79 protein-coding genes and 3 pseudogenes (1 of these 82 cut by a window edge) are annotated in these 85,496 nt (G+C 68.5%); 49 read left to right on the plus strand and 33 right to left on the minus strand.

Translation table 11 applies throughout. The features are described from left to right. From nusA to truB, 7 genes are all read left to right on the plus strand, one after another. Window positions 1-460: the 3' end of a transcription termination factor NusA gene (gene nusA, locus ACIBO2_RS38745; protein ID WP_357654416.1), read on the plus strand. It extends 545 nt beyond the left edge of the window; 460 of the gene's 1,005 nt are visible here — the last part of the coding sequence; its start codon lies beyond the left edge, outside the window; it ends in the stop codon at window positions 458-460. Next, the gene (locus ACIBO2_RS38750) at window positions 444-758 is read left to right on the plus strand and encodes a YlxR family protein (protein ID WP_358535159.1); all 315 of its coding nucleotides are present in this window, start codon (window positions 444-446) and stop codon (window positions 756-758) included. The genes nusA and ACIBO2_RS38750 overlap by 17 nt, the downstream gene beginning before the upstream one ends. Window positions 759-870: 112 nt before the next feature. After that, the gene (gene infB / locus ACIBO2_RS38755) at window positions 871-4,029 is read left to right on the plus strand and encodes a translation initiation factor IF-2 (protein ID WP_358535161.1); all 3,159 of its coding nucleotides are present in this window, start codon (window positions 871-873) and stop codon (window positions 4,027-4,029) included. Between the two features lie 120 nt (window positions 4,030-4,149). After that, window positions 4,150-4,446, plus strand: coding sequence for a DUF503 domain-containing protein (locus ACIBO2_RS38760; protein ID WP_225299410.1), 297 nt, complete (start codon window positions 4,150-4,152; stop codon window positions 4,444-4,446). A gap of 42 nt (window positions 4,447-4,488) precedes the next feature. Continuing rightward, window positions 4,489-4,965, plus strand: coding sequence for a 30S ribosome-binding factor RbfA (rbfA, locus tag ACIBO2_RS38765; protein WP_358535163.1), 477 nt, complete (start codon window positions 4,489-4,491; stop codon window positions 4,963-4,965). Between the two features lie 161 nt (window positions 4,966-5,126). After that, window positions 5,127-6,128, plus strand: coding sequence for a bifunctional oligoribonuclease/PAP phosphatase NrnA (locus tag ACIBO2_RS38770; protein ID WP_358535165.1), 1,002 nt, complete (start codon window positions 5,127-5,129; stop codon window positions 6,126-6,128). Continuing rightward, a complete protein-coding gene (gene truB, locus ACIBO2_RS38775; RefSeq protein WP_358535167.1) occupies window positions 6,128-7,000 on the plus strand; it encodes a tRNA pseudouridine(55) synthase TruB in 873 nt (290 codons plus the stop codon). Before ACIBO2_RS38770 ends, truB begins: the two co-directional genes overlap by 1 nt. A gap of 41 nt (window positions 7,001-7,041) precedes the next feature. On the opposite strand, the gene ACIBO2_RS38780 is transcribed toward truB, so the two are convergent. The 3 genes from ACIBO2_RS38780 to ACIBO2_RS38790 form a co-directional block, all read right to left on the minus strand. Further along, window positions 7,042-7,719, minus strand: a complete 678-nt coding sequence (locus tag ACIBO2_RS38780; protein ID WP_397303478.1) for a fibronectin type III domain-containing protein — start codon at window positions 7,717-7,719, stop codon at window positions 7,042-7,044. Window positions 7,720-7,724: 5 nt separating this feature from the next. Continuing rightward, complete coding sequence (locus tag ACIBO2_RS38785; RefSeq protein WP_358535171.1) at window positions 7,725-8,309, minus strand: hypothetical protein; 585 nt, start codon at window positions 8,307-8,309, stop codon at window positions 7,725-7,727. Between the two features lie 111 nt (window positions 8,310-8,420). Further along, a complete protein-coding gene (locus ACIBO2_RS38790) occupies window positions 8,421-9,440 on the minus strand; it encodes an SAM-dependent methyltransferase (RefSeq protein WP_358535173.1) in 1,020 nt (339 codons plus the stop codon). Between the two features lie 83 nt (window positions 9,441-9,523). Here ACIBO2_RS38790 and ACIBO2_RS38795 point away from each other — a divergent pair, with 83 nt between their 5' ends. The 6 genes from ACIBO2_RS38795 (at window position 9,524) to ACIBO2_RS38820 (ending at window position 16,236) form a co-directional block, all read left to right on the plus strand. Next, window positions 9,524-10,453 (plus strand): bifunctional riboflavin kinase/FAD synthetase, encoded by a 930-nt coding sequence (locus ACIBO2_RS38795; RefSeq protein ID WP_358536129.1) that lies wholly within the window; start codon window positions 9,524-9,526, stop codon window positions 10,451-10,453. 164 nt (window positions 10,454-10,617) lie between these two features. Beyond that, window positions 10,618-10,887, plus strand: a complete 270-nt coding sequence (gene rpsO / locus ACIBO2_RS38800) for a 30S ribosomal protein S15 (RefSeq protein ID WP_214642971.1) — start codon at window positions 10,618-10,620, stop codon at window positions 10,885-10,887. A 273-nt stretch (window positions 10,888-11,160) separates the two neighbouring features. Further along, entirely contained in the window at window positions 11,161-13,497 is a 2,337-nt protein-coding gene (locus ACIBO2_RS38805) for a polyribonucleotide nucleotidyltransferase (protein ID WP_358535175.1), read from the plus strand. Further along, on the plus strand, window positions 13,494-14,804 hold the full coding sequence (locus ACIBO2_RS38810; protein WP_358535177.1) for a pitrilysin family protein: 1,311 nt from the start codon (window positions 13,494-13,496) through the stop codon (window positions 14,802-14,804). The genes ACIBO2_RS38805 and ACIBO2_RS38810 overlap by 4 nt, the downstream gene beginning before the upstream one ends. Window positions 14,805-14,875: 71 nt before the next feature. Continuing rightward, window positions 14,876-15,613: a 4-hydroxy-tetrahydrodipicolinate reductase gene (dapB, locus tag ACIBO2_RS38815; RefSeq protein ID WP_358535179.1), complete on the plus strand. Its 738-nt coding sequence runs from the start codon at window positions 14,876-14,878 to the stop codon at window positions 15,611-15,613. A 137-nt stretch (window positions 15,614-15,750) separates the two neighbouring features. Continuing rightward, window positions 15,751-16,236 (plus strand): GNAT family N-acetyltransferase, encoded by a 486-nt coding sequence (locus tag ACIBO2_RS38820; protein ID WP_397303484.1) that lies wholly within the window; start codon window positions 15,751-15,753, stop codon window positions 16,234-16,236. A 65-nt stretch (window positions 16,237-16,301) separates the two neighbouring features. Here the strand turns inward: ACIBO2_RS38820 and ACIBO2_RS38825 are convergent, their stop codons facing one another. After that, on the minus strand, window positions 16,302-16,766 hold the full coding sequence (locus tag ACIBO2_RS38825; protein ID WP_357946797.1) for a MarR family winged helix-turn-helix transcriptional regulator: 465 nt from the start codon (window positions 16,764-16,766) through the stop codon (window positions 16,302-16,304). A gap of 85 nt (window positions 16,767-16,851) precedes the next feature. Between ACIBO2_RS38825 and ACIBO2_RS38830 the strand changes: the two genes are divergently transcribed. Continuing rightward, window positions 16,852-17,223, plus strand: coding sequence for a VOC family protein (locus tag ACIBO2_RS38830; protein WP_397303487.1), 372 nt, complete (start codon window positions 16,852-16,854; stop codon window positions 17,221-17,223). A 148-nt stretch (window positions 17,224-17,371) separates the two neighbouring features. Continuing rightward, the gene (locus tag ACIBO2_RS38835; protein WP_358535186.1) at window positions 17,372-17,593 is read left to right on the plus strand and encodes a S1 RNA-binding domain-containing protein; all 222 of its coding nucleotides are present in this window, start codon (window positions 17,372-17,374) and stop codon (window positions 17,591-17,593) included. A gap of 76 nt (window positions 17,594-17,669) precedes the next feature. On the opposite strand, the gene ACIBO2_RS38840 is transcribed toward ACIBO2_RS38835, so the two are convergent. From ACIBO2_RS38840 to ACIBO2_RS38850, 3 genes are read right to left on the minus strand one after another with little or no spacing between them, the layout of a single operon-like run. After that, the gene (locus tag ACIBO2_RS38840) at window positions 17,670-18,545 is read right to left on the minus strand and encodes a 1,4-dihydroxy-2-naphthoate polyprenyltransferase (RefSeq protein WP_358535188.1); all 876 of its coding nucleotides are present in this window, start codon (window positions 18,543-18,545) and stop codon (window positions 17,670-17,672) included. A gap of 13 nt (window positions 18,546-18,558) precedes the next feature. Then, the gene (locus ACIBO2_RS38845; RefSeq protein WP_357946807.1) at window positions 18,559-19,167 is read right to left on the minus strand and encodes a GNAT family N-acetyltransferase; all 609 of its coding nucleotides are present in this window, start codon (window positions 19,165-19,167) and stop codon (window positions 18,559-18,561) included. Between the two features lie 44 nt (window positions 19,168-19,211). Continuing rightward, window positions 19,212-19,730, minus strand: coding sequence for a CGNR zinc finger domain-containing protein (locus tag ACIBO2_RS38850; RefSeq protein WP_358535190.1), 519 nt, complete (start codon window positions 19,728-19,730; stop codon window positions 19,212-19,214). Between the two features lie 223 nt (window positions 19,731-19,953). Here ACIBO2_RS38850 and ACIBO2_RS38855 point away from each other — a divergent pair. Continuing rightward, window positions 19,954-20,151: pseudogene (locus tag ACIBO2_RS38855) on the plus strand (PHP domain-containing protein); the annotation flags it as partial. A 116-nt stretch (window positions 20,152-20,267) separates the two neighbouring features. Here the strand turns inward: ACIBO2_RS38855 and ACIBO2_RS38860 are convergent. The 4 genes and pseudogenes from ACIBO2_RS38860 to ACIBO2_RS38875 form a co-directional block, all read right to left on the minus strand. Continuing rightward, a pseudogene (locus ACIBO2_RS38860) lies at window positions 20,268-20,528 on the minus strand (SDR family NAD(P)-dependent oxidoreductase); the annotation flags it as partial. A 102-nt stretch (window positions 20,529-20,630) separates the two neighbouring features. Beyond that, entirely contained in the window at window positions 20,631-21,452 is an 822-nt protein-coding gene (locus ACIBO2_RS38865; protein WP_358535192.1) for an alpha/beta hydrolase, read from the minus strand. A 19-nt stretch (window positions 21,453-21,471) separates the two neighbouring features. Further along, the gene (locus tag ACIBO2_RS38870) at window positions 21,472-22,041 is read right to left on the minus strand and encodes a DJ-1/PfpI family protein (protein WP_358535195.1); all 570 of its coding nucleotides are present in this window, start codon (window positions 22,039-22,041) and stop codon (window positions 21,472-21,474) included. A 92-nt stretch (window positions 22,042-22,133) separates the two neighbouring features. Then, window positions 22,134-22,877 (minus strand): GntR family transcriptional regulator, encoded by a 744-nt coding sequence (locus ACIBO2_RS38875; RefSeq protein WP_358535197.1) that lies wholly within the window; start codon window positions 22,875-22,877, stop codon window positions 22,134-22,136. Between the two features lie 431 nt (window positions 22,878-23,308). Here ACIBO2_RS38875 and ACIBO2_RS38880 point away from each other — a divergent pair, with 431 nt between their 5' ends. The 10 genes from ACIBO2_RS38880 (at window position 23,309) to ACIBO2_RS38925 (ending at window position 33,939) form a co-directional block, all read left to right on the plus strand. Beyond that, window positions 23,309-24,661, plus strand: a complete 1,353-nt coding sequence (locus ACIBO2_RS38880) for an extracellular solute-binding protein (protein WP_358535199.1) — start codon at window positions 23,309-23,311, stop codon at window positions 24,659-24,661. An 80-nt stretch (window positions 24,662-24,741) separates the two neighbouring features. Beyond that, complete coding sequence (locus ACIBO2_RS38885; RefSeq protein ID WP_358535202.1) at window positions 24,742-25,608, plus strand: sugar ABC transporter permease; 867 nt, start codon at window positions 24,742-24,744, stop codon at window positions 25,606-25,608. Further along, window positions 25,608-26,519 carry a carbohydrate ABC transporter permease gene (locus tag ACIBO2_RS38890; protein ID WP_358535203.1) on the plus strand — a complete coding sequence of 304 codons (912 nt, stop codon included), beginning with the start codon at window positions 25,608-25,610 and terminating at the stop codon, window positions 26,517-26,519. Before ACIBO2_RS38885 ends, ACIBO2_RS38890 begins: the two co-directional genes overlap by 1 nt. After that, entirely contained in the window at window positions 26,519-27,586 is a 1,068-nt protein-coding gene (locus ACIBO2_RS38895; RefSeq protein ID WP_358535205.1) for an ATP-binding cassette domain-containing protein, read from the plus strand. The genes ACIBO2_RS38890 and ACIBO2_RS38895 overlap by 1 nt, the downstream gene beginning before the upstream one ends. Before the next feature lie 62 nt (window positions 27,587-27,648). Next, a complete protein-coding gene (locus ACIBO2_RS38900) occupies window positions 27,649-28,662 on the plus strand; it encodes an ABC transporter ATP-binding protein (protein ID WP_397303496.1) in 1,014 nt (337 codons plus the stop codon). A gap of 35 nt (window positions 28,663-28,697) precedes the next feature. Beyond that, window positions 28,698-28,862, plus strand: a complete 165-nt coding sequence (locus ACIBO2_RS38905; protein WP_358535209.1) for an FAD-linked oxidase C-terminal domain-containing protein — start codon at window positions 28,698-28,700, stop codon at window positions 28,860-28,862. A gap of 76 nt (window positions 28,863-28,938) precedes the next feature. After that, the gene (locus ACIBO2_RS38910; protein WP_358535211.1) at window positions 28,939-30,399 is read left to right on the plus strand and encodes an NAD-dependent succinate-semialdehyde dehydrogenase; all 1,461 of its coding nucleotides are present in this window, start codon (window positions 28,939-28,941) and stop codon (window positions 30,397-30,399) included. Further along, window positions 30,396-30,758 carry a hypothetical protein gene (locus ACIBO2_RS38915; RefSeq protein ID WP_397303500.1) on the plus strand — a complete coding sequence of 121 codons (363 nt, stop codon included), beginning with the start codon at window positions 30,396-30,398 and terminating at the stop codon, window positions 30,756-30,758. The genes ACIBO2_RS38910 and ACIBO2_RS38915 overlap by 4 nt, the downstream gene beginning before the upstream one ends. Window position 30,759: 1 nt before the next feature. Further along, window positions 30,760-31,995 (plus strand): iron-containing alcohol dehydrogenase, encoded by a 1,236-nt coding sequence (locus ACIBO2_RS38920; protein WP_358535215.1) that lies wholly within the window; start codon window positions 30,760-30,762, stop codon window positions 31,993-31,995. Between the two features lie 1,491 nt (window positions 31,996-33,486). Then, window positions 33,487-33,939, plus strand: coding sequence for a VOC family protein (locus tag ACIBO2_RS38925; RefSeq protein WP_358535217.1), 453 nt, complete (start codon window positions 33,487-33,489; stop codon window positions 33,937-33,939). A gap of 50 nt (window positions 33,940-33,989) precedes the next feature. On the opposite strand, the gene ACIBO2_RS38930 is transcribed toward ACIBO2_RS38925, so the two are convergent. From ACIBO2_RS38930 to ACIBO2_RS38940, 3 genes are all read right to left on the minus strand, one after another. Then, window positions 33,990-34,115: a hypothetical protein gene (locus ACIBO2_RS38930; RefSeq protein WP_397303504.1), complete on the minus strand. Its 126-nt coding sequence runs from the start codon at window positions 34,113-34,115 to the stop codon at window positions 33,990-33,992. A gap of 9 nt (window positions 34,116-34,124) precedes the next feature. After that, complete coding sequence (locus ACIBO2_RS38935) at window positions 34,125-34,592, minus strand: integrase core domain-containing protein (RefSeq protein WP_397303506.1); 468 nt, start codon at window positions 34,590-34,592, stop codon at window positions 34,125-34,127. A 137-nt stretch (window positions 34,593-34,729) separates the two neighbouring features. Next, complete coding sequence (locus ACIBO2_RS38940) at window positions 34,730-36,583, minus strand: PHB depolymerase family esterase (RefSeq protein WP_397303509.1); 1,854 nt, start codon at window positions 36,581-36,583, stop codon at window positions 34,730-34,732. Window positions 36,584-36,828: 245 nt separating this feature from the next. Between ACIBO2_RS38940 and ACIBO2_RS38945 the strand changes: the two genes are divergently transcribed. Continuing rightward, window positions 36,829-37,299, plus strand: coding sequence for a MarR family transcriptional regulator (locus ACIBO2_RS38945; RefSeq protein WP_358535223.1), 471 nt, complete (start codon window positions 36,829-36,831; stop codon window positions 37,297-37,299). Window positions 37,300-37,533: 234 nt separating this feature from the next. Here the strand turns inward: ACIBO2_RS38945 and ACIBO2_RS38950 are convergent, their stop codons facing one another. Together ACIBO2_RS38950 and ACIBO2_RS38955 are read right to left on the minus strand one after the other, a co-directional pair. Further along, window positions 37,534-38,190 (minus strand): transposase, encoded by a 657-nt coding sequence (locus tag ACIBO2_RS38950; RefSeq protein ID WP_397303512.1) that lies wholly within the window; start codon window positions 38,188-38,190, stop codon window positions 37,534-37,536. A 152-nt stretch (window positions 38,191-38,342) separates the two neighbouring features. Further along, window positions 38,343-38,759: a hypothetical protein gene (locus tag ACIBO2_RS38955; RefSeq protein WP_358535227.1), complete on the minus strand. Its 417-nt coding sequence runs from the start codon at window positions 38,757-38,759 to the stop codon at window positions 38,343-38,345. 505 nt (window positions 38,760-39,264) lie between these two features. Here ACIBO2_RS38955 and ACIBO2_RS38960 point away from each other — a divergent pair. Beyond that, window positions 39,265-39,729, plus strand: coding sequence for a hypothetical protein (locus ACIBO2_RS38960; RefSeq protein ID WP_358535229.1), 465 nt, complete (start codon window positions 39,265-39,267; stop codon window positions 39,727-39,729). A gap of 36 nt (window positions 39,730-39,765) precedes the next feature. Next, the gene (locus ACIBO2_RS38965; RefSeq protein WP_358536131.1) at window positions 39,766-39,864 is read left to right on the plus strand and encodes a hypothetical protein; all 99 of its coding nucleotides are present in this window, start codon (window positions 39,766-39,768) and stop codon (window positions 39,862-39,864) included. Window positions 39,865-40,012: 148 nt separating this feature from the next. On the opposite strand, the gene ACIBO2_RS38970 is transcribed toward ACIBO2_RS38965, so the two are convergent. The 6 genes from ACIBO2_RS38970 to ACIBO2_RS38995 form a co-directional block, all read right to left on the minus strand. Next, entirely contained in the window at window positions 40,013-40,594 is a 582-nt protein-coding gene (locus tag ACIBO2_RS38970; RefSeq protein WP_358535231.1) for a hypothetical protein, read from the minus strand. Continuing rightward, window positions 40,591-41,301, minus strand: a complete 711-nt coding sequence (locus tag ACIBO2_RS38975) for a hypothetical protein (protein WP_397303516.1) — start codon at window positions 41,299-41,301, stop codon at window positions 40,591-40,593. Before ACIBO2_RS38975 ends, ACIBO2_RS38970 begins: the two co-directional genes overlap by 4 nt. Beyond that, window positions 41,298-42,335, minus strand: coding sequence for a hypothetical protein (locus ACIBO2_RS38980; RefSeq protein ID WP_397303518.1), 1,038 nt, complete (start codon window positions 42,333-42,335; stop codon window positions 41,298-41,300). The genes ACIBO2_RS38975 and ACIBO2_RS38980 overlap by 4 nt, the downstream gene beginning before the upstream one ends. Before the next feature lie 97 nt (window positions 42,336-42,432). Then, window positions 42,433-43,068, minus strand: coding sequence for a hypothetical protein (locus ACIBO2_RS38985; RefSeq protein WP_397303521.1), 636 nt, complete (start codon window positions 43,066-43,068; stop codon window positions 42,433-42,435). A 72-nt stretch (window positions 43,069-43,140) separates the two neighbouring features. Next, window positions 43,141-48,342: a ThuA domain-containing protein gene (locus ACIBO2_RS38990; protein WP_397303523.1), complete on the minus strand. Its 5,202-nt coding sequence runs from the start codon at window positions 48,340-48,342 to the stop codon at window positions 43,141-43,143. 209 nt (window positions 48,343-48,551) lie between these two features. After that, window positions 48,552-49,829, minus strand: coding sequence for an ROK family transcriptional regulator (locus tag ACIBO2_RS38995; protein WP_358535241.1), 1,278 nt, complete (start codon window positions 49,827-49,829; stop codon window positions 48,552-48,554). Window positions 49,830-50,072: 243 nt separating this feature from the next. Between ACIBO2_RS38995 and ACIBO2_RS39000 the strand changes: the two genes are divergently transcribed. The 13 genes from ACIBO2_RS39000 to ACIBO2_RS39060 all read left to right on the plus strand — a co-directional run bounded on the left by ACIBO2_RS39000 (window position 50,073) and on the right by ACIBO2_RS39060 (window position 64,496). Further along, the gene (locus ACIBO2_RS39000; protein WP_397303526.1) at window positions 50,073-51,392 is read left to right on the plus strand and encodes an ROK family protein; all 1,320 of its coding nucleotides are present in this window, start codon (window positions 50,073-50,075) and stop codon (window positions 51,390-51,392) included. Window positions 51,393-51,780: 388 nt separating this feature from the next. Then, a complete protein-coding gene (locus ACIBO2_RS39005) occupies window positions 51,781-53,322 on the plus strand; it encodes a sugar ABC transporter ATP-binding protein (RefSeq protein ID WP_358536133.1) in 1,542 nt (513 codons plus the stop codon). Beyond that, the gene (locus ACIBO2_RS39010) at window positions 53,315-54,325 is read left to right on the plus strand and encodes an ABC transporter permease (protein ID WP_358535245.1); all 1,011 of its coding nucleotides are present in this window, start codon (window positions 53,315-53,317) and stop codon (window positions 54,323-54,325) included. Before ACIBO2_RS39005 ends, ACIBO2_RS39010 begins: the two co-directional genes overlap by 8 nt. A 50-nt stretch (window positions 54,326-54,375) precedes the next feature. Then, complete coding sequence (locus ACIBO2_RS39015; protein ID WP_358535247.1) at window positions 54,376-55,437, plus strand: ABC transporter substrate-binding protein; 1,062 nt, start codon at window positions 54,376-54,378, stop codon at window positions 55,435-55,437. Continuing rightward, window positions 55,434-56,606 (plus strand): Gfo/Idh/MocA family oxidoreductase, encoded by a 1,173-nt coding sequence (locus tag ACIBO2_RS39020; protein WP_358535249.1) that lies wholly within the window; start codon window positions 55,434-55,436, stop codon window positions 56,604-56,606. The genes ACIBO2_RS39015 and ACIBO2_RS39020 overlap by 4 nt, the downstream gene beginning before the upstream one ends. Then, entirely contained in the window at window positions 56,603-57,610 is a 1,008-nt protein-coding gene (locus ACIBO2_RS39025) for a sugar phosphate isomerase/epimerase family protein (protein ID WP_358535251.1), read from the plus strand. The genes ACIBO2_RS39020 and ACIBO2_RS39025 overlap by 4 nt, the downstream gene beginning before the upstream one ends. An 83-nt stretch (window positions 57,611-57,693) precedes the next feature. After that, a complete protein-coding gene (locus ACIBO2_RS39030) occupies window positions 57,694-58,845 on the plus strand; it encodes an inositol-3-phosphate synthase (protein ID WP_358535253.1) in 1,152 nt (383 codons plus the stop codon). Next, complete coding sequence (locus ACIBO2_RS39035) at window positions 58,842-59,690, plus strand: SCO3242 family prenyltransferase (protein WP_358535255.1); 849 nt, start codon at window positions 58,842-58,844, stop codon at window positions 59,688-59,690. Before ACIBO2_RS39030 ends, ACIBO2_RS39035 begins: the two co-directional genes overlap by 4 nt. Further along, on the plus strand, window positions 59,687-60,544 hold the full coding sequence (locus ACIBO2_RS39040; protein ID WP_358535257.1) for a sugar phosphate isomerase/epimerase family protein: 858 nt from the start codon (window positions 59,687-59,689) through the stop codon (window positions 60,542-60,544). Before ACIBO2_RS39035 ends, ACIBO2_RS39040 begins: the two co-directional genes overlap by 4 nt. Beyond that, on the plus strand, window positions 60,541-61,146 hold the full coding sequence (locus ACIBO2_RS39045) for an EboA domain-containing protein (RefSeq protein WP_358535259.1): 606 nt from the start codon (window positions 60,541-60,543) through the stop codon (window positions 61,144-61,146). Before ACIBO2_RS39040 ends, ACIBO2_RS39045 begins: the two co-directional genes overlap by 4 nt. Next, the gene (locus ACIBO2_RS39050) at window positions 61,146-61,997 is read left to right on the plus strand and encodes a TatD family hydrolase (RefSeq protein ID WP_358535261.1); all 852 of its coding nucleotides are present in this window, start codon (window positions 61,146-61,148) and stop codon (window positions 61,995-61,997) included. The genes ACIBO2_RS39045 and ACIBO2_RS39050 overlap by 1 nt, the downstream gene beginning before the upstream one ends. Next, a complete protein-coding gene (eboE, locus tag ACIBO2_RS39055) occupies window positions 61,997-63,115 on the plus strand; it encodes a metabolite traffic protein EboE (RefSeq protein ID WP_358535263.1) in 1,119 nt (372 codons plus the stop codon). The genes ACIBO2_RS39050 and eboE overlap by 1 nt, the downstream gene beginning before the upstream one ends. A gap of 4 nt (window positions 63,116-63,119) precedes the next feature. Beyond that, complete coding sequence (locus ACIBO2_RS39060; protein ID WP_358535265.1) at window positions 63,120-64,496, plus strand: nucleotide pyrophosphatase/phosphodiesterase family protein; 1,377 nt, start codon at window positions 63,120-63,122, stop codon at window positions 64,494-64,496. Between the two features lie 376 nt (window positions 64,497-64,872). Here ACIBO2_RS39060 and ACIBO2_RS39065 read toward each other — a convergent pair whose 3' ends face one another. Next, window positions 64,873-65,361, minus strand: coding sequence for a hypothetical protein (locus ACIBO2_RS39065; protein WP_397303536.1), 489 nt, complete (start codon window positions 65,359-65,361; stop codon window positions 64,873-64,875). A 481-nt stretch (window positions 65,362-65,842) separates the two neighbouring features. After that, on the minus strand, window positions 65,843-67,240 hold the full coding sequence (locus ACIBO2_RS39070) for a PLP-dependent aminotransferase family protein (RefSeq protein WP_358535270.1): 1,398 nt from the start codon (window positions 67,238-67,240) through the stop codon (window positions 65,843-65,845). Between the two features lie 40 nt (window positions 67,241-67,280). Between ACIBO2_RS39070 and ACIBO2_RS39075 the strand changes: the two genes are divergently transcribed. From ACIBO2_RS39075 to ACIBO2_RS39085, 3 genes are all read left to right on the plus strand, one after another. Next, window positions 67,281-68,165, plus strand: coding sequence for a DMT family transporter (locus ACIBO2_RS39075; RefSeq protein WP_358535272.1), 885 nt, complete (start codon window positions 67,281-67,283; stop codon window positions 68,163-68,165). Window positions 68,166-68,422: 257 nt separating this feature from the next. Then, window positions 68,423-69,445 carry a hypothetical protein gene (locus tag ACIBO2_RS39080; protein ID WP_358535274.1) on the plus strand — a complete coding sequence of 341 codons (1,023 nt, stop codon included), beginning with the start codon at window positions 68,423-68,425 and terminating at the stop codon, window positions 69,443-69,445. A 123-nt stretch (window positions 69,446-69,568) separates the two neighbouring features. Beyond that, window positions 69,569-69,967 carry an ASCH domain-containing protein gene (locus tag ACIBO2_RS39085; protein WP_358535276.1) on the plus strand — a complete coding sequence of 133 codons (399 nt, stop codon included), beginning with the start codon at window positions 69,569-69,571 and terminating at the stop codon, window positions 69,965-69,967. Here the strand turns inward: ACIBO2_RS39085 and ACIBO2_RS39090 are convergent. From ACIBO2_RS39090 to ACIBO2_RS39115, 6 genes are all read right to left on the minus strand, one after another. Next, window positions 69,957-70,433, minus strand: a complete 477-nt coding sequence (locus tag ACIBO2_RS39090) for a GntR family transcriptional regulator (RefSeq protein WP_358535278.1) — start codon at window positions 70,431-70,433, stop codon at window positions 69,957-69,959. The genes ACIBO2_RS39085 and ACIBO2_RS39090 overlap by 11 nt on opposite strands. Before the next feature lie 40 nt (window positions 70,434-70,473). Continuing rightward, a complete protein-coding gene (locus ACIBO2_RS39095) occupies window positions 70,474-70,959 on the minus strand; it encodes a GntR family transcriptional regulator (RefSeq protein WP_358535280.1) in 486 nt (161 codons plus the stop codon). Between the two features lie 773 nt (window positions 70,960-71,732). Beyond that, a complete protein-coding gene (locus ACIBO2_RS39100) occupies window positions 71,733-72,044 on the minus strand; it encodes a hypothetical protein (RefSeq protein WP_358535282.1) in 312 nt (103 codons plus the stop codon). A 1,219-nt stretch (window positions 72,045-73,263) separates the two neighbouring features. Further along, a complete protein-coding gene (locus ACIBO2_RS39105) occupies window positions 73,264-73,920 on the minus strand; it encodes a DNA repair protein RadC (protein ID WP_358535284.1) in 657 nt (218 codons plus the stop codon). A gap of 271 nt (window positions 73,921-74,191) precedes the next feature. Beyond that, complete coding sequence (locus ACIBO2_RS39110; protein WP_397303544.1) at window positions 74,192-75,007, minus strand: alpha/beta fold hydrolase; 816 nt, start codon at window positions 75,005-75,007, stop codon at window positions 74,192-74,194. 827 nt (window positions 75,008-75,834) lie between these two features. Continuing rightward, window positions 75,835-76,551, minus strand: a complete 717-nt coding sequence (locus tag ACIBO2_RS39115; protein ID WP_225299458.1) for a GntR family transcriptional regulator — start codon at window positions 76,549-76,551, stop codon at window positions 75,835-75,837. A 576-nt stretch (window positions 76,552-77,127) separates the two neighbouring features. On the opposite strand from ACIBO2_RS39115, the gene dapA reads away from it, so the two are divergent. Together dapA and ACIBO2_RS39125 are read left to right on the plus strand one after the other, a co-directional pair. Beyond that, the gene (dapA, locus tag ACIBO2_RS39120; protein ID WP_358535288.1) at window positions 77,128-78,045 is read left to right on the plus strand and encodes a 4-hydroxy-tetrahydrodipicolinate synthase; all 918 of its coding nucleotides are present in this window, start codon (window positions 77,128-77,130) and stop codon (window positions 78,043-78,045) included. 54 nt (window positions 78,046-78,099) lie between these two features. Continuing rightward, a complete protein-coding gene (locus ACIBO2_RS39125; protein ID WP_358535290.1) occupies window positions 78,100-79,785 on the plus strand; it encodes a ribonuclease J in 1,686 nt (561 codons plus the stop codon). A 558-nt stretch (window positions 79,786-80,343) separates the two neighbouring features. On the opposite strand, the gene ACIBO2_RS39130 is transcribed toward ACIBO2_RS39125, so the two are convergent. From ACIBO2_RS39130 to ACIBO2_RS39140, 3 genes and pseudogenes are all read right to left on the minus strand, one after another. Then, window positions 80,344-81,120, minus strand: a complete 777-nt coding sequence (locus ACIBO2_RS39130; RefSeq protein WP_358535292.1) for an ABC transporter permease subunit — start codon at window positions 81,118-81,120, stop codon at window positions 80,344-80,346. Beyond that, window positions 81,117-81,881, minus strand: coding sequence for an ABC transporter permease subunit (locus ACIBO2_RS39135; protein ID WP_358535294.1), 765 nt, complete (start codon window positions 81,879-81,881; stop codon window positions 81,117-81,119). The genes ACIBO2_RS39130 and ACIBO2_RS39135 overlap by 4 nt, the downstream gene beginning before the upstream one ends. 62 nt (window positions 81,882-81,943) lie before the next feature. Next, window positions 81,944-82,597: pseudogene (locus ACIBO2_RS39140) on the minus strand (ABC transporter ATP-binding protein); the annotation flags it as partial. Between the two features lie 112 nt (window positions 82,598-82,709). Between ACIBO2_RS39140 and ACIBO2_RS39145 the strand changes: the two are divergent. Both ACIBO2_RS39145 and ACIBO2_RS39150 read left to right on the plus strand, forming a co-directional pair. Further along, window positions 82,710-84,413, plus strand: coding sequence for a sensor histidine kinase (locus ACIBO2_RS39145; protein ID WP_397303550.1), 1,704 nt, complete (start codon window positions 82,710-82,712; stop codon window positions 84,411-84,413). Beyond that, window positions 84,410-85,051, plus strand: a complete 642-nt coding sequence (locus ACIBO2_RS39150) for a response regulator transcription factor (RefSeq protein WP_358535298.1) — start codon at window positions 84,410-84,412, stop codon at window positions 85,049-85,051. The genes ACIBO2_RS39145 and ACIBO2_RS39150 overlap by 4 nt, the downstream gene beginning before the upstream one ends. Window positions 85,052-85,496: the final 445 nt, after the last annotated feature.

Below are 85,496 nucleotides of genomic sequence, written 5' to 3' on the forward strand. Positions count from 1 at the left end.
CAAGAAGCTCTTCGCGCTGGAGGTGCCGGAGATCGCCGACGGCACGGTGGAGATCGCCGCCGTGGCCCGCGAGGCCGGTCACCGCACGAAGATCGCGGTCAGGTCGCGCAGGCAGGGCGTCAACGCCAAGGGCGCGTGCATCGGCCCGATGGGCTCGCGCGTGCGCAACGTGATGACCGAGCTGCACGGCGAGAAGATCGACATCATCGACTGGTCCGAGGACCCCGGCGAGTTCGTGGGGAATGCCCTGTCGCCGGCCCGCGTTTCTCACGTTGAGGTCCTCGATCTCGAAGGCCGGGTCGCGCGGGTGACCGTGCCCGACTACCAGCTCTCCCTGGCCATCGGCAAAGAGGGACAGAACGCCCGGCTTGCCGCGAGGCTCACTGGATGGCGGATCGACATCCGGCCTGACACCCAGGCCGAGGATGCTGCCGGTTCCGTAGATGCGTCAACACGGTAAGCTGGAATATGGTGGCCACGCGACTCCACAGCGCACCTGTGTGGGTTGCAGGGTCCGTACGGCTAAGTCCGACCTGCTCCGCTTGGTGCGGGTCGAGGATCACGTGATCCCTGACCTGCGAGGACGGCTTCCTGGTCGAGGTGCGTCACTGCATCCGTCCGAGAAGTGTCTGGAGCTTGCCGAGCGTCGCCGAGCGTTTCCGCGCGCGTTCCGCGTGCCGGGGCCGCTTGACGTCTCGCGCGTGCGGGTGCACCTGGAGAAGGGGAACCAAGAAATGTCATGTAGGACGCCGAGTTGATGGGCGGAGTCAGATTGCTATGAGCGCCTGATGAGCACGCGGCGATGAAGATGTCAAGGTAGCGACGGTCCGGACGGCACAGCCAGCCTCCCGGGCCGAGTAAGGGAGTGCAGTGGCGAAGGTCCGGGTATACGAGCTCGCTAAGGAGTTCGGCGTAGAGAGCAAGGTCGTCATGGCCAAGCTCCAGGAGATGGGGGAGTTCGTCCGTTCGGCGTCCTCCACCATCGAGGCGCCGGTGGTCCGCAGGCTCACCGAAGCATTGGGCGCATCCAAGGGTGGGTCCTCGAGGGGCGGCGGTTCGTCGTCCAAGCCGCAGCCGCCAAGGGCTGCTCCCCGGCCGGCGGACAGCCTGGCCGGTAACGGCGTCGCGGAGGCGCCGACCCCAACATCAGCTCCGCGTCCGGGTCCGGGCCCCAGGCCTGGTCCGCGTCCGGGTCCGGCAGGTCCCGCGGGCGGCGGTCAGCCGCGCCCGCCGGTGCCGATGCCGCACCAGCCGCAGCCTGAGCCCGAGCGTGCCGACACCTCCGGCGCTCCGCAGGCGCGTTTCGACAGCGGCACCCGTCCCGCGCCCGCTCCGGGCGCCCCCACTCCGGGCCCGCGTCCCGGTCCCGCCGCCCGTCCGGGTCCCAAGCCCGGCCCCGCGGCGCGTTCCGGCGCGCCCTCCGGTGGCGGTGGCCCGGCGGCTCCGCGTTCCGACCGTGGTCCGTCCGATCGTGGCCCGTCCGACCGTTCCCCCTCCGGTGGCGGTCCTCGTCCGGGTCCCGGTCCCAAGCCGGGTCCGCGCGGCCCGCGTCCGGGCAACAACCCGTTCTCGTCCAACGCCAGCGGCATGGGCCAGTCCCGGCCGCCGCGTCCCGGTGCCAACCGCGATGGTGGCGGCACCGGTCCCGGCCAGCGCGAGCGTCGTGACGGTCCGCCGCGCGACGGCGCGGCTCCGCGTCCCCCGCAGGGTCGTGGCGGCGACGGCAGGCCCGGTGCGGCCGGTCCGCGTCCTGGTCCGCCCGGTGCGGCCGGCCCGCGTCCCGGTCCCGGTGCGGGCGGTCCCCGTCCCGGCGGTCCGCGTCCCAACCCGATGATGATGCCTCAGGGTCGTCCCGCCGGTCCCGGCGGTGGCGGCGGCGGTGGCCGTCCCGGTGGCGGCGGCGGTCGTCCCGGCGGCGGTGGCGGCGGTGGCCGTCCTGGCGGCGGTGGCGGCGGCGGTCGTCCCGGTGGTGGCGGCGGTTTCGCCGGTCGCCCCGGTGGCGGCGGTGGCGCCGGTCGTCCGGGCACGAGCACCGGTGGTCCCGGTGGCGGCGGCGGTTTCGCCGGTCGTCCCGGTGGCGGCGGCCGTGGCCGCGGTGGCGGCACGGCGGGCGCGTTCGGGCGTCCCGGTGGCCGTCCCACGCGTGGCCGCAAGTCCAAGCGTCAGAGGCGCCAGGAGTTCGACAACATGTCGGCCCCGGCGATCGGCGGCGTGCAGGTCGCTCGCGGCAACGGTGCGACGATCCGCCTTCCGCGCGGTGCGTCGCTGTCCGACTTCGCCGACCGGATCGGTGCCAATCCCGCCTCGCTGGTGCAGATCATGCTGCACCTCGGCGAGATGGTGACCGCCACCCAGTCGGTCAACGAGGAGACGCTGCAGCTGCTCGGCTCCGAGCTCGACTACAACATCCAGGTCGTCAGCCCGGAGGAGGAGGACCGCGAGCTTCTCGAGGCCTTCGACATCGAGTTCGGCGAGGATGAGGGCGACGAGGCCGACCTGGCCGCGCGTCCGCCGGTCGTGACCGTCATGGGTCACGTCGACCACGGTAAGACCAAGCTGCTCGACGCCATCCGCAAGACCAACGTGGTGGCGCGCGAGGCCGGTGGCATCACCCAGCACATCGGCGCTTACCAGGTCGCCACCGAGCACGAGGGCGAAGAGCGCAAGGTCACCTTCATCGACACCCCGGGTCACGAGGCGTTCACCGCCATGCGTGCCCGTGGTGCCAAGGCGACCGACATCGCGGTGCTGGTGGTCGCGGCCGACGACGGTGTGAAGCCGCAGACCATCGAGGCGCTCAACCACGCCCAGGCGGCCGACGTGCCGATCGTGGTCGCGGTCAACAAGGTCGACAAGGAGGGCGCCGACCCCAACAAGGTCCGTGCCCAGCTCACCGAGTACGGCCTGGTGGCGGAGGAGTTCGGCGGCTCGACGCTGTTCGTCGACATCTCCGCCAAGAACGGGACCGGCATCGAGCAGCTGCTCGAGGCCATCCTGCTCACCGCGGACGCCGAGCTCGACCTGCGCGCCAACCCGGCGATGGACGCTCAGGGCATCGCGATCGAGGCCCACCTCGACAAGGGCCGTGGCCCGACCGCGACCGTCCTGGTCCAGCGCGGCACGCTGCGCGTCGGCGACTCCATCGTCTGTGGCGAGGCCTACGGCCGCGTCCGGGCGATGCTCGACGACAACGGCGAACTGGTCGAAGAGGCCACGCCGTCCCGTCCGGTCCTGGTGATGGGTCTGACGGCCGTGCCGGGCGCGGGTGACAACTTCATCGTCGTCACCGACGACCGGATGGCCCGTCAGATCGCCCAGCAGCGCGCGGCGCGCAAGCGCAGCGCCGACATGGCGAGGTCGAGCCGCCGCCTGACCCTTGAGGAGCTGTTCAGCAACCTCGAGAAGGGTCGCGTCGACGAGCTCAAGCTCATCATCAAGGGTGACGTGTCCGGTTCGGTGGAGGCCCTGGAAGACGCTCTGCTCAAGATCGATGTCGGCGACGAGGTCAGGCTCCGTGTCCTGCACCGTGCCGTCGGTGCGATCACCGAGTACGACGTCAACCTGGCCGTCGCCGACGACAACGCGGTCATCATCGGCTTCAACGTCCGGCCTGAGCCCCGGGCGCGCGACCTGGCCGAGCGCGAGGGCGTCGACATCCGCTACTACTCGGTCATCTACCAGGCGATCGAGGAGATCGAAGCGGCGCTCAAGGGCATGCTCAAGCCCGAGTTCGAAGAGGTCCAGATGGGCACCGCCGAAGTCCGCGAGGTCTTCAAGGTGCCGAAGATCGGCAACGTCGCCGGTTCGCTGGTCCGCTCCGGCACGATCGTGCGCAACAGCAAGGCCCGGATCATCCGCGATGGCGTCGTCGTCGCCGACAACCTCACCGTTTCGTCGCTGCGTCGCTTCAAGGACGACGCGACCGAGGTCCGCGAGGGCTTCGAGTGTGGTATCGGGGTCGGCTACAGCGACATCCGGATCGACGACGTCATCGAGACGTTCGAGATGCGGGAGAAGCCGCGCGCCTAACACGCGGCCGGGCGCCCGGCGGACCATCCGCCGGGCGCCTCTCGCACGCCCGGGCCCGCTTTCCACCGCAGCGGGGCCGGGGTGCGCTTCACACACCAGGACAAGCGGTGGTTGCCAACGATGTATGTGGGTGCTCTGACCCTGGACATCCTGCTCGGCGACGTACATTCGCTGAAGCAGAAGCGTTCCGTCGTGCGACCGCTGGTCGCCGAGCTGCACAGGCGTTTTCCCGGTGTCGCGGTGGCCGAGACCGGTCACCTCGACCTGCACCGCCGGGCGGAGGTCGGCATCGCCGTAGTCTCGGGCTCGGCGGGCAACTGCCAAGAGGTATTGGACGCCTGCGAGCGCATGGTGGCCTTCCGCCCTGAGATCGAGCTGCTGTCGGCGAGACATCGGCTCTACAACGACGAAGACTGAACGACTGCACGGCCTCCGGGTCGTGCGTGAGGGGGAGCGAACATGGTGGATGCAGCACGAGCGCGCAAGCTCGCCGACCGCATCCAGCAGATCGTCGCCGAGATGCTGGAGCGCCGGATCAAGGACCCGCGCCTGGGCTTCGTCACCGTGACCGACACGCGCATCACCGCCGACCTGCGTGAGGCCACGGTCTTCTACACGGTGTTCGGCTCCGATGCCGAGCGGGCCGACACTGCGGCCGCCCTCGACAGCGCGAGAGGCATCATCCGCTCCGAGGTGGGCCGCCAGACCGGTGTCCGCTTCACTCCGACGCTGGAGTTCAAGCACGACCCGCTGCCTGACAGCGCGCGCCAGCTCGACGATCTGATCAACGCCGCCAAGGCCAGGGACGCCGAGGTGGCGCGCAAGGCCGAGGGCGCGACCTACGCCGGCGACCCCGACCCCTACCGCAAGCCGGAGGAGGACGACGAGCCGGACCTCCTCGGCAAGCCTGACGAGGACGGGCAGCCGGCGAAGTGACGCCCGACGTGCGCGACAGAACCGATCGCCCGCCCCGCATGGGTCCGGGCGCGTCGGGTTCAGACGCTGCGGGTCCGGGCTCGTCGAATCCCGACGCCTCAGGTTCGGGCGCTGGGGGGCAGGGTCGTCTTCAGGCTCCGCCGCCCAGCGGCCCGGACGGCGTGCTGCCGCCGTCCGGCTCGGTGATCCCCGAGCCCGCCTGGCGGCGCGCGCTCGACCTGATCGGCAAGGCCGACGAGATCGCGCTGGCCTGCCACGTGTCACCCGACGGCGACGCGCTCGGCTCGATGCTGGCCACCGGCTCCGTCCTGCGGGCCCAGGGCAAGCGGGTCGTCGCCTCCTTCGGCGACCGGCAGTTCGACGTGCCGCGCCTGTTGCGCTTCCTGCCCGGCCAGGACCTGCTCGTGCCGCCGGCGGACTTTCCGGCGGAGCCGGAGCTGATGATCACCTTCGACTCCTCGACGCCCGACCGGTTGGGCCTGCTGGGCCCCAACACGGCCAAGGCCCACGAGGTCATCGTGGTCGATCATCACCTGTCCAACACCGGGTTCGGCACGCTCAGCCTCATCGATCCGCATGTCGCCGCGACGGCCGTGCTGGCCGAGCAGTTGATCTACCGTCTCGGCGGCAGCCTGGACCGTGACATCGCCACCTGCCTGTACGCCGGGCTGGTGACCGACACCGGTTCGTTCCGCCACGCCTCGACCACGCCAGAGGTGCACCAGATGGCCGCCCGGCTGGTCGCCACCGGGCTGCGGACCGACGAGATCGCCCGCGAGCTGTGGGACCGGTCTCCGTTCGGCTACCTCAAGGTGCTCGCCGCCGCGCTCGAGCGGGTGTCGCTGGATGACGGCCTGGTCTGGACATACGTGCCCCGGGTCGACCGGGCCGCGTACGGTCTGCCGTACACCGAGCTGGAGGGCCTCATCGACATCGTGCGGCGCACGGACGAGGCCGAGGTGGCGGTGGTGCTCAAGGAGGACGACCAGGGAGCCTGGCAGGCGTCGAGCCGGTCCAAGGGCGCGGTCGACGTCGGCGCGATCTGCGCCGTGCTGGGCGGCGGCGGTCATCACAACGCGGCCGGATTCACCTCGCACCTCAGCGTCGAGGACACCATCGCGGCGTTCCGGGCGCTGCTGCCGAGTCGAGATGGAGAGGCTTGATGGCCGAAAGTGGCTTGATCATCGTGGACAAGCCGGCCGAATGGACGTCCCACGACGTGGTGGCCAAGATGCGGCGGCTGGCCGGCACCCGGCGGGTGGGCCACGCGGGCACTCTCGACCCCATGGCGACGGGCGTGCTCGTGGTCGGCGTGGAGAAGGCGACCCGGCTGCTCGGGCACCTGGCGCTGACGGAGAAGGTCTACGAGGCCACGATCCGGCTCGGCGTGACCACCAACACCGATGACGCCGAGGGCGAGGTCATCTCGACGGCCCCGGCGGCCGAGGTGCGCCCCGCCGAGGTCGAGAAGGGCATCGCGGCGCTCACCGGCGAGATCATGCAGATCCCGCCGCAGGTCAGCGCCATCAAGGTCGGGGGGCAGCGGGCGTACAAGCTGGCCCGGGCGGGCGAGGACGTCGAGCTGGCCGCGCGACCGGTCACCGTGCGGGAGTTCTCCGTGCTGGACATCAGGGCGCACGACGACGTGATGGACATCGACGCCGTGGTGACCTGCTCCAGCGGCACCTACATCCGGGCCCTGGCCCGTGACCTGGGGGCCGGGCTCGGCGTCGGCGGGCACCTGACGGCGCTGCGCCGCACCCGGGTCGGCCCGTACGACCTGTCGCGGGCCAGGACCATCGACCGGCTGGCCGAGGAATGCGTGGTCCTGCCCATCGGGGAGGCGGTCTCGGCGGCGTTCCCGCGCTGGGACCTCACCGCCGAGGAGGCCAGGGTCGTCAGCCACGGCGGACGGTTGCCCGCCGCGGGGCACGGCAAGGGGCCGATCGGCGTGTTCGGGCCGGAAGGCGAGCTGCTCGCCCTGGTGGAGGAGCAGGGCCGCATCGCCAAGCCCCTGGCCGTGTTCATTTCCTAAAAGGTTCATTTCCTAAAGGTTCATTTCCTAAGGTTCATTTCCTAAGAGCCGCCCGTGGTCTGGTGGGCGACGTTCGACGGCGGCCCGTAGCGGAAGGCGCGCACCCGGTAGGACGCGCGGCTCTCCTCGGGCAGCGTGACCAGGCCGAAGGCGTTGACGTCCGGATCGAGGGCGGCGACGACCCGGAAGTCCGGCCGGCCCGACGGGCGGTCCTCCAGCAGGAAGCCCTCCTCGTCGGAGGTCCGGTCGGTCCACTGGAACGCCACGCCGTCGGCCTGCGTCACGATGGCCCGCAGATCCGACGGCGCCGCCCCCTCGCTCCTGACCGGCCGCGCCCCTTTCGGGCCGCCGGGGATGGTCCGCGGCTCCGACCAGCCGGGCTGCGGCTTGGCGTACGGGCCGCCGCCCAGCGCCACGTCCACCGGCGCGGAGGCCTGGCCGTAGTAGGGCCGCAACCGGTAGTAGAACGGTGTGCGCGGGATCAGATCGGGATGCGTGTACGTGCTCTGCTCCGGCGGCAGGAACCCCAGGATCGTGTACGGCCCCTGTGGCTCGGTGGCGAACTCCAGGACGTGCCCCGAGGCGTCCGGCTCGCGGCCCTCCCAGCGCAGCGTGATGTCGGTCGGCGACACAAGGGTGGCCGTCAGGCGGACCGGCGTCTGCCGCGGCGCCGAGCAGGCGGCCGTCAGCAGGAGCAAAGCCACCAGAGCTGCTCTCATCGCCGCTACTTGCGCCAGAACTGGATGCCGCTCCACTCGACCGTGGCCGGACCCTTGCCGCTGCCCGTCCGGTAGGCGCCGAACTTGTCGTAGAAGCTGCCGCCCTCACTCGACACGGTGTGCTTCAGCGACCCGTTGATGTAGGTCCGATGGGTGCTGCCGACCACATGAACGGTGTTGACGCGGACAGTCGTGCCGATCGTGGCGCCGGTGGCGATGGTGTCGCCGCCGTGCACGGAGTAGAGCCGGCCGCCGCGTTCGACGGCGAGCATGAAGAACGGGCCGGTCGTCTTGAAGGTCTGCTTCAGGCTGATGCGGGTGCCTTCCAGACTGGTGATCTTGAAGTAGCCCTCGAACTGGCGGGTGCCGCTGGAGTAGGTGGCGTAACGCCGCTCGGCCCGCTGGTCGCCGCTGCCGGTGGAGCAGCTCAGCTTGAAGGTCAGGTCGTTGACGTCACCGCAACCCCGCTCCTGGACGGTGAACGTCGGCTCGTATGAGGTCCAAGGTCCCGACTCCACAGGGTCGGCCGCGGCGGGCAGAGCTGGGACGAGTAATCCGATTGCTAGCGCGCCCGTGGCGACTAATCGCATCGTTCCTCCCGATTAGGAAACTTTCCTATCAGGATTCATAGGATCACTCGTCACACTCCTCGTCAAGAGTTGTGATGTGAGCTGTCGGAAGCGGGGGAGAGGTCCGACCTCTTATGGCTTGCGGGCCACCATGATGTCGCGGACGATCGCCTGGTCGACCCAGTGCTCGAAGTCCGGCAGATCGACCACGTCGAGCCCCGCCTTGGCGAGAATCTCGGCCAGGTCGTCGCGGGTGCCGCCATAGGTGTTCCACGAGATGCCGAGGGCGCCGCCGGGCCGCAGCAGCTCCGCCCAGACGGGCGCGGCCTTCCTGATGAGCTCCAGGGGGCTGCGCGACAGCCCACCGCCGCCGCCCCTGCTGCCGTGCTGCACGCCATAGGGGGCGTCGGTCACCACGACGTCGAAGGAGCGCGGCTTGAAGAACTCGCGGCTGCGCAGGGTGTCGGCGTTGACCACGGAGACGCGCTGCGTGTCGCCGGACTTGAACTCCTCCTTCGACCGGCTGAAGGAGATGTTCAGTCGCCGGCCGACCAGCGCCCGCTCGCGCCGTACGGGTACGGTCTCGGCGGTGTGCTTGAACCGCTTGTTCTTCAGCCAGGTCCTGAGGAAGCCGGCGTACGCCTCGAAGTCCTTGCTGTCGACATCGGCCCCATAGGCGTCATATCCGTACATGAGGGCCTGGTTGAGCGTGGTGCCACGCCCGCACAGCGGATCGAACACCGACAGTCGCTCGTCCAGCCGCCGATCGCTGGCCAGCACCGTGACGTTCAGCAGCAGCTTGGTGAAGTGCTCGTTCGTCTTGCCGGCGTATTTCTGGATCGTGATCAGATCGCTGCTGAGCCGGTCGAGCGGCGACACGGTGAGCGGCCGCAGCAGCTCGCCCTCGATCCCATAGAGCGCGTAGACCGAGGAGAGGTTGGACAGCAGCGCGACGTCACCGGCGCCGAGCGGCGCGGCCGTCTCGAAGCTCACGTACGGCAGGCCGCCGATCACGCTCTCCCCGAGGTCCGACACCTCGGTCTCCAGGGCCCGCCGGCCGAAGAAGGCCAGCTCGGCGAGGGTCAGGCGGACCGCGCTCTCACCGTAGACACGGTTGAAGGCAGGCAGGATCAGAAGTGCGTATCGAGGCATGGTGCGGCCGATCGTACCCCCTCGATTGGAGCTGACGCGGCGCCGCATGGCAGGCTGGTGGGGGATTGATCCGCGACAAGCGAATGGGGCCGGGCGTGCAGGGTTCGGATAGGTCCGCCGTCACGATCGGCGTGTTCGACGGCGTGCACCGCGGGCACCAACAGGTGGTCGAGCGGGCCGTGGCCGCCGCCCGGGAGCGCGGTCTGCGCGGCGTCGCGGTCGTCTTCGAGCCGCACCCCGCCGAGGTGGTCCGGCCCGGGTCCCACCCGGCCCGCCTGACCACGCCGAGGCGCAGGTCGGAGCTGCTGACCGGGCTCGGCGTGGGCGAGGTGTGCGTCGAGGAGTTCACGCTGGAGCTGTCCAGGATGAGCCCCGGCGAGTTCGCCCAGTCGATCCTGGCCGACCGGCTGCGGGCCGCCGTGGTCGTGGTGGGGGCGAACTTCACCTTCGGCCACCGCGCGGCCGGCACCACCGAGACGCTGGTCGCGCTCGGCGAGAAGTACGACTTCGCCGTCGAGGTGGTCCCCCTGCTCGACGGGGTTTCCGCCACCGAGATCCGCGGCCGGCTGACGGCCGGTGACGTCGAGGGCGCCACGGCGGGCCTGGGCCGCCCGCACCGGGTGGAGGGCGTGGTCGTGCGCGGCTACCAGCGCGGTCGCCGGCTCGGCTTCCCCACCGCCAACGTCGAGACGCCGCCCCACACGGCCATCCCCGCCGACGGGGTCTACGCGGGCTGGCTGGAGTGCGTGCCCGTCGCCAACCTGCCCGCCCTCTACGCGGGCGAGCGCTGGCCCGCCGCCATCTCCGTCGGCACCAACCCCACCTTCGAAGGGGTCCCGCGCACGGTCGAGGCGTACGCGCTGGACCGCGACGACCTGGAGCTGTACGGCGTGCACGTGGCGGTAGACTTCGCCGCGAGACTGCGGGGAAACACCCGGTTCGACTCGATCGAGGAGCTCATCGCCCAGATCCACAGCGACGTCGACCAGGCCAGGCGGCTGACCTCGGGCTGAGGATTGATGACGCGGCGCTTGACCGCGATGGTAACCTTGCATGTCGGTCCAGTGACGGCGGCGCTGCGCGCTGCTCTGACGGCCTTCGCCGCGGCGACTGTAGGCACGCACGGTCGCTCGCATCATTTATCTATTCGCGCGTGCCTGTAGCTCAAAGGAGAGCCGTGTCCCTCGACACCGCTGCCAAGAAGACCATCATCGCTGAATACGCGACGGCCGACGGCGACACCGGGTCGCCCGAGGTGCAGATCGCGCTGCTCAGCAAGCGCATCAGCGAGCTGACCGAGCACCTGAAGACGCACAAGCACGACCACCACAGCCGTCGTGGCCTGCTGCTGCTCGTCGGGCGTCGGCGCCGCCTGCTGAAGTACCTGCAGAAGGTCGACATCGCGCGTTACCGTGCGCTCATCGAGCGCCTCGGCCTGCGCCGATAGAGTGAGAGGGAGCGGCGTTCGCGTCGCTCCCTTCTCATTGCACCACCGGCGCGTCGAGCGCCGTACAACTGAATATCCGAGACACACTTAAGAGCCCCCGCGTCCGCACAAGCACCAAGCGACCCGCGACGCATGCGGGCCGGTCCTCGGTAGTGGCTTCCGGTAACAGTGACAGTTCTGACCGGGCGCTTCGATCGAAGACCGGCGCTGCACCTAACGAGGGTGCCGGTGAGAAAGAGGGCGCGGGAGACTGACTGACCAAGGAGGTCCCCCGTGGAGGGTGTCCACACCGCTGAAGCCGTCATAGACAACGGCTCATTCGGCACACGCACGATCCGGTTCGAGACCGGTCGTCTGGCGCGCCAGGCGGCGGGTTCCGCCGTCGCCTATCTCGACAACGACACGATGGTCCTGTCCGCGACCACCGCCTCGAAGTCGCCCAAGGAAAACCTCGACTTCTTCCCGCTGACGGTGGACGTCGAGGAGCGCATGTACGCCGCGGGACGCATCCCCGGCTCGTTCTTCCGCCGTGAGGGCCGTCCCTCCGAGGACGCCATCCTCACCTGCCGCCTGATCGACCGGCCGCTGCGCCCGTCGTTCGTCAAGGGGCTGCGCAACGAGGTCCAGGTCGTCGCCACGGTCATGTCCCTCAACCCCGACCACCTCTACGACGTGGTCGCCATCAACGCGGCCTCGCTGTCGACGCAGCTCGCCGGGCTGCCGTTCTCCGGCCCGATCGGCGGCGTCCGCGTCGCGCTGATCGACGGCCAGTGGGTCGCCTTCCCGACGCACCACGAGCTCGAGCGCGCCACGTTCGACATGGTCGTGGCCGGGCGGGTGCTCGGCGACGGCGACGTCGCGATCATGATGGTCGAGGCCGAGTCCACCAAGGACACGCTGAAGCTGATCGCCGAGGGCGCCGTCGCGCCCAACGAGGAGACGATCGCGCAGGGCCTTGAGGCCGCCAAGCCGTTCATCAAGGTGCTGTGCGAGGCGCAGTCGCGGGTCGCGCAGGTCGCGGCTAAGGAGACCGCCGAATACGCCGTCTTCCTCGACTACCAGGAGGACGTCTACGCCGCCCTGGAGAGCGCGGTCAAGACCGAGCTCGCCGCCGCGCTGACCATCGCCGGCAAGAAGGAGCGCGAGACCGAGCTCGACAAGGTCAAGGCGCTGGCCGTCGAGAAGCTGCTTCCCGAGTTCGAGGGCCGCGAGAAGGAGATCTCCGCCGCCTTCCGCTCGGTGATGAAGAAGCTCATGCGCGAGCGGGTCATCAAGGAGGGCCTGCGCATCGACGGCCGCGGCACCAAGGACATCCGCGCGCTGTCCGCCGAGGTCCACGTGGTGCCGCGGGTGCACGGCTCGGCGCTGTTCGAGCGTGGTGAGACCCAGATCCTGGGCATCACGACCCTCAACATGCTGCGCATGGAGCAGGTCATCGACACGCTCAACCCCGAGCGGACCAAGCGTTACATGCACAACTACAACTTCCCGCCCTACTCCACCGGTGAGACCGGCCGCGTGGGCTCGCCCAAGCGCCGGGAGATCGGTCACGGCGCGCTGGCCGAGCGGGCGCTGATCCCGGTCCTGCCCTCGCGCGAGGAGTTCCCGTACGCCATCCGCCAGGTCTCCGAGGCACTGAGCTCCAACGGCTCCACCTCGATGGGCTCGGTCTGCGCCTCCACGATGGCGCTGCTCGACGCCGGTGTGCCGCTGCGCGAGATGGTCGCGGGCATCGCGATGGGCTTGATCGGCGAGGGTGACCAGTACGTCACGCTGACCGACATCCTCGGCGCCGAGGACGCCATGGGCGACATGGACTTCAAGGTCGCCGGCACCAAGGACGTCATCACCGCGCTTCAGCTCGACACCAAGCTCGACGGCATTCCCGCCTCCGTGCTGGCCGCCGCGCTGAAGCAGGCAAAGGGCGCCCGCCTGGCCATCCTCGAGGTGATGCAGGAGGCGATCGACTCTCCGGCGGAGATGAACCCGACCGCGCCGCGCATCATCACCATCAAGGTCCCCGTGGACAAGATCGGCGAAGTCATCGGCCCGAAGGGCAAGATGATCAACCAGATCCAGGACGACACGGGCGCCGAGATCACCATCGAGGACGACGGCACCATCTACATCGGTGCCACCGACGGCCCGTCGGCCGAGGCCGCCCGCACGGTGATCAACGGCATCGCCAACCCGCACATGCCGGAGGTCGGCGAGCGCTACCTGGGCACGGTCGTGAAGATCGCCGCCTTCGGCGCGTTCGTCTCGCTGATGCCCGGCAAGGACGGCCTGCTCCACGTCTCCCAGATCCGCAAGCTGCACGGCGGCAAGCGCATCGAGAACGTGGAAGACGTCATGAGCGTCGGCGAGAAGGTCCAGGTCGAGATCGCCGAGATCGACGGCCGGGGCAAGCTGTCCCTGGTTCCGGTCGAGGTGATCGAGAAGGAGGCCGCCGAGAAGGAGGCCAAGGGCGAGGCCGACTCCTCCGAAGGTGCCGAGGCGCCGGCCGCCGCGTCGGATGACAAGCCGCGCGACGACCGTCCCCGCCGTACCCGCACCCGGGTGCGCGCGCCCCGCGCCGACGGTTCCGATGGAGACGACCGCAACTCGTGAGAACCACCACGCTGCACCCCGGCCGTGACGGGGCCGGGGTGGTAAGGCGCACCGTCCTTCCCGGTGGGCTGCGCGTGGTGACCGAGACCATGCCGACCGTGCGTAGTGTCGCGGTCGGCATGTGGGTCGGCATCGGCTCGCGTGATGAGGACTCCCAGCACATGGGGGCCACCCACTTCCTCGAACACCTGCTCTTCAAGGGCACGCCCACGCGCGACACCATGGAGATCTCGGCGTCCATCGAGGGCATCGGCGGGGAGATCAACGCCTTCACCGCCAAGGAATACACCTGCTACTACGCCCGGGTGCTCGACGAGGACCTGCCGGTCGCGGTGGATGTGCTCGCCGACGTGGTGACCAGCTCGCTGATCACCCCCGACGACGTCGAGTCCGAACGCGGGGTGATCCTCGAAGAGATCGCCATGCATGACGACGACCCGTCCGATGTCGTGCACGAGCAGTTCGCGGCGGCGCTCTACGGAGACTCGCCGATCGGACGGCCCATCCTCGGCACGGTCGAGTCGATCAACGAGCTTCCCCGCGACCGGATCGCCGGCTACTACCAGCAGCACTACGAGCCGCGCCGCACGGTCGTCTCCGTCGCCGGCAACATCCGGCACGAGGATGTCGTCGAGCTGGTCGTGCGCGCCTACGAGCGGGCGGGCGCGCTCGGCGGACCGCTGGAGGCCGACCCGCCCCGCACGAGCGGGCCGGGCGCCCGAACCTGGTCGGGGGTCAAGGTGCTCGACCGTCCTACCGAACAGGCCAACCTGGTGCTCGGTACGACCGGCATGTCCCGTACGGACGACCGGCGCTTCGCCCTCGGCGTGCTCAACGCGGCGCTCGGCGGCGGCATGTCGTCTCGTCTCTTCCAGGAGATCAGGGAGAAGCGCGGGCTGGCCTACTCCGCCTACAGCTACACCTCTGCCTACGCCGACACCGGCCAGTTCGGTATCTACGTGGGCTGCCTGCCGTCGAAGATCGACGACGTGCTCAAGATCTGCCGTGACGAGGTCGTCAGGGTGGTCGACGACGGCCTCGAGGCCGACGAGATCATGCGCGGCAAGGGGCAGATGCGGGGCGGGCTGGTGCTCGGGCTGGAGGACACCGGCTCACGCATGTCGCGGATCGGGAAGAACGAACTGGTCTACGACGAGCTGCTGTCCGTGGACGAGGTGCTGGCCAGAATCGAGGCCGTCACTCCGGACGAGATCGCCGAGGTCGCGGCCGACGTCCTCAACCGGCCGCTCACGCTCGCCGTGATCGGTCCGTACGGCGACAAGGACTTCTCCAGCGCCATCGCCTGATGCCTTGCCGAGGCGCGTGTGACCCTCCTCCCCGGAGGGTCCGCGCGGTTCGGCAGGTATAGGGTTGACCTGTGATTAAGGTAGGTGTGCTGGGCGCGCGTGGTCGCGTGGGCGTCGAGGTGTGCAAGGCGGTAGAGGCGGCTCCCGACCTGGAGCTGGTGGCGGCGCTCGACAAGGACGACGCCATCGAAGGGCTCCAAGGGGCAGAGGTGGTCGTCGACTTCACCCATCCCGACGTCGTCATGGGCAACCTCGAATGGGCGATCGCCCACGGGATCCACCCGGTGGTCGGCACCACCGGCTTCGGCGCCGAGCGGCTCGACACCGTGCGCGGGTGGCTGGCCAAGTTTCCCAGCACCAACTGCCTGATCGCCCCCAACTTCGGCATCGCCGCCGTGCTCATGATGCACTTCGCCCAGATGGCGGCCAAGCACTTCGACTCCGTCGAGATCGTCGAGCTGCACCACCCCAACAAGGCCGACGCGCCGTCCGGCACCGCCCGCCGCACGGCCGAGCTGGTCGCGGAGGCGCGCGCCAAGGCCGGGATGGGCCCGATGCCCGACGCCACCTCCGCCGAGCTCGACGGGGCGCGCGGCGCCGACGTCGGCGGCGTCCACGTCCACGCCGTACGCCTGAGCGGGCTGATCGCCCACCAGGAGGTGCTGCTGGGCGGCGACGGGGAGATCCTCACGATCAGGCACGACACGATGAGCCGCTCGTCGTTCACCCCGGGCGTGCTGCTCGGTGTGCGCCGGGTGCGCGAGCTGCCCGGCCTGACCGTCGGCCTGGAGCCGCTGCTCGACCTCTGAACACACGTCATGCCCACGACCTGACCCGGGTCATGGGCACGACGTGAGGAGGGGATCCCGGCACCGCACAGCCGAGCCTGTGCTCACCACATTAATATCCAGGGGCGCGAGCAGGCCGAACATGAGAACGTGTCGGCATGGCGCGATGGGTCGAGCCGGGGGAGCTGCCCGGACTGGTCGATGTGGAGCTGGCGGCCGACGGGCTGTTCGAGCAGGTGGGGATCGTTTTTCCGCCGGGGACGACCATGATCGAAGAGGTCACGGATCCGTCCGTCGTGCTGGTCGAAGGGGAGCCGCCTGTCGGGTTCGCGCTGATCGGCTGGGTCGACGGCAACCTGCACCTGGACCAGCTGGCCGTACACCCGTCGAGGATGCGGCAGGGGATCGGCGGGCGGCTCGTCGCGGCGGTGCGCGACCACGCGACCGCGAGCGGCGCGGCCGCGGTGACGCTGACGACCTACCGGGATGTCCCCTGGAACGCGCCCTGGTACGCGCGGCACGGCTTCTCCGTGCTGCCCGAGCCGGAGTGGGGGCCGGAGCTGCGGGCGCTGGTCGAGCACGAACGCGAGCTGGGCATCGAGGTGGCGCCGCGCGTGGTCATGCGGTCGGTCGTGGCAGGTTAAGCCGTGGCAGGTCAGGCCGTGGCGGATGCCGTGACAGATGCCGGGCCCGGTCGAGTCGTGGCGGGTCAGACGCCGAGCTCGTCGGCCAGTCGCTTCAGGTATGAGGCGAACTGCCGGCGGTCGTAGTCGTCCCACCCCACGGTGAGCTCGTCGAAGGCGCGGCGCTGCCACTGGCGCGAGCCCGCCAGGAGATTCTCGCCATGCGCGGTGAGCTGCAGCGACGCGCGCCGGCGGTCGTATTCGGACGAGGCGCGGGCCAGGTAGCCCGCCTTGGTGGCGTCCTTGACGATGCGGCTGGCCCCGGAGTGGTCGAGACCGAGCTGATGGGCCACGGTGCCGACGGTGGCCTCCTCGGTGGCGTCGTTGCCGGTGTCGACGGCCTCCACGGCCAGGATGTGCTGCACGTGGCGGGTCTCCCCGGTCTGCTCCTCCGAGGCGCTGTTGATCCACCGGCGCGACCAGAAGCGCACCAGCCGGAAGAGCGCGGGACCGCCGTCGCCGTCAGCGGGGGTAACGCCGTGCGCGTTCATGTCCACACTGTACCCCCGGATGGATGCGATATGCACATATAGTGTGTGCGAATCGCATATATTGTCTCTCGTGAGGGTAGGCGACATGTCCATCGTCCTGAACCATCTGATCGTCCCGGCGGCCGACAAGACGGCCGCCGCCACGTTCCTCGCCGACCTGCTCGGGCTGCCGGTCTCCGAGCCGTCCGGTCCGTTCGTGCCCGTCAGGGTCAACGACGACCTGGCGTTCGACTTCGACGACCGGCACCAGGTCCAGCCGGGCCACTACGCGTTCCTGATCGACGACGACACCTTCGACGCGGTGCTGCGCCGCCTCCAGGAGTCCCAGTCGATCTCGTACGGCTCCGGCCCGGGCCACGGCTGGGACCGCGAGATCAACCACCTCGGCGGCGGCCGTGGCGTCTATGTCAGGGACCCCAACGGTCACAGCTACGAGCTGTTCACGGCCGTCCCCTAGCGGAGTAGGGTGGCGACCGTGACTGCCGGGTCGGCCAAGTGCCATGACGAGACGGGGCGCCCGGTCACGCCTTGATCACCGAGCGGGCCCGTGGCCCGCCGCCTCTCGCGTACCCCAAGCGGAGATCGCAGAGGAAGGAGGTGATCGCATGTCCAGTGCTTGGGAAGGCTTCACCGCGCGGCACACCGTCGGTGACGTGCTCGACGGGCGAGTGGCCAGTGTCTTTCCGTTCGGCGCCTTCATAGAGGTCGCCGGCGGCATCCATGGGCTGCTCGTCGGGCCGGAGCAGCGACAGGTCGGGTCGAGCGTCTCGGTACGGATCGCCGAGGTCGACCATGACAACCGGCGGCTGAGACTCACCGCGAGCTGAGGCTGATGGCGCGTGCGGGGGCCCTTACCGGCCCCCGCACGTCGCGTAACCGCCTACAGGGTGACCGACCGCAGAGCTACAGGGTGATCGCGAGGCCGAGGGTGAACAGCAGCCCGTACGCCAGCTGCAGCTTGCCGGTCTGCTGCAGGACGCCGATCAACGCCGGGCCGACGGCGCCGTTCAGGACCGTCTTGACCGGCGCGATCGCCAGTGGCGCGGCGAGCACGGCCGCCGCGGCCAGGGGGGCGACCAGGATCATGGCCAGGGCGATCACGAACGGCACGATCAAGCACGTCGCGTACAGCGTACGAGTGCGCGCCGCGCCCAGCACGACCGCCAGCGTCCGCTTGCCCGACTCGCCGTCGGTCGCCACATCGCGCAGGTTGTTCACGACGAGCATGGAGCACGACAGGAGCCCGATGGGGATAGAGGCCACCAAAGCGGCCCAGGACAGGTGCTCAGTCTGCACGTACGCGGTGCCGACCACGGGCACGATGCCGAAGAAGACGAACACCGCCACCTCGCCGAGCGCGCGGTAGCCGTACGGAGACTTGCCGCCGGTGTAGAACCAGGCGGCGGCGATCGCGGCGGCGCCCACGAGCAGGATCCACCACGCCTGGGTGGCCAGGACCAGGATCAGCCCGAGCACCGCGGCGACGCCGAAGCAGCCGAGCGCGGCCGCGAGCACCTGCGGCGGCGTGGCCACCCGCGAGCCGACCAGGCGCATCGGGCCGACCCGCTGGTCATCGGTGCCGCGGATGCCGTCGCTGTAGTCGTTGGCGTAGTTGACGCCGATCTGCAGCGACAGGGCCACGAGCAGCGCGACGATCGCGCGCCACCAGACGAAGCCGTCCTCGCCGATCGCCACGCCGGTGCCGACCATGACGGGCACGATGGCGTTGGGCAGGGTGCGGGGACGTGCGCCGGCGATCCACTGGCCGGGGGTTGCCATATCGACGAATCCTCTAGCTGATGTCGGTGGTGAGCCTGACCATGCGGATAGGACGCCCCATGTCGAGCACGCGCTCGGCCATGTCCTCGCCCCAGCCGGCCGACTCCAGGAAGCCCAGCACCGCGTAGTTGTCGGCGAACACCCAGGTGACGATCTGCCGGAAACCGTCCTCCCGCAGGTGGTCGACGGTGGCGTTGAGCAGCCGGCTGCCATGCCCGCGCCGGACGAAGTCGGGATCGACCAGCAGGGTCAGCATCTCGGCGACGATGGTCGGGTCGAGGTCGGGGTCTTCGGCGGGGGCGTGTGAGGCCAGGCCGACCACCCGCTCACCGCCGCGCGGCGTGGCCAGGGCGGCGCTGCCCCCCACGCCCAGAGCCGGGAAGCCCTCGGTGTCGAGGATGGTCTCCACCGCCACCAGCACCCGGTGCATGGGTGTGGGCGGGGCGACGATCGCCTCGTCCCACTGCCGCAGCCACATCTTCTCCGCCGCGGCCCCCGTCATCTGCTCGAGCGGCCCCTCGGGGAGGAACTCCCGATAGCCGTAGCGCCAGGCGCGGATCTGAGTGTTCGCAACCTGGAGCACATCCTCGCGCCGGGCCGCCCGGACGCCTACGTCTGCCATCTCGGCCCGCTCCTTCGCCTGCCGTCCATGCCACAAGGCACGAGTTACACCGTATCGGTGTTTGAGCCTTGGAGATGACGCGAACCCTGCTTCCTCGCCCGGTAGGCGCGCGTTTTGGTGCGGTTGCCGCATACCCGCATGGAACACCACGAGCGTGATCGGTTCTTCGAGGAGTCGATGAACGCCCACTGGCACATGCTCTCGGCGCAGACCTTCAGCCGGTGCCACGACTGATCCGTCACGGCGGCGGCGATCCTGGCCAGACCGCCCCGGACGCCGTCCTCGACGGGGATCAGATCCGGGGTGGCGCCGACGCGTACCAGCAGCGGAAAGGCCAGCAGTCCGGGCATCTCCGGAGTTTCGCGTCTTAACCCCATCCGCAGGACTTCCCGCAGGGTGAGCGCGGCGGTGAGGTCCTCGTCGGTCGCGCGGTCGCGCGTGCCGATCAGACCCCGCTCCCGGAGCCAGATGGCCAGCTCGGCGGGTGAGGCCAGCTCGTCGGCATCGGAATCGAGAGCGTAGGTGTTCACGAAGTCGCGCACGAGCTCCGCGGGCGCCAGCATGTCACCACTGTACGGCAATAGCAGGTTGCGCCATCATGGGTCCCATGATCGTTCGCACCTGGCGGGGCTGGACCCGGGAGTCCGATGCCGCGGCCTACGAGGACTACCTCCTGCGCACCGGATTTCCCGGCTACACCGAGACGCCGGGCAACCGCGGCGCCTACTTCACCAGGCGCGCCAGCGGGGACATGCCCGAGTTCTTCCTGATCTCGCTGTGGGAGTCTGCCCGTCGGGTGAGGTGCAGACGAGGCTGCGGCTCGGGCAGTACGACGAGGCGCCCAAGGCTGCCGCGAAATACCAGGAGATCTTCGGCAAGGACAACTTCTACCTGGAGATCATGGACCATGGCCTCCACATCGAGCGCCGGGTCCGCGACGGCCTGAGCCGCATCAGCCGAGACCTTGCCATCCCGCCGCTGGTGGCTGAGAAGGCCGATCCGAGCGGGTTCTTCGCGTTCAAGAACCAGCCGGTAGACAAGCGACAACAACACCTAGCGATGGTCGCAGTCGCTGGCTTGATCATGCAGCAAACCCCAGTTCAGAGTACGAAACCGTATTTCCGAGCGGGACACGATGTCACGCTAGGCCAGACGCTGACCTGCACGATCGCGCCGGACCGCCGTGCCCGCAGGTGGGGAAGGGCGGCGCGGGTCAGCGCCGCGGGGCCGAAGAAGTGGACCTCGAACAGGGCCCGCTGCTCGGCCTGGCCGGTTTCCTCCACGGCACCGACGTGGCTACGTCCGGCGTTGTTCACGAGGATGTCGATGCGACCATGTCGAGCGATGACCTCGGCCACTGCCTCGTCATGGCTCGGGTCTCGGGGAGGGCGCTAGCTTCTGCGCGGATCACGCCTGCTTCAAGCTGATCTGCTTGAGCACGGGCTGCGGACCTGTCGCAGCAATTAGTGACCTCGTTCCCGGCCGAGGAAGCACGACAGGAGCCGCCTGAAGTCGTGCGGGTGCTCGAGCGCCGGCACGTGCCCGCATCGGCCGAGCACGTACAGACGGACATCGGCCAGGTGTTCGAGCAGGGGCAGGGCTGCCGTCCCGAGCGGGGTGACTCGGTCCTCGGCGCCGTGGACGAGCAGCACGGGCGCGCGGACCCCTGCCAGCGTTTGCGCCGAGAGGGTGAGCTCGTCGGCCCAACGTGCCCTAGGTGGAGGGAACAGCGACGCGAATGCGGCCGCCCCCGCTCGCATCGCAGCCGCACGGGCAGCGACGGCCGACTCGGTCACGAGCGCTTGGTCGAGGACGAGGCGACTCAGCATGTCTCGTGCCCCGAGCGGGCCGGCGGGGGCGGCCCAGATCGCGTCGAGCTCGGCGGACAGCGGCGCCCCGGGGGCGCCCATCGTCGAGACCGCCACGACACGGGTGACCTGCTGGGGACGCGCGGCCGCCAACGCCAGCGCCACGGCACCGCCCATGGAGTGACCCACCACGGCGTAGTGCTCGACACCGAGAGCATCCATCAGGCCCGCGGCCTGCTCCGTCCACAGCCGGAGCCCACCCCTGGAGCCCGCCGGGATTGGTGTACGGCCGAACCCCGCCTGGTCAGGAGCCACCAGATGCCAGGACGTGCCCAGCGCCTGTGTCGTCGTTGCCCAGGCGCCGGATCCGGTCGTACCGGGTCCGGAGCCGTGCAGCATCAGCACCGCGGGCCCGGTGCCGCTCTCCAGGACGTGGACGGGGGAGCCCTCGACTGTGACGGTCCGAAGTGCCGTCACCGGGACAGGTCAGGTGTGCTCATGCCGATGCGGAGTTGATGGACTTCGAAAAGAGCTCCATCATCGCCCTGCCGAATTGCGGCATGTCGGGCCACCCCCGGCAGGAGACGAGGTTGCCGTCCACGACGTCGGGAGCGTCGACGACCGTCGCGCCCGCGTTCTCCATGTCACCGGTGATGGGGGGGAAGCACGCCGTCCTCCGACCCTTCAGTAGCCCGTACACAGCCGGCACCTGCGCGCCGTGGCACACCAGGGCAATCGGGAGGTCGCGCGCGAAGAAGTGCTCGGTGATGCGCCTGACGTCGGCGTCGACCCGGATCCACTCGGGGGCACGTCCCCCAGGGATGATAAGGGCGTCATAGCGCTCGACGTCGACCTCGGCCCAGGGCACGTCGACCGGCAACTTTCGGCCGTTCTTCTCCACGTAGGCGTCGGAGTTAGGGTCGAACTCGTGGATGACCAGCTGAACGTCACGCATCGTCCGTGACGAGACGTCAACGTCCCAGCCGCCCTCCTGCACGCGATAGTAGGGATACATGGTGTCGAGCTCCTCGGCGGCGTCGCCGGTCAGGAGCAGCGCTCTGGGCACCTGCTTCTCCTCGCATCTGAGGCGGGTGAGGTGGATCCAATCCGATCCGATCCGATCCGATTGCGTTAGCATTCCTCGGCCCGGCCCGCCCGTCAAGCCTCCACTGCCATTCCGTCCGCGCCCTCGGCCTCGTCGAACAACCGTCGGAACCGCTCGCCGGACAGCAGGATGTGCCGACGCATGGCGTAGGCGGCGGCGTCGGAGTCACGCGCGGCGATCGCGGCCACGACTTCTTCGTGCTCGGCCATGGCCAAGTGAGTGACCTGGGTGTCGTGGAGAAGCCGGAACAGGTGCACGTGTGTGTGCAGGCGAGCGAGCGCTTCGCGGATGACCTGGTTCTCCGCGCTCAGGGCGACGAGATCGTGAAAAGCGGCGTCGCGCAGCCCGAAGGCGCCATAGGCCATGGGCCCATCGCCCCCCTCCAGCTCCGCCATCTCCTCCAGCAGTCGTCGCAGATCGGCCACCTGCTTCGAGGATGCGCGTTCTGCGGATCTGCGCGCCGCCGCCGGCTCGAGGAGCAGGCGGAGCTCAAGCATGTCCTCGAAGCGGTGACGGGTGATTTGGGGGGGAATGCGATAGCCGGCATGGGGCACACGCACGACCAGGCCCTCGGCCTCCATGCGGTTCAGAGCGTCTCGGATCGGCGTCTGCGAGACCCCCAGCTCCCGCGCCAGGACGTCGATCGTGACGCGGGAGCCAGGCTCGATCCGTAGCGACATCAGCTGTCCGAGCAGCGTGTCGTACACCTCGTCGGCGAGCCGGCCGCGAGATCTTCCCGGCGGCATTCCGTCCGTCGTGGCCCCACGGCGCCGCGCGATCGTCGCTTCGTCGTCCATCGTGACGTGAGGTCCTTTCTTGCGTTTTCGGGAACCTGTTGACATCGGTCGCAACGCTCCGGGATGTTGACGCTCCCACTCGGATCGTATAGGAAAGGTGGCGGATGCCAGCCATCCTTCACCCAGCGCGGAACCGCCCGCCATCGCTCCGCTTCGGTTAGTTGGAGCTCCTATGAGCATGCTCGACGTCCTACTCGATTCGCCACCGGGCCGCACAGGGACCGAAGGACTTCTTGACTGCTTGAAGCCCCATTACGTCGCGGCGTACTAGTGACGCCGGTCTGCGGGTCAGCCCCTGCGACAGCCGGCAACACGTCTGAACAACCCAGCAACTGCTCGGCGAAGCACGCAGCAAGGCTCCAGAGGTCCCCACCCAGAAAGCAGGCAAGAAGATGCGGTATCCGAAGCGAATAGGACTGGCGGCGGCGGCCATGTTAGTGGCCACGACCATGGCGGCTTGTGGTCAGGACGACGGCGCGGCGAGCGCCCCCAAGGCGCCGGCGACCATCCCGGAGCTCACCAAGGACCCGCTGACCCTCAGCTTCGTCTGGTTCGACTGGCCCCCCGCCCACGCGCTGGAAGCCTTCGCGAACGCGGAGTACACCAAGGAGCGGTCGAATGTGACCATCAAGGTCAACACCGTGCCGAACGCGAACTGGCACGACGCGATATTCACCCAGTTCGCAGCGCACAAGACCGACTTCGACATCCCGATCCTGGACTCGCAACACATCGGCGAGGCCGTGACGAACGGCAACATCCTCGACATCACCGACTTCGTCAAGAAGAACATCGACGTCAAGGCCTACAACCCGTACCTCCTGGCGGCCTACGGCCAGTTCCCCCAGGCGGAGACCGGGAAGCGCGACGAAAACGCCAGCCTGTACGGACTGCCGCTGCTCGGCGACACCTGGACGATGATCTACCGCAAGGACCTGATCGGCGAAAAGCCACCGCAGACCTGGGACGAGATGATCTCAGTCGCCGAGAAGTGCCAGGCGGACCACCCCGGCGTCAGCGGGCTGGCTTTCCACCAGGCCAACGGCTCCGACGCCGCGGCCGTGACCTACAACACGGTCAACGGCATCTACGGCGGCAACCTCTGGGACTCCAAGACGCGCAAGATCCAGGGCGTCCTCAACGACGCTGCGGGCCAGGAGGCGATGGACGTCCTGGTCAACAAGATGAAGCCGCTGACCGCCAAGGGCTCAGGCAACTGGTTCATCGACGAGGTGAACGCGGCGGTCGCCCAGGGGAAGGCATGCATCGCGTTCAACTGGATCGCCGCGAGCGGCGGCCTGCTCGACCCGAAGCAGTCGACGCTCGGCACCACGCGGGAGCAGATTCTCGACAAGCTGGGTTTTGCCCCCCTGCCGAGCCAAAAGACGAACCTGGTGCCTCTCGGCGGCATGGGGATGCACGTGTCGGCCTACTCCTCCACGACGAAGCAGGCGGAGGCCCTGAACTTCATGAAGTGGTTCGAGCAGGCTGACATCCAGAAGAAGTGGGCCGCCGCCGGCGGCGTGCCATCGCGTACGGACGCCCTGGAGTCGCCCGAGTTCCTCAACGCCCAGCCGTTCAACAAGGTGTACACCGACTCGGTTCCGCGGATGCGGGACATGTGGAACGTCCCCGAGTACGCGCGCCTCGTCGACATCGAGAACACCAACGTGAACGCGGCTCTCAACGGCGCGAAGAAGCCGAAGGACGCGCTCGACGACATCGCCAAGGAGCAGCAGGGCGTGCTCGACTCCAGCAGCCGCAAGGGCGGCGGCGGACTGTGAGTAACCCCGTCCCTCTGACGACCGACCACCCCGGGCAGGTGGCGTCTGCGACGCCGCCCGCACCGGGTTGGTCCCGCCACTTGAGCGACCGCCGGCTCACCGTGGCCTTCATCTCCCCCGCGTTGCTGCTGTTGCTCGCAATGTCGGTGTTCCCGCTGCTGTGGGCGTTGTACCTGTCTTTCACCGACTACTCGGCCACCCGCGGGGGGCCCGCCCATTTCATCTGGTTCGAGAACTACACCGCCATCCTGTCTTCGGCGCAGGTCCACCTGAGGACCTTGACGACGTTGATCTACGTGATCGGCGCGGTCACCCTGCAGACCGTGCTCGGTTTCACCATCGCCTACCTGATCTCACGGCGCACGCACGGGCGAGGACTGCTGACCACTCTGTTCCTGGTTCCGATGATGCTGTCGCCGGTCGTGGTCGGGCTGTTCTGGCGATTCATGCTCGACGCGCAATTCGGCGTGATCAACAGCATGCTCAGCTCGCTCGGCCTGGGGCAGGTGGAGTGGCTCACCCGGCAGCGAACAGCATTGATTTCCCTGATCGTGGTCGACACCTGGCAATGGACGCCGTTCATCATGCTCATCGCACTCGCGGGCCTTACCGCGGTCCCCAAGTACTTGTACGAGGCCGCCTCGATCGACCGGGCGTCCGAGTGGTTCCGGTTCCGCACCATCACTCTTCCGCTGGTGTGGCCGCTGCTCCTCATCGCTGTGTTGTTCAGGGCCATCGAGGCCTTCCGGCTGTTCGACCTCGTCTACATCCTCACCAGCGGAGGTCCGGGGGTCTCCACCGAGACGTTGTCGTTCCACGTCTACAAGGTCGCGTTCCTGGGTTTCAACACCGGAACCGCGTCAGCGTACGGGATCCTCATGGTCCTCATCGTCATCGTCCTCACGCAGCTCTACATGCGCTACTTGAACAAGCTCAAGGAGGACTGATGGGCGTATCTGTCGACGAGACCGTGTCCACAGGTCCTGTCCGGGATCACACGCCCCCCGCGCGCCGCCTTGGCGGCCGGGGCCGCTCCGTGCTGGAGGTCGCGCTACTGACCGCGCTGGCCGTCGTGATGCTCTTTCCGGTGCTGTGGATGATCGAGACGTCCATCAAGGAGAACCGGGACGTCTACGCCATCCCGGCCAAGTTCTTCGACTTCAAGGTCACTATGGACCATTTCAAGGACGTGTTCTTCGCCTCCGGCGGCGGTCGCTCGGCCTTGTCCGTCTCGTTCCTCAACTCCGTCGTGGTCGCCGGGGTCTCCACGGTGCTGGCCACCGTACTGGGGGTCCCGGCGGCCTGGGCCTACTCACGCTTCGCCGTGAAGGCCAAGAAGGACCAACTGTTCTTCATCCTGTCCACCCGCTTCATGCCGCCCGTGGTGGTCGTGATCCCGATCTTCCTCATGTACCGCCAAGTCGGACTCTTCGACACCAAGCTCGGCCTGATCCTCATCTACACAGCGTTCAACGTCCCGTTCACGATCTGGATGATGAAGGGGTTCGTCGACGAGGTGCCCGCGGAGTATGAGGATGCCGCCATGCTCGACGGCTACACCCGCTTGCAGGCGTTCTGGCGATTCACCCTTCCCCTGCTCGTGCCCGGCATCGCCGCGACGGCGGTCTTCGCACTCATCTTCTCGTGGAACGAGTTCGTGTTCGCCATCTTCCTCACCTCCAGCGACAACGTGCGGACGGCCCCGCCCGCCATCGCCGGCCTCATCGGTGGAACCACTGTGGACTGGGGTCTCGTGGCCGCCGCCTCAGTGGTGTTCGCCCTACCGGTGCTCGTCTTCGCCTACCTGGTGCGCAAGCACCTCGTCGCCGGTGTGACGCTCGGGGCGGTGCGACGCTGATGGCGGGCATCGAGGTGACCGCCCTGCACAAGCGCTACCCGGACGGGACGGTCGCAGTCGATCACGTGGATCTGTCCATCGGGGACGGCGAGCTGTTCGTGATGCTCGGCCCTTCGGGTTGCGGCAAGACGACCACGCTGCGGGCCATAGCCGGCCTGGAGAGGCAGACGACGGGCGACATCCGCATCGGCGACACGCTGGTCAACGACCTGCCGCCCGCCGAGCGCGACATCGCCATGGTGTTCCAGTTCTACGCTCTCTACCCGCATCTGAGAACCCGCGACAACCTGGCGTTCCCCCTGCGGGCCGAGGGACTGCCCAAGCCGGAGGTGCACGAGCGGGTCGAGGAGGCCGCCCGGCTGATGCGGCTTGGTCCGCTCCTGGACCGGCGACCGCACCGGCTGTCCGGCGGGGAGCAGCAGCGCGTTGCGCTTGCTCGCGCCCTGGTGCGACGACCGCGCGCATTCCTCATGGACGAACCTCTCACCAATCTGGACGCGGAGCTGAGGGCGGACATGCGCACGGAGATCAAGCACCTGCAGGGGGAACTGGGGACGACGTTGGTCTACGTCACCCACGACCAAGTCGAGGCGATGTCGCTCGGTCACAGAATCGCCATCCTCAACAAGGGCCGCGTCGAGCAGATCGGCACGCCGCTGGAGGTCTACGACCGTCCGGCGAGTCTTTTCTGCGCCGCGTTCATCGGCTCCCCGCCGATGAACCTGATCGAGGTGGAGGTGGCCGACGGGAAGTTGCGCAGTCAGAGCGGACTGGTCCTCACACCACCGCCAAGCCTGCCGCGCGACCGTTGCCTGGTCGCAGGCGTCCGGCCGGAGGCGCTGGAAGTCACGGAACCAGGGGAGGAATGTTCGGTCCCGGCCCGCGTGGTCTCGGCGGAGTGGCTGGGCGACGAAATCATCTACGTGGTTGACCACGGCGGCCAGCGCGACGTACGGGTTCGGATGCCACCGACTGTCCGTTTCGCTGCTGACGCACCGGTCGGGCTGCGGCACACCGGCGGGCCCCCGCCGGTCTACGACGTGAGCACGGAAGAGCTGGTGGCCTGATGGGAACCGTGGCAGTGCACGGGCTGTGCAAGTCCTTCGGTAAAGTCCAGGCCCTGGACGGGGTGACGCTGGACGTGCCGGACGGCTCGTTCTTCGTCGTGCTCGGGCCCTCCGGGGCAGGCAAGACGACGACCCTGCGAGCGATCGCCGGCCTTGAGAAGCTTGACGCCGGGTCGGTGCATCTGGACGGGAGGGACGCGACCGGTGACGCCCCGGCCGCACGCGACCTGGCCATGGTCTTCCAGAGCTACGCCCTCTATCCGCGACACACGGTGTACGAAAACATCGCTTCGCCGCTGCGGGCACGCCGCTGTTCTTCGAGCGAGGTCGCCGCTGCCGTCGAGCAGATGTCGAGCCTGCTGCACATCGAACGTCTGCTGCAGCGTCGTCCCGCGCAGTTGTCGGGCGGTGAGATGCAGCGTGTCGCCCTGGCCCGGGCGCTGGTCCGTCGCCCGCGCGCGTTTCTCATGGACGAGCCGCTGACGAACCTCGACCTCAAGCTCCGCGTCGAGATGCGCACCGAGCTCACCCGCATCCACCGGAGCCTCGGGGGAACCTTCGTCTACGTGACCAACGACCAGGTCGAGGCCCTGTCCATGGCCGACCAGGTCGCGGTCCTCAAGGAGGGGAAGGTGCAACAGGTCGGAACGCCGACCGAGGTGTACGAGCGTCCAGCCAACCAGTGGGTCGCAGGCTTCGTCGGGAGCCCGCCGATCAGCCTGCTCGCCTGCCACGCCGAGGGAGATCGTCTGCTCGGGGCGGAAGGCTGGACGCTGCCGCGGCCCCGCTGGACCACGGCTGAGGACGGTCGTCCGCTGCTGCTGGGCCTGCGCGCAGAGGACCTGTCCGTCGAGCAGCGTGGGAACGCGTCGTTGTCGGGTGAGCTCTACGGCCTTGAGCCGCTCGGTGACCGAACGGTGGTCGACGTCCGAGTGGGGACGGAGATCCTCAAGGTCAAGGCACGACCCACCGTCACCGGTACGCCGGGCGAGCGGCTGCTTGTCACGGTCGACCTGGACCGTGCGCACCTGTTCGATGCGGGCACCGGGCTGGCGCTGTCCGAGGCTGGGAGGTAACCGCGCAGGGCGGCGACGTCAACATGCGCCCGCACGTGGCAATCGAGCCTCGGCGGACCGTCACCGGTGAGCACGGCCTGACGACGCTGAGGCAGCCATGGCCCGAGAAGGCGATCGGTGGCGCGGGGCGTCGCCCTGCGGCCAGGGCCAAGGCCACGTTCGACCCGCTCGGCAACCTCGACCCCGACGAGGTCGTGTGACCCGTTCGTCAACGCGCGTGGCGCGATCGCTGAGGTCACGCTGGACATCACCAAGAACATCACAGGAGGCGACGCAATGAGTGACCCGATGAACGTCCTGGCCCCCGAGCACCGGCGGCTCCGGATTGGCGACGCCTGGCGCGACGCCGCCAGCGGAGCCACCTTTGTCGTCGAGGACCCGGCCACCGGCAAGACCATCGCCGAGGTGGCGGACGCCGACGTCGTTGACGGGCTCGCCGCTCTGGACGTGGCGAGCAAGGCAATGGCGGAGTGGGCGGCGACCCCGCCGCGAAAACGGTCAGAGTTGTTGACCGCGACGTACCGGGCACTGACCGAGCGATCCGAGGAGGTCGCTCGGCTGATAACGCTCGAGATGGGCAAGCCGCTCGCCGAGGCCCGGGGAGAGGTGGCCTACGGCGCCGAGTTCTTCCGTTGGTTCGCCGAGGAGGCGGTGCGCGTCGAGGGGCGCTACAACACCGCTCCCGCTGGTGGATATCGCATCCTCACCGTGCCGAAGCCGGTCGGACCGTGCGTCTTCGTGACGCCCTGGAACTTTCCGTTGGCCATGGGTGCCCGCAAGATCGCTCCTGCGCTGGCGGCGGGCTGCACGACGATCACCAAGCCAGCAGCCCAGACGCCACTCACCATGCTGTTCCTGGCCCGCATCATGGAGGAGGTCGGCGTTCCCCCGGGCGTCGTCAACGTCGTGACAACCAAGCGTGCCGGCGAGGTGGTCTCAGCACTGCTAGCCGACCGTCGGACCCGCAAGCTTTCGTTCACCGGGTCGACCGAGGTCGGGCGCGTGCTGCTACGACAGGCGGCGGACAACGTGCTGCGCACCTCCATGGAACTGGGCGGCAACGCGGCCTTGATCGTGTGTGCCGACGCGGACCTGGACGTCGCGCTCGACGGTGCCATGGTGGCCAAGATGCGCAACATCGGGGAGTCCTGCATCGCGGCCAACCGAATCTACGTCGAGGAGCCGGTGCGCGAGGAGTTCACGGCGCGCTTCGCCAAGCGGATGGGCGCGCTCTCGGTGGGCCATGGTCTCGACGACGGCGTGGACGTCGGGGCGTTGATCGACGAGGCCTCGGTCACCAAGATCGACGAGCTCGTCGCCGACGCGGTCAATCGCGGCGCCCGTGTCTTGGTGGGCGGCGAACGTCCGGATGGGCCGGGCCACTTCTACCCGCCTACGGTCCTCGTCGACGTGCCCGAAGACGCGCGGATGCTGGAGGCGGAAATCTTCGGCCCGGTGGCGCCGATCATCTCGTTCACGTCCGACGACGAGGTAATGGCGAAGGCCAACGACACCGAGCACGGCCTGGTCGGATACGTCTTCACCCGTGACCTCCAGCGGGCGCTCCGGTTCACCGAGGGGCTAGAGACGGGGATGGTCGGCATCAACCGTGGTCTGATCTCGGACCCGTCAGCTCCGTTCGGAGGCGTGAAGCAGTCCGGGATCGGCAAGGAGGGATCGCACGAGGGCATCCTTGAGTACCTCGACGTCACCTACGCGGCGATCGACCTACCGTGACCGGCCTGCTGCTCCGGGTGCCCGCCGAGGATCACCGCGCCCTGTGCACACATGACCTGACCCGCCTCCACCCGTGGGGCGGGACCCGGGCCATGGTCGGCACGAATCCGCTGGCGCCTGGGGACGCCGTCGACTCCGCCGGTATGCGCGCCACAGACGCGGCCGCGGCGGTGGATGGGGCGATCAGCCCTTTCGGCTTCATCGCGATGGACCCGAGAGCGCCCGGGCACGACCGAGTCTGGGAGCCTGGCGCGCGCCTGCGCCACCCGGCAGCCGACCTTGCCGACGCCGTCCCAGTCTCGCAGGTGACCTGGACGTCCGCCCAGCAAATCTCCGCCGACGTTCCAGAGAGGCACTGACATGCTTGAGACCGTCCGCGGACCACGCCAGCTGATAGTGGGCGAAGGGGTCGCGCAGAACATCCCACGAGTGGTGGCCGAGTGTGGCTCGCGAGTCCTCATCGTGACCGACCGGGTTCTTCTGGGGCAGCCGGGCGTGGCCGAGATCGTGGCCGCCGTGCGGGAGAAGGTCGAAGTCGTCGGGGTGTTTGCCGACGCGACTCCGGACGTGCCACTCGCCGATGTCGCCCTGGCCGTCTCGGTCGCCGCAGAGGTGGACGCCGACGTAATCCTCGCCATCGGGGGTGGCACGGTGATCGACCTCGCCAAAATCGTCGGCGTCATCCGGCGCCACGGTGGGACGCCGCGCGACTTCTACGGCGAGTCGAAGGTGCCGGGGCCGACGATTCCTCTCGTCGCGGTCCCGACGACGTCAGGAACGGGCTCCGAGCTCACGCCCGTCTCGGTGTTGACCGACCCGGACCGCGAGCTGAAGGTGGGGGTCTCCAGCGTCCACATCGTGCCCGACTTCGCCATCGTCGACCCCGAGCTCACCTACACCTGCCCTGCGACCGTCACTGCCCACTCCGGCATCGACGCGTTTTGTCACGCGGTGGAGAGCTACACCGCGCGACCCCGGGCCCACGGACCGCGCGACCCGGTGGAGCAGGTCTTCCTCGGCCGCAACCCGATCACCGATCACTATGCGCTCCTGGCCGCGGAGCGGATCGCCCGCAGCTTGCCCCATGTCGTCAGGGACGGAGGCGACAAGGACGCGCGCGCGGACATGTCCTATGGGTCCATGCTAGCCGGGCTCGCATTCTCCCACGCAGGCAACGCGGCTCCGCACGCCCTCCAATACCCCATCGGCGCAGCCACCCACACGCCGCACGGCCTGGGCGTCGGGCTGCTGCTGCCCTACGCGCTGGACGCGGCCAGGGATGCCATCGGCGACCGGTTGGCCATCCTCGCCGGGGTGTGCGGGCTCAACGTGACCGATGCCTCGGATGCCGAGGCCGCAGATACGTTCCTCACCTGGCTCGACGGGCTCCTTGCCGACATCGGCATCCCTACCACCTTGGCGGACATCGGCGTGGCACGCGCCGACCTCCCGCGCTTCGCGGAGATGGCCAGTGGCGTCACCCGATTGATCCAGAACCATCCAGGCCCGACCGACGGCGCCAGCCTGACCGCGATCCTCGAAGCGGCCTGGATCGGGGACCGGACCCGACACGGCCTGACTCCGGAGCAGAGATAGTGACGGTGCGCCTGCTGAAAATTACATCCATGCAGGTCAAGCGGCATATGAGTAATCGTGGAGGATGCCGGCGAGCCGGTCTCGCCGGCGTATTTTCAGGTCGATGATCCGCTCGGGATCTGTGATCGGATCGGGGACGGGACGCAGCGGGGCGGCAGGACTGCATCCATCGCTCCATGATCGAGTTCATTCGCGGCATCCGGATGCCGGTGAGTACGGCCTGGATACCACTGGCGCTGGCCGCTGAGCGTGACGGTCTCGATGAAATCGCAGGCCAGCATGGCGTCGGCTTGCGAGCGCAGGAAGTCGGCTCACGTGGTGGAAGCCCGCTCGGGCACCGGATCGGCCGCCGGTACTTGACGCTCGCCCGAACCTGCGGGTCGGCGCGGCGTTCGGTGATGGTGTCGTTGCGGCGGCGTCTTCCCCGCCTAGGTTGCCCAGGTTCGACAGTGGGGTTGAACCGCGATGCGGCTGGCAACACGCGAGTCCCGAATCTTGTACGAAAACGCTGTGACCTGCAAAAACATAGGGCCGTCGCATGTAAAGAGGGAGGCGAACGGCTCGCCCGCGAGGAGCGGGTCTACCTGGCCGACGGCCGGCTGGCGAAGGCGACCACAGGAGTGCTCCGACCGCGACCAGGCGGCCACCCAGCTCCGGGAGCACCTGTGGATCGCCGAGGAGATCGACTACCAGTAGCTCGGCCCGAGGGGCCGCGGAACGCGGCCCCTCTCCTCACGGTTCACGCTTTCCCGGGAGATGCTTACATGGCGCTCAGCCCACCTCCCTGCCCGACCTGATTGCCGCCCTGACGGGCTTGCGCAGCTACCCCGCATCCCGCCACGCCGGCAGCGCCCCCTGACGTGTCAGCGCCCAGGCGTCGGCGGATCTGCGACGCACGCTTGGCTTACTGGGCAGGCATAACCGCGTACCCACTGCCTAGCGCAACGCAGGGCCGAAGCCGTCGCTGATCTGGGATCGCATGTACCGCGGACAACGGTCTTTCGCCGCCTCACGCAGAGGCGGCGGCCAGGCCCCGGTGAGAATCGCGGACGGCTGCGGTCTTGTCGGTTATCCGAGTTGCCGTGCACGCATGTACGGCCAAAAAAGATGGCGTCCTATAGGGACCGGCCACCGAGGGTCACCAGCTTCGGCCTGGCGAGGTGGAGGTGCGCACCTTTGACGGGCGCGTGCGCGCCTTCGACCTTCCGAAAGTCGGTGTCGAGCGGGGCCGGTGGAGGTTGACGTTCGTTGCCTGACTAACCCCCATCCGGCCGGGTATGACCCCCTTGCGCGAGAACGGCGCACGACCGATCCGGCCGAGGGGGACGGCGATGGGGCGGCAGGTCTGGTCGCGGCTGCGCGTGGCCGACTCGTACGAGACCCGTGACGCCTTGCAGCGAGGCCGCTGCCGAGGTCGCCCACTGGGATCGGGACGCCCTGGAGCCGACCCCGCCCGCTGGGCGCACTAAGCGCACCACAACCTGTGAGGGGATGAGCATGGTCGACCGCGAACAGCTGCCCGTGCCCGTCGAGGGGCTCGTAGTCACGCACTTTCTGACTGTCCGGGACGTGGCCCGCTCGCGCGCGTTCTACGCGGACGTCCTGGGCGGCGAGGTCGTCCTTGAAGAGAACCCGGCGATCGTGAAGGTTGCCAACACGTGGATCATCATGAACCCCGGCGGCGGCCCCACCCCGGACAAACCGGACGTCACGCTGCGGGCGCCCGAGCCCGGCGACCCGGTGACCGCGTTCATGAACGTCCGCGTCGCTGACATCGCCGCCTTCCACACGCACGCGACGTCGCTCGGCGCCCGGTTCCTCACCGAGCCGATCGACCGCAAGGCCGAGATCCGCTGCTACATGCGCGACCCGGACGGGCACCTCATCGAGGTCGGCCAGGCCACCGGCATGCTGCACGACGTCTACGCCGACCCGCCCGCCTGATCCCGTCCGGCCGGGGACGGGTGCGAGCGGCGCATGCCGAGGTCAGTGGATCATCCGCGCACAAGCCAGGCGCGGGAGTCGCACCACGGCGTGTCCGGCGCGGGCAGGCTCGCGGCGTCCGGGTTCTCCTGGACGTTCACCAACACCGCCGACTCTGCGCCTGCCGAAAATTTCATCCATGTAGGTCAAGCGGCATGTGAGTATTCGTGGAGGACGCCGCCGAGCCGGTCTCGTCGGCGTATGTTCAGGTCGATGATTCGTCCGGGATCGGTGATCGGGTTCGGGGCGGGACGCAGCGGAGCCGCTTGGTTTAGGGCTTGGTGGGCTCGGTGCCGGTTGTAGAAGTGTTCGTACTCGCGCAGGGCGTGCCGCAGGTGGCTTTCGTTCCATGCGAGGCAGCGGTCGAGAAGCTCGGGGCGGCACGATTGGACCCATCGCTCCATGAGCGAGTTCATCCGCGGCATTCGGATACCTGTGAGCACCGTCTTGATGTCGGCCTCGGCGAGAATCTCGTCCATGAGCGCCGGGAACTTCCCATCCCGATCGCGGAGCAGAAAGCGTGCCCGGCAGCCCGCATCGTCCAGGTCCATCACCAGGTTCTTGATCGCCTGTGTGACCCAGTTTCCGGTGGGGTGAGCGGTGGTGCCGAGCACGTGGACGCGTCTGGTGGCCTGCTCGATGACCGCACGATGGCGGTACGCAGCCGGTTCTCCCGCGGCGCGGATCCCTTGATCACGGCCCGGTCCCACCTGTCAATGACGGGGCCGTGATCAGGGAAGCGCGCTGACGGTCAGGCGCAGGTGTAGCCGGACGGCAGGGCGGCGTTGCCGTTGGGCCTGCTCGCTTGGAAGCCGAAGCTGGTGGTGCTGGCTCCCGGCGCGAGCGTGCCGTTGTGGCTGAGACTTCTGGCCGTGACGGTCTGGCCGCTGGTGGTGATGGTGGCGTTCCACGAGCCGGTAAGGGTGTGCCCGGCCGGCAGGGTGAAGGTGACGGTCCAGCTGGTGATCGTCGAGGTGCTGGTGTTGGTGATGGTCAGCGGCTGGATCACATACCCGTTCCCCCACTGGGACTGCACGGCCGGGGTCGCCGAGCATGCACCGGTCGTGCTTCCCTGAGTGGTGATCTGGACAGTGTTGGAGACCGGTGAGACGTTACCAGCGGCGTCGCGCGCCCGGACCTGGTAGCGGTAGGTGGTGTTCGCAGTCAGGCCCGTGTCGGTGAACGAGGTCGTGGCCGAGGTGCCGACCTGGGTGAATGTGCCGCCCATCGCGCCGGTAGCGCGCAGGATGTCATAGCCGGTCACACCGGTGTCGTCAGTGGAGGCCGTCCAGGTCAGGCTGGTGCCGGTTGTGCTGGTGTCCGAGGCGGTGAGCCCGGGCGGGGCGGTCGGCGGTGTGGTGTCGCCTCCGGTGGGGGCCGTGGTGAAGGTGGCCGGCGCGGAGTTGCCCGACAGGTTGCCCGCGCCGTCACGCGCCCGTACGTACACCTGGTATTGGGTGTTGGCACTCAGCCCGGTCAGGGTGATCGAGGTGGTGGTGGACTGGCCAAGCTGCGGGTCGTTGGTGCCCTGCTCCCGGTAGACGTTGTAGCCGGCCAAGCCGGAGCCGCCCTGGTCGGTGGACGCGGTCCAGGTCAGCGTGGCACTGGCGGCGGTCACGTTGGACGCGACCGGGGTGCCTGGCGTGGTCGGCGGCGTGGTGTCGGTCGGACTGGTGGTCAAGCCGAAGAACTCGATGGCGTAGAGTCCCATACCGCTCTGCGGAAGAGTATGCCCGGCGCCCTGGATGCTGTACGCCTCCACCTGCGCGGTGCCGGACAGATTGGCGTATCGGCTGCGGTTCCAGTTTGCCTGCGGGGTGTCGGTGCTGGTCGGGGTCTGGCTCAGCCCGAACACATTGGTCCACTGCTCGGTCGACTCTCGCAGCAGCGAGTAGGGCACGAGGGTGTCGCTGGTGCCGTGCCACAGCTGCATGCGCGGGCGGGGGCCGGAATATCCCGGGTACGCCTGGCGGACCGCATCGCCCCACTGCTGGGGTGTTCGGTCCATGCTCCCGCCGGTGCACCTGCTGCTTCCGGGCGGGTAGTCGGAGGCGCCGGCGAAGCAGTTGAACGGCACACCCATGAAGGAGGCCCCTGCCTTGAACACGTCCGGGTAGACGGCGAGCATGTGCTGGGTCATCATGCCGCCGGACGAGCTTCCAGTGGCGTAGACACGGTTCGGGTCTCCCTGATAGGTCCGCTCGACATAGTCGATCATTGAGATGATCGAGACCGGATCGCTGCCGCCGCCGCGCCGCTTGGCCGCGTCCGACCAGGTGTCGAAGCAGTTGCCGAACCCTGCCGACTGGGTGGCGGTCGGGTAGATGACGATGAAGCCATATCGATCCGCCAGCGAGGCGAACTCACTGCCCTGGTAGAAGCCGGGACCGGAGCCGCCGCAGCCATGCATCGCCACCACGATCGCCGGCGAGGCCGGGTGCGAGTCCGGCACATAGACGTGCATCCGCATGTTGCCCGGGTTGTTGCCGAAGCTGGTCACCTCCACCAGGGTGGCGGCGACGGCCGGCGATCCGAGTACCACGGTCATGACGGCAAAGAGCGCCGCGGCGCAGGCACGAGCCAGCACCGTGGTCAATCGTGTCATTCGTGCTCCTCCTCTCCATAGCCGCGGCGCGCCGCGGACCGGTCCGCCGCGTATTGACATCGGTTGCTGGAAAATAGAAGAGCCACAATCCACCGTCAATGCACGCTGGGTGTGCATGTCCGCCAGTTCATCTGGCAGGGAGCTGTTTCCCCTGGCTATCAAGTAACTTGTTATCAAGGTCCTTGATAACGTTCTGGGAAACTTACATTGGAGCCCGTTCTGACGGGGCGCGATATCGTCTCCTGGTGACCGATCCGGGTGTCCCCGCGGCCGCCGCGCCCGACGCACCGCCGCCCCGTGTGAGCTACCTGGTGTTCCGGCTGGAACGCCGCATCCGCGCCTGCCTGGATGAAGCGCTCGCCCGGCACGGCATGACGACCACCGGATACATGGCGCTCAGCGAGCTGCGCCTGCGCGACGCCCCATCCTCGGCCGACCTGGCCCGCATCGCCTTCGTCACCCCGCAGGCGATGAACCTGGTCATCCGCGATCTCGAACAACGCGGCCTGATCCGCCGCGACCCGCATCCCCGTGGCGGCCGCGCTCTGCGCACCCGCCTTACCCCAAAAGGCCTGAACACCCTCCAGCGATGCGACCGCTCCCTCGACAGCATCGAAGCCATCATGCTCGCCGAGATCGACGACCCGGCCCGCACGACACTCGCGGAAACGCTCACGCTGTGCGCCCGAGCCCTCCACCCGGACACGCGGCCCTGATCCCAGTCCTTCGCTCGCAGAAGCCACCACCGTCGCCCTGGCCATGCTGTGGTCCGTGGCCATCCACGGGCCACAGCGCCGGACTCGACCAACCGCAGAAGCGATCGAATCGGGACTCCTGCGAGTACGGCACTGCACCGGCAGGAATTCGACGGAGACACACCCCGCGGCAGTTCAAGCGCTGGTCCTATGGGATGTGGCCCGGTCCCCGCCTCCGCGCGGGGACCGGGCCGATCACCCCGAGGGCCGCCTCCAGTTTGGCCTCAGCGGACGGCGAGGTCGAAGCTGCCGATTGCGGCCTTCTCCTGCTGGTAGATGCGGACGGTGACGGCGTTGGGGTCGTTTCCGCAGTGTCTCCCGGCCCGTAGGCGCTGATGGTCTGGCCAGCAGGTGCGGGGCAATACCGGCGAGTTCTTCCAGAGCTGCCCGTACCGCCTCGGTGATCAACTCCAGCCGGGTCAGATCGCGTACCGAAGCCAGCACGTGGGTGGAGTCGGTACGCTGCGTGGTGCGCTCGCGCACGAGCCCGGCATCTTTGAGACGGGCCAGCGCGAGGTCCAGGAGGCGGTCGGCGCGATCGCCCTGGGCGAGACGGTCACGGAAGTCAGCTATCACGCTGTGGTGGAAGCCGGGATCGTCCAGCTCCAAGGCCAGGGCGTATTTGAAGTCGATGCGGCAGCGGACCGCCTCGGCAGCCTGCCGGTCCGACAGATCGAGCAGGAACTGCAGCACACTGACGGTGGCAAGCTGAGCGGGCGAGACACCGGGGCGCCCATCGCGCGGGTACCAGTCGGCGAAGTCTTCGTCGCACCACAGCTCATCCAGCAGGTCTCTCACCCACATAGCCGTCGTACCGCCCGGATTGCTCGCCCGCGCGACCTGCGCGGTCAAAGCCGGAACCTGCTCACCGGAACGGGGACGAAGGGACACAGACCACCTCGGGGAAGTAGTGATCGACTTCACGGCCCGAAAGTCTGTCGGTGGCCAACCCGTCATTCACCGTGACTCGCCGACGATTCCCAAGATTCCCGACAGAGTCAAGCTTAGATTGTGCGGGTGAGGTACTTGCAGACCGGGTCGGTGGCGTACTTCGTGTCGAAGACGGTTCCGCCGTGCACGTAGACCGCGTCCCCGAGCGGCCTGCGAAACGAGATGTTCATGGAGCCGGACTTCGAGACGTCGTTCATCTTGAAGACCTTGAGCAGGCTGTCCGGGCTGCCTTTCTTCCAGAACTCGAAGTAGACGTCGTTGTTGCTGCCAACGTCGCCGACGATCTTCCAGGTGAGCTTCGTGAAGAAGTGCTGGCCTCCGGCGTTGCCGTACGTGACTGACGCCGCGAGTTGGAAGTCGCCCTTGCTGCAGCGTCCGCTGAGGACGGAGGAAGCCGAGGCTGGAGTGGCCGAGAGTGAGAGGGCCAGGCCCAGGGCGCCGACGATGGCCGCTGTTCGCATAATTTTCATGTCGCCAGATCTTAGAGATCGGCGGTATATCGGAAGTATGCCGCTAAGAGAGCATCTGATCTTCTTGCGTCATGATCTGTCCGTATCGGGGCGGCGGTTCGGTCGTTGATCTTCACATGGCTTCTCGGCGCGCCGACTTGTCCGATGCCCGGTGGGTGTTGATCGAACTGACCCTGACGGCATGGCGGGCGGCCCGGCGCGGGCCGGGTACGGCGACTTTCTCCACGTCGATACGGTGTTCCTCAAGCGCCTGTACGTGTTGTTCGTCATGGAGATCGAAACGCGGCGCGCTCGCCACTAGCGAACGCGTTCGCAGAGCGGTTCGTCGGCACGCTCCGGCGCGAATGCCTCGATCGCCTTCTGGTCCATGGTGAGCGGCACCTGCGACAGATTCTGGCCGGGTACGAGCGCCACTACAACCAGCACCGGCTGCATCAGGCACTGGCACTACGCCAACTGCCTCTCCTGGTGGCCGGAGCTCGCGCACGCTACGCGAAGCCTCCACATGGCCATGACCTGGACAGGTGTAATTATCGGCAGTCGCAGTGTCGGCGACCGAACCACCTACAACGACACGTTCGCGCCTTCCAGCACGCGCATGAAGGCACGCGACCATCCAGGCAGGTCCGGCCAGCCACGACAGGAGAGCACCATCCAAGTCACGCCGACGTCGTCGCGGTCGAGCCGACCCAGCGATGCTGGCGATCTGCGCCGCGCGCTGCGGGCCATCCATGCCCTGCCGGGTAGCGCCGAGACGATGCCCCTGCCGGACGCGTCCGTCGATGCGGTGCACGCCGGCCTGGCCGACGAGATCAGCGCCCGCTTCCGGCGGCTGTGCGAGCAGTCCGGTTTCGCGGAGAACTTTGATGCGCCCACCGGCGAGGGCCTGCGCGACCGCGCCTACACCTGGACGGCCAGCGCCTACCTCATCCTCGCTGCCGCTCACGAGCAGCGCGGGCAGTGGCTTTGACACGGCTGATGCGAAGGGTGGGATCGGGGCTGGTGCCTGGACGCGGCCAACAACGGCACCGGTAAGGGCACTCGACTCCAGCTCTACCCCTGCTGGGGCGGCAACAACCAGAAGTGGACCTGGAACCGAGGCTGAGCGCCTATCCAGAAGTTCTGCGCGTAACCGGTGACAAGGGCCGCGCCAGGGGTGGGAACGAGGTTGCTCAGCCCAACTCTCCGGCCCCGGCGAGGTCCTGGTCGGTTGCGCCCTCCTGTTGTATTCGTCAATCCCTGGCCGGCCGAATTCAGCGCCGGACGCCCATGCGGTGCCGCCAGGCGAGGGCGATCCAGGCCGCGAGGGCGACGAGCGCCACGAGGACGATGATGCCGATCTTGAGAGGAGTCCCCATCGCACCTTGGTCGTCCATCACGGTCGCCGGCGCGGCGGCCTTGTTCCGCGCGGGCGCCGTCGCCTGGCCCGTTGCGGGGGCGGTCGCCGCCACGGGTGGGGCGGCGATAACGCCCGCCTTCACCTTCACCGTCGCTTTCGCCTTGGAGGGCTCGGTCGCGGTCACGGTGACCCGCCACTCGCCGCTCGGCAGCGGCTCGGCGGAGTGGTAGAGGTTCTGGCCCTCGGGCGCCGACCTGAGCGGCACCGGCCCGAAGGAACGGCCGTCTGCCGAGGTCGCCTTCAGCGTGGCCTCGACGATCTCCGTTACGGGATGGCCGTCCTTTTTGTAGGTGACCAGCACGTTGACGTTGTCGGCGCCGTCTCCCGTCACCTCCAGATTGATCGGCCCGCCGTGGGCGGAGGCCGCCGGTGCGCCGAGCACCAGCATGAGCCCGGCCAGCAGGACGGTGAGGACGTATGCCGGTACCTTGTTCACGAGTCGTGACTCCCCTCGGGTTCGGTGTCGGGGGTGAGCGCCCCTTCGCCGGGTGATGTCGGTAGGAACACATGCTGGTGGCCGTAGCCCGCGTCGATGTTCACGGCGTCGAGAGCGGTGGCTCCGATCGACCAGGTGAAGAGCGCGTCGGCGCGTTGCCGTACGGCCAGATCCATGGCGGCGGCGCGGGCCGGTCCTGTCAAACCCCGCGCGGCCGCGTAGGTGTCGACGGTCGTGGCGATCTGCCGTACGGCGGAGGCGAGACTCGACCGCGCCACGTTGGTGGCGGTCTCACCGGACGGCGGGTCGGCGAAGCCGCCGGCGGCCGCGGTGGCCGCCTTCTGCCAGTTCTCGACGTCGGCGGCGGTCACCGCAACAGGCCCCGCGACTCCGTCGCCGGGCATGGCCCGGCCCAGCCCGTCGAGCACGGGGACGAGCCGGGCCCGCGTGGTGCGGGCCAGCTCCGTCAGGGTCTTGATCTGCGTCTTGTCCCGGAGGGCGGACTCGGTACGGAGCCGGTCCGCCATCCGCTCAATCGAGTTCGGCCGGGTCAGCGCGAACACCACACCGCCGGCGACGATCGCGCCGAGCGCGAACGCGAGGGCGAGGGCGAGCACATGGGCCCACGTTGCACCCTGTGCGGGGGCCGGTTGCCTGGGTCGGTTGATGGTCGCCACCTCCTGAGGGCGGATGTCGATGGCGCTCACGCCTCCTGAGGCGTGCCTTTGCTGTGGAGCGTGATCAGCTTCTCGATGCGCTTGCGGCGCCAGGCGGCGCCCAGCCGGATGGCGAAAGGGGCGAGGACAAGGAGGACGAGGAGGGCGAGCTGCGGCCACGGCAGGGCCCAGACCGTGGTGTCGATAGCCATCCGCTGGGCGGTGACGCCCGGGATCGGCTTGCCCGCGGGCGAGGGGATCACCGTGACCGTCGTGCCGATGGGACCCAGCGGCCAGGCGCCGGGCACTCGTGCGACGAACGTGCGGCTGCCGCCCGGCATGAGCTCCCTGGCCTTGGCCGCGGACGGGTCACTCCAGTTGTTCTCGCCTACGAACGTGGACGTCAGGACCCGGTTGTCCGCGACCAGCCGCACGTTGCCGACGTTGGCCACGGTGTAGGTCACCTCGACGGATCCGGCGGCGAAGGGATTCCACGATCCCGTGTACTCGGCTTGCACGTCGGTTACTGCCACCTTGGCCGCATAGTCACCGGTGACGCGGATGTTCAGGCGGACGCCCACCCGGTTCTGGACCCGTACCTGGCCGGAGACGGTCTCCAGGGACGCGGTCACACCTGCGGGGTGATCGCCCGGCGTCGCGTTCTGGGGGATCGACACTGTCACCGGCACTACGGAGGTGGCCCCGGCGGCGATGGTCACCTTCTCGGGAACCGCTATCCAGGAGCCGCCGTCGGTCGGTTTCGCGTCCGAGGGCCGCATGTCGAAGTAGCCCTTGGAGGTCAGGTAGCCGTCGTTGGCGTCGATCGCGAAGTCGACCGGCTGAGTGGAGCGGTTGATGACCGCCACATGCTCGACCACCTGCTGCCCGCCGGCGAGTTCGAGGTCGATGACGCTGCGGCCGTCAGGACCGTCGGCGTTGGCCGGAACGACCGACCAGGTGGTGTCGGCGTCGGACGGGGTCGCGAACGCGACCGTGGTGACCAGGACGGCGACCAGCAGGGCAACGCCGACAGCGGGTAAGACGGCGAGGCGGGCGAGGGCGCCTCGCGAACGGCTTGTGGTCAACAGAGGTGTCTCCAGTCTCATCGTGGGCGTCCGGGACCTGCGCCAGGAGGCGCAGGTCCCGGACGCCCACAGCGGGCGATGGCGTCCTGCCTTCGGTTCAGGACTGGTTGAAGAGGGAGAGCGTCAGAGTCGAGTGGTACTCGCCGGCGGCGACGTCGGCGGGAGTGCGCAGCGCGAGGCCGGCGTTGACCTGCCAGGTGCCGATCTCGTCGGCGGAGTTCGCCGTCGACACCAGCAGCTCCTGCCCCTTCAGACCGACGGTGGGCGCGCCCGAGCCGTCTGAGATGACGCTGGAGACGGGCTCACCGGCCGCCACCGCCCCGGAGGAGGAGTCGCTCAGCATGCGCGGCCGCCAGCCCAGGTACTGCGGGCCGATGGGCGGCGCCGAACCGCTCGTCGCAGTGAACTCGCTGGCCTGGCCGACGACCGCCCAGAACTCACCGGCGGGGACCTCCTCGGGCCGGCGGGTGTCGGTCACCGTGACCGTCGGCAGGGTGCCGACGAACTGACGGGCGGTGGCGTTGGACCCGTCCTCCTTCAGGGACACTCCGCCGTTGTCGGCGACGGTCATGGACACCTGGCCGGGAGTGGTGTTGGGCTCGATCGTCACCGACACGTCGATGCCGTTGTCAGGGTCGTCGTCCGCCAGCGCGGGACCGGCCACGCCGACGCCGGCGAGCGCGACACCGAGCACCGCAGCGGCGAGCAGCTGCGTGGTCCTGTTGATCTTCATGTGATCGCTCCATTGATGGGGGGCGGGGCCGGCCGGCCGATCGGCCGGCCGACCCCGGTTCTGCTATGGCGGTCAGCGGCAGCTGAGCGCCGGGTAGGCGGCGTCGTAGGACGAGGTGATCTCCTTGCCGGCGATCGTCGCGGTCCCCTTCACGGTCGCCGTGCCCGCGTCGACCTGCCCGGCCCGGCTGTTGAAGGACTGGTAAGCCTGCTTGCCCGGGGCCACGCCGGCCACGGTCTTCGTACCGAACGGGGTGGTCAGCGTCACCGTGGCCGGCACATCGGAGTTGTTGATGGCCGTGACCGCCACGTACGCCGAGGTGCCGATGCAGCGGGACGTGGCGGTGACCGTCAGCTTGACCTGCGGCGCGGTTGCCGAGATCGTCACCGTCAGCGTCTTGGCCTCTTCGACGTTGCCCGCCTTGTCGGCCGAGCGGTACTTCAGCTCGTGCTGCCCGTCGCCGGTCACGGTGACCGGTGCGGTGTAGGCGGTCCAGTCGCCGCCGTCGAGCTGGTACTCGGTCTTGTCGACCCCGCTGCCGCCGTCCTCGTCGGCGGCCTTGAGCGTGACCGACACCGGACCGATGAACGTGCCGCCCACCGGCGGCTCCGGATCGGTCGTCGCCGTCGTCACCGGCGCGGTCTTGTCCTGGTTCGAGCCTCCCTTGGCCAGGTGGAAGTAGTCGAACGTGACCGTCTTCGACGCCGACTGGCTGGTGCCGATGGTGTACACGCCGACCTTCGCGCCGGTGGCCACCGCGGAGTTCTCCACCGGCGCGGAGAGATCCGTCCAGGCCTGGCCGTCGGAGGAGTAGGAGCCGGTGAAGGTGGTGCCCACCTTCTTCAGCCGCAGCCACCACACGCCGCTGGTGAGGTTGTTCACCTGCGGCTGCGGGTTCTGCACGGTGCCGCCGACCTCGCTGCGCAGCTCGATGCTCCGGGCCACCGTCGAGCCTGCCGAGTTGGTGGTGAGGAAGTCGAGCTTCACGTAGTCGTCGTCGCCGGTGTACACCATCAGGCCGCCCTGCTGGTACTGCTCGCTGAGGGCCGAGGCGTCCACCTTGGTCTCCAGCGTCCAGTCGCCGCTCGGGGCCGGCTGCAGGATGAAGTTCTTCGGGCCGCTGTTGCCGGTCCCGTAGATGTCACCCGTCGTGGTGTCCAGCGCCAGCTTGCCGTCGCTCACGCGCGCCGCCGTGGCGTCGGGGCGCACGATCGCGCTCCAGCGGCAGGTGTCGAGCGCGGTGCCGTCGAACTCATCGGCCGGGTCCGGCCCGGTCGCCTTGTCGTCCGGCGTGATGTGGAACCAGTCGAAGGACGCGTCCACGACCGGGTGGTTGGCCCCGGCCAGCGAGATCAGGCCGATCTTCGGGTTGGCGATTCCGGCCAGCGCCTTGGTCTGCGGCATCGCGGTGAACGTGGTGCCGTCCGAGGAGTAGTGGGCGGTGATGTTGGTGCCGTCGCTGACGAACCGCACGTACACCGTGTCGGGGTAGGAGTCCCCGAGGTTGGCCGTGTTGCTCTGCGACACCTCGTTCGGGGCGGCGTTCTCCTCCCGGATGAACTGGAAGATGCGGCTGGCGTGGTTGGAGCCCGAGGTCGACCGCGCCTGGAGCACCATCTTGGCGTAGTTGTCGTCATCGCCGTAGATGATCAGGCCCGCCTGCTGGTACGCGTCACGCGCGTTCAGCGTGAGCTTGGCGGTGGCGGTCCAGGCACCCGACGGCGCCGGCTGCACGACGATGTTCGAGGTGTTGCCGCCCGTGCTGTAGATGTCGGTGGTCGAGGTCGGGATCACGAGCTTGCCGTCCGCGACCTTGAGGTCCTGGTTCTCCCGGATGACCGACCAGCGGTCACGGCTGAGCTGGCTGCCCAGGAAGTCGTCAGAACGGCCGGTGAAGCACACCGTGGCCGCCGCGTCCACCTTGACCGGGACCTGGGCGGTGGCCGACGCGCCCTTGTCGTCGGTTACGGTCACCATGGCCGTGTAGCTGCCCGGCGCGGTGTAGGTGTAGCTCGCCTCGGCCGTGGTGGGCTCCGGCGCGCCGTTCACCCCGAAGTTCCACTTGTAGGTGATCGGGTCGCCTTCGGGGTCGGTGGCCGTCGCCTTGAAGTCGACCTTCAGCGGGGCGACGCCCGTCGCCGGGGTCGCCGTCGCGGTCACGGCCGGATGCTGGTTGTCCGTGGCACCCTTGCCGACAAAGTCGACCCAGTTGACGTTGGCCAGGTAGGTGTCGTTGGCCGCGCTCGCCGGCTTGCGCACGACGAAGTACAGCGGTCCGCTTTCTGTCGGTGGGTTGGTCAGGTTGAGTGTGACGTCGGTGAACGTCTGCCAGCCGCCGGTGGGCGCTACGTCGACCGAGCCGACCAGCGTGCCGGTCTCGGGGTTGCCCGCCCGGACCTGCACGGTCCCGCCGGTGCCGCCCGAGGAGGCCCGGAGCCGGATCGCGGTGACGTTCGACAGGTTCACCGGGTCGAACGACCACCAGTCGCCGTCCTGGACGAACGCGATGTGCTGGTTGCCGCCCTGGGTGTCGGTCGTGGTCTCCGCCTGGACGCCCGCGGCGTCGGTGCCCTTGCCGTCGGCCACCCGGCCGGTCTGCGCGAAGTGCTCGGCCTGCTTGCGCTTGGGCTCCAGGATGATCTGGCCCCGCCCGGTCAGCGGCTTGGCGCCGTTGGCGCCCCCGTCGGTGTAGCTGGCCTCGATGGCGTAGAAGAGGTTGTCGTACTCGCCGTGGCCCGCCTGCTGGGTCTGCAGGGTGCCTTCACAGCCCTTGAGCTGGTCGAGCGGGTGGCCGTGGCTGTCGTGGCCGAGGATCGCCTGGATCTGGACCTTGTCGCAGTCGATCGTGCCGTCCTCGGCGTCGGTGACGGTGACCTTGAACTTCACCTGGTCGCCGAACTCGAAGAAGGCGCCGTTCGGCGGGACGTCCACCTTGACGACGGGACGGATGTTGCCCGCGCTGACCGTCACGCTGGCGGTGGCGGTCTTGCCGTCAGGGGTCCTGACGGTCAGGACCACGCTGTAGTCGCCCCCCTTCTCGTAGGTGAAGGTGGGGTTGGGGTCGGTGGAATCGGTGTCACCGTCGCCGTCGAGGTCCCAGGCGTAGGTGAGTGCCTTGTCCTCCGGGTCACGGCTGCCCTCGCTGGAGAACTTGACGGTCAGCGGCAGGGGCCCATCGGTCTTGTCCGCCGCGGCACGGGCGATCGGCGGGCGGGTGCCCTTGGTGTACACGATGCGGTAGACGCCGGAGTCGGCGTTGTCGCCGCCGAAGCCGGAGCCCCACTCGATCATGTACAGCGCGCCGTCGGGGCCGAACTTCATGTCCATCGGCTTCTTGAACGACAGGGAGCCGAGGATCGGGTTCATCTCGACGAGCTTGGTGCCGTTCTCGTCGAGCTGGAACGACCACACCTTGTTGTTGTTCCACTCGCCGAAGACGGCCTTGCCGTCCCAGTACGCCGGCCACTTCACGTCCGACTGCAGGTTCGGGTCGGAGCGGTAGACCGGGCCGCCCATCGGCGCGCCACCGCTCAGCTCCGGGAAGTTCTGCGCGTCGGCTGCGTAGTGGTACCAGATCGTCGCCGGGATCACCGCCGGCAGGCTGGTCAGGCCGTCGTTGTTCGGCGAGTCGTTGACCGGCGCGGCGCAGTTGAACGGCGACCCCGACTGCTTGGTGGCGAAGTTGTAGTCGACGTACGGGGTGTTGTTGCCGACGCAGTACGGCCAGCCGTAGTTGCCCGGCTTGGAGATGAGGTTCCACTCGACCGTGTTCTGCGGGCCCCGGGTGGAGCTCGCCGAGTTGGCGTCGGGGCCGTACTCGCCGAGCATGATGTTGCCCGTCTTGGGGTCGAGACCCATGCGGAACGGGTTGCGGAAGCCCATGCCGTAGATCTCCGGCTTGGTCTTCGCCGTGCCCGCCGCGAACAGGTTGCCGGACGGGACAGTGTAGGTGCCGTCGGTCTCCGGGTGGATCCGCAGCAGCTTGCCGCTCAGGCTGTTGGTGTTGCCCGCGGTGCGCTGGGAGTCCCAGCTGGCGCGGCCGGACTGCTCGTCGAGCGGCGCGTAGCCATCGGAGGCGAACGGGTTGGTGTTGTCGCCCGTGGCCAGCCACAGATTGCCGGTCTTGGGGTCCATCACCATGCCGCCGCCGTGGTGGCAGCACTCGGCCCGCTGCACCGGGACGTCGAGGATCTTCTTCTCGCTCGTCAGGTCCACGCTGTCACCGGTGACGGTGAACCTGCTCAGCCGGTCGACGTTTGTCCCGGTGGGCGAGTAGTAGAGGTACGCCCAGTGGTTGGAGTCGAAGGCGGGGTCGAGTGCCAGCCCGAGCAGGCCGCTCTCGTTGGCGGTGAAGACGTTCAGCTTCGCCGCCGTCACCGTGCCGCCGGCAGGCTTGATGATCTTGACCTCGCCGAGCCGGTCGACGTAGAAGACCCGGCCGTCCTTGGCGATGTCCACCATCATGGGGTTCGAGGTGTTGTCGTCGAGCGTGACCTTCTCGAAGCTGGCGCTCTGCGAGGCCGAGCAGTCGGCCTTGACCGCGCCGGCGGCGGTCTGGATGCCGCCGAGCAGCAGCTTCAGGAAGTTGGGCTCGCTGTAGTTCTCCTTGAGGTGGCCGAGCCCGGTGTACCACGAACGGCCGCCGTCGAAGTCCTGGCACCATGTGTTCGGGTGGTCGGCGCCCATCGTGGCGCCGGTGTAGGACTTCTCGTCCATCGACGTCAGCACGTGGACCGTGCCACGCGGGTTCGCCTGGTAGTCGTACCACTCGTCGGTCCGGGTCCAGGTCGTCGGCAGGTCCTTGGTCGACGGGTGGGCCGGGTCCTCGACCTTGACCGTGGCCTGCTGGATCGCCGGGTGCTGCTTGAAGTAGGCCCCGACGAGCTTGCCGTACCAGGCCCAGTTGTAGCCGCTGTCGGCGGCCGCGTGGACGCCCGCGAAGCCGCCGCCCCGCTGGATGTAGCGCTGGAAGGCGTCCTTCTGCTCCTGTGTGCCCAGCGGGTCACCGGTCGTGGACATGAAGACCACGGCCTGGTACTTCGCCAGGTTCTCGTCCGTGAACAGGGTGCTGTCCTCGGTCGTGTCGACCGCGAAGTTGTTCTCCTGGCCGAGCTTCTGCACGGCCGCGATGCCCTCGGGGATGGAGTCGTGCCGGAAGCCGGTCGTCTTCGAGAAGACGAGCACCTTGAAAGCGGGCTCAGCCGCCGTGGCGGCCTCGGCGCTCACCGGCGCCGCGAGGAGCGTGATGAGAGGGACGATGAGGGTTAAGGCCATCGTGGTCGCGGTTCGACGCCTCGGGCGTCGTCCGCCTTCTGGCAGGGCCGCGTTGAACAGCCTGGCCCACGTTCGATGACGTGGTGACATGAAGAACCCTTCCTGACTGGGGGGATGTCAGCAAGGCGCGCGCCGCCGCGCTTGTTGCCACTTGGTGGTAGCGGATGTTGCGGTTGCTGGAGGGTGCCGTCTCCAGGTCTGTGGGGCCGTCAGTACGGTGCCGGCCTGGGCGAATCCATGATCGTCGTCGGATCGTCGATGATGTGGTTGACCACCATGCTCGCCGCGCCGCGGGAGGCGGCGCCGAAGCCGAGCGTGGAGGCGACGAATCGGCAGTGGGCGGCGGGAGCGGCCACCACGAGCCGTTGCAGCTGATCTTGTGCGTGTGGCAGCAGCCACTGGGCCAGTGAGGCGAAATAGCCTCCGATGACGATCACTCGCGGGTTGAACAGGTTGGCCAGGATCGAGCCACCGAGCCCGAGCCACTCGCCGACCTGTGCCACCGCCATCGTCATCCGCCGGTCGCCGGAGGCCAGGCCCCTGGCGATATCGGCCACCCGTTCGCCGGGGTCGGGCACCGGCATGCCGGGCAACCCGTACGCCTGCTCGGGCATGGCCGCACGTACGAGCGCGGCCAGGCCGACCTTGGTCTCCCAGCAGCCGATGCGGCCACAGCCGCATCGGTCGCCGTTAGGGTCGACCCGCAGATGTCCGACCTCGCCGGAGAATCCGTCCGCTCCGCGCAGAAGTTCGCCGCCTGAGATGATGCCGCCGCCCACGCCCACCTCTCCGGTGAGATAGACCAGGTGGGGCGTGCCGGCGGCGACGCCGGAGGTGTATTCGGCCAGGGCGGCGAGGTTCGCGTCGTTGTCCACCCACACCGGCACGCTCCGCGGGCCGAGTATGGAGCTCAGCTGTTCGGCCAGGGGCAGGTCGCGCCAGTGGAGGTTCGGCGCGAGTGTCACGACGCCGCGTGTCACGTCCACGAGTCCGGGGACGGCCACCGCGATGCCGATCGGGACCGCCCCGGCTCGCCGCATCGCCTCCACAGCCTCCTTGGCCACGAGCCCGAGCCGGCGCACGGCGCTGTCCGGGCCGCTGCCCATCGCGTCGTGGACCACCCGGCGCTCCACCAGGCCCCGGCCGCTGAGGTCGGTGCCGTGGACCGCGATGTAGTCGACGTTGATCTCCATGCCCAGGGCGCCGACGTGCGCGCCGTGCAGCGCCACCGCACGTCTGGGCCGCCCGATCGCCCCGACGTGCTTGACACCGACCTCCCGCACCAGCCGCCGTTCCAGGAGCTCGGCCATGAGGTTGGAGACGGTGGCCCGATGCAGTCCGGTCGCCTGGGCGATGTCGGCGCGGGACAGGGATGCGTGCTCACGCAGCTCGCGCAGCACCAGCGAGAGGTTCGCCCGGCGCAGCGTGGCGGGACCCGCCGGCGGAGCGCCGCCCGGGGCGCGGGTGAAGGGCGGCCTGTACGTCACCCGCACCACCTGCCCTTTGTTTGTCTCCGAGATCAATTAATCAGGAGTTGTAACACGGCGATGTCGGACCGTGCACCCCTCAAGTCCGTAACGAGTTGGCATCGCTCACATCTGTGCACTTCAGCCACTTTTCTCGCTCTGGTTACCGGAACGTTACGGAAGGTGCGAACGATTTAACACTTGTGTCCTCGGGGTATCGCTGCCTTTAATTCGGCTAGTCATCCGAACTAATCGAGGAGGAGCGTGGACCACAGCCGACCCGACGGCCACGTGACCGACTCGATGAGTCGCGGCGGGTCCGCGGGAGTTCCCGCGGACCAGGCCACCGTGCGCCGTTCCAACCTCGCCCTCGTGCTACGTCACGTGAGCGCGTGCGGCCCGTGCACCCGATCGGCCGTCGCAGCGGCGACCGGGCTGAACAAGGCGACCGTCACCAGTCTGGTGAGCGAGTTGCAGGCGCGCGGACTGGTCAAGGAGACGGGGCCGCAGCACGCGGGTTCTGTCGGCCGCCCGGGTGTCGCGCTCGTCCTGGACGGCTCCCGCGTCGGCGCCCTCGGCATGGAAGTCAACGTCGACTACATCGCCGCGATCGCCACCGACCTGGCCGGCAGAGTGATCGTTGACCGGCGCATCGGTTTCGACGCCATGGGCTCCGGCCCGGAACGCTCACTGGACGAGCTGGCCCGTATGGCCGAGATGATCGTCGACGACCTCGACCGGCTCGGGGTCACCCCGGCCGGGATCACCGTGGCCGTCCCCGGCCTGATCGACACCACCGGCACCGTCGTCGTCGCCCCGAACCTCGGCTGGCGCGGGGTGGCGGTGGCGGAGCGGCTGTCCCACGCGAACATCGCGGGGCACATCCCCATCACGGTGGACAACGACGCCAACCTCGCCGCCCTGGCCGAGTACACCTCAGGCGTCGCGGCGGGCACCTCCGACCTGGTCTACCTCACAGGCGAGGTGGGTGTCGGCGGCGGCGTCATCTCCGGCGGGCGGCTGCTGGGCGGAGCGGACGGTTTCGCGGGGGAGGTCGGCCACGTCATGGTCGACGCGTCCGGTGAACTGTGCCGCTGCGGCCGTGTCGGCTGCTGGGAGACCAAAGTCGGGCTGGCCGCGCTGGTCCGCATGGCCACACCTGATCGTGCGTACGGCATGGGCCCGCAGATCGTCCGTGACCCGGAGGAGCGGCTGGCCGAGATCGAGCAGCGGCGAGCCGAAGGAGATCCCCGCGTCGACGTCGCCGTCGCGGAGGTGGGCCGGTGGCTCGGGATCGGGACGGCCATGCTGGTCAATCTCTTCAACCCACGGGTGATCGTGCTGGGCGGGTACTTCGCGCGACTCGCCGACCTGCTCATCCCCGCGGCGCAGCAGACGCTGGCATGCCTGGGCATGAGCAGCGCCGTCGAGCGCTGCCGGTTCGCCGCCTCAGACCTCGGCTTCGGCGCCGCCTCACGCGGAGCGGCCGGAGTCGTCGTCGAACGGGCACTCTACGACCCCACAAGCGTCAAGATCCTAACGCCCTCAGCCATCGGGATGATCGAGGGAACCCCGATGGCCTGATTGCCAGAGTCCCCCTGACCCGCGTGTCCGCCACCCGGCCCCGGCCTGCCGCCTACCCCTGAACAACTCGTCCGCTTGACCCGTCCTGTCCCGCACCGCCTCGGCACACCCGCTCATCCCGCGTGCCGCGGCCATGGGGCATGCGGTCAAGCGGACGGAACCCCCTGCGCCCTTTCCCCACCGTGCCCTCTTCCCACCCAGAACGTCCCGCCCGCCTGATCGGCCGCCCGGAGCCGCACCGGCATCGTTGACGCCGACCTCGGTGCCGTCGCGGCGGTGCCTACCGGCGCCGTCAGGCGGGCGGGGCCATCAGGCGGGCACGGCCACACCGTAACCGAGGGAGGCCCCTGTGCCGCGGTCACCATCCGACTCGTCATCTCTGCTCGTGATGCGAGGAATCGTCAAGCAGTTCCCCGGCGTGCGCGCTCTGGACGGCGTGGACCTTGAGGTCAGAGCCGGTGAAGTGCACTGCCTGCTCGGCCAGAACGGCGCCGGGAAGTCCACGCTCATCAAGATCCTGTCCGGTGCCCACGAACCCGACGAGGGCGAGGTGCTGCTCGACGGCTCGCCCGTACGGCTGGCGCCGCCGACCGCGGCGATGGGCCACGGAATCGCCACCATCTACCAGGAACTCGATCTGGTGGACGGGTTGAGCGTGACGGAGAACATCTTCCTCGGCCACGAGATGGCGACCTTCGGATTCTCCCACCGGGCCGAGGCCGACCGGGCGACGGCCGAGCTGCTCAAGCGGCTGGGGCACAGCGAGATCCGCCCCCGCACCGAGGTGGGCTGGCTGTCGCCGGCGCACAAGCAGATCGTCAGCATGGCCAGGGCGCTGTCGCACTCGGCCCGGCTGATCATCATGGACGAGCCGTCGGCCGCGCTGGACCACGACGAGGTCGGCAACCTGTTCCGGGTGATCCGCGACCTCACCTCCCAGGGCGTGGCGGTGATCTACATCTCGCACCGGCTGGAGGAGATCCGCGAGATCGGCGACCGCGTCACCGTGTTGAAGGACGGGCGCACGGTCGCGGTGGGGCTGGCCGCCAAGGACACCCCGACCTCGAAGATCGTGGCGCTGATGACCGGCCGCAACGTCGAGTACGTGTTCCCGCCTCGGCCGGACAGGGGCGCCCACGAGGGGCGGCCCGAGGTGCTGCGGGTGGAGAACCTGACGCTGCCCGGCCGGTTCGCGGACGTGTCGTTCAGCATCAGGGCCGGGGAGATCGTCGGCCTGGCCGGCCTGGTCGGCTCCGGCCGCAGCGAGATCATCGAGGCGATCTACGGCGCGCGGCGGGCCAGCGGCCGGGTCGTGCTCGACGGGCAGGCGGTGCGGCCGGGCAGCACGACTCGCGCGGTGCGGATGGGCATGGGCCTGGCCCCCGAGGAACGCAAGGCGCAGGCGTTGCTGCTGGACCACTCCGTCGCGCAGAACATCACGCTGGCGAGCCTGAGCCGCTACACCAAGCCGCGGTGGCTGGGCTGGCTCGACCGCCAGACCGAGTTCGCCGAGGCCAAACGGCTGTCGGAGGCGCTGGACATCCGTCCGCCCGATCCGCGCCGGCCGATCAGGACCTTGTCGGGCGGCAACCAGCAGAAGGCGGTGCTGGGACGCTGGCTGGCCGAGGACCGCAAGCTGCTGTTGCTGGACGAGCCCACACGCGGTGTGGACGTCGGCGCCCGGGCCGAGCTGTACGCGCTGGTGCGCAAGCTGGCCGACGACGGCATCGGGGTGCTGCTGGTGTCCAGCGAGGTGCCCGAGGTGCTCGGCCTGGCCGACCGTGTGCTGGTCATCCGCGAGGGCCGGATCGTCCATGAGGCGCCGGCCGAGGACCTGGACGAGCACCGGGTGCTCGACCTGGTGATGGTCTCCACAGGACAACTGCCCGATGTGGCGAATCCCCCCTCTGAAGGAGCATTGCATGACTGAGGTTGATCAGGCCGCGCCTGCCGGCCCGCGCGTGAAGGCGGCGGGACCGGGCGGGCGGTTCGGCCGGCTGGGCGAGCTCCGACATCTGGGGCTGGTCGCGGCGCTGGTGCTACTGGCGATCGTGGGATTGGTGACGAGGCCGGAGAACTTCGCGACCTCCTCCAACCTGGTGAGCATCCTGGCGCTGGCCTCGACCATCGGGGTGATCACCGTCGGAATGACGTTCGTGATCATCGGTGGTGGCATCGATTTGTCGGTGGGCGCGCTGATGGCGTTGGCGTCGGTGTGGGCGACCACGCTGGCGACCCAGTCCTACGGGCCGGTCGTGATGATCGTGTGCGCGGTGGTCGTGGGCACCGGCGCGGGCCTGCTGAACGGAATCTTGATTGCCTACGGCCGGATGGTGCCGTTCATCGCGACGCTGGCGATGATGGTGGCCGGGCGCGGCCTGGCGCAGCGTATGTCGAACCAGCGCACGCAGCTCGTGCAGCAGGACAACTCGATGATCGTGAGCTTGTCGACCACGCGGGTGCTCGGGCTGCCGCTGCTGGTGTACGTATTCGCGCTGGTGGTGCTGCTCGGCTGGTTGGTGCTCAACCGCACGACGTTCGGCCGGCGCACCTACGCGGTGGGCGGCAACCCCGAGGCGGCCCGCCTGGCCGGCATCGACGTGCGTAAGCACACGCTGATGCTGTACGCCCTGTCGGGGCTGTGCTGCGGGATCGCCGCGGTGCTGATCATGGCCAGGACCACAACCGGGTCGTCCACGCACGGCGATCTGTACGAGCTGGACGCGATCGCCGCAGTGATCATCGGCGGGACGCTGCTGAGCGGCGGCCGGGGCACGATCATCGGATCGATCCTCGGCCTGCTGATCTTCACCGTGATCACCAACCTGTTCATCCTGAACGGCCTGAACACCGCCGACCAGCTCGTCGCCAAGGGCGCGATCATCGTCGCGGCCGTGCTGCTGCAGCGGCGAAGCCTCAAGACACACACCTGACACCAGGGCCGGATCGTAACCCCGACCGGTTTTAGCAAGGAGAGAAACATATGGACAAGAACGTCGCCCGGCGCGGCTTCCTCGTCAGCGGCGCCGCTCTCGGCGCGGGTGCCCTCCTCAGCGCCTGCACCAGCAACGAGCCGGCCGCCACCCAGCAGGCGAGCGCGCCCGCCGCCGCTCCCGCGGCCAAGGAGGGCAACGACGCCCCCGGTGACAAGGTCGTCATCGGCTTCTCGGCCCCGGCCGCCGACCACGGCTGGATCGCCGCCATCAGCAAGAACGCGGCGGACGCGGCCAAGCAGTACACCGACGTCGAGTTCAAGCCGGTCGAGCCGACCAACGACATCAACCAGCAGATCTCGGCGGTGGAGTCGCTGATCCAGGCGAAGGTCAACGTGCTGGTGATCCTGCCAAACGACGGCCAGCAGCTCAACCAGGTCGCCCGGCAGGCCATGGACGCGGGCATCCCGGTGGTCAACGTGGACCGCGTCTTCCCGGACAAGCTGTCGTACCGGGCCTGGATCGGAGGGGACAACTACGGCATGGGCGTGGCCGCCGGACACCAGATCGGCAAGACGCTGAAGGACAAGGGCGTCTCCAACCCGGTCATCCTGGAGATCCAGGGCATCGCCACGCTGCCGCTGACCCAGGACCGCAGCAAGGGATTCGCCGACGCCCTGAAGACGTACGGCTTCAAGGTGACCGCGCAACAGGACGCCAAGTTCACGGTGGAGTCCGGAACGCAGGTGGCCGCCAACCTGCTCCAAGCGCACAAGAAGATCGACGCGATCTGGAATCACGACGACGACCAGGGCATCGGCGTGCTGGCGGCGATCAAGGAGGCCGGTCGCAACGAGTTCTTCATGGTCGGCGGCGCGGGCTCGGCCAACGCGATGCGTGACATCCAGGCCGACAGCGGCGTGCTGAAGGCCACCGTCACCTATCCCCCCACCATGGCCGCCTCGGCGATCAAGATCGCCCGGCTGATCGCCCAGGACAAGGGCATGAGCGACCTGCTGGAGCAGCAGGTGCCGCAGTCGATCACACTGGCTTCGGAGACCATCACCAAGGACAACGCCGCCAAGTACATGCCTCTCGGGTTCGAGTCATGAGGCCCGTCATCGGGATCGGCATGGTCGGCTACGCCTTCATGGGCCGTACCCACTCCCAGGCGTGGCGCAGCGTGGACGCGTTCTTCGACCTGCCGGTCAAACCCGCGATGGTGGCCGTGGCCGGCAGATCCGCCGAGGCGACCGCGCAGGCCGCCGAGAAGCTGGGGTGGGCCTGCGCGGAGACCGACTGGAAGCGCCTCCTCGACCGCGACGACGTGCAGATCGTCGACATCTGCACGCCCGGCGACTCGCACGCCGAGATCGCCGTCGCGGCGCTGGCGGCCGGTAAGCACGTCCTGTGCGAGAAGCCGCTGGCCAACACCGTGGCCGAGGCCGAGGCCATGGCCACGGCGGCGAAGGAGGCGGCGGCGCGCGGCGTGCGCAGCATGGTCGCCTTCAACTACCGCCGCGTGCCCGCCGTGGCGCTGGCCAGGCGGTTCGTCGAAGAGGGCAGGGTCGGTGAGATCCGGCACGTACGGGCGCAGTATTTGCAGGACTGGATCGTCGACCCGGAGTTCCCCCTGGTGTGGCGGCTCCAGAAGGACAAGGCCGGATCCGGGGCCCTCGGCGACATCGGCGCCCACATCATCGACGCCGCCGAGTTCATCACCGGTGAGCGGCTGACCGGGGTGGCGGCGCTGACCGAGACCTTCGTCAAGGAGCGTCCTCTGGCGGCCGGCTCGTCCGGGCTCTCGGCCGGCGGCGGGACCGGGAGGGGCGCGGTCACCGTGGACGACGCGGCGCTGTTCATCGCACGGCTCAGCGGCGGCGGACTGGCCTCCTTCGAGGCCACCCGCTTCGCGACCGGGCGCAAGAACGCGCTGCGTATCGAGATCAACGGAGCCCTGGGCAGCCTGGCCTTCGACTTCGAGGCGATGAACGACCTGTGGTTCCACGACCACACCGTCGACAGCGCCGAGCACGGATTCCGGCGCGTGCAGGTCACCGAGCCGGACCACCCGTACGCAGGGGCGTGGTGGCCGCCGGGCCACGGCCTCGGGTACGAGCACGCCTTCGTCCACGAGGCGAAGGACTTCCTGGAGGCGATCGCCGCCGGCACCGACCCCGCACCGTCGTTCGAGGACGGCCTGCGGGTGCAGCGGGTGCTGGCGGCCGTCGAGCAGAGCGCGGCTGAGGGCAGCCGCTTCACGACTGTGGAGGGTTCATGACGAGACCGGTCACGTTGTTCACCGGGCAGTGGGCGGACCTGCCCTTCGAGGAGGTCTGCCGGCTGGCCTCGGAATGGGGCTACGACGGCCTGGAGATCGCCTGCTGGGGCGACCACTTCGAGGTCGACAAGGCTCTCGCGGACGACTCCTACATCGAACGCAAGAAGGAGACCCTGGCCAAGTACAACCTCGGGGTGTGGACGATCTCCCACCACCTGGTCGGCCAGGCGGTCTGCGACCATCCCATCGACGAGCGCCACAAGGGCATCCTGCCCGCCCGCATCTGGGGCGACGGCGAACCCGAAGGCGTACGGCGGCGCGCCGCCGAAGAGATCAAGGACACCGCCCGCGCGGCGGCCGCTCTCGGCGTCACGACCGTCGTAGGCTTCACCGGCTCGTCGATCTGGCACACGCTGGCGATGTTCCCGCCGGTGCCCCCGTCGATGATCGAGGCGGGGTACGCCGACTTCGCCGACCGATGGAACCCGATCCTCGACGTCTTCGACGAGGTGGGGGTGCGCTTCGCCCACGAGGTGCACCCCAGCGAGATCGCCTACGACTACCACACCACGGTGCGCACGCTGGAGGCCATCGGGCACCGGCCCGCCTTCGGCCTGAACTGGGACCCCTCGCACATGGTGTGGCAGGACCTGGACCCGGCGAACTTCATCCTCGACTTCGCCGACCGGATCTACCACGTGGACTGCAAGGACGCCCGGGTGGCCACCCGCGACGGACGGCGCGGCCGCCTGTCTTCCCACCTGGCCTGGGCCGACCCCCGGCGCGGCTGGGACTTCGTGTCCACCGGCCGGGGCGACGTGCCGTGGGAGGCATGCTTCCGCGCGCTCAACCACATCGGGTACGACGGCCCGATCTCCATCGAGTGGGAGGACGCGGGCATGGACCGGCTGCACGGCGCGCCGGAGTCCCTCGCCTACATCCGCTCGCTCAACGCCATCACCCCACCGGCCGCGGCCTTCGATGCCGCCTTCTCCTCTGAGTGACACATCACCCCGGGGCGGGCGGCCGCACAAGTGGCCTCCGCCCCGGGCGAGCTGACCCGGAGAACGATCGTGAGAGGAGACAGATGAGAACCGGAGTATGGCTGATCGGAGCACGAGGATCGGTCGCGGTCACCAGCATGCTCGGGGCGCTGGCGGTGCGGGCGGGACTGGCCGACCCGACCGGATGCGTCCTGGAGACGCCCGGACTGCACAGTGACGTCCTGCCCGGCATAGGGGAGCTGGTCTTCGGCGGCCACGACATCTCCTCGATCCCCCTGGGCAAGAAGGCCGCCGCGCTGGCCGAGGCGGGAATCGTCCCCGCGCGGCTGGCCGAGGCGGTGCGGGACGCGCTGTCCGAGGTCGAGCAGGACGTACGGCCTCTGCCGGTCCGCGACGCCCAAGCCGAGGTCGCCGACGCTATCGGCGCCGACCTGGACCGCTTCCGCCGGCGGCACCAGCTGGACCGCGTCGTCGTGATCAACGTGTCGACCACCGAACCGGCGCCACGACCACATCCCGCCCACGTCGATCTCGACGTGTTGCGGGCCGCGCTGGACGGCCCGGAGCCCGTCCTGCCGCCCAGCGCCCTGGCCGCCTACGCCGCCCTTCTGGCCGGCTGCCCGTACGTCGACTTCACGCCCTCCACCGGCGCCCGCCTGCCGGCACTCGACACTCTGGCCCGCAGACAGGGCCTCCCGTACGCGGGCCACGACGGCAAGACCGGTGAGACCCTGGTCAAGTCGGTGCTCGCCCCGATGTTCGCCGTGCGCAACCTGAAGGTTCGCACCTGGTCCGGGATCAACCTGCTGGGCGGCGGCGACGGCGCGAACCTGGCCGAGCCGGCCGCCAACGCGGCCAAGTCCGCCAGCAAACAACGCGTGCTCCCCGAGACGCTCGGCTACGCCCCGCAGGGTGACACCCGGATCGATTTCGTCGAGGACCTCGACGACTTCAAGACCGCCTGGGACCTGATCTCCTTCGAAGGCTTCCTCGGAACCCGCATGCGCATGGAGTTCACCTGGCACGGCTGCGACTCGGCGCTGGCCGCGCCGCTGATCCTGGACCTGGCGCGGCTGACCGCGGCCGCTCATCGGGCCGGGCGCACGGGCCCGCTCACCGAACTGGCCTTCTTCTTCAAGGACCCCCTCGGAGAGGTGCCGCATGGGCTGGCGGAGCAGTGGCAGGCGTTGCGGGCCGCCGTGGACGCGCTTGGACCGCGGGGGAGGGAGCGGTGACGGCGCTGCGCGATCTGATCGACCTGGTGCGGGCACCGGCCGCGCTGTCGGTACCCGGCGACGTGATCGCCGGGGCGGCCGCCGGTGGGGCGCTCGGCCGCCGTACCGTCGGGCTGGCCTGCTCCTCGGTCTTGCTGTACTGGGCGGGAATGGCGGCCAACGACTGGGCCGACCGGCATATCGACGCGGTCGAGCGCCCGGAGCGCCCCATTCCCTCGGGCCGCGTGCCGGCCGGCGCGGCCCTCGGCACGGCGGTGGGGCTCACCGTGGCCGGGCTCGCCGTGGCCGGGGTCGCGGGCGGCCGGCGCGCCCTGGCGGTCACCGCCCCCTTGGCGGCCGCCATCTGGGCATACGACGTGGCGGTCAAGAACACAGCCGCCGGTCCGCTGACGATGGCGCTCTGCCGCGGCCTCGACGTGCTGCTGGGCGCCACCGCAGGCTCCCGCCCCGCTGCCGCGATGCCTTCCGCGCTCACCATCGCCGCTCACACGTACCTGCTCACGGCGCTCTCGCACAAAGAGGTGTCGGGGGCGGATCCGCGCCTGCCCGCAGCGACCCTGGCCGGCACCGTCGCCCTCGCAGCCGCCACCACCAGTGGCTCCGCGGGACCGGTGCGGCCGGCCCTCGCCGGCTTGTACGCCGCGCAGTTCGGCCTCCCGCAGGCGCGCGCCGTCGCCGACCCCTCCGCGCGGCGCGTCCGTGACGCGGTCAGCGCGGGCATCGTCAGCCTGCCGGCCCTCCAGGGAGCCCTCGCCGCGCGCGGCGGCGCCCCCCGTCTCGGCCTCGCCCTCGCGGCGACGATCCCGCCGGCCCGCCTCTTGGTCAGAAAGATCTCCGCGACATGAGGTTCGGCTACGGCACCAACGGCTTCGCCAATCACCGGCTGCCGGACGCCCTCGACGTCATCGCCGGCCTCGGCTACGAGGGAGTGGCCCTGACGCTTGACCACTGCCACCTCGACCCGTACGCCGACGGGCTGGGACGGCGCGTGGCGCAGGTCGCCGACAGGCTGCGCGACCTCGATCTGGCGGTGGTCGTCGAGACCGGTGCGCGTTACCTGCTCGATCCGCGGCGCAAGCACGCCCCGACATTGCTGGACGACGACCGGGACCGGCGGGTGGACTTCCTGTGCCGCGCCGTCGCGATCGGCGCCGACCTCGGGGCCGAGGCGGTGTCATTCTGGTCCGGCGTACGCCCCGCCGGGATCGACCCGGCCGCCGCCTGGGACCGGCTGGCCGACGGCTGCGGGCGGGTTCTCGACGCCGCGCAGGGCGCCGGCGTGCCGCTGGGATTCGAACCCGAGCCGGGGATGCTCATCGAGACGATCGCCGGCTGGCGGACGCTGCACGAGGCACTTGGGTCTCCGGACGGCTTCGGCATCACCCTGGACATCGGGCACTGCCGCTGCAACGAGCCCGACCCCGTTCCCCACTGCGTCGCGGCCGTCGCCGGGCACCTGGTCAACGTCCAGATCGACGACATGCGGCGGGGCGCACACGAACATCTGGAGTTCGGCGAAGGGGAGATCGACTTCCCGCCGGTGCTGCGCGCGCTCACCGACGCCGGCTACCGGGGCCTGGTCGCGGTCGAGCTTCCCCGCCACTCCCACGCAGCGCCGGCCGTGGCCGCACGTTCGATCGAATTCCTGCGCGGAGCCGAACAGGCGGCCAGGTGTCATGGAGAAGGAAGAACGGCGTGACGCGACCGGAACGGCTGCGAGCCGCGCTGCGGGAAACCCCGCGAGGAGAATGGGTGGACGCCGCTCTCACCACGGCGAGTGAGCGACCCGAGACGATCGGCCGATCCTTCACCCAGGCCGGACGGCGGGCCGGGCGCACACCGCTGCCCGATGTGCCCGGCTGGACGGCGGACGAGGCGGCCAGGGCACTGCTGCTGGCCGCGCTGCCGGCGGACCGGACCCAGACCGAGATCGGCGACCTCTACCGCTACGGCGACGCCGACGAGAAGCGGGCCGTGCTCAAGGCACTGCCGATGCTCGCCGTCGGTGCGGCCGGGCTGCCGCTGCTGCACGACGCGATCCGCACGAATGACGCCCGCCTCCTGGCCGCGGCCCTCGGGCCGTACGCCCGCCACCTCGACCAGGCCGCCTGGCGGCAGGGGGTGCTCAAGTGCGTGTTCACGGGCGTGCCGCTTACTGCGGTCGACGGGTTGGACGAGCGGGCCGACCGTGAGCTGGCGGCCATGCTGGCCGCCTTCGCCGACGAGCGTGCCGCCGCGGGACGCCCCATGCCCGCGGACGCCGCCACCCTGCTCGACCGTCTGACCCGTGAGGAGCCCTGATGCGTATCTTCGACCCGCACATTCACATGACATCGCGCACCACCGACGACTATGCGCGGATGGCCGCCGCCGGTGTCCGGGCCGTCGTGGAGCCGGCCTTCTGGCTAGGGCAGCCTCGCACCGCCCCCGGCTCGTTCGCCGACTACTTCGACTCACTGATCGGCTGGGAGCCGTACCGGGCCGCCCAGTTCGGCGTCGTCCACCACGCGACGATCGCGCTGAACCCCAAGGAGGCGAACGACCCGCGCTGCCGCCCCGTGCTTGACCTGTTGCCGCGTTACCTGGACAAGGACCGGGTCGTCGCGGTCGGCGAGATCGGCTACGACTCGATGACCCCGGAGGAGGACGACGCCTTCGAGCGGCAGCTCGACCTCGCCGTCGGGCACGACCTGCCCGCGCTCGTCCACACCCCCCACCGTGACAAGGCCGGCGGCACCCGGCGCACGCTGGAGGTCGTCGCCGCTTCCGGGATCGCGCCCGGGCGGGTCGCCGTCGATCACCTCAACGAGGTCACCGCCGGCATCGTGCGCGACTCCGGATGCTGGATGGCCTTCTCCATCTACCCCGAGACGAAGATGTCGCCGCCGCGCATGGTGGAGATCCTCCGGCGGTACGGCCTGGACCGGATGCTGGTCAACTCCGCCGCCGACTGGGGCGTCTCGGACCCGCTGCTCACCCTGGAGACCGGGAGGGCCATGCTGGCCGCCGGATTCACCGAGGACGACGTCGACCGGGTGCTGTGGCGCAACCCCGTGGAGTTCTACAGCCAGTCCGGGCGTCTCGACCTGACCGGCACCGGCGCGGACCAGACGACCTTCGCCGGCAGCTCCATCAAGCGCGGAGGCAGCTGATGCGGCTGCGCCACCGGGGGGGAATCCCGCTGCACCTTGGCTACTGCACCAACGTGCACGCGGCCGAGGATCTTGAGGGCATCATCGCCCAGCTCGACGTTTACGCGGTCCCGATCCGCGCCCGCCTCGGCACGGACGTCCTGGGGCTCGGGCTCTGGCTGGCCGCGCCCGTCGCCGCCGCCATGGCGGCCGACCCCGCCCTGCGGGCCAGGCTCCGCCGTGAGCTGTCCGTACGAGGGCTGGAGGTGGTCACGCTCAACGGCTTCCCCTACCGTTCCTTCCAGGACCCAGTCGTCAAGCACGCCGTCTACCATCCCGACTGGACCACCAAGGACCGCCTGTCGTACACCCTGGACCTGGCGCTCGTCCTCGCGGACCTGCTCCCCGGCGACGTGGCCCGTGGGTCGGTCTCGACGCTGCCGCTCGCCTGGCGCGATCCCTGGGACACCCAGATGGCCGACCTCGCCGCACGCCGGCTCGACCGGCTGGCCGCCGGGCTGGCCACCGTCGAGTCCGCCACCGGGCGGGTGATCCGGGTGGGATTCGAACCCGAACCCGGCTGCGTCGTGGAGACGACGGGCCAGGCGGTGGCCCGGCTCGCCGATGTCGACCGCGACCGGCTCGGCATCTGCCTGGACCTCGCTCACCTGGCCTGCGCCTGGGAAGAGCCTGCCGACGCGCTGAAGGAGCTGAGAAGGGCCGGCCTGCCCGTCGTCAAGGTCCAGCTCTCCGCCGCCCTGGAGAGCGCGGACCCGGACACCCTGCGCGAGTACGCCGAGCCGCGCTTCCTGCATCAGACGCGCAACCCCGCGGGTGACACCGCCGACGACCTCGACGAGGCCTTCGAGCAGATGCTGCCCGGGCCGTGGCGGGTCCATTATCACGTTCCACTCCACGTCTCACCGCCTGCGCCGCTGGCCACGACCATCCCCGTGATGCGTGCGGCGCTCGCGGAGCTCCTCGGCGGGCCGCGGCCTGTCTGCGACCACTTCGAGGTGGAGACCTATACCTGGGGGGTGCTGCCGCCCGCCCTGCGTCCACGGACCCCCGGACAGCTCGCCGCGGGCATCGCCGGCGAGCTGGACTTCGCCCGTACCGAGTTGCGTTCGTGGGAGTGAGAACATGACATCGTTGCTGGTTCTTGACGTGGTGGGGCTGACCCCGCGACTGCTCGCGCATATGCCGCGACTCCGGGCCGTCGCCGCGGACGGCTTCCAGGCCGAACTCGGCACCGTCCTGCCCGCCGTCACCTGCTCGGTGCAGTCCACGTTCCTCACCGGTGCCCCGCCGGCCGATCACGGTGTCGTCGGCAACGGCTGGTATTTCCGCGACCTCGGCGAGGTCCTGCTGTGGCGCCAGCACAACGCCCTCGTCGGCGGGGAGAAGGTGTGGCAGTCCGCCCGGCGCGAGCGGCCCGGCCTCACGGTGGCCAACGTGTGCTGGTGGTACGCGATGGGCGCCGACGTCGACTGGACGGTCACCCCCCGGCCGATCTATTACGCCGACGGGCGCAAGGAGGCCGACTGCTACACCGACCCCCCGGAGCTGCACGACGAGCTGACCGCGGCGCTCGGCACCTTCCCGCTGTTCACCTACTGGGGCCCGGGAGCGGGCATCGCCTCATCGGCCTGGATCTGCCGTGCCACCCAGCACGTCATGACCGCGTACAACCCTGACCTGACGCTGGCCTACGTCCCCCACCTCGACTACGACCTGCAGCGGTACGGCCCGTCCGACCCCCGCGCCGCCGCTGCGGCCGCCGAGCTCGACACCGTGCTGACACCGCTGCTCGACGCCGCGGCGACGCAGGAAAGGACGGTCGTCTGCGTGTCGGAGTACGGCATCACCGACGTCCGCCGCCCCGTCGACGTCAACCGGATGCTCCGTGCGGAAGGGCTCCTGCGTGTCCACACCCAGGACGGCATGGAATACCTTGACCCGTGGACATCGCGCGCGTTCGCCGTCGCCGACCACCAGGTGGCGCACCTCTACATATCCGACCCCGCCGACGTGCCGGCCGTCGCCGGACTCTGCGCGTCCCTGCCCGGCGTCGCCGAGGTGCTGGACGAAAGCGGAAAGAAGGCGCACGGCCTGGACCACCCCCGCTCCGGTGAACTGGTCCTGCTCGCCGAGCCGGAGGCGTGGTTCACCTACTACTACTGGCTCGACGACGCCCGCGCGCCCGACTTCGCCCGCCTCGTCGACATCCATCGCAAGCCCGGCTACGACCCCGCCGAGCTCTTCTTCGACCCCGCGCACCCCGGTGCCGCCAAGCGCAGGGCCGGCGTGGCACTGCTGCGCAAGAAGCTCGGCCTGCGCTACCTCATGAACGTCATCGGCCTCGACCAGGGCGCCCGCGCCGTACGCGGCTCACATGGGCTGCTTCCCACCGATTCCGCCGACGCGCCGGTGCTGCTCTGCTCCGACCCATCCGCCGCCAGGGAACGATTCGAGGCAACAGAAGTCAAGAACCTGCTGCTCCGCCTGGCACTTGGGTGATCCCGCTGAAGAAGGAGCCGCTTGGCGGAGGCACCGCCCAAGCAGAGGTGAGGACATGGCAGAATCTGCGGCCGGGAGACGCGCTGCGCTCGGCCACGGGTGTTCCCGGACGGCCGGGGCGGGAATGGCAGCTGGTATTTCGCTGTCCTGGTCGTGGAGGCGTCCGGTCGGCGGGAGCGGGTTCGGCGGAGTGGGTTCGCGAGTGCTGAGACGGCGCGACCTGCGGGCCGCGAGTTGCCTGCGGCTGAGGAAGAGGGGCCGCTTGCCGCTGGAAGCACGTAGCGGCACGGGTCGGTGATAACGCCGTCCTTGACCAGCACGACATGGCGCAGGGCGAGGGACTCGGTGTTCACGAACTGCTCCATCTCCTCCAACGTCAGCAGGTGGCCGATGGAGATGGGTCGCGCTGGTACCGTCGCGGCTGCTTATTCATCGCGCGCTCACCGCAGGCGGCGTATATGCGTGCGCTCACGGTCAGCAGTTCGGCTGAGCCGCGGACGCTCGTGGTCGGCCAGGCGGCGCGGGCCTCATCGAGTGCGATCTTGCCTGCGGCGAGGAAAGAGGGGGTGCTACGGCCGAGGCGGACCATGGCGTGGCCGGTCCATTTTCCGATTTCGGCAGCGGCTAAGTAGGCGATGTACGGTGGTTTCTCGCCGTCGCCGGCACGTTCGAGCAGGTTCCAGGCGGCGCCGAGGTCGGCTTGAGAGGCGCGGGTGTCGCTGAGGTAGGCGTAGTGGTGGGCGCGTACGGCGTGTAGCCAGGACCGGACGGCGGGGTGCGCTTGGGTGCCGGCCAGGTGAAGCGCGCCGTCGGCGAGGGTGAAGGCGCGGCGGTAGTGCCCTTGGTCGGCGAGAATGCGGCTCATCTGTCCGAGCAGGTTGGTGCAGGACGACAGGTCGCCTGCCTGCCTGCCGGGCGTAGGTGGCGGCGTCGCGGTAGTGCGCGGCCGCGTCTTCCGCCATGCCCAGGTCGTAGGTAAGGAAGCCCACGAAACCGCCGGTATCGGCCGCGAGTGCGGCGATCTGCTGCCTTTCGGCTGTGGTCCGTGCGGGGGCGAGCCAGGCGACGATGTGCCGGTGGTGTTCGACTGCTTGCGCGTAGACGGCACTCGCCCCGCACAGGTTGTCAAGACGGCCGTGGGCGACCCTGAGAGCGATATGGGCGTCCATCAGCTCGCGGCCGCCGGCCCGGGTCGTGCCCAGTCGCATGGCCATGGCAGCGCTCACCGCCCCACTTGTCCAGCGCGGGAGGCGATCAGGGCGTTCGCCGGCGAGGATCTGGGCGCGGCGGTCCTATATCCGGAGGACGACGCGTTCCTGGTCGACAGAAAGCGGGACCGTGGAGCATTACGAGGTGTTCGCCAGCGCCTGAGCCAGCCGCCGCACCCCTTCGGCCAGCTCCGCCAGATGGGCGGCCGCGATGTGCGTGACGCGCAGGCGGGGTCCCGGCGGCTCCGATGGGTAATGGATCCTGCCGGGGCTCACCAGCACACCGTTGCGTTTCGCGGCCTCGACCAGGGCGTTCTCGTCGGTTTCCGGTGGCAGGCGTACCCACAGGTGCATGCCGCCCTTCGGCAGCAGATGCAGCTCGGCGGTGGGCAGCCGCATGGCCAGCTCAGTGGCGAGCGCGTCGCGGCGGACCAGGATCTCGCCCCGTACGTTCGCCAAATGCCGGCGCCAGCCGGGCGACTCGACGAACTCCAGAACGGTCTCCTGCAGCGGACGCGCCACGAAGAACGACTCCACCAGCTGGCTGGCCCGCAGCCGATGGGAGGCCGGACCGCGCGCGATGACGGCCGCGACCCGCGCGCTCGGTGACAGGATCTTGGTGAGCGAGCAGATGTAGACGACCGTGCCGTGCGTATCCATCGACACCATCGGCGGCGGCGTCCGGTCACTGAGGTAACGCGCGTAGTCGTCCTCGATCACGAACGCGCCCGCCGCTCTGGCCACCTGGAGCACCTGTTCCCGGCGCTCGTGGGTGAGGGTGGCGCCGGTCGGGTTCTGCAGGGTGGGCTGGCAGAGGAACACCCGCGCGCCGGTGACGGCGAACGCCTCGGCCAGCAGATCGGGCCGTACGCCGTCCTGGTCCATCGGCACGGCCGTCGCCCGCAGCCCCGCCGCCCTTGCCGCGGCCAGCGCGCCCGGATAGGTCGGCGTCTCGACCAGGACCGGCGTCCCCGGGGCGGCCAGCGCCCTGAAGGCGTGCGTGAGCGCGGCCTGCCCGCCGCTGACGATCAGCGCGTCGGCCGCGGTCACCTCGCCCCCAGCCTGCGTCGCGAACCACCTGCGCAGCTCCGCCAGCCCGCTCAGCGGCGGCATCGCCCACGCCCCCGGCCTGCGCACCGCCCGCCCCGCCGCGGCGGCCAGCTGCTTGTCGGGCCTGAGGCCGGGGTTGAGGTAGCCGCCGGTGAGCGGGATGACGCCTTCGGGCGGCGGGGTCAGCAGCCCGGTCACCGGGCTCTCGTCGACCACCCGATCGCCCAGGGCGACGGTCTGCCAGGAGAAGTCCGGCGGCTCGTTGGGTTTTGCAGGCGGTTGGGCGATGAACGCCCCGATGCCCGGCTTGGTGACCACCCGGCCCTCGGCCGCCAGCTGCCCGATGGCCCGCGAGACCGTCACGGGGCTGACGTTGTGGCGGCGCATGAGCTCTCTGGAGGAGGGGAGACGGTCTCCCGGCCGCAGACGGCTGAGCTCTTGGCGCAGGATCGCGGTGATTTGGGCGATACTGCTATCCTGTTCCATGACGGATAAGAATAGCGCTATCGTCGGCGACAGAGTAGCGGTGGTCGCTTCCCCTGAGTCTCCACGAGGCCAGGGCACCCTCCTCGCCTTCCTCGGCGTACTCGCCTTCTCCGGCTCCTTTCCCGCCACCGCCTACGCGATGCGCGGCTTCGACCCGTGGCTGGTCGCCATCGGCCGCGCCGTGATCGCCGGCGTCATAGCGCTCATCTGCCTCAAAGCCGCCCGTCTTCCCCTGCTCCCGCCCCGCCACCAGTGGCGCTCCTACGGGGCGATCTCGCTCGGTGTGGTCTTCGGGTTCCCCGTCTTCAGTGGCCTGGCGCTGGACCTCGGTGCCACCACCGCCCACTCCGCCGTGGTCATCGGCCTGCTCCCGGCCGCCACCGCCGTCTGCGCGGTCGTGCGCGCCGGCGAGCGCCCGCGCCCCCTGTTCTGGCTGGCCTGTGCGGCAGGCGCCATCGCCATCACCGCCTTCACCCTCACCCGTGGGCAGGGCACGGCCGCCTGGCCCGACGTCCTCCTGCTCGGCGCCCTGGTCTCGGCGGCCGTCGGCTACACCGAAGGCGCTCGGCTCTCCCGCGAGACGCCCGGCTGGCAGGTCATCTCCTACGCCCTCGTCCTCTCCCTGCCGCTCACGGTCCCGGTGACGGCCGTACTCGCCTTCACCACCCCGGTCCACCCGTCGCCCCAGGCGCTCGCCGGGTTCGCGTATGTGGGGGTGATCTCGATGTTTCTCGGGTTCGTCCCTTGGTACGCCGGTCTGGCCAGGGGCGGCATCGCCAGGGCGGGGCAGACGCAGCTCACGCAGCCGCTGTTGACGCTCACCTGGGCTTGGGTGCTGCTGGGGGAGAGGTACGGTCCGGCGACTGTGGCGGCCGCGGTGGCCGTACTCGTGTGTGTGGCTGTCACTCAACGCACGCGTACTTGAGGGCGGTGTTGTCACGCAATGCACGCGTACTTGAGGGCGGTGCTCTGTGTCTGGCCGTCGCCATGACGCGCCAATCGTTGACGGCGGGTGACGGGCGTATGGTCGAGCGCGCGGGCACCGTCGGCGCGATGCGCCCACCTTCGGGGCAGGAGGCGGGAGGCTTGAAAGACATGACGTCGCCCCGCAGGACAGGAGGCGGGAGGCGTACTTGAAAGACGTGACGCCGCCCCGCAGGATAGGAGGCGGAGGTGTCACACATGGCAGACCTCACCATTCCCGAAGGCGGCTTCTGGCCGGCCCCGGAGATCCCGCAGCCGAACATCTACCCGATGGAGTGGCGGGTCGAGACGGCCAAGCTCGCGGCGATCTACGAGAAATCCAAACGGACGGTCTGGAACCCGGCCGACCTGCCCTGGGACGGGCTGAACCCGGACGACTTCACCCGTGAGCAGCGTCTCGGGATCATGTACTGGTTCGCCGTGCTGGCCAACTTCGACGCCTCGGGGCCGGCGGTGTTCGCCCGCGCCACCATTCAGGCGTTCGAGAAGCACGAGGAGGATCCGGTCCGGAAGTGCTTCTTCTCGATCACCCGCGACGAGATGAACCACGAGGAGTGCTGCCAGCGGACCATCGCCAAGCTCTGGCCCGGCGGCCCCCTCGACTGGACCCCGTCCGACGACCTGGAGAAGGCCGCCCACAACAACATCGGCTGGCTCTATCACAACGGTGGCCGCTACTGGACCGGCTACAACGTGGCCGTGGGCAAGTACACGCTGCCCGTGCTCTTCACCAGCTTCATGATGGGCGAGATGGCCGCCTCGACCCTGTTCAGGGGCATGGCCTCGGGCACGGAGCATCCCGTCTTCGGCGAGATGTTCCAGCGCATCGGCCGCGACGAGTCCCGACATCTCCAGATTTGCATGGTCATTCTGGAGAACGAGTGGCCCGGCCTGACCGACGAGACCCGCTCCCTCATCACCCGCCAACTCCGAGCCGGTTTCGTCTTCCTGTCCATGATCCTCTGGGAGCCGCCGGAGGGCTTCTGGGAGCTGCCGCCGTACTTCCTGGCCAATCACCGCGTCCTGATGGACCATGCCAGGCAGGCCGGGCTGGGCGTTCTCTCCTTTGAGGAGCAGGCGGAGAACTGGCGGCTCGCCATGGCCCGCATCCGCGCCATCGTCGAACGCTGGGGCATCGCCTTCCCCGCCATCCCCGAACTCGACCTGGAGGGCGTACAGGTCGACTTCATCGATCCCGAGGAGATCATCCCGGTCTTCTGAGAAGACGCCGCCACCGCAGCTGACGTCGACCGGATCATCCCGGCTTTTGAGGAGACGGCGCTACCGCAGCCGACGTCGGCCGGATCATCGGCGCGGGTTGCGGCGACCGTTACGATCCGTTGCATGTGGGGACGCATCGATGGGTTCCGTGTGGTCGAACTCGGCATGCCTGGCGAGCAACGCACCTGGCTGACCGATCTGGTCCTGTCCGGTGCCAAGACGGCCACGGCGGGCCTGCTGGAACTCGACTACGAGGCCGAGGACGAGCCACTGGAACACGTCGGCGAGCGCCTGGTGCTCGTGGACGACGAGGGCTCACGGGCGGCTCTGCTTGAGGTGGTGGGGGTGGAGCAGGTGCCGTTCGGGGCGGTGAGCTGGGAGTTCGCGCAGGCGGAGGGGGAGGGATTTCGCTCTGTCGAGCACTGGCGTGAGGTTCACGGACGGTACTGGGCCGGCCTCGGGCGCGAGGTGACCGACTCGTCGACGGTCGTCTGCCTGACCTTCCGCCTTCTTACCCCTTAGGCCAGAGCTCTTCTGGTGCGACGTAGCTCCCGCGTTGAGGGACCGTGTAGATCCACCCTTGCGCGCGCAGCAATGCCATGGCTCGCCGGACAGTCTCGCGTGCTACATCATGCTGCTGCAGTAGAGCCGTCTCCCCGGGGATCGGCCGTCTCGGGCGTAGCTCTCCGGCCATGATGCGCTGCGCAAGCTCAGCAGCTATGTGCTGATATAGCGGGATTTTGTGGGACACGCGAGGTGCCTCGTTGAGCGCGCCGACGAACGTTCCCTCGCCTTGAACGGTATGAATGAGTCCCTCGTCGCGAAGTACCCGGATCGCCCTGCGCGCGGTGGTGCGGGCCACGCCGAATTCGCGCTGAATTTCCGCCTCGCTTGCCACGGGGTCGCCAGGCGAAAGCGTGGCGACGCGCGAGCGGATGATCTCGCTGATCTGCTGATAAGGGTGAGTGTCACCCTCACGGTCGAGCATGTTGCCAAGGGTATACATCGCCTGGACAATAGGTGGCGAGTTATTGACCCTCGATCGGCCATTCCTTCGGATCAGAAACGAAAGTGCCGCGATAAGGAACGGTGAAAACCCAGCCCTGCTCCCTGAGGTGCGCCACAGCCTGGCGTGCCGTTACCTTGGCCACGCTGTACTGCTGCATCATGGCCTTCTCGCCGGGAATCGCTTTGTTGGGCGCTATTTCGCCCTGCCGGATCCGTTCGGCGATCTCTTCGGCGATTTTTTGATAAATCGGTATGGTTCGGGACGCGCGTGGGGTGCCAGGCGGCCCAACAAATGTGCCTTCGCCTTGAATTGTGTACGCCATGCCCTGCTCGCGGAGCTCGCGCGCCACGCGCCTGGCCGTGGTCCTCGCTATCGCGTAGTCCTTCTCGAGCTTGGCCTCGCTCGGTACGGGGTCGCCCGCCGCGAGCTCGCCACGCTCGATCTGATCGCAGATAAGGTCCGCGACCTGCTTGTAGATGGGGACGGGCCCGTCGCGATCTAGCACCCTCGGATTATAGACGAAACCATACATGCATCCTCAAAATGGACACGCTCATTGAGTATGTGGATACGTGCTAGACCAATGGATACGGCTGAGTTATAGTGGCCCCATGGCGTGGGAAGAAGGTGACCTCCACGGCCGCCATGTGGCAGCGGCCAGTCGCATGTCGGTGTCTATCGAGTGGGGGCCTGAAGGGTTCCGCACTCAACGGACGCGCGTGCGGGATCACACCTGCAACTGCCGGTCGGTGTTCTATGAGCTGTGTCAGGCGGGCGGTCAGCGTTACATCCGCAGGACGACGAGAAAGGGTGGGCGAGTGGTGGTGGAGGAGAGCGTCCGAAGGAACGCCTCGCAAATGGACGCTCTGTGGTCCCTGCTGCTGCAGGGAGATGCTCGATGATCGCGAGACGCCGTCGGGGCATCCTCGGTCGTCCTGCCGCCCGGCTGCGTGGCATCCGTGATCGGGTGCGCTCAGCCTGTCCGTTCTCCCGGCAGACGTCATCCCAGGAACTCCGCGTCCTGCCGGGGCCCCACCCGTTCGCGCAGGTCCCCTTTCCGCGCCTGGGGCCTGCGACGACCTTCTGGTGGACCATTCCGCTGGAGTTGCGGAAGGCGGTGTGTTCGAGGGGCCGCTCGCGGAACGCCGCGGTTTCGGCGTACAGGCCGGCGCAGATCCGCCAGACCTTGCATGCGGGGACCTTGCATGTGCAGATACCGCTGTCCGCACTCAGATCGCCGGCGGCGCTGGTCGGTAGTCGCTTGCGATGCCCCTAGCGCTACGGACCGCACCTTGCTGTGCGCAGACGAGCGTGGCCGACTGCCACGGTCGCCCCCGCCTCGATCGGCTCCCGCGGCATTCGCGCCAGCCCTCGGCGGACCATCTTCACGCTGTCGTAGGTCTCGCGTGGGTCGGCGAAGATCTCGGTGGCCAGAGCGGTCAGCAGCCTCCGGCGTTGCGCGGTGGCCGAGGCCGGCCGATCGCGCCATTCGTGGTAGCCCGAGCGGGACACGCTCGGCCAGGCGCACATGCGGGCGATCGGGTGATGGGCCTTCTCCGCGTCGATCAGCTCGTACCCGGCGAGCGTCATCGACTGTCCGCCGTGAAGAAGGCGGCTGCTTTTTCAAGAATGTCAGCTTCTGCGCAGTTCGGTGTTCTCCCGCTCCAGCTCCCGGATTCTGGCCCGGTCCGGCCCGGAGACAGGCTGCTGCTCGTCCTGGGCGCGCGATCCGATGCCGGTTCACCCAGCTGCCCAGGGTGCTGGCGTTGATCCCGAACTCGCGCGCCACACTCGGCGGGGTCGCGCTGGCCCCGCATCCCGCGTCTGATACGGGGCCAGCGACGAGGCAGCCGCCCTCTACAGTCGAGCGGCTGCGATTTCAGAGAGTCTTTGTGCACTACGGGTTCCCTGATCGCCGGTGATCGCAGTTCGCCGACGCTCCGAGAACCCGCGTGGGGGATGCTGAGCCTTTCCCACACGCCCGCTACTGGGTAGACCGCGCAGGGAGTCCGACCGTCCACGGTGTTACTGCGCTGGCGCGCGTAGTGGACGGACCCAGTAGCGGGTAGACGTGGTCCCATGCCCTCCGGGAGGCACGGGACCACGCTGGTGCGAGCGGTTGGCCGACTCACGTCAAGTCGACCTGCTCGCAGAGGTAGCGTCTCACGCTCTGCTGAGGGAAGCCTTGCCTTCAGAGCTATCAACGCAAACATGCCTTTCGCTGGGCTTGCGGTGGATCAGCACCCTAAGGGGTGCTCAGAACGCCGCATAAGGGCTCGGCGAGACGCGAGAGCGCGTCGAGCGAATGCGCAGCCACGGCGGCCGCCGGAGATGACGTCCCGCAGAGCGGCGTAGTTTCTCGGCCACTCGGCCCTGTTAATCCCTCGTAGGAGCCATACAGCGAGTTCGTGGATCCATTACTCAGTGGGACACCACGCGGCCGGACGATCCTGATAACAGCGAGAGAGACAGTGAAGCCTTCAGGGGTGACGGGGCCGGCCTCGATGATCTGGTGCTTGGGGAAAGGCCGAGAGCGGTCGGGGTTCGGCGGGCTGGAGCGCGCCTGGGGTTCGGCGGTCGATGACGTTCCGCAGAGCGATGTAGTTTCTCACCTGCTCAGCCCTGTTCGCCCACGTAGGAAACGCACAGCGAGATCGTCGATCCGCCATGGGACACCACCCAGGTTGCGTCGCCCGGGGGGTCGGGGTCACGTCGAGATCCGGTAGTACGGGTTCGGTGGTCGGCTCGGGGCCAGTGCCTCTCAAGGTGGACGGAGAGTGGCCCGGTCCCGGACCACCCTCCGCAGCGGTCAGAAGGGCACCCGACGCCATGCCGTTTCCGTGATGATCAGATGATCGAGGAATTGCAGCCCGACCGTCTTAGCAGCCGCGGCGAGACGCGCTGTAGCCAGCAGGTCCGCCTCGCTCGGATCGAGAGAGCCGCTCGGATGGTTGTGCGCGACCCCGAACGCCGCCCCACCAGCCGTGAGCACCGCAGTGATGATGTCCCGAACCGGCACTGTGGTGTGGTCGGAGCCACCCTCGGTCAACACCACCCGCCGCAACACGGCCCCCCGAACGTCGCATGCCAGCACGACCAGCCGCTCCCGGGAGTGGCCGCGGAGCAACGGAGCGACGACCGTCGCCAGGTCGGAAGTGCTGCTGATCTTGGTCCGCTCAGGATCTGTCTGCGCTCGCCGTACGAGATGGAAAGCCGCCGCCACCCGCGCCGCCTTGGCGGGCCCGACGCCAGGCACGGCGAGCAGGCGGTGCGGCTCGGATCGGGCCAGCCCGTCGAGATCGCCACAGTGCGCGATCACCTGGGCTGCCAGATCCATCGCGCTCGCCCCTCGAAAACCGGAACCGAGGAGCACGGCCAGCAGCTCCCGGTCGGCCAGGGCCGTGGCCCCGCTCGCCATCAGCCGCTCGCGTGGCCGCTCACGCAAGGGCAGGTCTTTGACTCGCATCCGCAACCTCCAGAACGGTTGTATCAACGAGCACTGACAACCTTGGCCTGGCCAGGAGGGATCGCCTGGAATATCGCGGGGTACGTCTTTTGAGCTTCGATCGGGCTGACTTTGCGGTCTCGGCTGGAGCGTCTCGGGAGTTGACTTTCGGATGTGATTCGATCAGTCCGTGAGGGTGATCGCGACCGCGTACGCCAACCCCCTCACAAGCCAGGTAGTGACCTTGTACGCCGGCCCTTTCACAATCCAGATCGCGCCCGCGTGCGGAGCCTCAGCAAACGGTGAGCCAGGCGCGGATTTCGTCCATGAGTGGGACGGGCGCGTCATGGTGGACCAGGTGACCGGCGGCGTCGATCAGCGAAAGCTCGGCCGTGGGGATCAGGCTGTGCAGTCGTCGGGCGATATCGGTGGGGATCCACGCGTCGCTGTTGCCCCACAGGATCCGCACGGGGATGCTGATGCGGCCCAGTTGTTCCTCGTTCTCTTCGAGGAAGCGTTCGTCATAGTGGGCGATCTGCCGGTAGAAGGCGGGCTGGCCTTCCTCTCCCGTCCACGGCTGCACCAGGGCGTCGAGGTCGTCGTCGCGCAGGCCGCGGTGGCTCGCGCCCTGAATGTAGGTACGGACGATGGCGGTATGGATGTAGGCCGGTAGCTGCGGCAGGACGTCAGGATGATCTTGTACGAACTTGAAGAAAGGCGAGCCGCTGGGCGGGATGGCCACGACGTCGACGAGTATGAGGGAGGCGTAATCGACGCCAAGGATCAGGTGCGTGCGCAGGGATACGGCGCCGCCGAAGTCGTGGGCGATCACATGTGGCCGGTCCAACCCCCAGTGCGTGAGCAGCGCCGCGAACGCATCGGCCTGCGCGCCGAAATCCACGGGATGATCGGCGTGCTTGGAGGACCGGCCATATCCGGGCATGTCCCACAAGTAGACGGTGAAGTCGCGGCTCAAGGCCTCCGCGAACGGCTGCCACAACACTGATGAGAACGGCGTGCCATGACAGAACACCACAGCCGGACCAGCGCCCGCGCGTCCCCAGGCGATCTGCCTCCCATGCCACTCGAATCGCTCCGTAAGCTCCATGCTCACTCATGGTAGTAAGCCGTCCTCAGTGGGCCGGTGCATCACATCGAAAGTCAACCCCGAGAGACTTCCAGGTGAGACCGCTTAGCTTGATGTTGTTTCGGCCGGGCTGAAGCCCATGTGGCGGCGCTGGACAAAGGCGCTCGCCGGTTCGGATGGTGCTCCGTGAGTGGTTGAGCCTCGATCTAGTAGCAGGCCGCTGACCTGGCCGTATAGGGCCGAGTGGGGGGAGGAGGAACGCCGCTTGCCAGGCCGTGTGCGGCCGATCGGACGAGGAGGAACGCCGCTGACCTGGCCGTATAGGGCCGAGTGGGGGGAGGAGGAACGCCGCTTGCCAGGCCGTGTGCGGCCGATCGGACGAGGAGGAACGCCGTCCGGGATGACGTTCCAGCGCGTGGGCGTGCCAGCGTGTGGACGTCCCAGCGAGTGGACGTTCCAGCGCGTCGTGGAATTGCGTCCCTGGGTGGAAGATCTATGGCGTCGTCCAGATCACGTTCCGTTGGTCTCGATGATCGCCTTATGGGGTTCATCGCCTACTCCGGGGATCACCAACGTCTCACGGACGCACGACCGGTGGGGCGCCATCGGATTGCCGGTGCTGGAGCTGATCATCGTTCGATGCCCTCGCTGCTCGCGAAGGTCGCCGGAATTCCACCGCTTTGGTGGCGCGATCAGCCGCGCCGCGCGCCAGGAGTGGACCCGGTGGTGAGTCGTCGACGCTGTGCGGACGGGTCGGCCGTTGCCGCCACGAAGGCTAAGCCCCGGTGGTCATCCGGCTGAGCTCCAGGCCGAAGAGGCGGGTATCGGCCCGGAGCTCTCAGATTCGGTCAAACAGGCATGCTGTACATGATCCGGAAGCGGTCTCCCGGAATAACGATGTCGCTGGTCTCCACTGGGCGGTCGCCTGCCCAATGGGTGCGTTCCACGTGCAGGACGTGGATGCCCGCCGGCAGATCGAGGGCGTCGCTCTCCGCGGGGCGGGGCACGCGGGTGTGCACGCTTTCGACGATCTCCGTGATCTTTATCCCGTGCGCGTACACTCTGGCGACCAAGCTGCGCCGTTCCTCCTCCGTGTGGGCGGCGAACTCCAGTGGCTCGTACGAGGTGGCGAGCTGGAGCGGCCGGCCATCGCCGCGGAAGACGTAGTGCGTCCTCGTCAGGGTGGTCGATTCGTCGAGCCGCAGCCGTCTGGCGATGTCGGGTCCGGCTTCGGCGGGCTCGCTGTGCCAGTCCCAGGTCACGCGCCGGCCCTGGGACTGCAGGTCGGCGGCGAACGGGGCGGGATGATCAAGGAAGCGCCATCGGTGCAATGGGGAAAGGTCTGGGCGTTCTCTGACGTAATGACCCGATCCCACGCGGCCGATGATGAGACCTTCGCTCGCCAGCACGCGCAGGGCGTGGCGGGCTGCGGTCTCGCCGACCTGGTACTTGCGGGTCAGTTGCGCCCGTGAGGGAATGGGTGCACCGGGGGGAAGGGTGCCGTCGGTGATCTGTCGCCGAATGTCTTCGACGACACGCAGGTAGACCGGATCTGAGGTGGCCACTAGTCCATCCCTGGGGGTTCGTGTGAGGCGTTGCCCTATGTTGCCGTATTCGACAGGTAACCGACCGTCATCGAGGTCACTTGGAGCCCCAACTTTGCGGCGGCAGAAAATTATCAAAGAAACCCTGTAACGCCGATGTAAGAGTGGCCGATTCTTCGGTAGAGGTCGTCGATGTGTGTACCCCCGAGCACATATCGGCGGCCTCTTCCCATGCGCGGCGCGAAGTCCCTCGCGGGGACGGTGCTCCTCGTCGGTGGTGGTTCGCCAGATATGTACGACATGTCGGTGAACGTCAGGCGTCTGTGCACGGCATGTCAAGCTGCGGTCATAGGGCCAGCGCGTGACTTCGGATGGCATCCAGTGATCACTGCGAGCGGTGAGCGGATGATCCGGTGCCGGAGCCGCGGCCCGGCTCGAAGGGGCGTCCGGTGGCCGGGAGCGGCACGCTAGGACGTGTCGAGTGCCGCCGGACACGCCCTGAGATGCCGGGGAACGGCATGACAATACGCGGCCCCAGGCAGGCAAAGCGGGGTGGCGGCGTCCACCGCTTTTGCGAATCCAGGTAGCGTTCGCACTATGGCTTCGCCAACTGGAACCACCGACGCGCCCTTCGGCCGTATGTTGACCGCCATGGTCACGCCGTTCACACCTGACGGTGCGGTCGATTACGACGCCGTGCGGCGCCTGGCCACCTATCTGGTGGATGAGCAGCGCAACGACGGCCTGATCGTCAGCGGGACGACCGGCGAGTCGCCCACCACCTCCGACGAGGAGAAGGAGCGCATTCTGCGCACCGTTCTCGAGACGGTGGGTGATCGGGCAACGGTGGTGGCCGGGGCGGGCACCAATGACACCCACCACAGCATCTCGCTCGCGAAGACCGCGGCCCGCGCGGGTGCTCACGGGTTGCTCGTAGTGACGCCGTACTACAGCAAGCCCCCACAAGAGGGCCTGTATCAGCACTTTGCCGCTGTGGCCGACGCAACCAGCCTTCCGGTGATGCTCTATGACATCCCCGGGCGGAGCGGCGTGCCCATCAAGATCGAAACCCTGATCCGGCTCGCACAGCACGAACGCATCGTGGCCGTGAAGGACGCCAAGGGCGATCTGTTCCTCGGCAGCCAGATCATGGCGATGACCGATCTCGCCTTCTATTCGGGCGATGATCTGCTCAACCTGCCCTGGCTCTCGGTTGGCGCGGCCGGGTTCGTCAGCGTTGTCGGCCACGTGGTCGGCGCCGACCTGGCTCGCATGATCGACTTGTACAGGAACGGCGACGTCGTTCAAGCACTTGCGGTGCACCGCCAACTGGCGCCCGTGGTTGAAGGGATCATGATGAGCGCTGGCGGCGCGATCATGGCCAAGGCGGCACTGGGCATGGTAGGAGTGCCGGTCGGACCAGTGCGGCTGCCGTTGGTGGCCGCGACAGAGAAGCAGATCGCCGAGCTGCGTGCTTGCCTGGTAGCCGGCGGGGTGAAGTTGACAGACGCATAGGAACGGGGAGGAACCGGGAGTTTTGAGAACACGATTTGACCATGGGGGCCGGCTATGAGCCATCCACATCCGGAGCTTGGCCCCCCGCCGGCGCTGCCGGAGGGCGGCCTGCGCATTGTCGCGCTGGGCGGGCTGGGTGAAATCGGCAGGAACATGGCCGTCTTCGAATACGACGGCCGATTGCTGATCGTCGACTGCGGGGTGCTTTTCCCCGAGCCGGACCAGCCGGGCATCGACCTGATCCTGCCTGACTTCGAATACATCAGGGACCGGCTCGACGATGTCGAGGCCGTGGTCCTGACCCACGCGCACGAAGACCACATCGGGGCCGTGCCGTATCTGCTTCGCGAGCGGCGCAACATCCCGCTCATCGGATCCAAGCTGACCCTGGCCTTCATCGAGGCCAAGCTCACCGAGCATCGGATCCAGCCGACCAAGATCGAGGTGGTCGAGGGCGAACGGCACAGGTTCGGGCCGTTCGACTGCGAGTTCTTGGCGGTCAACCACTCGATCCCGGACGCGCTGGCGGTGGCCATCAGGACACCCGCCGGCATCGTGCTGCATACCGGCGACTTCCGCATGGACCAGTTGCCGAGCGACGGCCGCCTCACCGACCTCGGTGGGTTCGCCCGTCTTGGTACCGAGGGCGTCGATCTGCTGATGTCCGACTCGACCAACGCTGAAGTGCCCGGGTTCGTCACCAGCGAACGGGAGATCGGCCCGGTCATCGACGAGGTGATCCGTACCTCGGAGCAGCGGGTCATCGTGGCCAGCTTCGCGTCGCACGTACACCGCATCCAGCAGGTCATGGATGCGGCGTCCAGGCACAATCGCAAGGTCGCCATGGTCGGGCGCTCGATGCTGCGCAACATGGGCGTGGCCCGCGATCTCGGTTATCTCAAGGTGCCGCCGGGGCTGATCGTCGACTCGCGCGACATCGAGGAATGGCCGCCGGAAGACGTGGTGCTCGTCTGCACGGGTTCGCAGGGCGAGCCGATGGCGGCGCTGTCGAGGATGGCCAACCGGGATCACCCGATTCGCATCGCCGAGGGTGACACCGTCTTGCTGGCGTCGTCGCTGGTGCCGGGCAACGAGACCGCCGTCAACAAGGTGATCAACGGCCTCACCCGCTGGGGCGCCCGAGTCGTGCACAAGGGCAACGCCAAGGTGCATGTCTCCGGACATGCGGCCGCCGGCGAGCTGCTCTACGTGCTGAACCTGACCCGCCCGTCGAACTTCATGCCCGTCCACGGCGAATGGCGGCACCTGCGCGCGCACGCCAAGCTCGCCGCGCTCACCGGCGTGCCCGACGATCACATCGTGATCGCGGAGGACGGCGTCGTGGTCGACCTGGTCGACGGCAGAGCCAAGATCGTCGGTGCGGTCCATGCCGGGTACGTCTACGTCGATGGCTCATCCGTCGGCGAGATTACCGACACCTCCTTGAAGGACCGCAGGATCCTCGGCGACGAGGGCTTCATCTCTGTCGTCGTCGTGGTCGACTCCAGCACCGGCAAACTCACCGGAGGGCCGGAGATCCACGCGCGTGGCTCCGGCATCGACCCGGCGCAGTTCGAGCAGTTCATTCCGCAGATCGAGAAGGCGCTCGAGGAGAAGGCCGCCGACGGAGTCGTCGACATGCAGGAGATCCGCCGGGTGGTCCGCCGCACGGTCGGGCGCTGGGTGAGCGACACCTATCGCCGCCGTCCGATGATCATCCCCGTGGTGCTCGAGGTCTGACCTCCGTATGGGTACGGCAGGCATGCGCGCCTGCCGTACCTCTGGGAGCCGCATCGGAGCCTCTGGTTGTCGCTGACTCTGCGGCCCCGCCGACATCCGGGCCCCGAATCCCGGTTGCACCGACTCTCAGCGGTCCAGTGGACTCTGCCGGTACTTGGTGCCTCGGACATCCGGCGGTCCTGTGGACTCTGCCGATTCTCAGTGCCCGGACACTCGGCGATCCAGCTGACTTCCGCCGACTGCTGGGGGCTCCCGGTGACACCCGTGTCCTCGCCGACATTCCTCGGCGCCATCAAGACGGTTCGTCCTGCCGATGCTCCGCGCCCTTTGCACACTGAGGTGGTGTCTCGCCCAGTGGTGAATCACGGTCTCCTTTGCACACTGAGGTGGTGTCTCGCCCAGTGGTGAATCACGGTCTCCTTTGCACACTGAGGTGGTGTCCCGCTCAGCGGTGGATCAACGATCTCCTTGTGCGTTTCCTGCGCGGGCGAACAGGTTGAGTGGGTGAGAAACTACACCGCTCTGGTGGGCCTCATCCATGCTGAGTGTGTCGGCGGCTTAGGCATCCTTCCGGCGCATGAGCCATGTACCGACGAGCAATGGCAGCACAGCGTAGGCGATCAGCACCATGGCCGCAGCAACAGGAGAAAGCAGCGAGCCGTACACCGAGTGCGTGAGATCGTCGCCGGCAATCTCGCGCGGGAGCGCTCCGATCATCACCGAGCCGAGGCGTTCGCTCCAGGGCTCGGGCAGGTTGCCCACGACTATTGGGATCACGTACACGAGGCCCACGAGGATCGTGATCGCTCCCGCCGTGGAGCGTAAGGTGGCGCCCAGTCCCAGCCCGAGCAGCGCGAATACCGCCACCGTAAGGCTCGACGTAATAAGCGTCGGCAGTCTGTCGAGGAAGGGGATCGTGTAGGAGCCGCCGAAGCGGTCGCCAATCATCCAACGGGCAGCGACGTATGTCCCGAACACCACCATCGGGCCGGTGACCAGACCGAGTAGACCGACAATCGCCGACTTTCCCGCGAGGACCGGCCAGCGTCTCGGCACAATAGCGAGACTTGTTTTGATCAGTCCTGTTGCGTATTCGGACGTGATCGTGAGGACGCCGAGGACGCCCATGCAGAGCTGTGGCACCATCAGCACCACTTCCTCCAGATCCGCGATGGCGGCATGAGCCTGCTGCGCCGGGGTGGCGTTGTCGTACGTCCCGACCGCCGCCCAGGCGACCGCTACGCCCAGCAGAATGCCGCCCAAACTCAGCCCCAGCATCAGATAGCTGGAGCGAACGGTGCGGACCTTCAGCCACTCCGATGCCAGCACACTCACGCGTCTCTCCTTTTGAACAGATAGAACCCCGCCGCGAGTGCGACGATCGCGTAGGCGGCGAGCACCACGAGCGCGGCCCAGGGAGGTAGGAAACCGTCGCCCAGCCGCCTGGAAAGCCGCTGGTCGGCGATCTGAGGCACGAGGTTGGGCAACATGAGGGCGGCCACGCGGGTGTTCCACGGGGCTGGCAGGTAATTGGCGATGCCGGGCAGGACGAACAGTAGCGACACGACCGAAACGATCGCCGCCGCCGTGGATCGAGTGGCTACGCCCAAGCCGAGGCCCACCAATGCGAGCACGGTCACCGACAGCCCAGAGGCGAGCAGCATCGGCAGGTCGCTGGCCAGAGAGGACTCGTTGAACTGCAAGTGGCGCTCGCCCGCTATGAGGCGGCTCGTCACGTACGTGAGGATAATGATCGAGTTGGCGGCGACGAAGGTGACGGCGGCGACCACCCCCGCCTTGGCCAGCAGTAAGGTCCCTCTCTTGGGAACGACTGTGAGACTTGTGCGGATCATGCCGCTGGTCTGCTCCGCAGTGATGGCCAGCACGCCGAGGACAGCCAGGCTGATTTGGATCAGTGGCAGGAAGCCCTGTTCGGGGGCCGCCGCTCGCAGTGATCCGCGTTCATCCGCCAGGCCGCTGACGTAGAAAGACCAGATCATGCCGAGGACCACCGTGAGCGCAGCCACTCCGAGTGCGTGATAGGTCGAGGTGACCGAGCGCAGCTTCAGCCATTCGGAAGACAGGATCGTTCTCATCGTGCGGCTCCGTATTCCACGCTGCTCGCCGTCAGAGCAAGGTAGGCGTCTTCGAGCGACGGGTAGCGCTCAGTGAGCTCCGCCACGGTGGCTTCCATGATCAGCTTGCCTCGGCCAAGGATGATGATGCGCTCGGCCGTCAGCGCCATCTCGCTCATCAGGTGGCTGGAGAGCAGGATGGTCCTGCCTTCCTTGGCCAAGGAGCGCATTAAGTCGCGAATCCAGCGCACCCCGTCGGGATCGAGTCCATTGACCGGTTCGTCGAACATCAGCGTGCCCGGGTCGCCGAGCAGGGCGGCCGCGATGCCGAGGCGCTGTTTCATGCCGAGTGAGAAGCCGCCCACCCGCTTGCGTGCCACCCCGGCCAGGCCCACCTGTTCGAGAACCTCGGCGACTCGCTTCGGACTGATGTCATTGGTGCGCGCCAGGCACAAGAGATGGTCGTAGGCCCTGCGCCCGCCGTGCACGGCGCTCGCGTCCAGTAGCGCGCCCACCTCACGCATGGGCCTGCTCAGCGAGGTGTATCGTTGCCCGTTGACGAGTGCCTGGCCCGAGGTGGCGGAGTCGAGACCGAGGATCAGGCGCATCGTGGTGGATTTGCCGGCACCGTTGGGGCCCAGGAATCCGGTCACGTGGCCGGGCTCTATGTTGAAGGACAGATTGTCGACGGCGAGCGTGTCGCCGTAGCGTTTGGTCAGGCGGTTGAGTTCGATCACGCGGTAAAGAATGAGGTACGGCGGGCGCTCGCCGCATCGGACCACGGTCCGAACCTCAAGGTCAGACCTCAGTCTGACGTGCAGGCCCACCCTCAACCACTACGGTCAACGCGTGAACGAATCCCCCTCCCTCTTCACCGCTCGCTTGAGCCGTCGCCAGCTGATCGGGCTGGACTTGCTGGCAGGGTTGGGCTTCTGTCTCATGTTCCTCACGGCGACGACGAGTGGGTGGGCGCTGCCGCCGTGGGCGAGGCTGGCTCTTATCCTGGGGCTGGGTTTGCCGCTGGCGATGCGCAGAGTGTGGCCCTTGCCCGTCTTCTGCTTCGTGCTGACAGTCTCCATCGTGGTTGCCGCGGTGTTAGGGGTCTCATCCGCTTATATCTCGCCGGCCTACGCGCTCTATGTCGTCGCCCTGGCCGATGCCCGGGGGGCGTGGGTTCCGACCTCGGCGATCGGTGTGCTCACCCTGGTCACGTTGGTCGGAATGGTGGTCGCCGGCGGTGTGCCGCAGCCGGAGGGCCCCGCGTGGCTGACGAATCTCGATCAGCCGCTCATCGGCATCGCCGCACTTGGCGGCGCGTGGACGGTCGGGCGAGCCGTACGAGAACGAAGACACTATGCGGCGCGCGATGCCGAGCGCCTGGCTGGACAGGCCGTGGCGGAGGAGCGGTTGCGCATCGCCCGTGAGTTGCACGATGTCGTCGCGCACAGCGTGGGATTGATCGCGGTCAAGGCGGGTGTGGCCAATCATGTGATGGCCACCCGACCGGAAGAGGCACACGATGCGCTGCGGGTGATCGAGACCGCCAGCCGGAGCGCGCTCGTCGAGATGCGCCATTTGCTCGGCGTCCTCCGCTCAGATGAGACGCCTGACCGTGGCCCCGCACCGGACCTCAGCGGCCTCCCGCGGCTGGCCGAGCAGGCCAGATTGGCGGGCGTGGAGGTAGAACTGGACCTCCGGTTGGCGACCGGTGGAGGCCGGAACAGTGGAGAAGATGTCGCACCGCATTCGCGGGCTTTTCACAAGGACGACAAGGGCAATCGCGCGGCTGGGTCTAGTACCAATCGCGTAGACCGGGACAGTGCGGCTATGGAGGGTGCCGCCGTTGCGACCAGGGACGGCGGGAGAGACCAGGGGTGGGTTGGTGACCGGACTGATACCCGGGGCGGTACCAGCCAGAGGGTCCAGGGTGGGGCTGGTCTGGGCTTCCAGGGTGGGGTCGGTCAAACGGGCCGGGACGGCATCGGCCCGAGGCTCCAGAGCGGGGCTGTTCAGGGCTTCCAGGATGGGACCGGTCAAACGGCCCATGGTGGTACCGACCAGGGGGATCAGGGTGAGACTGGCCAGTGGAGCCAGGACGGGGCCGCTCAACGGGCCCAAGAGGGGACAGGTCAACAGGCCCAGGACAGGGCAGGCCGACGGGTCCACGACAGAGCCGGCCAGGGGGCCCGGGACGAGGGCGAGAGCGGCCTAGGCATGGGCGAAGGAGAAGATGGCTCGCGGCTCGGGGTGGGGCTGCCTGAGGGGGTGGAGTTGTCGGTCTATCGGATCGTCCAGGAGGCACTCACCAATGTGGTGAAGCATGCGGCACCAGCCCGGTGCCGGATTTCGGTGGTGGCCGACGTGATGGAGGTGCGGATCGAGGTGATCGATGACGGTCCTGGCCGTCGCACACTGCCGGTGGAGGGAACGGGACACGGACTGATCGGAATGCGGGAGCGGGTCATGATGTACGACGGGGTGTTCGAGGCGGGACGCCTACCTGGACGAGGGTTTCGGGTGTCGGCCCGGTTGCCTTATGGGGGCACTTCGTGATCCGTGTTCTTGTCGCCGATGACCAGGCGCTGCTCAGGGGGAGCTTCAAGGTGTTGGTCGACTCGGAGCCCGATCTGACGGTTGTGGGGGAGGCCGCGACGGGAGCCGAGGCGGTGGCCGTTGCTCTGGAGGAGCGGCCTGATGTGGTCCTTATGGACGTGCGCATGCCGGAAATGGATGGCATCGAGGCCACCAGGCGGATCGGTGATGTGGCTCGGGTCCTGATCGTGACCATGTTCGACCTCGACGCCTATGTTTACGACGCACTCCGTGCTGGAGCCAGTGGGTTCCTGCTTAAGGACACCCCGCCGGCCGAGCTGGTCGCCGCCATTCGGGTGGTCGCGGCTGGTGAGGCGTTGCTGGCTCCGAGGGTGACGCGCAGGCTGATCGAGGAGTTCGCCCGCACGCCTGCGTCACTACAGATCAAGGGGCTGCATGGCGTTACGGAGCGGGAACGGGAGGTTCTCATCCTGATCGCTCGAGGTCTCTCCAACAACGAGATCGCCGCCCATCTTCACCTCAGCCTCGCCACGGTCAAGACCCACATCGGGCGGCTCCTGGCCAAGCTCGATGCTCGGGACCGGGCACAGCTTGTCATCGTGGCGTACGAGAGTGGGCTCGTTTCACCGGTTCGTTGATCAGACAGTTGGTTCGTTCGTCGGCGGGTTAGGAGTGCGGACAGGGCCGGGGGCGTTGGTTGGCGGGCTAGAGAGTGCAGGTGACATCGGGGTGTTGGGACCTCAATGAGTGGGCGGCGCGGAAGGGTCGATGGGTGCTGGATGTTGTCGGTGGGCTAGGGAGTGCGTGGGGTGAGGCTATTACTGGGTGAGCTGGGGCGGAAGGCCCGGGAGTATTGGTCGGCGGGCTAGGTAGTCCGGGGTGAGGTCGCGGACGAGCGCTGGGATGCGGTGCAGTGAAGGCTGTTGGTCGGCGGGTTCGGGAGCGCGAGTGAGGTTGGGGATGGAGCGCTGGGGTGTGGTGCGGTCAGGGCTGTTGGTCGGCGGGTTCGGGAGCGCGAGTGAGGTTGGGGATGGAGCGCTGGGGTGTGGTGCGGTCAGGGCTGTTGGTCGGCGGGTTCGGGAG

The sequence above is a fragment of the Nonomuraea sp. NPDC050022 genome (assembly GCF_044460705.1).
Classification (GTDB): Bacteria; Actinomycetota; Actinomycetes; order Streptosporangiales; family Streptosporangiaceae; genus Nonomuraea.

Coding starts and splice junctions, on each gene's coding strand:
- ACIBO2_RS38750 (WP_358535159.1), top strand. CDS start 444: ATGCGTCAACACGGTAAGCTGGAATATGGTGGCCACGCGACTCCACAG.
- ACIBO2_RS38760 (WP_225299410.1), top strand. CDS start 4,150: ATGTATGTGGGTGCTCTGACCCTGGACATCCTGCTCGGCGACGTACAT.
- rbfA (WP_358535163.1), top strand. CDS start 4,489: ATGGTGGATGCAGCACGAGCGCGCAAGCTCGCCGACCGCATCCAGCAG.
- truB (WP_358535167.1), top strand. CDS start 6,128: ATGGCCGAAAGTGGCTTGATCATCGTGGACAAGCCGGCCGAATGGACG.
- ACIBO2_RS38780 (WP_397303478.1), bottom strand. CDS start 7,719: ATGAGAGCAGCTCTGGTGGCTTTGCTCCTGCTGACGGCCGCCTGCTCG.
- ACIBO2_RS38785 (WP_358535171.1), bottom strand. CDS start 8,309: ATGCGATTAGTCGCCACGGGCGCGCTAGCAATCGGATTACTCGTCCCA.
- ACIBO2_RS38790 (WP_358535173.1), bottom strand. CDS start 9,440: ATGCCTCGATACGCACTTCTGATCCTGCCTGCCTTCAACCGTGTCTAC.
- ACIBO2_RS38795 (WP_358536129.1), top strand. CDS start 9,524: ATGGGGCCGGGCGTGCAGGGTTCGGATAGGTCCGCCGTCACGATCGGC.
- ACIBO2_RS38820 (WP_397303484.1), top strand. CDS start 15,751: ATGGCGCGATGGGTCGAGCCGGGGGAGCTGCCCGGACTGGTCGATGTG.
- ACIBO2_RS38825 (WP_357946797.1), bottom strand. CDS start 16,766: ATGAACGCGCACGGCGTTACCCCCGCTGACGGCGACGGCGGTCCCGCG.
- ACIBO2_RS38830 (WP_397303487.1), top strand. CDS start 16,852: ATGTCCATCGTCCTGAACCATCTGATCGTCCCGGCGGCCGACAAGACG.
- ACIBO2_RS38835 (WP_358535186.1), top strand. CDS start 17,372: ATGTCCAGTGCTTGGGAAGGCTTCACCGCGCGGCACACCGTCGGTGAC.
- ACIBO2_RS38840 (WP_358535188.1), bottom strand. CDS start 18,545: ATGGCAACCCCCGGCCAGTGGATCGCCGGCGCACGTCCCCGCACCCTG.
- ACIBO2_RS38845 (WP_357946807.1), bottom strand. CDS start 19,167: ATGGCAGACGTAGGCGTCCGGGCGGCCCGGCGCGAGGATGTGCTCCAG.
- ACIBO2_RS38850 (WP_358535190.1), bottom strand. CDS start 19,730: ATGCTGGCGCCCGCGGAGCTCGTGCGCGACTTCGTGAACACCTACGCT.
- ACIBO2_RS38875 (WP_358535197.1), bottom strand. CDS start 22,877: ATGGACGACGAAGCGACGATCGCGCGGCGCCGTGGGGCCACGACGGAC.
- ACIBO2_RS38880 (WP_358535199.1), top strand. CDS start 23,309: ATGTTAGTGGCCACGACCATGGCGGCTTGTGGTCAGGACGACGGCGCG.
- ACIBO2_RS38890 (WP_358535203.1), top strand. CDS start 25,608: ATGGGCGTATCTGTCGACGAGACCGTGTCCACAGGTCCTGTCCGGGAT.
- ACIBO2_RS38895 (WP_358535205.1), top strand. CDS start 26,519: ATGGCGGGCATCGAGGTGACCGCCCTGCACAAGCGCTACCCGGACGGG.
- ACIBO2_RS38910 (WP_358535211.1), top strand. CDS start 28,939: ATGAGTGACCCGATGAACGTCCTGGCCCCCGAGCACCGGCGGCTCCGG.
- ACIBO2_RS38920 (WP_358535215.1), top strand. CDS start 30,760: ATGCTTGAGACCGTCCGCGGACCACGCCAGCTGATAGTGGGCGAAGGG.
- ACIBO2_RS38925 (WP_358535217.1), top strand. CDS start 33,487: ATGAGCATGGTCGACCGCGAACAGCTGCCCGTGCCCGTCGAGGGGCTC.
- ACIBO2_RS38930 (WP_397303504.1), bottom strand. CDS start 34,115: ATGAAATTTTCGGCAGGCGCAGAGTCGGCGGTGTTGGTGAACGTCCAG.
- ACIBO2_RS38940 (WP_397303509.1), bottom strand. CDS start 36,583: ATGACACGATTGACCACGGTGCTGGCTCGTGCCTGCGCCGCGGCGCTC.
- ACIBO2_RS38955 (WP_358535227.1), bottom strand. CDS start 38,759: ATGAAAATTATGCGAACAGCGGCCATCGTCGGCGCCCTGGGCCTGGCC.
- ACIBO2_RS38960 (WP_358535229.1), top strand. CDS start 39,265: ATGGCCATGACCTGGACAGGTGTAATTATCGGCAGTCGCAGTGTCGGC.
- ACIBO2_RS38985 (WP_397303521.1), bottom strand. CDS start 43,068: ATGAAGATCAACAGGACCACGCAGCTGCTCGCCGCTGCGGTGCTCGGT.
- ACIBO2_RS38990 (WP_397303523.1), bottom strand. CDS start 48,342: ATGGCCTTAACCCTCATCGTCCCTCTCATCACGCTCCTCGCGGCGCCG.
- ACIBO2_RS39005 (WP_358536133.1), top strand. CDS start 51,781: ATGCGAGGAATCGTCAAGCAGTTCCCCGGCGTGCGCGCTCTGGACGGC.
- ACIBO2_RS39010 (WP_358535245.1), top strand. CDS start 53,315: ATGACTGAGGTTGATCAGGCCGCGCCTGCCGGCCCGCGCGTGAAGGCG.
- ACIBO2_RS39015 (WP_358535247.1), top strand. CDS start 54,376: ATGGACAAGAACGTCGCCCGGCGCGGCTTCCTCGTCAGCGGCGCCGCT.
- ACIBO2_RS39020 (WP_358535249.1), top strand. CDS start 55,434: ATGAGGCCCGTCATCGGGATCGGCATGGTCGGCTACGCCTTCATGGGC.
- ACIBO2_RS39025 (WP_358535251.1), top strand. CDS start 56,603: ATGACGAGACCGGTCACGTTGTTCACCGGGCAGTGGGCGGACCTGCCC.
- ACIBO2_RS39030 (WP_358535253.1), top strand. CDS start 57,694: ATGAGAACCGGAGTATGGCTGATCGGAGCACGAGGATCGGTCGCGGTC.
- ACIBO2_RS39040 (WP_358535257.1), top strand. CDS start 59,687: ATGAGGTTCGGCTACGGCACCAACGGCTTCGCCAATCACCGGCTGCCG.
- ACIBO2_RS39050 (WP_358535261.1), top strand. CDS start 61,146: ATGCGTATCTTCGACCCGCACATTCACATGACATCGCGCACCACCGAC.
- eboE (WP_358535263.1), top strand. CDS start 61,997: ATGCGGCTGCGCCACCGGGGGGGAATCCCGCTGCACCTTGGCTACTGC.
- ACIBO2_RS39060 (WP_358535265.1), top strand. CDS start 63,120: ATGACATCGTTGCTGGTTCTTGACGTGGTGGGGCTGACCCCGCGACTG.
- ACIBO2_RS39065 (WP_397303536.1), bottom strand. CDS start 65,361: ATGAGCCGCATTCTCGCCGACCAAGGGCACTACCGCCGCGCCTTCACC.
- ACIBO2_RS39070 (WP_358535270.1), bottom strand. CDS start 67,240: ATGGAACAGGATAGCAGTATCGCCCAAATCACCGCGATCCTGCGCCAA.
- ACIBO2_RS39080 (WP_358535274.1), top strand. CDS start 68,423: ATGGCAGACCTCACCATTCCCGAAGGCGGCTTCTGGCCGGCCCCGGAG.
- ACIBO2_RS39085 (WP_358535276.1), top strand. CDS start 69,569: ATGTGGGGACGCATCGATGGGTTCCGTGTGGTCGAACTCGGCATGCCT.
- ACIBO2_RS39090 (WP_358535278.1), bottom strand. CDS start 70,433: ATGCTCGACCGTGAGGGTGACACTCACCCTTATCAGCAGATCAGCGAG.
- ACIBO2_RS39100 (WP_358535282.1), bottom strand. CDS start 72,044: ATGACGCTCGCCGGGTACGAGCTGATCGACGCGGAGAAGGCCCATCAC.
- ACIBO2_RS39105 (WP_358535284.1), bottom strand. CDS start 73,920: ATGCGAGTCAAAGACCTGCCCTTGCGTGAGCGGCCACGCGAGCGGCTG.
- ACIBO2_RS39110 (WP_397303544.1), bottom strand. CDS start 75,007: ATGGAGCTTACGGAGCGATTCGAGTGGCATGGGAGGCAGATCGCCTGG.
- dapA (WP_358535288.1), top strand. CDS start 77,128: ATGGCTTCGCCAACTGGAACCACCGACGCGCCCTTCGGCCGTATGTTG.
- ACIBO2_RS39125 (WP_358535290.1), top strand. CDS start 78,100: ATGAGCCATCCACATCCGGAGCTTGGCCCCCCGCCGGCGCTGCCGGAG.
- ACIBO2_RS39135 (WP_358535294.1), bottom strand. CDS start 81,881: ATGAGAACGATCCTGTCTTCCGAATGGCTGAAGCTGCGCTCGGTCACC.